87 protein-coding genes, 1 tRNA gene and 2 riboswitches (1 of these 90 running past the window's edge) are annotated in these 94,530 nt (G+C 69.9%); of the genes, 47 read left to right on the forward strand and 41 right to left on the reverse strand.

The window, feature by feature from the left end; genetic code table 11:
- Both ABNQ40_RS07720 and tenA read left to right on the forward strand, forming a co-directional pair.
- Positions 1-23: the 3' portion of an ABC transporter permease gene (locus ABNQ40_RS07720; protein WP_109049709.1), read on the forward strand. 817 nt of this gene lie to the left of the window's left edge; only the last 23 of its 840 coding nucleotides appear in the window; its start codon lies beyond the left edge, outside the window; its stop codon occupies positions 21-23.
- A gap of 49 nt (positions 24-72) precedes the next feature.
- On the forward strand, positions 73-771 hold the full coding sequence (gene tenA / locus ABNQ40_RS07725; protein ID WP_109049708.1) for a thiaminase II: 699 nt from the start codon (positions 73-75) through the stop codon (positions 769-771).
- A 21-nt stretch (positions 772-792) separates the two neighbouring features.
- On the opposite strand, the gene ABNQ40_RS07730 is transcribed toward tenA, so the two are convergent.
- The 3 genes from ABNQ40_RS07730 to ABNQ40_RS07740 all read right to left on the reverse strand — a co-directional run bounded on the left by ABNQ40_RS07730 (position 793) and on the right by ABNQ40_RS07740 (position 4,174).
- Entirely contained in the window at positions 793-1,371 is a 579-nt protein-coding gene (locus ABNQ40_RS07730) for a manganese efflux pump MntP family protein (protein ID WP_109049707.1), read from the reverse strand.
- A gap of 83 nt (positions 1,372-1,454) precedes the next feature.
- Positions 1,455-1,578, reverse strand: a riboswitch (yybP-ykoY riboswitch).
- Positions 1,579-1,604: 26 nt separating this feature from the next.
- A complete protein-coding gene (guaD, locus tag ABNQ40_RS07735) occupies positions 1,605-2,951 on the reverse strand; it encodes a guanine deaminase (protein ID WP_109049706.1) in 1,347 nt (448 codons plus the stop codon).
- Between the two features lie 35 nt (positions 2,952-2,986).
- Complete coding sequence (locus ABNQ40_RS07740) at positions 2,987-4,174, reverse strand: urate hydroxylase PuuD (RefSeq protein ID WP_109049705.1); 1,188 nt, start codon at positions 4,172-4,174, stop codon at positions 2,987-2,989.
- 196 nt (positions 4,175-4,370) lie between these two features.
- Between ABNQ40_RS07740 and ABNQ40_RS07745 the strand changes: the two genes are divergently transcribed.
- From ABNQ40_RS07745 to ABNQ40_RS07770, 6 genes are all read left to right on the forward strand, one after another.
- Positions 4,371-5,870: a CHASE3 domain-containing protein gene (locus ABNQ40_RS07745; RefSeq protein WP_109049704.1), complete on the forward strand. Its 1,500-nt coding sequence runs from the start codon at positions 4,371-4,373 to the stop codon at positions 5,868-5,870.
- Positions 5,860-6,309, forward strand: coding sequence for a response regulator (locus ABNQ40_RS07750; protein WP_199235316.1), 450 nt, complete (start codon positions 5,860-5,862; stop codon positions 6,307-6,309). Before ABNQ40_RS07745 ends, ABNQ40_RS07750 begins: the two co-directional genes overlap by 11 nt.
- Complete coding sequence (locus tag ABNQ40_RS07755) at positions 6,306-7,346, forward strand: sensor histidine kinase (protein ID WP_109049703.1); 1,041 nt, start codon at positions 6,306-6,308, stop codon at positions 7,344-7,346. Before ABNQ40_RS07750 ends, ABNQ40_RS07755 begins: the two co-directional genes overlap by 4 nt.
- A 181-nt stretch (positions 7,347-7,527) precedes the next feature.
- Entirely contained in the window at positions 7,528-8,316 is a 789-nt protein-coding gene (locus ABNQ40_RS07760) for a TetR/AcrR family transcriptional regulator (RefSeq protein WP_109049702.1), read from the forward strand.
- Positions 8,317-8,328: 12 nt separating this feature from the next.
- Positions 8,329-9,561, forward strand: a complete 1,233-nt coding sequence (locus ABNQ40_RS07765; RefSeq protein ID WP_391346086.1) for an efflux RND transporter periplasmic adaptor subunit — start codon at positions 8,329-8,331, stop codon at positions 9,559-9,561.
- A 10-nt stretch (positions 9,562-9,571) separates the two neighbouring features.
- The gene (locus ABNQ40_RS07770; RefSeq protein WP_109050253.1) at positions 9,572-12,646 is read left to right on the forward strand and encodes a multidrug efflux RND transporter permease subunit; all 3,075 of its coding nucleotides are present in this window, start codon (positions 9,572-9,574) and stop codon (positions 12,644-12,646) included.
- Between the two features lie 86 nt (positions 12,647-12,732).
- Here ABNQ40_RS07770 and ABNQ40_RS07775 read toward each other — a convergent pair whose 3' ends face one another.
- Positions 12,733-12,921, reverse strand: a complete 189-nt coding sequence (locus ABNQ40_RS07775; RefSeq protein ID WP_109050254.1) for a hypothetical protein — start codon at positions 12,919-12,921, stop codon at positions 12,733-12,735.
- A 372-nt stretch (positions 12,922-13,293) separates the two neighbouring features.
- On the opposite strand from ABNQ40_RS07775, the gene ABNQ40_RS07780 reads away from it, so the two are divergent.
- The 4 genes from ABNQ40_RS07780 to ABNQ40_RS07795 all read left to right on the forward strand — a co-directional run bounded on the left by ABNQ40_RS07780 (position 13,294) and on the right by ABNQ40_RS07795 (position 17,956).
- Positions 13,294-14,145 carry a phosphate/phosphite/phosphonate ABC transporter substrate-binding protein gene (locus tag ABNQ40_RS07780; protein WP_109050255.1) on the forward strand — a complete coding sequence of 284 codons (852 nt, stop codon included), beginning with the start codon at positions 13,294-13,296 and terminating at the stop codon, positions 14,143-14,145.
- Complete coding sequence (locus tag ABNQ40_RS07785) at positions 14,142-16,904, forward strand: ATP-binding protein (RefSeq protein WP_109050256.1); 2,763 nt, start codon at positions 14,142-14,144, stop codon at positions 16,902-16,904. The genes ABNQ40_RS07780 and ABNQ40_RS07785 overlap by 4 nt, the downstream gene beginning before the upstream one ends.
- A 124-nt stretch (positions 16,905-17,028) precedes the next feature.
- On the forward strand, positions 17,029-17,421 hold the full coding sequence (locus ABNQ40_RS07790) for a hypothetical protein (RefSeq protein ID WP_109490975.1): 393 nt from the start codon (positions 17,029-17,031) through the stop codon (positions 17,419-17,421).
- 160 nt (positions 17,422-17,581) lie between these two features.
- Positions 17,582-17,956 carry a response regulator gene (locus ABNQ40_RS07795; protein WP_098736125.1) on the forward strand — a complete coding sequence of 125 codons (375 nt, stop codon included), beginning with the start codon at positions 17,582-17,584 and terminating at the stop codon, positions 17,954-17,956.
- 45 nt (positions 17,957-18,001) lie between these two features.
- Here the strand turns inward: ABNQ40_RS07795 and ABNQ40_RS07800 are convergent, their stop codons facing one another.
- Positions 18,002-19,204 carry an NnrS family protein gene (locus ABNQ40_RS07800; RefSeq protein WP_109050257.1) on the reverse strand — a complete coding sequence of 401 codons (1,203 nt, stop codon included), beginning with the start codon at positions 19,202-19,204 and terminating at the stop codon, positions 18,002-18,004.
- A gap of 132 nt (positions 19,205-19,336) precedes the next feature.
- On the opposite strand from ABNQ40_RS07800, the gene ABNQ40_RS07805 reads away from it, so the two are divergent.
- Positions 19,337-20,581: a winged helix-turn-helix domain-containing protein gene (locus ABNQ40_RS07805; protein WP_109050258.1), complete on the forward strand. Its 1,245-nt coding sequence runs from the start codon at positions 19,337-19,339 to the stop codon at positions 20,579-20,581.
- A gap of 12 nt (positions 20,582-20,593) precedes the next feature.
- Here the strand turns inward: ABNQ40_RS07805 and ABNQ40_RS07810 are convergent, their stop codons facing one another.
- From ABNQ40_RS07810 to ABNQ40_RS07835, 6 genes are all read right to left on the reverse strand, one after another.
- Complete coding sequence (locus ABNQ40_RS07810) at positions 20,594-21,679, reverse strand: HAMP domain-containing sensor histidine kinase (protein WP_109050259.1); 1,086 nt, start codon at positions 21,677-21,679, stop codon at positions 20,594-20,596.
- A gap of 96 nt (positions 21,680-21,775) precedes the next feature.
- The gene (locus ABNQ40_RS07815) at positions 21,776-23,470 is read right to left on the reverse strand and encodes an ABC transporter ATP-binding protein (RefSeq protein ID WP_109050260.1); all 1,695 of its coding nucleotides are present in this window, start codon (positions 23,468-23,470) and stop codon (positions 21,776-21,778) included.
- A complete protein-coding gene (locus tag ABNQ40_RS07820) occupies positions 23,467-24,267 on the reverse strand; it encodes an ABC transporter permease subunit (protein WP_109050261.1) in 801 nt (266 codons plus the stop codon). Before ABNQ40_RS07820 ends, ABNQ40_RS07815 begins: the two co-directional genes overlap by 4 nt.
- A 16-nt stretch (positions 24,268-24,283) precedes the next feature.
- On the reverse strand, positions 24,284-25,048 hold the full coding sequence (locus ABNQ40_RS07825; protein WP_109050262.1) for an ABC transporter permease subunit: 765 nt from the start codon (positions 25,046-25,048) through the stop codon (positions 24,284-24,286).
- Positions 25,049-25,157: 109 nt separating this feature from the next.
- Positions 25,158-25,850: a metallophosphoesterase gene (locus ABNQ40_RS07830; protein ID WP_199235345.1), complete on the reverse strand. Its 693-nt coding sequence runs from the start codon at positions 25,848-25,850 to the stop codon at positions 25,158-25,160.
- A 12-nt stretch (positions 25,851-25,862) separates the two neighbouring features.
- Positions 25,863-26,315 (reverse strand): DMT family transporter, encoded by a 453-nt coding sequence (locus tag ABNQ40_RS07835; protein ID WP_109490977.1) that lies wholly within the window; start codon positions 26,313-26,315, stop codon positions 25,863-25,865.
- 204 nt (positions 26,316-26,519) lie between these two features.
- Between ABNQ40_RS07835 and ABNQ40_RS07840 the strand changes: the two genes are divergently transcribed.
- From ABNQ40_RS07840 to pcp, 4 genes are all read left to right on the forward strand, one after another.
- Entirely contained in the window at positions 26,520-27,263 is a 744-nt protein-coding gene (locus tag ABNQ40_RS07840; RefSeq protein WP_109050263.1) for an AraC family transcriptional regulator, read from the forward strand.
- A gap of 169 nt (positions 27,264-27,432) precedes the next feature.
- On the forward strand, positions 27,433-28,314 hold the full coding sequence (gene rpoH, locus ABNQ40_RS07845) for an RNA polymerase sigma factor RpoH (protein WP_098736116.1): 882 nt from the start codon (positions 27,433-27,435) through the stop codon (positions 28,312-28,314).
- Between the two features lie 105 nt (positions 28,315-28,419).
- Complete coding sequence (locus tag ABNQ40_RS07850) at positions 28,420-29,901, forward strand: tetratricopeptide repeat protein (protein ID WP_109050264.1); 1,482 nt, start codon at positions 28,420-28,422, stop codon at positions 29,899-29,901.
- A 41-nt stretch (positions 29,902-29,942) separates the two neighbouring features.
- A complete protein-coding gene (gene pcp, locus ABNQ40_RS07855; RefSeq protein WP_109490978.1) occupies positions 29,943-30,590 on the forward strand; it encodes a pyroglutamyl-peptidase I in 648 nt (215 codons plus the stop codon).
- Positions 30,591-30,598: 8 nt separating this feature from the next.
- Here pcp and ABNQ40_RS07860 read toward each other — a convergent pair whose 3' ends face one another.
- Positions 30,599-31,483, reverse strand: coding sequence for a LysR substrate-binding domain-containing protein (locus ABNQ40_RS07860; protein WP_109050265.1), 885 nt, complete (start codon positions 31,481-31,483; stop codon positions 30,599-30,601).
- A 164-nt stretch (positions 31,484-31,647) separates the two neighbouring features.
- Here ABNQ40_RS07860 and ABNQ40_RS07865 point away from each other — a divergent pair, with 164 nt between their 5' ends.
- Positions 31,648-32,076: a VOC family protein gene (locus ABNQ40_RS07865; RefSeq protein ID WP_109050266.1), complete on the forward strand. Its 429-nt coding sequence runs from the start codon at positions 31,648-31,650 to the stop codon at positions 32,074-32,076.
- A 31-nt stretch (positions 32,077-32,107) separates the two neighbouring features.
- Here ABNQ40_RS07865 and ABNQ40_RS07870 read toward each other — a convergent pair whose 3' ends face one another.
- Entirely contained in the window at positions 32,108-33,031 is a 924-nt protein-coding gene (locus tag ABNQ40_RS07870) for a LysR family transcriptional regulator (RefSeq protein ID WP_391346002.1), read from the reverse strand.
- A gap of 134 nt (positions 33,032-33,165) precedes the next feature.
- On the opposite strand from ABNQ40_RS07870, the gene ABNQ40_RS07875 reads away from it, so the two are divergent.
- Entirely contained in the window at positions 33,166-33,879 is a 714-nt protein-coding gene (locus ABNQ40_RS07875; RefSeq protein WP_391346005.1) for an SDR family NAD(P)-dependent oxidoreductase, read from the forward strand.
- 13 nt (positions 33,880-33,892) lie between these two features.
- On the opposite strand, the gene ABNQ40_RS07880 is transcribed toward ABNQ40_RS07875, so the two are convergent.
- Both ABNQ40_RS07880 and ABNQ40_RS07885 read right to left on the reverse strand, forming a co-directional pair.
- Positions 33,893-35,416 carry an ABC transporter ATP-binding protein gene (locus ABNQ40_RS07880; RefSeq protein WP_391346088.1) on the reverse strand — a complete coding sequence of 508 codons (1,524 nt, stop codon included), beginning with the start codon at positions 35,414-35,416 and terminating at the stop codon, positions 33,893-33,895.
- Positions 35,417-35,451: 35 nt separating this feature from the next.
- A complete protein-coding gene (locus ABNQ40_RS07885; RefSeq protein ID WP_109050268.1) occupies positions 35,452-36,447 on the reverse strand; it encodes a BMP family protein in 996 nt (331 codons plus the stop codon).
- Between the two features lie 247 nt (positions 36,448-36,694).
- Here ABNQ40_RS07885 and ABNQ40_RS07890 point away from each other — a divergent pair, with 247 nt between their 5' ends.
- Positions 36,695-37,333, forward strand: a complete 639-nt coding sequence (locus ABNQ40_RS07890; RefSeq protein ID WP_391346008.1) for a LysE family translocator — start codon at positions 36,695-36,697, stop codon at positions 37,331-37,333.
- Positions 37,334-37,354: 21 nt separating this feature from the next.
- Here the strand turns inward: ABNQ40_RS07890 and ABNQ40_RS07895 are convergent, their stop codons facing one another.
- On the reverse strand, positions 37,355-38,017 hold the full coding sequence (locus tag ABNQ40_RS07895) for a DedA family protein (protein ID WP_391346011.1): 663 nt from the start codon (positions 38,015-38,017) through the stop codon (positions 37,355-37,357).
- Positions 38,018-38,311: 294 nt separating this feature from the next.
- Between ABNQ40_RS07895 and ABNQ40_RS07900 the strand changes: the two genes are divergently transcribed.
- Positions 38,312-40,012 carry a methyl-accepting chemotaxis protein gene (locus ABNQ40_RS07900; RefSeq protein ID WP_391346014.1) on the forward strand — a complete coding sequence of 567 codons (1,701 nt, stop codon included), beginning with the start codon at positions 38,312-38,314 and terminating at the stop codon, positions 40,010-40,012.
- Between the two features lie 324 nt (positions 40,013-40,336).
- Here ABNQ40_RS07900 and ABNQ40_RS07905 read toward each other — a convergent pair whose 3' ends face one another.
- The 7 genes from ABNQ40_RS07905 to ABNQ40_RS07935 form a co-directional block, all read right to left on the reverse strand.
- On the reverse strand, positions 40,337-41,149 hold the full coding sequence (locus ABNQ40_RS07905) for an IclR family transcriptional regulator (RefSeq protein ID WP_109050272.1): 813 nt from the start codon (positions 41,147-41,149) through the stop codon (positions 40,337-40,339).
- A gap of 112 nt (positions 41,150-41,261) precedes the next feature.
- Entirely contained in the window at positions 41,262-42,674 is a 1,413-nt protein-coding gene (locus ABNQ40_RS07910) for a sigma-54 interaction domain-containing protein (RefSeq protein WP_391346017.1), read from the reverse strand.
- A 430-nt stretch (positions 42,675-43,104) separates the two neighbouring features.
- Positions 43,105-44,073 carry a branched-chain amino acid ABC transporter permease gene (locus ABNQ40_RS07915; RefSeq protein WP_391346020.1) on the reverse strand — a complete coding sequence of 323 codons (969 nt, stop codon included), beginning with the start codon at positions 44,071-44,073 and terminating at the stop codon, positions 43,105-43,107.
- Between the two features lie 3 nt (positions 44,074-44,076).
- Complete coding sequence (locus tag ABNQ40_RS07920; protein WP_376965767.1) at positions 44,077-44,964, reverse strand: branched-chain amino acid ABC transporter permease; 888 nt, start codon at positions 44,962-44,964, stop codon at positions 44,077-44,079.
- Positions 44,965-45,110: 146 nt separating this feature from the next.
- Positions 45,111-46,319: an ABC transporter substrate-binding protein gene (locus ABNQ40_RS07925; protein WP_109047764.1), complete on the reverse strand. Its 1,209-nt coding sequence runs from the start codon at positions 46,317-46,319 to the stop codon at positions 45,111-45,113.
- Between the two features lie 152 nt (positions 46,320-46,471).
- Entirely contained in the window at positions 46,472-47,194 is a 723-nt protein-coding gene (locus ABNQ40_RS07930) for an ABC transporter ATP-binding protein (RefSeq protein WP_391346025.1), read from the reverse strand.
- Positions 47,187-47,963: an ABC transporter ATP-binding protein gene (locus tag ABNQ40_RS07935; RefSeq protein ID WP_377811920.1), complete on the reverse strand. Its 777-nt coding sequence runs from the start codon at positions 47,961-47,963 to the stop codon at positions 47,187-47,189. Before ABNQ40_RS07935 ends, ABNQ40_RS07930 begins: the two co-directional genes overlap by 8 nt.
- Positions 47,964-48,294: 331 nt before the next feature.
- A riboswitch (cobalamin riboswitch) is annotated at positions 48,295-48,526 on the forward strand.
- 44 nt (positions 48,527-48,570) lie between these two features.
- Here ABNQ40_RS07935 and ABNQ40_RS07940 point away from each other — a divergent pair.
- The 8 genes from ABNQ40_RS07940 to cobJ all read left to right on the forward strand — a co-directional run bounded on the left by ABNQ40_RS07940 (position 48,571) and on the right by cobJ (position 57,613).
- Positions 48,571-48,759 (forward strand): CbtB domain-containing protein, encoded by a 189-nt coding sequence (locus ABNQ40_RS07940; protein WP_109491003.1) that lies wholly within the window; start codon positions 48,571-48,573, stop codon positions 48,757-48,759.
- A 10-nt stretch (positions 48,760-48,769) separates the two neighbouring features.
- Positions 48,770-49,549, forward strand: a complete 780-nt coding sequence (locus tag ABNQ40_RS07945; RefSeq protein WP_109050399.1) for a CbtA family protein — start codon at positions 48,770-48,772, stop codon at positions 49,547-49,549.
- A gap of 14 nt (positions 49,550-49,563) precedes the next feature.
- Entirely contained in the window at positions 49,564-50,625 is a 1,062-nt protein-coding gene (gene cobW, locus ABNQ40_RS07950) for a cobalamin biosynthesis protein CobW (RefSeq protein ID WP_109050398.1), read from the forward strand.
- A 99-nt stretch (positions 50,626-50,724) separates the two neighbouring features.
- Positions 50,725-54,129: a cobaltochelatase subunit CobN gene (gene cobN / locus ABNQ40_RS07955; RefSeq protein ID WP_109050397.1), complete on the forward strand. Its 3,405-nt coding sequence runs from the start codon at positions 50,725-50,727 to the stop codon at positions 54,127-54,129.
- Positions 54,126-55,466, forward strand: coding sequence for a precorrin-3B synthase (gene cobG, locus ABNQ40_RS07960; RefSeq protein ID WP_109050396.1), 1,341 nt, complete (start codon positions 54,126-54,128; stop codon positions 55,464-55,466). Before cobN ends, cobG begins: the two co-directional genes overlap by 4 nt.
- On the forward strand, positions 55,459-56,097 hold the full coding sequence (locus tag ABNQ40_RS07965) for a precorrin-8X methylmutase (protein WP_109050395.1): 639 nt from the start codon (positions 55,459-55,461) through the stop codon (positions 56,095-56,097). Before cobG ends, ABNQ40_RS07965 begins: the two co-directional genes overlap by 8 nt.
- Entirely contained in the window at positions 56,094-56,843 is a 750-nt protein-coding gene (locus tag ABNQ40_RS07970; protein ID WP_109050394.1) for a precorrin-2 C(20)-methyltransferase, read from the forward strand. Before ABNQ40_RS07965 ends, ABNQ40_RS07970 begins: the two co-directional genes overlap by 4 nt.
- On the forward strand, positions 56,840-57,613 hold the full coding sequence (gene cobJ, locus ABNQ40_RS07975; RefSeq protein ID WP_109050393.1) for a precorrin-3B C(17)-methyltransferase: 774 nt from the start codon (positions 56,840-56,842) through the stop codon (positions 57,611-57,613). The genes ABNQ40_RS07970 and cobJ overlap by 4 nt, the downstream gene beginning before the upstream one ends.
- Before the next feature lie 101 nt (positions 57,614-57,714).
- On the opposite strand, the gene ABNQ40_RS07980 is transcribed toward cobJ, so the two are convergent.
- Positions 57,715-58,485, reverse strand: a complete 771-nt coding sequence (locus ABNQ40_RS07980) for a cobalt-precorrin-6A reductase (RefSeq protein ID WP_391346033.1) — start codon at positions 58,483-58,485, stop codon at positions 57,715-57,717.
- Between the two features lie 7 nt (positions 58,486-58,492).
- Between ABNQ40_RS07980 and cbiE the strand changes: the two genes are divergently transcribed.
- Genes cbiE through cobM form a run of 3 tightly spaced genes read left to right on the forward strand, consistent with a single transcriptional unit; the run spans position 58,493 to position 60,947 of the window.
- Positions 58,493-59,731 carry a precorrin-6y C5,15-methyltransferase (decarboxylating) subunit CbiE gene (cbiE, locus tag ABNQ40_RS07985; protein ID WP_109050392.1) on the forward strand — a complete coding sequence of 413 codons (1,239 nt, stop codon included), beginning with the start codon at positions 58,493-58,495 and terminating at the stop codon, positions 59,729-59,731.
- Positions 59,719-60,177, forward strand: a complete 459-nt coding sequence (locus ABNQ40_RS07990; protein ID WP_109050391.1) for a cobalamin biosynthesis protein — start codon at positions 59,719-59,721, stop codon at positions 60,175-60,177. Before cbiE ends, ABNQ40_RS07990 begins: the two co-directional genes overlap by 13 nt.
- Positions 60,174-60,947: a precorrin-4 C(11)-methyltransferase gene (gene cobM, locus ABNQ40_RS07995; RefSeq protein ID WP_109050390.1), complete on the forward strand. Its 774-nt coding sequence runs from the start codon at positions 60,174-60,176 to the stop codon at positions 60,945-60,947. Before ABNQ40_RS07990 ends, cobM begins: the two co-directional genes overlap by 4 nt.
- Here cobM and ABNQ40_RS08000 read toward each other — a convergent pair.
- Positions 60,914-62,095, reverse strand: a complete 1,182-nt coding sequence (locus tag ABNQ40_RS08000) for a cobalt-precorrin-5B (C(1))-methyltransferase (RefSeq protein WP_109050389.1) — start codon at positions 62,093-62,095, stop codon at positions 60,914-60,916. The genes cobM and ABNQ40_RS08000 overlap by 34 nt on opposite strands.
- Here ABNQ40_RS08000 and cobA point away from each other — a divergent pair.
- From cobA to bluB, 3 genes are read left to right on the forward strand one after another with little or no spacing between them, the layout of a single operon-like run.
- Entirely contained in the window at positions 62,094-62,909 is an 816-nt protein-coding gene (gene cobA / locus ABNQ40_RS08005; RefSeq protein WP_109050388.1) for a uroporphyrinogen-III C-methyltransferase, read from the forward strand. The genes ABNQ40_RS08000 and cobA overlap by 2 nt on opposite strands.
- Entirely contained in the window at positions 62,902-64,215 is a 1,314-nt protein-coding gene (locus ABNQ40_RS08010; protein ID WP_247879848.1) for a cobyrinate a,c-diamide synthase, read from the forward strand. Before cobA ends, ABNQ40_RS08010 begins: the two co-directional genes overlap by 8 nt.
- A gap of 2 nt (positions 64,216-64,217) precedes the next feature.
- Complete coding sequence (gene bluB / locus ABNQ40_RS08015) at positions 64,218-64,874, forward strand: 5,6-dimethylbenzimidazole synthase (RefSeq protein ID WP_109050386.1); 657 nt, start codon at positions 64,218-64,220, stop codon at positions 64,872-64,874.
- Here bluB and ABNQ40_RS08020 read toward each other — a convergent pair.
- The 10 genes from ABNQ40_RS08020 to ABNQ40_RS08065 are packed head-to-tail and all read right to left on the reverse strand — an operon-like array spanning position 64,846 to position 75,165.
- Positions 64,846-65,085 carry a hypothetical protein gene (locus ABNQ40_RS08020; RefSeq protein ID WP_109050385.1) on the reverse strand — a complete coding sequence of 80 codons (240 nt, stop codon included), beginning with the start codon at positions 65,083-65,085 and terminating at the stop codon, positions 64,846-64,848. The genes bluB and ABNQ40_RS08020 overlap by 29 nt on opposite strands.
- Positions 65,085-67,349, reverse strand: a complete 2,265-nt coding sequence (locus tag ABNQ40_RS08025; RefSeq protein ID WP_109050384.1) for a chemotaxis protein CheA — start codon at positions 67,347-67,349, stop codon at positions 65,085-65,087. The genes ABNQ40_RS08020 and ABNQ40_RS08025 overlap by 1 nt, the downstream gene beginning before the upstream one ends.
- Entirely contained in the window at positions 67,346-67,756 is a 411-nt protein-coding gene (locus ABNQ40_RS08030) for a response regulator (RefSeq protein WP_391346040.1), read from the reverse strand. The genes ABNQ40_RS08025 and ABNQ40_RS08030 overlap by 4 nt, the downstream gene beginning before the upstream one ends.
- Positions 67,753-68,631 (reverse strand): CheR family methyltransferase, encoded by an 879-nt coding sequence (locus tag ABNQ40_RS08035; protein WP_391346041.1) that lies wholly within the window; start codon positions 68,629-68,631, stop codon positions 67,753-67,755. Before ABNQ40_RS08035 ends, ABNQ40_RS08030 begins: the two co-directional genes overlap by 4 nt.
- Before the next feature lie 5 nt (positions 68,632-68,636).
- A complete protein-coding gene (locus tag ABNQ40_RS08040) occupies positions 68,637-69,260 on the reverse strand; it encodes a HEAT repeat domain-containing protein (protein ID WP_391346044.1) in 624 nt (207 codons plus the stop codon).
- An 11-nt stretch (positions 69,261-69,271) separates the two neighbouring features.
- Positions 69,272-70,384, reverse strand: a complete 1,113-nt coding sequence (gene cheB / locus ABNQ40_RS08045) for a chemotaxis-specific protein-glutamate methyltransferase CheB (protein ID WP_391346091.1) — start codon at positions 70,382-70,384, stop codon at positions 69,272-69,274.
- A gap of 19 nt (positions 70,385-70,403) precedes the next feature.
- Positions 70,404-72,104 carry a chemotaxis protein CheW gene (locus ABNQ40_RS08050; protein ID WP_391346093.1) on the reverse strand — a complete coding sequence of 567 codons (1,701 nt, stop codon included), beginning with the start codon at positions 72,102-72,104 and terminating at the stop codon, positions 70,404-70,406.
- Between the two features lie 5 nt (positions 72,105-72,109).
- On the reverse strand, positions 72,110-74,086 hold the full coding sequence (locus tag ABNQ40_RS08055; RefSeq protein WP_391346046.1) for a methyl-accepting chemotaxis protein: 1,977 nt from the start codon (positions 74,084-74,086) through the stop codon (positions 72,110-72,112).
- A gap of 40 nt (positions 74,087-74,126) precedes the next feature.
- Positions 74,127-74,759: a chemotaxis protein CheC gene (locus tag ABNQ40_RS08060; RefSeq protein WP_109050377.1), complete on the reverse strand. Its 633-nt coding sequence runs from the start codon at positions 74,757-74,759 to the stop codon at positions 74,127-74,129.
- 10 nt (positions 74,760-74,769) lie between these two features.
- Positions 74,770-75,165 carry a response regulator gene (locus tag ABNQ40_RS08065; protein ID WP_109050376.1) on the reverse strand — a complete coding sequence of 132 codons (396 nt, stop codon included), beginning with the start codon at positions 75,163-75,165 and terminating at the stop codon, positions 74,770-74,772.
- Between the two features lie 183 nt (positions 75,166-75,348).
- Between ABNQ40_RS08065 and ABNQ40_RS08070 the strand changes: the two genes are divergently transcribed.
- Positions 75,349-79,050 (forward strand): tetratricopeptide repeat protein, encoded by a 3,702-nt coding sequence (locus tag ABNQ40_RS08070; RefSeq protein WP_391346051.1) that lies wholly within the window; start codon positions 75,349-75,351, stop codon positions 79,048-79,050.
- Here ABNQ40_RS08070 and ABNQ40_RS08075 read toward each other — a convergent pair.
- From ABNQ40_RS08075 to ABNQ40_RS08095, 5 genes are read right to left on the reverse strand one after another with little or no spacing between them, the layout of a single operon-like run.
- The gene (locus tag ABNQ40_RS08075; protein WP_109491001.1) at positions 79,047-79,838 is read right to left on the reverse strand and encodes a MetQ/NlpA family ABC transporter substrate-binding protein; all 792 of its coding nucleotides are present in this window, start codon (positions 79,836-79,838) and stop codon (positions 79,047-79,049) included. The genes ABNQ40_RS08070 and ABNQ40_RS08075 overlap by 4 nt on opposite strands.
- Positions 79,839-79,882: 44 nt before the next feature.
- Positions 79,883-80,551 carry a methionine ABC transporter permease gene (locus ABNQ40_RS08080; RefSeq protein WP_098736071.1) on the reverse strand — a complete coding sequence of 223 codons (669 nt, stop codon included), beginning with the start codon at positions 80,549-80,551 and terminating at the stop codon, positions 79,883-79,885.
- Positions 80,529-81,581: a methionine ABC transporter ATP-binding protein gene (locus ABNQ40_RS08085; RefSeq protein WP_109050374.1), complete on the reverse strand. Its 1,053-nt coding sequence runs from the start codon at positions 81,579-81,581 to the stop codon at positions 80,529-80,531. The genes ABNQ40_RS08080 and ABNQ40_RS08085 overlap by 23 nt, the downstream gene beginning before the upstream one ends.
- Positions 81,582-81,625: 44 nt before the next feature.
- The gene (locus ABNQ40_RS08090) at positions 81,626-82,405 is read right to left on the reverse strand and encodes a MetQ/NlpA family ABC transporter substrate-binding protein (RefSeq protein WP_109050373.1); all 780 of its coding nucleotides are present in this window, start codon (positions 82,403-82,405) and stop codon (positions 81,626-81,628) included.
- 59 nt (positions 82,406-82,464) lie between these two features.
- Positions 82,465-82,665, reverse strand: coding sequence for a hypothetical protein (locus ABNQ40_RS08095; RefSeq protein ID WP_045583820.1), 201 nt, complete (start codon positions 82,663-82,665; stop codon positions 82,465-82,467).
- 492 nt (positions 82,666-83,157) lie between these two features.
- On the opposite strand from ABNQ40_RS08095, the gene hisG reads away from it, so the two are divergent.
- From hisG to ABNQ40_RS08115, 4 genes are read left to right on the forward strand one after another with little or no spacing between them, the layout of a single operon-like run.
- Positions 83,158-83,928 (forward strand): ATP phosphoribosyltransferase, encoded by a 771-nt coding sequence (gene hisG / locus ABNQ40_RS08100; RefSeq protein WP_391346054.1) that lies wholly within the window; start codon positions 83,158-83,160, stop codon positions 83,926-83,928.
- Positions 83,912-85,216: a histidinol dehydrogenase gene (gene hisD / locus ABNQ40_RS08105; protein ID WP_109050372.1), complete on the forward strand. Its 1,305-nt coding sequence runs from the start codon at positions 83,912-83,914 to the stop codon at positions 85,214-85,216. Before hisG ends, hisD begins: the two co-directional genes overlap by 17 nt.
- A gap of 46 nt (positions 85,217-85,262) precedes the next feature.
- Positions 85,263-85,748, forward strand: coding sequence for a UPF0262 family protein (locus ABNQ40_RS08110; protein WP_098736075.1), 486 nt, complete (start codon positions 85,263-85,265; stop codon positions 85,746-85,748).
- 16 nt (positions 85,749-85,764) lie between these two features.
- Entirely contained in the window at positions 85,765-86,232 is a 468-nt protein-coding gene (locus ABNQ40_RS08115; RefSeq protein WP_109050371.1) for a low molecular weight phosphatase family protein, read from the forward strand.
- Positions 86,233-86,254: 22 nt separating this feature from the next.
- On the opposite strand, the gene ABNQ40_RS08120 is transcribed toward ABNQ40_RS08115, so the two are convergent.
- On the reverse strand, positions 86,255-87,475 hold the full coding sequence (locus tag ABNQ40_RS08120; RefSeq protein ID WP_247879845.1) for a PepSY domain-containing protein: 1,221 nt from the start codon (positions 87,473-87,475) through the stop codon (positions 86,255-86,257).
- A 283-nt stretch (positions 87,476-87,758) separates the two neighbouring features.
- Between ABNQ40_RS08120 and ABNQ40_RS08125 the strand changes: the two genes are divergently transcribed.
- The 7 genes from ABNQ40_RS08125 (at position 87,759) to ABNQ40_RS08155 (ending at position 94,154) form a co-directional block, all read left to right on the forward strand.
- Complete coding sequence (locus tag ABNQ40_RS08125) at positions 87,759-90,110, forward strand: hybrid sensor histidine kinase/response regulator (RefSeq protein ID WP_109050369.1); 2,352 nt, start codon at positions 87,759-87,761, stop codon at positions 90,108-90,110.
- A 112-nt stretch (positions 90,111-90,222) separates the two neighbouring features.
- The gene (locus tag ABNQ40_RS08130; RefSeq protein ID WP_109050368.1) at positions 90,223-91,398 is read left to right on the forward strand and encodes a lytic transglycosylase domain-containing protein; all 1,176 of its coding nucleotides are present in this window, start codon (positions 90,223-90,225) and stop codon (positions 91,396-91,398) included.
- Between the two features lie 157 nt (positions 91,399-91,555).
- On the forward strand, positions 91,556-91,774 hold the full coding sequence (infA, locus tag ABNQ40_RS08135; RefSeq protein WP_012977999.1) for a translation initiation factor IF-1: 219 nt from the start codon (positions 91,556-91,558) through the stop codon (positions 91,772-91,774).
- 25 nt (positions 91,775-91,799) lie between these two features.
- On the forward strand, positions 91,800-92,432 hold the full coding sequence (locus ABNQ40_RS08140) for a nucleoside triphosphate pyrophosphatase (protein WP_109050367.1): 633 nt from the start codon (positions 91,800-91,802) through the stop codon (positions 92,430-92,432).
- Positions 92,419-93,678 carry a ribonuclease E/G gene (locus ABNQ40_RS08145; RefSeq protein ID WP_109050366.1) on the forward strand — a complete coding sequence of 420 codons (1,260 nt, stop codon included), beginning with the start codon at positions 92,419-92,421 and terminating at the stop codon, positions 93,676-93,678. Before ABNQ40_RS08140 ends, ABNQ40_RS08145 begins: the two co-directional genes overlap by 14 nt.
- Before the next feature lie 30 nt (positions 93,679-93,708).
- On the forward strand, positions 93,709-93,960 hold the full coding sequence (locus ABNQ40_RS08150; RefSeq protein ID WP_109050365.1) for a DNA gyrase inhibitor YacG: 252 nt from the start codon (positions 93,709-93,711) through the stop codon (positions 93,958-93,960).
- Positions 93,961-94,078: 118 nt separating this feature from the next.
- Positions 94,079-94,154 (forward strand) — tRNA-Phe (locus ABNQ40_RS08155).
- The last annotated feature ends 376 nt before the right edge of the window (positions 94,155-94,530 follow it).

Genomic DNA, 94,530 nt, shown 5'->3' on the forward strand with positions numbered 1-94,530 from the left:
CCTTGCTGCAAACCGGCGAATAGCGGGTAGAGTGTCGGTCCAGATTCGTCAGCGACACCGGAGACCGCCGCCATGACCCCGCCCACCGCCGCCGGCCCTGCCACCCCCGACCTGTTCGACCGGCTCGTCGCCGGGGCGCGGCCGGACTGGTCGGCCTATGTCGACCATGCCTTCGTGCGCGGGATGGGCGACGGCACGCTGCCGCAGGAATGCTTCCGTCATTATCTGGTGCAGGATTATTTGTTCCTGATCCATTTCGCCCGCGCCTATGCGCTCGCCATCTACAAGGGCCGCGACCTGCGCGAGATGCGGGCCTCGCTGAACGGGCTGAAGGCGATCCTCGACATGGAGATGGACCTGCATGTCGGGCTGTGCGCCGGCTGGGGCCTGCCGGCCGCCGAGCTGGAACAGGCGGCGGAGTCCAAGGCGACGATGGCCTACACCCGCTATGTGCTGGAAACCGGCTTGCGCGGCGACCTGCTGGATCTGCATGTCGCGCTAAGCCCCTGCATCATCGGCTATGGCGAGATCGGCCGCCGGCTGGCTGCCCTGCCGGGCGCGCTCGACGACGCCAACCCCTATCGCGTCTGGATCGCCGAATATGCCGGCGAGGCCTATCAGGAGGTGGCGCGGGGGGCACGGGAGAATTTGGACCGGCTGGCCGCCGACGGCATGACCGAAGCGCGCTTCCCCCGGCTGCTGACCATCTTCCGGCAGGCCAGCCGGCTGGAGGCGGATTTCTGGGAAATGGGGATGACGCTGGCGGGGTGAGAGGGGAGCCTCGGCGCCTCCTCACCCCATCGTGTGCTCCAGCAGGATCTTCGTGCCCAGCCCGATCAGCACGACGCCGCCGGCCATTTCCGCCCAGCGCCCCAGATGGTTGCCGGCGGCCTTGCCGATCAGCACGCCGCCGAAGGCCACGGCGAAGGTCACCACGCCGATCAGCGCCGAGGTCGTCACCATGTCGACATCGACCAGCGCCAGCCCCGCACCCACAGCGGCGGCGTCGATGCTGGTGGCGACGGCGGTGGTCAGCAGGGCCAGCCATTCGGCGCGCACGCTGCGCACCGGGCCGCAATCCTCCTCGCCCTCATCTTCGCCGTCCATGATGGCGTTGCGCAGCATCGCGCCGCCGACCGCCAGCAGCAGGCCGAAGGCGATCCAGTGATCGACCGATTCCACCAGGCTGGCGAAGGCGATGCCGATGCCCCAGCCGACCAGCGGCATGGCGAACTGGCAGACGCCGAAGGCGGCACCCACCCGCACCGCTTCCGGCAAACCGGCACGGCGCGAACAGGCCCCGCGGCCGAGAGCGGCGGCGAAGCTATCCATCGAAAGGCTGAAAGCGAGCGCGAGGGACGTGGCGATCATGGCTATTCCCGGGCCAGACAACACAGTGGAATCGGGCGGACTCCGGCTGGCCGCGGAGATGTCCGATCCACTGGTCTCGCCGGGTCGACCCTCTGGTCGCCGTGCGCGCCATGGCGGTAACGGCCGGAGGCCGGAACCATCCAAGTCTGTTGACGCGAACCCCACCGGATCACTGCCGGCGGGTGGCTACTCCCCAATGACGGCGGAAGTCCTACAGGGACTAGGGGCTTGGGTCAAGCGCCGGTTTGCCGCAGGTGCGAATTGCGGCCGCGCAGGTAGGTGGCGGCCACCGAACGGTCGTCGCCCAGCGTCACCTGGATGAACAGCTCCTCCTCCAGATCGCCGTCCACCGCCTTCATGCGATGTCGCATAGCCGGCGTCGCGGCGGGGTCGAGCACAACGAGGTCGGCCCAGCGGCCGGGCTCCAGGCTGCCGATCTCGTCGGCCATGCCCAGCGCCTCGGCATTGCCGCGGGTCATCCAGTGCAAGGCGGCGAGCGCCGGCAGGTTCTGCCGCCGCAGTTGCAGCACCTTGTAGGCCTCCGCCGCCGTGCGCAGCATGGAATAGCTGGTGCCGCCGCCGACATCGGTGGCGATGGCGGTGCGCACCGGCCGCTCCGGCTTCGACAGGGCGTCAAGGTCGAACAGGCCGCTGCCGATGAACAGGTTGCTGGTCGGGCAGAAGACGGCGACCGACCCGCTTTCCGACAACCGGGCCATCTCCGCGTCCGACAGATGGATGCAGTGGCCAAACAGCGAGGTCGGCCCCAGCAGTCCGAAGCGGTCGTAGACGTCGGTGTAGTCGCGTGCGCCGGGGAACAGGCGGCCCACCTCGGCGATCTCGTCGGTGTTCTCCGAAAGGTGGGTCTGCATGTGGACGCCGGGATGCTCGCGCAGCAACGCGCCGGCGGCCTCCAGCTGCGCTTCCGTCGAGGTGATGGCGAAGCGCGGCGTCACGGCATAGCGCTGCCGCCCGGTCCCATGCCAGCGGCCGATCAGGTCCTTGCCGTCGCGGTAGCTGCAGTCGGCCGTGTCGGTCAGGGCGGCGGGCGCATGGCGGTCCATCATCACCTTGCCGGCGATCAGCCCGGCACCACGCGCCTCGGCCTCCGCGAACAGGGCATCGACCGACTGCGGGTGGACCGAACCGTAGACCACCGCCGTGGTCGTGCCGTTGCGCAGCAGCTCGTCCATGAAGAAGGATGCGTTGGCGGCGGCATGGGCCGGGTCGGCGAAGCGCTGCTCCTCGATGAAGGTGTATTTCTCCAGCCAGTCGAGCAGCTGGGCGCCGTAGGAGGCGATGACCTGGGTCTGCGGGAAATGGATGTGGGTGTCGATGAAGCCGGGCAGCACCAGCTTGCCGCTGTGGTCGTCGACCGTCACCCCGTCCGGAACCCGGCCGCGCAGGTCGGCCCAGTCGCCGGTCTCCAGAATCCGCCCATCCGCCCCGACCAACAGCAGCCCGTCCTCACGATAGGTCAGGCAATCGAGATCGCCCGGCCCGGCGGGCGGGCGATGGAAGCTGAGCAGGCGCCCGCGGATGGCGGCGGAAACGGGGGCAGCGATAGACTGGTCGGGCATGGGGGTCCGGTTCGATGGAGTGCTGTGAGGGAGGGTTACTTAATGTCCGCGGACCACGCCGCCAACACCGCCCGCTCCTGCGGGGTGATTCCGGTGATGTTGGCGGGGGGCATGGCGCTGCTGTAGCCGGCTTGCAGGCGGATCTGCTCGGCATGGCGGCGGATGCCGTCGCCCTCCAGCACGACGCCGCGCGGCGGGGTGGCGATGCCCTCCCACACCGGCTGGGCGGCATGGCACATGCTGCACCGGGTGGCGACGATCTCCTCCACCTGAGCGAAGCCGACCTTCACCGGCGCAGCCGCAGCCGTGTCGGCCGTCGCCGGCCCCATGGTGCTGAGCCAGATGCAGCCCAGCATGCCGGCGGCGGCCACCCCCCAGGTCCACCAGGGCGTCGGCTTGCCGGCATGGCGGCTGTTGAAGAAATGGCGGATCGCCGTGCCGACCACCAGAACCAGCGCCACCATCACCCAGTTGTAGCGGGTGGAGCTGACCAGCGGATAATGGTTGGACAGCATCAGGAAGACGACCGGCAGGGTCAGGTAGTTGTTGTGCAGCGAGCGCTGCTTGGCCTTTTTGCCCAGCGACGGGTCCGGCGTCTCGCCGCGCAGCATGGCGGCCACCGTCCTGCGCTGGTTGGGGATGATCAGCATGAAGACGTTGCAGGCCATCATCGTCGCCATCAGGGCGCCGACCTGCAACATGGCGCCGCGCCCGCTGAAGATCTTCGTCATGCCCCAGGCGGTCGCCACCAGCATGACGAAACCGGCGACAGCCAACGCCCCGTCGTTGCGGCCGAGCGGCGACTTGCACATCAGGTCATAGGCGACCCAGCCCGCCACCAGCGCGCCGACGCTGATCGCCACCGCCTGCCAATGGCTGAGCGCCAGTACGTCCTGGTCGATCAGGAACAGGTCGGCGCCGCGGTAATACAGCACGCACATCAGGAAGAAGCCGCTGAGCCAGGTCGCGTAGGATTCCCACTTGAACCATGTCAGATCCTCCGGCAACTGCGGCGGGGCGACCATGTATTTGGTCATGTGGTAGAAGCCGCCGCCGTGAATTTGCCAGGCGTCGCCCGCCGTACCGGCCGGCGCGCCTGTCCGGCGGCGCAGCGAGGCGTCGAGATGGATGAAGTAGAAGGACGATCCGATCCAGGCGATGGCGGTGATGACGTGCAGCCACCGCGCCAGGGCGTTGATCCATTCCCACAGGATGGGCTCCATCGCGCGCACGCTCCTTCCGGTCAGGTCGATGGCTTGACTGTAAGGCCAGTGTGCAGCTGCGGAAAACCATTCGTCCGTCTCAACAGCTTCAAAAAATGACGAAAGATGGAGGGGTGCCGACCGCGCTGCCGGTTGCCAACCCTCCTGCGAATTGGTAGAGGGGCTTACCCTTCCCCGCACCGCACGGCTCTCCGCGATGCCCACGTCCGGCAGCACCGTCACCCGCCGTGCCCTTCTGATGCTGCTCGCCGCCGCCTTCGCGCTGCTGGCGATCATCATGATGTCGGGATGGCTGGCGGACAGCACGCAGCGATATTCCCGTTCCGTCAGCCGGATAACGGCCCTGCGCGTCGCCGCCGGGACTATGCTCAGCCAGTTGCAGGATGCCGAGATCGGACAGCGCGGCTACCTGCTGACCGAGGACCGCCAATATCTCAAGCCCTACGAGGCGGCTATCGCGGCGGTGGACGCCACCATCGCCCGGCTGCGCGAGCTGGCCGACAGCGATGCCGGCGAGCTGCGCATCCTCGACCGTCTCGTCGGCCTGGCCGCCGCCAAGCGGGAGGAGCTGGCAGAGACCATCGCCCTGATGGAGGCCGGACGCCGGGACGACTCCCTGGCCATCGTGCGCACCGGCCGCGGCATGCGGCTGATGGACGATGCCCGGCGCTCGCTCGACGAGCTGATCACCCCCGCCGATGCCCAGCTCGACACCCAGCTCCGCGCCCTGACCGGGCAGGCCAGGACATCGGGATGGGTGGCGATCCTGGGCGGCCTGTTCATCCTGCTGGTCGTCGGTGGCGCCGTGTGGATCGCGGTCGGCTACACGCGCGCCCTCATGCAGGCGCAGCGCGCGATCCAGGCCCTCAACGATTCCCTGGAACAGCGCGTTTCGGAACGCACCATGGAGTTGCAGCGGGCCAACGACGAGATCCAGCGCTTCGCCTACATCGTCAGCCACGATCTGCGCGCGCCGCTGGTCAACGTGATGGGCTTCACCAGCGAGCTCGAGGCCGGACTGGCCAGCGTGACCGCAGACCTCGACCGCCGGCCGGCGGATGGCGACGACGCCACGGCGGCGGAGGCACGGCGGGCGGTCGCCGAGGACATGCCGGAGGCCATTGGCTTCATCCGCGGGTCGACGTCGAAGATGGATCGCCTCATCAACGCCATCCTCGCCCTGTCGCGCCAGGGCAGCCGGACGCTGAACCCCGAACCCCTCTCCATGCAGGCACTCCTGGAGAACGTGGTCGCCAGCTACCGCCACCGGGCAGGCGAACTGCGCTGCGCCATCGACATCGCCGGCCCCCTGCCGTCGCTCGTCTCCGACCGACTCGCCCTGGAGCAGGTGTTCGGGAACCTGCTGGACAATGCGATCAAATATCTCGATCCCGCCCGACCCGGCCGGATCGCCATCCGCGGACGGTCCGAGGAGGATTCGCTGATCTTCGAAGTCGTAGACAACGGCCGCGGAATAGCACCGCAGGATCACGAACGCATCTTCGAGCTGTTCCGCCGCTCCGGCGTGCAGGACCGTCCGGGAGAGGGGATCGGCCTCGCCTATGTCCGCACGCTCGTCCGGCGCCTGCAAGGCGACGTCACCGTCGATTCGGTTCCTGGACAGGGCAGTATCTTTCGCATAAGCCTTCCGAAAATTCTTGCTCTGTCCTCGGAGAAGCCCGCTCATGAAGCGTGACCCCCAAACGGTGTGCATCGTCATGATCGAGGACGACGAGGGACACGCCCGCCTGATCGAGAAGAACATCCGGCGGGCCGGCGTCACCAACGAGATCGTGCCCTTCACCGACGGCACCAGCGCGCTCGACTACCTGTTCGGCCCGGACGGAAGCGGACAGGCCAGCACGGGCCGGGCGCTTCTCATCCTGCTGGATTTGAACCTGCCGGACATGACCGGGGTCGATATCCTGTCCAGGCTGAAGGCCAACCCCCACACCAAGCGTTTTCCCGTCGTGGTGCTGACCACCACCGACGACCGGCAGGAAATCCAGCGCTGCTACGACATCGGGGCCAACGTCTACATCACCAAGCCGGTGAATTACGAAAGCTTCGCCACCGCGATCCGGCAGCTGGGGCTGTTCTTCTCCGTCATCCAGGTGCCCGAGGCGGAGGCATGACCGACCCGGCCATACGCATCCTCTACATCGACGACGACGTTGCCCTGGCGCGGCTGGTGCAACGGAGGCTCGAACGGCGCGGCTACGCGGTGGAGTGGGCGAAGGACGGCCGGGATGGGTTGGAAAGGCTGGAGCGGGGCGGCATTGCGGTGGTCGGGCTGGACCACGAGATGCCGGGAGCGACCGGGTTGGACATATTGCCCGTCCTGCTGTCGCGCGAGAATGCCCCGCCGGTCATCTACGTCACCGGTGCCGGCGACACGCGGGTGGCCGTCGCGGCGCTGAAGGCTGGTGCGGACGATTACGTTCCCAAGGAGACCGGCGAGGGATTCTTCGATCTGCTGGCGGCGGCCATCGAGCAGGCCCTCGAAAAGGCCCATCTGCGCCGGGAGCGGGAGCAGGCGGAGCGGGAGGTGCGCGCCGCCCGCGACCGGGCGGAGATGCTGCTGCGGGAGGTCAACCACCGGGTCGCCAACAGCTTGGCCCTGGTGGCGGCCTTCGTGCGGATGCAGCGGTCGGGCCTGTCCGATTCCATGGCCCGCACCGCCCTGGACGAGACCCAGCTGCGCATCACCGCGATCGCCGGCATCCATCGAAGCCTCTACACCTCCGACGACGTGCGGTCCGTCCGCTTCGACACGTATCTGGAAACGCTGCTCGCCGAAATGCACACCGCCATGGCGTCCCAGCGCCCGGACAGCTTCGTCGTCGTCGCCGACGAGGTGACGGTGCCGACCGACAAGGCCGTGTCCCTGGCGGTCATCGTGACCGAACTGGTCACGAATGCCTGCAAATACGCCTATCCCGACGGCCGGGCCGGCAGCATCCGTGTGCGGGCGATGGCTGCCGAAGGGCAGCTGTCGGTGAGCGTCGAGGACGATGGGGTCGGTTTCTCCGGCGACGATGCGCCCCAGGGAACCGGCCTCGGCACCCGCATCGTCCAGGCGATGGCGGCCAGCCTGGGGGCGCTGCTGCATCATGACCGGCAGCATGCCGGCACCCGGGTGACGCTGACGATGCCGTTGCAACCGCTGTAACCGCGCGTTCGGGCGACCCGCCCCGCCTGCCCTTGTCAGGGGCCGGGCAGGAGACTGCCGGCCATCCCGGCAAACCCCATGGACAGGATGCCGCACCCAAGCTATATCTCCGGCAGCAAGGTGAGTAAGCACTCACTTATCACAAGCGACCGACCCGGCACCCTTCGATGGCCCCCTTCTGATGGCCCCGCGCCTCGACAGCCACGCCCGCAAGCGGGCGATCCTCGACGCCGCCTTGCCGCTGTTCGCGCGCAAGGGCTTCGCCGCGACCACCACCAAGGAGATCGCCCAGGCCGCCGGCGTGTCGGAGGCGCTGATCTTCAAGCATTTCCCGTCCAAGGCCTTGCTCTACGAATCGATCTTCCTCTGCTGCATCGACGGCGATCCGGAATATGAACGGCTGGTGTCGCTGCCGCCCAGCACCGGCACGCTGGTGCAGATGATCCAGGGCATGGTGAACTACTTCGTGATCGAGCTGCCGGCCGATCCGGACGAGCGCGCCCGCCACCGCCTGTCGATCATCAGCCTGCTGGAGGACGGCGAGTTCATGCGGCAGGTCTTCGAAGGCATCCGCAGCCGCTTCCTGCCCTGCTTCGCCGCCTCCATCGAAGCCGCGACCGCCGCCGGCGATCTGCTGCCGGGTCCGGTCGATGCGGAGAACGGCTTCTGGCTTGCCGAGCATCTGTGCGAGATGATGGCGACCGTCTGCCTGTCCGGCGGGGCCATCGTCCCTTATCCTTGCGGCCGTCCCGACCTTGCGCGCCAGACCATCTGGTTCATCCTGCGCGGGCTCGGCCTGCGTGACACCGCGATTGCCGCTCACGAAGGCGGCGGACGCTTTCCCTTCGTGCCTTCCCAGCCGCCGCCGGAGCCGCCGGCAAATGATGCGGCCAAGCCCGCACATGGCGTAGCCAAGCCCATGAATGGCGCAGCCAAGAATGACGATCCCACACCCGAGAGACCGGAGTAGCCGAACGTGACCCTGGACCATTCGCCAAAGACCGAGACGTCATTCGGCCACCCGGCGTCCGAGCCGGGTCGCGGGGCGCCTCCCCCCACCTCGCCGCCGCGCAAGCCGGTGACGCGCGGACGGCTGACCGTGCGCATCATCATCACGCTGATCGTGCTCGGGCTGCTGGGCGCGGGGCTGTACGGCTTCAATACCTTCCGCGCCAAGGCCATCGCCGATTTCTTCGCCAACAACAAGCCGCCGCCCACCCCGGTGGCGCTGGCCGAGGCGTCGGTGCAGACCATCCCGAAATACCTGTCGGCCATCGGCACGCTCCAGGCCGCGCGTCAGGTGACGGTGGCCCCCGAGGTCGCCGGACGCGTCGACCGCATCCCCTTCGAATCGGGCGCCCGCGTCAAGGCCGGCGACCCGCTGGTGCAGCTGAACGACGCCACCGAGCAGGCCGACCTGCTGGCCCAGCGCGCCCAGGCGCGTCTGGCCGAGCTGAACCTGGAGCGTTACCGCGACCTGCGCCGCAGCCAGGCGACGCCCCAGAGCAACGTCGACCAGTATCAGGCGCAGCTCGACGAGACCAACGCCAACATGAAGCGCACCAGCGCGCTGATCGGCCAGAAGCTGATCAAGGCGCCGTTCGACGGCGAGCTCGGCATCCGGCAGGTCAATGTCGGCGACTACGTCAATCCAGGTGCCACCATCGTCACGCTGACCGACCTGTCGCAGCTCTACATCAACTTCTCCCTGCCGGAGCAGAGCTTCACCAAGCTGTCGGTCGGCCAGGGCGTGCTGATCAATGTCGACGCCCTGCCGGGCCGCGATTTCGAGGCGAAGATCACCACCATCGAGCCGCAGGTCAGCGCCGACACCCGCGCCGTCAAGGTGCAGGCGACGATGGACAACCGCGAACGCCAGCTGCGGCCGGGCATGTTCGCCAATGTCCGCGTCGTCCTGCCGCCGCAGCCCAACACGCTGACCGTTCCGGAAACCGCGGTCGACTATACGGTCTACGGCGATTCCGTCTTCGTCGCGACCCAGCAGAAGACCCAGGACGGCAAGGAGCAGCTGGTGGTGGAGCGCAAGCCGGTCAAGATCGGCGACCGCCTCGCCAACCGCGTGGAGATCCGCAGCGGCCTCAACCCCGGTGACCGCGTCGTCGTGTCGGGCCAGTTGAAGCTCGCCAACGGTGCGGCCGTGGTTCCGGCGGAGAAGAATCCGCTGACCCCGCCGCAGACCCTGCCGCAGAACTGAGGCCGACGCCATGGGCAGTTTCACCGACATCTTCATCCGCCGGCCGGTCCTGTCGCTCGTGGTCAGCCTGCTGATCCTGCTGGTCGGGGCACGCGCGCTGCTGGAGCTGCCGATCCGGCAGTATCCGCAGCTGCAGAATACGGTCATCACCGTGACCACCAGCTATCCCGGCGCCTCGCCGGAGCTGATGCAGGGCTTCATCGCCACGCCGATCGAACAGGCGGTCTCCTCGGCCGAGGGCCTCGACTATCTGACCTCCTCCTCCACCCAGGGGCAGAGCGTCGTCACCGCCTATGTCCGGCTGAACTTCGACCCCAACGTCGCGATGACCGACGTGATGGCGAAGGTGCAGCAGGTCAAATACCAGCTGCCGCGCGAGGCCAACGACCCGGTCATCCTGAAATCGACCGGCGAGACGACCTCGATCCTCTATATGGGCTTCTCCAGCCCGGAATTGTCGGGAGCGGCGATCTCCGACTACCTGACGCGCGTGGTGCAGCCGGTGCTCTCCACGGTGGAGGGCGTCGCCCGCGCCCAGATCCTGGGCGGCCAGACCTTCGCCATGCGGCTGTGGCTCGACCCGGTCAAGATGGCGGCGCGCAACATCTCGCCGGCCGACGTCTCGGCGGCGGTCACCGCCAACAACTACCAGTCGGCACCCGGCCAGACCAAGGGCGTCTTCGTCATCTCCAACGTCACCGCCAACACCGGCCTGACCGACGTCGAGCAGTTCCGCGACATGGTGGTGAAGGCGAAGGACGGGGCGCTGGTGCGCATGCGCGACATCGCCACGGTCGAACTCAGCTCCAAGAGCTTCGACGCCAGCGTGGCGATGAACGGGCAGCAGGCGATCTTCATCGGCGTCGACAGCACCCCCACCGGCAACCCGCTGAACATCGTCGCCGACATCCGCAAGATGGAGCCGGAGCTGCGGCGCAACCTGCCGCCCAACATGAACATGGAGATCGTCTACGACAGCACCCGCTTCATCCAGGCGTCCATCGACGAGGTGGTGAAGACGCTGCTGGAGGCGGTCGCCATCGTCATCGTCGTCATCTTCCTGTTCCTCGGCAGCTTGCGGTCGGTGCTGATCCCGGTGGTGACCATCCCGCTGTCCATCGTCGGCGCGGCCACCTTCATGCTGGCGCTGGGATTCTCGCTGAACCTGCTGACGCTGCTGGCGATGGTGCTCGCCATCGGCCTCGTGGTCGATGACGCCATCGTGGTGGTGGAGAACATCCACCGGCATATCGAGCACGGCAAGTCGAAGGTCGCCGCGTCGCTGATCGGCGCCCGCGAGATCATCGGGCCGGTCATCTCCATGACCATCACGCTGGCGGCGGTCTATGCCCCCATCGGCCTGCTGGGCGGCCTGACCGGCGCGCTGTTCCGCGAATTCGCCTTCACGCTGGCCGCGTCGGTGATCGTGTCCGGCGTCGTGGCGCTGACCCTGTCGCCGATGATGTGCTCGATCATCCTGAAGGAGGGCGAGCCGGGCCGCTTCGCCGCCTTCCTCGACCGTCAGTTCGAACGGCTGGCGGGCTGGTACGAGCGGCGGCTGCACGGCATGCTCGACTATCGCGCCGCGACCCTGCTGTTCGCGGTCGGCATCCTGCTGTCGGTCGGCTACCTGTTCGCCAACACCATGTCGGAACTGGCGCCGGAAGAGGATCAGGGCATCCTGTTCGGCATCTCCAAGGGGCCGCAATACGCCAACCTCGACTACATCGACAGCTTCGGCAAGCAGATCGACGAGACTTTCGCCGCCTTCCCGGAGACCGACACCCGCTTCATCCTGACCGGCCTGCCCACCCTCAACCAGGGCTTCGCCGGCATGATCCTGAAGCCGTGGGGCGAGCGCAAACGGTCGGCCAAGGAGTTGCAGCCGCTGGCCCAGGCCGAGCTGGGCAAGGTGACGGGCATCAACGTGTTCCTGGTGTCGCCGCCGGCCCTGCCCGGCTCCACCGGCGGCCTGCCGGTGCAGATGGTGATCTCCAGCCCCGGCGACTACCGCACCATCTTCGACGCCATCGAGCGGATCAAGGATGCTGCCACCAAGAGCGGCATGTTCATCGTCACCGACAGCGACCTGCAATATGACAGCCCGGTCGTCCGGCTTAAGATCGACCGCGCCAAGGCGGCCGATCTCGGACTGACCATGCAGTCGGTGTCGAGCACGCTGTCGGTGCTGGTCGGCGGCAACTACGTCAACCGCTTCAACCTGAACGGCCGCTCCTACGAGGTCATTCCCCAGGTGCCGCGGGCCGAGCGCCTGACGCCGGAATCGCTGACCAACTACTACGTCACCTCCGGATCGGGCGCCCAGATCCCGCTGTCCACCGTGGTGTCGGTGGAAACGGCGGTGGAGCCCAACGCGCTGAACAAGTACAATCAGCTGCCGTCGGCCACCTTCTCCGCCGTGCCGATGCCGGGCGTCTCCATGGGCCAGGTCGTCGACTTCCTGGAGGAGCAGGCGCGCACCCAGCTGCCGGCCGGCTTCAACCACGCCTACCTGTCGGAATCGCGCCAGTTCGTGACGGAGGGCAGCCAGTTGATGATCACCTTCGCCTTCGCGCTGATCGTGATCTATCTGGTGCTGGCCGCACAGTTCGAATCGCTGCGCGACCCGCTGGTGATCCTGGTGTCGGTGCCGATGTCGATCTGCGGCGCGCTGCTGCCGCTGTTCTTCGGCGTCGCCACCATGAACATCTACACCCAGGTCGGTCTGGTGACCTTGATCGGCCTGATCTCCAAGCATGGCATCCTGCTGGTGGAGTTCGCCCGCGAGATGCAGCTCAACGAGGGCGTCGACCGCCGCACCGCGATCGAGCATGCCGCCCGGGTCCGCCTGCGCCCGATCCTGATGACCACCGCGGCGATGGTGGTCGGCCTGCTGCCGCTGCTGACCGCGGCGGGTGCCGGTGCGGCCAGCCGCTTCTCCATCGGTCTGGTCATCGTGTCGGGCATGCTGATCGGCACGCTGTTCACCCTGTTCGTCCTGCCGGCGGTCTACACCCTGCTGGCCAAGGACCACTACGCCGCCTCCCGCTCCAGCCGGGCGGAGCAGCTGCGCAGCACGACCTGACGCGCCACCAGGCACCGCGTGACGAAACAGGCCCCTCCCAACCGGGAGGGGCCTGTTTTCGTTCGGGGGCTTTCTTTCGGGGCCTCTCACCCCGCCAGTTCCGCCGGCACCGGCAGGTCTTCACCCTCCTCGCGGCGGAGCATCCAGATCATCCAGCGTTCCGTGTGGATCAGCAGGCGCCGGGTCTCGACGCTGTCGCAGCCGCGGCTGTGGCTGCGCAGGAGGCGGATGGCGCGGCAGATGGCGGATTGCGGGTCCTGGGCTCGTTCCGGCACGGGCGGGGGTCCTCGGTGGCTATGCGGAGGGTAATGCGGGCTCTCCGACACATAGCGGACCGATCCGCAACCAAAGCGTGATCTTTCTTGGCCTCGCGCAGAATCCTGTCCGACCGCCGTTCCAAAGTTGCGTCCGGCCGCCGGAATGATGCGGACGATGACGATCAAAGTTTCAAGGGGCGCCGCCCGTCACGGGTGTTTGGCCGGTTCATGCCCGGCAAAGGCCACCCTGTGCGCTCTTGTCCCTACCTGCGGCATTTATCGAATGTTATATCTTTCGTCCTAGACCATCGCTCGGGCCGCCGCCGTCACGAATGCTGTCCGTCCAAGCGCCGGCATTTCACACCTGCAGTCCGTAGGGAGCCGAAAGCCATGACCAAGCGACTGTTCGCCCGCCTCGCCGCGCTCTGTTCCGCCGTGTTGTGCGGCCTGGCGGCCACCGCGCCGTCCCCGGCGCAGGCGGAGGAGCAGGCCTTCCGCATCGGCATCGCCCCGCACACCAGCGCCCGCGTCATCATCGAACAGTACCAGCCGGTCCGCCGCGCGGTGGAGGCGGCGCTGGGCCGGCCGGTGGAGATCGTGACGGCGCCCGACTTCACCGCCTTCGCCCGCCGGGCGGTCGAGCAGGAATACGACATCGCCGTGACCACCGGCCATCAGGCGGAGATGCTGCGCAAGGATGCCGGCTACCTGCCGCTGCTGACCTACAAATCGGACTTCCGCGCCGTGCTGGTGACGGCGGCCAAGGGGCCTTACCAGACGGTGCAGTCGCTGGCCGGCACCACCATGCTGGGGCTCAGCCCGTCGTCGCTGGTGACCCTGTGGGGCCAGCACTGGCTGGCCGAGCAGAAGCTGCCGAACATCCAGCTGCGCTATGTCAGCGCCGCCGACAGCGTGGCCCAGCTGATCCTGGCCGGCGACGCGTCGGCCGGCTTCATGTCGCTGGCCAACCGCGCCAAGCTGGCGCCGGAGGTGCAGGCGCAGCTGTCCACCATCGCCGAAAGCCGGTCGATGGTCGGCCGCGTCTACATGCTAAACGGCAAGCAGGCGGCGGTTCTGGAGCCGTTGCGCAAGGCGCTGTTCGCCTTCGGCGGGACGGCCGACGGCCGGACCTATTTCGACGCCAATCAGCTGGGCGGCTACCGCCCGGTCACCGACGAGGAGCTGGAGGCGATGGAGCCGCTGGCCGACGAGGTCCGGAGCGTTCTGAAGGCCGGGAAATGATCCTGTCCCGTCTGGCGCCCTGGAAGACGCTGCGCGGGCGCATGCTGGCCGCCGCCATGGCGGTCGAGGCGATCATGCTGACCCTGCTGGTCGCCAACAGCGTGCGCCTGCTCTACGGCAGCCTTGCCGAACAGGCCAAGCTGCATGCGGAACAGGTGGCGCCGGTGCTGAACGCCGCCCTGGTGGCACCGCTGGCCCAGCGCGACTATGCGACCCTGCAGGCGGTGCTGGACGAAAGCCGCTCCACCGGCGGCGTGCTCTATCTCGCCGTCGCCGACAGCAAGGGCAAGCTGGTGGCGACCAGCGGCTGGCGGCAGGACCGCGGCCTGCCGGCCCCCGACCCGGCGCTGACGCTGGACGCCAAGGACGGCGTCGCCCGCTATGATGTGACGGTGCCGGTGGCGCTGGCCGGGCAGAAGCTGGGCACGGTGCAGTTCGGCCTGGATCTGGCCCACATCGTCCAGGCCCGGCGCGACCTGCTGACCCAGGGCATCGCCATCGCCCTGTCGGAGATCCTGCTGTCGGCCGGGCTGCTGACCCTGCTCGGCCTGTGGCTGACCCGCCATCTGGCGGCGCTGGCGCGGGCCAGCGAACGGGTGGCGGCCGGCGATTACAGCCCGCCGGCGCTGGCGGAGGGCGACGACGACATCGGCCGGCTGGGGGCCGCCTTCAACACCATGTCCCACGCCATCAAGGAGCGCGTCGACCAGCTGACGGTGGCGCTGGACGAGCAGGAGGCGCTCGCCCGCGACGTGGAGCAGGAGCGCGCCCGCCTGTCGGCCCTGCTGTCGGCGATGGATTTCGGCGTGCTGTTCGTCGGCGGCGACGGGCGCATCGCCTATGCCAACCCGGCCTTCTCCGCCCTGTTCGCCATTGCCGGGGCGCCGGTCGGCCACCGGCTGGACGAGACGCTGGCCAATGCCGGCAACGCCCCGCGCGACACCGACCACACGCTGCTATCGGCGGTGGACGGCGACGAGCGGCGCGAGATGACGCTGACCGACGGGCGCATCGTCAGCTGGCACAACGTGCCGGTGCGCAACGCCGCCGGGACCGCCATCGGCAAGCTGTGGCTGTGCATCGACGTGACCGAGCCGCGGCGCGCCGCCGAACAGCTGATCCAGGCCAAGGAGACGGCGGAAGCCGCCAGCCGGTCGAAGACAGAGTTCCTGGCGACCGTGAGCCACGAACTGCGCACCCCGATGAACGGTGTGCTGGGCAACCTGACCCTGTTGACCGACGCCTCCCTGCCGGCGGAGGAGAAGCGGCTGGCCGACGTCGCCCGCCGGTCGGCCGAAACGCTGCTGCGGCTGCTGGACGACATTCTGGACCTGTCGAAGCTGGAGGCCCGCCGCATCGACCTGGAGGAGGCCGACTGCGCCCTGCCCCAGCTGATCGACGGCGTGCTGGAGGTGCTGCACCCCAACGCCACCGACAAGGGGCTGGACCTGTCGGCCCGGCTGATGCCGTCGGTGCCGGAGGTGATCGTCACCGACCCGGCCCGGCTGCGCCAGATCCTGTTCAATCTGGTCGGCAACGCGGTGAAATTCACCGAAGAGGGCCACATCGCCGTGCGGGTGCGCCGGCTGGAGCGCGATCCAGCCGAGTTCGCCCCCTACGGCCGCCCGGACTCCTTCCTGCTGGAGTTCGAGGTGGAGGACACCGGCATCGGCATCGCGCCCGACTCGGTGCCGACCCTGTTCGACCGCTTCACCCAGGCCGACAGCTCGATCACCCGGCGCTATGGCGGCACCGGGCTGGGGCTGGCGATCTGCCGCGACCTCTGCCTGCTGATGGGCGGCAGCATCGCCGTCGACACCGCTCCCGGCCGCGGCAGCGTCTTCCGCTTCACCATCGTCGCCGGTCCCGGCGATCCGTCGGCGCTGCGCCGCATCGACGCCGGCCACGGCACCAGCCTGGGCGAGGCCGCGCGCATCGCCGCCTTGCCGCCGTTGCGCGTGCTGGCGGTCGACGACATCGAGGTGAACCGCGACATCGTCCGCGGCATCCTGGAACGCGCCGGCCACAGCGTGGCCCTGGCCGCCAGCGGCGGCGAGGCGGTGCGCATGGTACGCGACCAGCCCTTCGACCTCGTGCTGATGGACATCCAGATGCCGGGCATGGATGGGCTGACCGCCACCCGCCGCGTACGCGAACTTCCGGGAGACAAGGGCAGCGTGCCGATCCTGGCGCTGACCGCCCATGCGTCGGGCAGTTCGCGGCCGGAATGCCTGTCGGCGGGGATGAACGGCTTCGTCACCAAGCCCTTGCGTCCCGCCCTGCTCTTCGCCGAAATGGCTTCAGTGCTGGGCAACGGCCAAGGCGGCCAAGGCGGCAACGGCCTGCCCCCCGTTTCCCAACAGGCCACTTCCAAGCCGGCCGTTCCCGAATCCCCGTCCCCGGAGGCTGACATGACCGATATCCCGGACGCCAACCTCTTGGACGAAGAGCAGGTGTCGCTGCTGCTGGAGGTGCTGACGGCCGACGACTGGACCGCCTCCATCGCCGGGTTCACCGAGAATGGCCGCAAGACCATCGACGGCCTGATCGCCCAGGCCCGTGCCGGGGAGCCGCACAACCGCACCGCCCACACGCTGAAGGGCACCTCGCTCAATCTCGGCGCCGCCGCCCTCGGCCGGCTGGCGAAGGAATTGGAACACGCTCCCGCCGCCGCGGTTCTCGAACAGGAAGGGCGGCTCTACGACCTGCTCGACCGCTCGCTCGCCGCCCTGGCCGCACGCACGCCAATCGCCATCTGAACGGATAAGCCGACGGTTGGGCAGCACCCATCGGGCAGTGCGGCTTCCACATTCGGACAGGTGGGCATGGCACAAAAGCTTCCCTGAAGCGTTGATCCATCAGGACAACGACCAGAGAGGCATCATGAGCGAGCTTGCGGACGATCTCGACCAATGGACCGGCACGCGGCCCGGGGTGAGGGCCGACCGGATCCGGCCGGCGGTTCGCCAGGCGATGACGGCGGCCGGCTTCGCGCCGATGGATTTGGGCGACGGCAGCCATGCCTGGTATCGCCGGGCCGACGACGGCACCCATGCATTGATTTCGCACAACAACGCGCTGGACGGCGACCCGGCGGTCAAGGACTGGATCGTCGGCCAGTATGGCGAGCGCGGCGGCTTCGTCGAGGTCGGCGGCCTGCCCCTGGCCCGCGCGCTGCAAGGAGCCGACGTCCTGCCGTCGCCGGTTCGGCCGGACGGGTCGCTGGTGGAGGCGCTGTACCCCTCCCTCCAACAGGCACTTGATGATCTGGGGTGATAGTCCAGCCCGAGCTTGCCAATGGCCCAATGGGCGATGACCAAGGTCGGGGTGGACAAGCGGACGGCTGAACGGAAAAGCTCACGCCGGTTGCCGGATGGGATTGCGACCCCCATCTGTCCGCCGACCACCGCTTTGACCAGCAGCGAGCCGCCTGTCCATGGAAGCCGACCGATCCAAGCCCCTGCGCATCCTGCTCGTCGAAGACGAACCGCTGGTGGCCATGGCCATAGAGGATTCGCTGGAAGTCCAGAATGTCGTCGTCGTCGGCCCCGCCGGCACGGTGGCGGAGGCGCTGGACCTGATCGCCAAGGGCGGCATCGACGCCGCCCTGCTCGACGTCACCCTGCGCGGTGAGCGCGTCGACAGCGTCGCCGACGCTCTGGGCGCCGAGGGCATCCCCTTCGTCTTCACCACCGGTCATGGCGCCGCCGGCCTGCCGCGGACCCATCAGAACCGGCCGGTCCTGACCAAGCCCTTCCGCGAGGTCGAGATGACCGACGCCATCGACCGCTATTTCCGCGGCGGGGCATGACGCCCCGCCCCACTGCACCCCAGCCACTCTCCCCCTGTGCCCTGCTCAGCCCGGCCGCCCATCGGCCCGCGGCGACAGCAGGACCGGGGCGTAGGCGACGAGATACAGGGTGAAGGCCGCGACCCAGGCATAACCCGACCATTGCAGCGCCGCCCACACCCAGTCCACCGGCAGCAGCGGCGAGGCGGTGCGGCCGACCGCGGCGACCGTCAGCAGCACATAGGCGGCGACCGTCGCCCGCGTCACCGTCAGCGGCCGCCCGGTGTGGCCGAGCGAGGCGCGGCTCATCACTGCCAGGATCAGCGTGGCGAAGGCGCCGACCGTCATCGCATGGGTTCCCGAAGCAGCGGGCAGACCGGCCAGGGCATGCAGCCCGCGCAAGGTCAGCGCCACCGGCACCCACAGATAGCCGACATGCAGGATCCACAGGATCGGCGAGCGCCAGGCTTTCCAGCCCTGCCAGCCGGCCAGCCGCACGGCATGGGCCACCGCGGCGGCGAGTGCGATCAGTCCGGTGATTGCCGACTCCGGGGCCACCATCGTCGCCGGGATCAGCGCCAGCGTCAGAACCAGCGTCGGCCGCTCCACCATCGGCCAGGACCGCACGCTCAAGCCCGCCTTGCCGAGCCCGTTGCGGGTGAAGGCCGGCAGGATGCGCCCGCCGATCACCGTCACCATCATCAGGATGATGCCGAGCCCCAGCGCGAAGCCGGCATCCGCCCCACCGTCCAGCATCTCCAGCCAGTCCAGATGGATCAGCAGATTGGCGGCGGTCAGCAGCCCGATCAGGATCAGGAAGGCGCTGTTCCGCCACTTGCCCGCCTTCACCAGCGGCCGGGCGAGCGCGATGCCGAGCCCCGGCAGGAAGGCGATGTCGATCACCGCCGCCACCGCTTCCGGCATGCCCGTCCACGGGAAGACGGCGACGCGGCCGGCGATCCACAGCGCCGCGAGCGCCATCAGCGGCGCGCCGGACACCGCCTTGGTCCCCGTCCAGCTTGGCACCGCGGTCAGCAGGAAGCCGGCGACGGCGGCCACCACCATGCCGAACAGCATCTCATGCGCATGCCAGGCGCTGGCGCCCGCCGCATGGTCCGGCCATTCCCCCGTCACCAGCACGCCCAGCCAGGCGGCCAGCAGCCCGACCGCGGCCACGCCGCTGAACAGGAAGAAGAAGCGGAAGCCATATTGGAACAGGATCGGGATGGCGGGGCCGTCGTCACGGCCGGCAAGACTGGGGGAGGACATGGACAGGAACTCCGCAGGACGGGTGCTGCAATGCAGGATGACCGTCAGCCTGCGCCCCGCGCCGCCACGCCGCCTTGACGAAAATCAAACGCATTCTCAAGCTGGCGTCCCATCCAACCTCTCTCCGTACCCATGCCCCGTCCAGACAGCCTGTCCCTGCGCGAGGCGCGCCGCGTCGCCATCGCCGCCCAGGGTTTCCCCAACAGCGCCACCACCACCACCGAGGCCGACGCCGACACGGTCGAAGCCCGCCATGCCCGGCGCCTGATCGGACGGCTGGGGCTGGTGCAGATCGATTCCGTCAATGTGCTGGTGCGCTCCCATTACCTGCCGCTCTTCTCGCGGCTCGGTCCATACGAGGCGGCTCTGCTCGACCGGCTGGCCTATGGCGGCAAGCGGCGGGCGCTGTTCGAATATTGGGGCCACGAGGCCTCCCTGATCCCGGTGGAGCAGCAGCCGCTGTTCCGTTGGCGCATGGCGCGGGCGGAACGCGGCGAAGGCACCTATGGCGAACTTGCGCGCTTCGCCGTCGAACGCCGGCCCTACATCGTGTCGGTTCTGGCGGAGGTGGCGTCGCGCGGGCCGATGGGGGCATCCGAACTCAGCGAGGCCGGGCGTGGCGCCGGCGGCTGGTGGGGGTGGAGCGACGGCAAGCGGGCGCTGGAATATCTGTTCTGGGCCGGCCTCGTCACCACCGCCGGCCGGCGCGGGTTCGAACGGCTCTACGATTTGCCGGAGCGGGTGCTGCCCGCCGCCGTGATCGACACTCCCACCCCGGAGGAGGCGGAAGCCCAGCGCGCCCTGCTGCGCATCGCCGCCCGCGCCCATGGCGTGGCGACCGAGCGCGACCTGCGCGACTATCACCGGCTGGATGTCGCCGACGCCCGCCTGCGCATCGCCGAGCTGGTGGAGGCCGGCGAGTTGCTGCCGGTGACGGTGGAGGGCTGGGACCGCATCGCCTACGTCACCCCCGACCTGCGCATCCCGCGCAAGGCCGCGTCCCGCGCCCTGCTCTCCCCCTTCGATTCGCTGATCTGGGAGCGGCAGCGCACCGAGCGTCTGTTCGGCGCCCGCATCCGGCTGGAGATCTACACCCCTGCCCACAAACGCGAGCATGGCTATTACGTCCTGCCCTTCCTGATGGACGAGCGCATCGCCGCCCGCGTCGATCTGAAATCCGACCGCAAGGCCGGCACCCTGCTGGTCCAGGCCGCCCATGCCGAACCGCATGCCCAGATCGATGCCGTCGCCCCGGCCCTGGCGGCGGAGCTGCGCCGACTGGCCGGCTGGCTCGGTCTGGAGCGGGTGACGGTGGTCGGTGCCGGCGATCTGGCGCCGGCCTTGGCGGGGGTGCTGGGCGAGGCTCAGGCATACTGAAGCCGGCTCCGCCTACCCCACCACCCGCTCCGGCGGAAAGCGCAGCCGCACCGTCGTGCCGCGCCCCGGTGCGCTGTCGACGGCGATGCTGCCGCCATGCAGCTCCACCAGGGCGGCGGTCAGCGGCAGGCCGAGGCCGGAGCCATGCTGGGCCACCGTCATCGGATCATGGGCGGGATCGTACAGCTGCGCGAAGGCGGTCAGCGCTTGCGGAATGCGGTCGGGCGGCATGCCGAGGCCGTCGTCGGCGACCGCCAGGACCAGACCGCCATCCGCGTCACGCTCCGCCGACACCGTCACATGGCCGTCGGCAGCGGTGAATTTCAGCGCGTTGCCGACGAGGTTGGTCAGCATCTGCCGGACCAGCGACGGGTCGGCCCACAGCGCTGGCAGATCGTCCGGCAGGCGGGCTAACAGGGTCACGCCCGACCGCTCCGCCCGGCCCGCCATCATCGACAGGGTGGCATCGACGATCAGAGTGGGCGGGCAATCCTCCTCATGCAGGTCCAGCCGCCCGGCCTCGACGCGGGCAAGGTCGAGCAGGTTGTTGATCAGTTCCAGCATATAGTCGCCGGCGGCGACGATCTGGGCCGCCGCCTCGCCATAGCGCGGGCTGTCGGGCGGTCCCAGCAGCCGGTCGCGCAGGATTTCGGCGAAGCCGATGATGGCGGTCAGCGGCGTGCGCAGCTCGTGGCTCAGATGGTGGACATACTCGGACTTGCGGCGGTTGGCCGCAGCCAGCTCCAGCGCCTGGGCCTTCAGATCGGCACTGTCGGCCGTCGCCTCCACCAGGATCAGACCGCAGTCCGGCACAGGTCCGATGCGGGCGGTCAGCGCGAGCGGCGGGCCGTCGGCTCCCCGGACGATCACGGCGCGCTCGGTCTTCGTCCCGCCGGTGGCCGCCACCGGTCCGGCCGGCTCGATCCGCAGACTGCCGCCCACGGCCTCCGGGCCGAACAGCGCGCGGGCCGTCCCGTTCAGCCAGACCACGCCGCCATCCTCCGCCCGCGCCAGCCACAGCGGCGTGGCGAGCCCGGCCAGCAGCTCCAGTGCCGGCAGACGGTTCAGATCGGGCATGGTAATGGACAGGGACGGCATCGGCTCCCCGGCGACAGGCGTTCACGATGTGGAAACCAACGTCCTGAAAGGATAACACAATGGCATGAAAACAGCCAGCCGTTGAGTCGACCCCGCTCACCCGTCCGCTGGCGTGTCCCAGTAATGGCAGGCCACATGGTGGCCGGGCGCCACCTCCTCCAGCGTCGGAACGGCCTGGGCACAGAACTCCCGTGCCAGCGGGCAGCGGCGGCGCAGCGGACAGCCGGCCGGCTGGGCGAAGGCCGACGGCGCATCGCCCTCCAGCGCCGGACGTTCGCCGTGCGCCGCCGCCAGCATCGCCCGGCTGTAAGGGTGCAGCGGCGCCGTCCGCAGCGTTCCGGCGTCGGCGCTCTCCACCACCCGGCCGGCCAGCATCACGACGCCGCGATGGGCATCGCGCAGCCCCTCGTCATAACGCTCGGTCGCCAGGACCAGCGACAGCCGGCGGCGGTCGCGAACCGCCATCAGCGTGTCGAGGAAGGTTTCGCGTTCCTCCGCCGACAGGCTGGATGCCGGCTCGTCGGCGACCAGCACGCGCGGCTCCGACAGGATGGCGCGGGCAAGGCCGGCATGGGCGGCCTCCGCGACGCTCAGCGCCGACGGCCAGCGGAGCGCCGCCTCCGGACGCAGGCCGGCCTCCTCCAGCGCCTCGTCGATGCGGTGGTCGCGGCGGTCGGCGGCGATGTCCGGACGCAGGCTCTCCAGCACGAGGCCGAACTGGGTGCCGAGCGTCATCGCCGGGTCGAAGGAGGCCGCCGGGTCGGGGAACAGCGGTTGCAGGTCGCGCCGGGCGCGACGCAATCCACCGCGGTCGGAATCGTCCCCCCGGGCATCGCCCGCGGCGTTCGCCATCAGGTCGCGGCCCATCCACACCACCGCCCCCGCCGTCGGCGGCGGCAGGCACAGCAGCGAACGGGCGAGCGTCGCCTTGGCGCTGCCGGTCTCGCCCAGCAGGGCCAGCGTCTCGCCGGTGCGCAAATCCAGGTCGATGCCATGCAGCACCGCCAACGACCGCGCCTTCCCCCCCGTGCCGGGGGCGAGCGGATAGGACATGCCAAGACCGCGGGCATGCAGGCGGGCGGCTCCAGGCTGCTCCAGCGGCGCCAGCGGTTCGGTCCGCGCCGGGTTGGGCGGCAGCAGACGGGCGCGGCGCAGCGCCAGCACCCGGTCGGCAGGACCGACCAGCCCATCCTCCGGCCGTCCGGCGAGGATCAGCGCTACCCCGTCGGCCCGCGCCCAGTCGGCCAGCCGGTGGAGAAGCCGCAGCCGCACCGTCGGGTCCAGCCCGGCGGCCGGCGCGTCGGCCAGCAGCACCGCCGGCCCCACCGCCACCGCCATGGCGAACAGGCAGGCCCAACGCAGCGACTCCGGCAGCTGTTCCGGCGGCAGGTCGAAGCGCCGGGCGGCAGCGGGAATGCCCATGCGGTCCAGACCGTCGGCCATGCGGCGCAGCGACGACCGCAGATCGAGCCCCAGATGGTGGCCGACCACCTCCGCCACCTGCAGGGCCAGCGGCCGGCGCGGTGCCAGCCGGCCGCCCTGGGCGATCAGCAGATGGCCGTCGACGCGGGCGCTCCCCGCCATGTCGACGCCGGCCGGCAATTGCCCGGCGAGCGCCCCCAGCAGGGCGGTCTTGCCGCTGCCGGCCCCGCCGGTGATGGCCAGAACCTGCCCGCGCTCCACCCGCAGAGTGGCGCGGTCGAGCAGGACACGGTCGCCCAACATGAGGGTCAGCGCCTCGGTCTCGACCGGCGCGGGCTTCGTGGCCCCAAGGACTGTTGCATCGGTCATGGTTTGCGGTGTCCGGCCGCCATGCCGTCGGCGATGGCGCAGGCGGCCCAGAGGGCGAGCGCCAGCAGCAGGGCCGGCGGGACGAAGGCCACCGGGTCGCCCAGCCGCGCCGCCAGCCCGACCGAGGCGCCCCAACTGCCCAGGGCCGGCGGCAGCCCGAGGCCGAGCAGGCTGGCGAAACTCTCCGCCGCCAGAACCCGCGGCAGGGCCAGCACCCCAGCGGCCAGCAGCGGGCGCGTCAGGTTGGGGATCAGGTGCCGGCGCACCACCTCGCCTTCCGGCAGGCCGGCGGCGCGGGCGGCGGTCAGGAACTCCGCCCGCATCAGGTTCGACAGCTCGGCATGGGCAAGCGCCGCGACCGCCGGTGCCGCGGTCAGCGCGGTGACCAGAGCCAGCAGCCAGACCGGCCCCATCAGCCCGCCGGCGAGCGGAACCAGCAGGGCGAGCGGCCAGCCGGCCATCCGCTGGGCGGCGGCGATGGTGCGCCGCTCCGCCCGGTTGCCCACCAGCGTGCCGAGCATCCCGGCCAGCAGCGCCCAGCCGATGCCCAGCAGCCCGCCCAGCACCGCGGCCAGCAGGGCGAAGGACAGGCTGCCCTGCCCGTCGAGCAGCGCCGCGGCGACCGGGTCGGCGTCCAGCCGGTGCACCGCGCTGCCGTCGGCCATCAGCGGCGCCGCTGCACAGGCGAGCGCCAGGGCGGCGAGGATGGCGGCACCCGACAGCCCGCGGGCGAAGCCGGCACGCGGGGTCTCCGGCGGAACCGGATGGGAAAGCGGCGGTTGGTCGTACTCGGCCATCGGGGTCCTTCTTCGGTCACGCCCCTTCGTAGGGCGTGGAGCTGTGGTTGGCCGGGTCGATCCAGTCGCGCACCCCGAGGCCCAGCGCGTTCAACAGGGCGGTCAGCCCGCCCAGCGCAACCAGGACCGGCACCGCCCCGGCGGCCGATCCGGCGCGGGCGGCATCGACCATCAGCGCGCCCGCCCCCGGCAGGTCCAGCAGGCTTTCCAGCGCCACCGCGCCGACCATCGCTGCCAGCACCGCGGCGCGCAAGCCCCCCATCACCGGGGCGACCGCCTGCGGCAGGGCGTGGTGGCGCAGCACGGTGCGCTCGTCCAGCCCCAGCCCGCGGGCCATCCGCACCGCCCCACCCTCCGGCCCCGGACCCAGGGCGCGGCCCATCGCCGGGCGCGCCAGCCGGGCGGCCTGACAGGCGGCGGGAATCGACAGGGCGGTCCAGCCCAGCGGCGCCGCCGACGCCCCCGCCCGCACCGCGAGCGCGGCGACGGCGGCCAGCAGGAAGCCGGGCAGCAGCGGCCCGGCTCCGGCCAGCAGCCGGCCGACCAGCCCGCCGGCCGACCGCGGCGCGACCGCGGCCCAGGAGCCGGCGAGCGTGCCAAGCGCGGTTCCGACCGCCAGCGACGGCAGCGTCAGCAGAAGCGTCACCATCAGCCCGCGCAGCAGCGCCATGGCGGCATCCGGCTGCGGCGCCACCAGCGCCGACAGCCCCACCCCCGCCACCATCGGCAGGACGGCGGTCGGCACGGCATCGATCAGGCGGCGGATCACGGGACGCGGCATCTGGGCAGGGGGACCGGTGGGGAAAGACCATATGTGGGGCGACATGCGACCGTAAGCGCCCCTCCCCCGCCGGGCAACAGAATTAGCGTCGGGCGGTGACTGCGTCCAATTAGACCGAACCGGTTTCGAGGATGGCGACCAGTTCGCTTTCGACAGGGTGCGGCAAGCCCAGGCTCTTGAGCTTCGCAATCGTCGCCCCGACCGGATAACGAAAGGATTTGAGTTCGAAACGACCGTCCTGGCAGACGGCGTAGCTTGCCAGCGTCGTGCCGTTGCGGGGCTGGCCGAGGCTCCCCGGATTCAGCACCACCCTGCCACCGATCCTGCGCAGCATCGGCACATGGGTATGCCCGACGAGGAGGACATCGGTCCGCAATCCGTCGAGTTCCCTCTCCCACCCGGCTGCATCGCCGGGATGCCGGCCATAGAGCGGGTCCGAAGGCATCGCGTGCGTCAGATGAAACCGGAGGCCGTCGCGCTCGGCCTGCGCCTGCTGCGGAAGCCCGCGCAGATAGGCCTTCTGCGCGGCGCCGAGGGCAGAAGACGTGTAGCGTCTGGTCGCTTCGGCCATCGGACGATAGCGCGCGCTCCAACGTCGGTCGTCGTCGTACGCCACCGCATGGTCGTGGTTTCCTTGGATCGCCAGGGACGCCTTTTCCATGATGTCGGTGACGACGTCGTTCGGTTGCGGCCCGTAATTGACGAGATCGCCCAGCACCCAGAGTTCGTCATACTCCTCGGGCAGGGCGCGCAAGGCGTCGTGGTTGCCGTGGATGTCGGATACGATGACCAGCTTCACCATGGCCTCCCGGTGTCAGACGCGGATCAGGACGACGCCCAGCAGCAGGGACGCCGCACCGGCCAGCCGGGTGAGGCTCACCGGATGGTGGGGAAGCCCGAACAGGCCGAAATGGTCGAAGGCAAGCGAGCCGAGCATCTGCCCGACGACGATCAAAGCGAGCACGGTCGCGGCGCCGAGGCGGGGAACCATCAGGATGGCGGTCCCGATGAACAGCGCGCCGAAAAGGCCCCCCGTCCAGGACAGCCACGACGTCGGTCCGGCCAGTTGGTCGGTGAGCCGGGGACCGGAGGAGGTCAGCGCCACCGCCAGCATCGCCAGCATGCCGACGAGGTAGCTGACGAAGCCCGCCCACCAGGGCGATCCGAGCTCGGCCCGCAGGTTTGCGTTCAGAACCTGCTGCAAAGCGACGCTCACGCCGGCACCGACGACGAGAAGATAGAAAAAGGCGGACAAGGCGGCGGTCATGCCATACTCCCCCGAAAACATGCCGGCCGGCATGGAGGGCTTTCCATGCGACGCGTCCCGGAGGATGGATAGCAGCGCCGTACCTCCGCAGTCTGGAACGCATGTGACCAAACCACGGCCTTGCCTCTGCAACCGGGGCTTGATTACGGTTGGGCAAACGTCGATTTTCCGAAAGGGCTGAGCCCGAAAGCGGGGTGGTTCGTCATGGCGGTGTCTTTTCAGTTCCCCAACGGCATGTACATCGGCGGCATGGGCATCGGCGGCGCCTGGAACTATTGGCGCCCGCTCAGCCGCGACATCGTCGAACTCGGCGTCGTGTGCGGACAGGACGTCTCGCTGCCGGTGCATTTCCATGAAGAGGACCAGCTGACCTTCGTCCTGTCGGGCCGTCGGCGCTTCCTGATGAAGGACAGGCCGTTCGAGGTCGCGCCGGGCCAGGGGGTGAGAATTCCGGCCGGAACGCCGCACAGCTCCCTTTCCGAACCGGCCGATGTCTTCTGCATCAACATCTATACGCCACCCGGGCTCTGCAACGCTGCGGCCCTGTTTGCCGGGATGGCGCGGCTGTGGCGGCGGCAAGGGGGCATCGACTGGCCCGATCTGGCGGCGATGATCGAGAACCACTGGTGCGAGGACGGCATGCCGCCGCAACGGGTGGAGGCGATGACCCCCTCCTGGGAAACGGTCGGCGAGGGCGCCCGCCTTGCCGGGATGAGCCGCGAAGGCTTCTCGCGCAGGTTCCGCAAGCAGCATGGCGTCCCGCCGCAGCTCTTCCGGCTGTCCGAACGATTGAACGAGGCGCGGCGCCTGCTGCGGGCCGGAGAACCGGTCGCCGCCGTGGCGGCCGAAGCCGGCTTTTCCGATCAAAGCCATCTCGGCCGCTGTTTCCGGCGCGCCTTCGGCGTCACGCCGGGCCACTACCGCCGAAACCTGCCGCCCGTTCCCTGAACCAGCCCCCTGAGGTCGCCTCCCAAGGCCGGCCGGGGACAATCCCGACCGCCGCGCTTGACTTACAGCACCAGTTTTGTACTATATGCCTGCCTGCTCCGCCGGAGAGGCCTGGGCCCGCCGACTGGGGGTCCTGAACCCGTCATATCGCTTTGCACGAGGATGTGACATGAGCACCGCCATTGCCCTCCGTTCGCCCGATTCCGGCGAATCCCTGTCCCGCTACATCAACGACACGCACCGTTACCCGGTCCTGACGGCCGAGGACGAATACATGCTGGCCAAGGCCTGGACCGAGCATGGCGATGTCGATGCGGCGCACAGGCTGGTCACCAGCCACCTCCGTCTCGTCGTCAAGATCGCCGGCGGTTACCGCGGCTACGGCCTGCCGCTGTCCGACCTGATCGCCGAGGGCAATCTCGGCCTGATGACCGCCGTCAAGAAATTCGAACCGGAGCGCGGTTTCCGCCTGTCCACCTACGCGATGTGGTGGATCAAGGCCTCGATCCAGGATTACATCCTGCGGTCCTGGAGCCTCGTGAAGATCGGCACCACCGCCGCGCAGAAGAAGCTGTTCTTCAGCCTGGGCCGCCTGAAGCGGAAGCTGGGCGAGTATGGCAGCGGCGATCTGCACCCCGACAGCGTCACCAGCATCGCCACCGACCTGTCGGTGCCCGAGGATGACGTGGTCGCCATGAACCGCCGGATGTCGGGGCCGGTGGCCTCGCTGAACGCGCCGATGAGCGCCGACGGCGATTCGGGCGAATGGCAGGATCTGCTGGCCGACGAGCGGCCGTCGGTGGAGGAGTCGCTGGTCGAACGCGGCGAAGCCCGTCAGCGCAGCGCCCTGCTGCACGAGGCGATGGCCGTGCTGAACGACCGCGAGCGCGACATCCTGACCAGCCGCCGCCTGTCCGACAGCCCGCTGACCCTGGAGGATCTGTCGGTCCGCTACGGCGTCAGCCGCGAGCGCATCCGCCAGATCGAGGAAAAGGCCTTCGAGAAGGTCGCCCGCCAGACCCGCGTCCTGGCGGCGGCCGTCGCGGCCTGACTCGAAGACAGCTGCGTCCGGAATCCGCGCCAGCTTCGGCGGACGGCACCGTGTAACCCCTCCATCAGCGCCGGCGGTTTCCGCCGGCCCTCGTGGAGGCGGCTCATGTCGAAAACCATCCCCCGCGCCCATCCCGAAGTCTCCCGGCCGTCCGCGCCGACGAGTGCCGACGAAACCGGCTTCGAAACCGGTTTTGCCACGGCCCTGCGCCTGCATCGGGCCGGATGCTGGGCTCAGGCGCTGGCGGTCCATGACCGGCTGCTGGGCGACCCGCGGCTGCCTCCAGCGCAGGCGGCGCAAGCCTATGCCAACCGCGGCGCGGCCCTGCGCCGCCTCGGCCGGGCGGACGAGGCGGTGTCCTCCTGCATCGAGGCGCTGGTCCGCTGCCCCGACATGGCCGAGGCCTACGCCAACATCGGCGCGATTTTGCAGGAAGCTGACCATCCTCTGGCCGCCGTCGACGCCTGCCGCCGGGCCATCGCGCTGGCCCCCGGCCTCTACACCCCCTATCTGGCGATGGCCCATGCCGGGCAGGATTGCGGCGATCCTGCCGGCGCGCTGGCCCTGCTGCGCCGCGCGGCGGCCCTTGCCCCGGCAATGCCCAGCGTGCGCTACAATCTGGCCGAGGCGCTGCTCCAGCATGGGTTGTTCGAAGAGGGCTGGCAGGCGTACGAAGCACGCTGGCAGGCACGGGAACTGGCGCTGACCAAGCCCGCCTGCACCAAGCCCGAATGGACCGGCCCCGAATGGACGGGCCAGGACATCGCCGGCAGGACCCTGCTGGTGGTGGAGGAACAGGGATTCGGCGACACCCTGCAATTCGCCCGCCTGATCCCGCTGGTGAAGGCGCGCGGCGCGCGGCGGATCGTCCTGCACTGCCGGGCGCCGCTGGTCCGGCTGCTCGCCGGCCTGGAGGGCGTCGACGCGGTGACCGCCGCCCTTCCCGATCCCGGCGCCTACGATCTCTGGGTGCCGCTGCTGTCGCTGATGCAGCGGCTGGCGGTGGCGCCCGACCGCATTCCGGCGGCGGTGCCCTATCTCACGCCCCCGCCGGATGCCGTCCGGCACTGGAGCGGGGTGTTGCCGGAGACGGAGGATTTGCGGGTCGGGCTGGTCTGGGCCGGCGACCCGCGGCTGGGCCATGCCGCCGCCAGCCGGACCGACGCCCGCCGCAGCCTCGCCCTTGCCCAGCTCGCGCCGCTGCTGACGGTGCCGGGCGTGTCCTGGGTCAGCCTGCAAAAGGGACCGGCGGCGGCTCAGCTGGACAGGCCGGCGGTCTTCGACCCGATGTCCGGTGTCACCGACTTCGCCGACACCGCGGCCATCGTCCGGCAGCTCGACCTCGTGATCGGGGTGGACACCGCCGTCGTCCATCTTGCCGGCGCGCTGGGCGTGCCGGTGTGGGTGCTGTCACGCTTCAGCGGCTGCTGGCGCTGGCTGCTCGACCGCGACGACAGTCCCTGGTATCCGACGCTCCGCCTGTTCCGCCAGCAGCGACCCGGCGATTGGGCGCCGGTGGTGGCGCGGATGCGCGAAGAGCTGTTGCGCGCGGTGCGGCTCCCCCGCCATCATCGCGGCCCGGCTTGAGTACAGTGAAATTCCTCAAGGACTCTGCGATGCCGACCGTCCTGCCCACCGTCCTTCTGACCGGCTTCGAGCCGTTCGGCGGCGAGCCCGTCAACCCGTCCTGGGAGGCGGTGCGGCAGTTGGACGGCTGGGAGTGCCGCGGCCACCGTGTGGCCGCCCGGCTGATGCCCTGCGTGTTCGGCACGGCGCTCGATGTGCTGGAGCGCGCGGTGGCGGAAACCGATCCGGTGGCGCTGCTCGCCGTCGGGCAGGCCCAGAGCCGGGCGGAGCTGTCGCTGGAGCGGGTGGCCGTCAACCTCGACGACGCCCGCATCCCCGACAATGCCGGCAACCGGCCGGTCGATGCGCCGGTGGTGGCGGATGGTCCCGCCGCCTATTTCGCCAGCCTGCCGGTCAAGGCGATGGCAGCCGCCCTGCGCGACGCCGGCATCCCCGCCGGCCTGTCGCACAGCGCCGGCAGCTTCGTCTGCAACCACCTGTTCTACGGCGCCTGCCATCTGCGGGCGGTGCGGCGGCCGGGCTTGCGCGTCGGCTTCCTGCACATCCCGCTCGCGCCGGAGCAGGCGGTGCGCCACCCCGGCATGCCGTCGATGGCGGTCGATCAGGTGGTCGCCGGCCTGCGCATCGCCGTGGACACCCTGCTGGCGACCGGCGAGGACCGGCATGAGCCGGCCGGCACGCTGGAGTAATTGCCGACCTACGCCACCTCGGTCAGCAGCCAGTCCTTGAAGCGGCGCACCCGGCGTGCCCGCTCGGCCCCCGGCGCGTGGGCGATCAGGTAACGGCCGCGCGGCCGCAGCGTCTCGGTGAAGGGTTGGACCAGCCGCCCCGACGCCACATCGTCTCCGACCAGGAAGACCGGCAGCAGGGCCACCCCCATGCCCGCCGATGCCGCTTCGATGATCATGAAGAAATGCTCGAAGGCCAGCGACAGCGCCGCCTCGGGCAGCGGCAGGCCGAAGGCGGCGAGGTAGACGCGCCAGGAATCGGGCCGGGTGGTGTGCTGCAACAGCCGGTGCTGCGCCAGATCGGCGGGATGGCTCAACGGCGGCCCCTGCTCCAGCAGCGACGGCGCGCAGAAGACGCCCATCGTCTCCGGCATCAGGGTCGCGATCTCGGCTCCCGGCCATTCCTCCACGCCGTAGCGGATGGCGACGTCGATGCGCTCCTTGGCGAAATCGACACGGTGCTCGCCGACGCTGACCTCGACCTGGATGTCGGGGTTCTCGGCCTGGAAGCCCTTCAGCCGCGGGATCAGCCAGCGCTGCGTCAGGGTCGGCAGCGCGCTGACCCGCAACACCCCGCCCTCCTGCGCGCGGGCCGCCCGCGCCGCCGCGGCGATGCGGTCGAGCGCCGCCGACGCCTCGCCGTAGAAGGCTGCCCCGGTCGGCGTCAGTTCGATGCCACGGCCGACACGGCGGATCAGCTCGACGCCCAGATCGGCCTGGAGGGTCTGCATCATGCGGCTGACCGCACCCTGGGTCACCGCCAGCTCGTCGGCCGCCCTGGTGAAGCTGAGATGGCGGGCCACCGCGACGAAGCTGCGGACGGCGTTGAGCGACGGCAGGACGCGGTCAGGCATGGACAATCCGAATCATGAGTTGAACTCATAAATCTCTGCCCGAGAACTCGTTTGTCAAGTGTGCCGGGATACGCTCTGCTTGGGGCACAAACAGCCCCCTGGCAGCCCCCCGGCAGCCACACTGGCAGCTCACCGCCACCCGGTCGCGAAAGGCCAACCCTCCGATGACGACGCTGACGCCCTTCCACATCGCCTTCCCGGTCGACGATCTGGCCGCCGCCCGCCATTTCTACGGCACCGTCCTGGGCTGCCCGGAGGGACGCAGCAGCGACGAGTGGATCGACTTCGACCTGTTCGGCCATCAGATCGTCGCTCACCTGAAGCCGCGCGACCCCAGCGCAGCCCCGGCCCACCACAACCCGGTGGACGGCCACGACGTGCCGGTCCCGCATTTCGGCGTCGTGCTGCAACCCGCCGACTGGGACGCCTTCGCCGAGAAGCTGAAGGCCGCCGGCATCAAGTTCGTGATCGAGCCCTACACCCGATTCAAGGGTCAGGTCGGCGAGCAGTCCACCATGTTCTTCCTCGACCCCGCCGGCAATGCGCTGGAGTTCAAGGCCTTCGCCGACATGTCGAAGCTGTTCGCGAAGTAACCGATTCGAGAATACGGGCGGCGGGCCGTCCTCACGGATAGGCCCGCCGGCACACCGCCGCGATGGTCTCGCGAAGCCAGCGGTGGGCCGGGTCCGCTTGCAGGCGCGGATGCCAGATGGCGGAGATGGCGAAGTCCGCTGTCCGGACCGGCAGTTCGAAGCTTTCCAAGCCCTGGCCGACAGCATGGCCGGTCGTCAGCCCGTTGCCCAGGCAGGAGCGCGGGACCGCCGCGATCAGGTCCGACCCGGCGGCGACCCGCATCGCATCGGGGTAGCGCGGAACGACCAGGGACACGTTGCGGCTGAGTCCCAGTTCCGCCAGCGCGTCGTCGACCGGTCCGTGGAACTCGCCACGGCGCGACGCGGCGACATGGCCGCAGGCGGCATAGCGGTCCGGCGTCACCGCGCCGTCTGCCAGCAGCGGATGCCCGCTGCGGGCGACGCCGACCAGCCCGTCGCGGAACAGCAGCTGCGTCAGCAATTCCGGCGCCGAGGTGCCGAGCACACCGATCTCCAGGTCGATCCGCCCGTCCCGCAGCGGCTCCGCCTCCTTGTCGGGCTTCGGCACGAACCGCAGGCGGACATGCGGTGCGGTGTCCGCCACCGCGGCCATCACCGGCGCCGCCATCAGCTCCACGAACCCCTCGCCGGCCCGGATGGTGAAGGTGCGATGGAGCGACGCGAGGTCCAGCCGGCCGGCGGCGGGCTGGAGCACCGCCTGCACATCGCGGCAGAGCGCATGGACATGGCCGGAAATCTCCTCGGCATAGGGCGTCGGGACAAGGCTGCGGCCGGCCTGGACCAGCAGCGGATCGCCCGTCACCCGGCGCAGCCGTGCAAGCGTCCGGCTCATGGCGGACGGGCTCAGCCCCAGACGGCGGGCGGCACCCGTCACGCTGCGTTCGGTGAGCAGCGCGTCCAGCGGCAGGAGAAGGTTCAAGTCGATGGCCTGCATCGGCGCAGGATAACCGGGCGGACAGCCGACGCATAGCGCCGGGCGCAATCGATCTTTGTATCCTGTGCGTCTGGTGCAAGGCCGGGGCTCCGGACATATGGAGCATGGATATCGACAGCAGGAGCCACAATCCCATGCAGCATCTCCCCACCGACTCCCATCGCAGCATTCTTCTGGTCGGCGCGTCGCGCGGCCTCGGCCATGCCATGGCGGCGGAATTCCTGAAGAAGGGCTGGAACGTCCTCGGCACGGTGCGCGGTCCCAATCGCACGGAACTGCACGATCTGGCCGACTCCCATCCCGGCCGGGTCGAGATCGAAAGCCTGGACATCTGTGCGCCCGACCAGTTGGCCGCTCTGCGCGACAGGCTGGCGGACCGGACGTTCGGCATGCTGTTCGTCAATGCGGGAACCGCCAACCGCGACCCGTCCCAGACCATCGGCGAGGTTTCGACCGACGAGTTCATCCACGTCATGACCACCAACGCCCTCGGCCCGATGCGCGTCATCGAAAGCCTGGAGGGCAACGTCACCGCCACCGGGCTGATCGGTGCGATGTCCTCCGGACAGGGAAGCATCGCCAACAACCTGTCCGGCCAGCGCGAGCTTTATCGCGGCAGCAAGGCGGCGCTGAACATGTTCATGCGCAGCTTCGCGGCACGTCAGGCCGGCACCGGCCGCCCGCTGGCGGTGATGGCGCCGGGCTGGATCCGGACGGCACTCGGCGGTGACGATGCACCGCTTTCCATCGAGGACAGCATTCCGAAACTGGTCGACGTGCTTCTCGCCAAGCGGGACAGGCCCGGCCTGGAGTATCTCGACTATCGGGGCCAAACCGTTCCCTGGTGAGGAGCGATGCGCCTCACCCGCAACCCGCCATCATCAGCCCCAGCGTCTTCTCGTCCGCCTGATCCGGCATCACCTCGCCGACGATGTGGCCGTCGAACATCACGACGATGCGGTCGGACAGCGCGCGGATCTCATCCAGCTCGACCGACACCAGCAGGATCGCCTTGCCCTGGTCGCGCAACGCCACCAGCCGGCGGTGGATGAACTCGATGGCGCCGATGTCGACGCCGCGGGTGGGCTGGCCGACCAGCAGCAGGTCGGGGTTCCGCTCGATCTCGCGGGCCAGCACGATCTTCTGCTGGTTGCCGCCGGAGAAGTTGGCCGCCGCCAGCGACCCGTCGCGCGGGCGGGTGTCGTACTCTTCCATCCGGCGGGCGCAGCTCTCCGCCACCGCGTCGCGGTCCAGCAGCACCCGGCCGTTCCAGGCAGGATCGTCCTGGAATCCCAGGATCGAGCATTCCTCCGCCGAGAAGCTGGTGACGAGCCCGACCTTCTGCCGGTCCTCCGGCACATGCCCGACGCCCAGGCCGCGCAGCGCGCGGGCGTTGAAGCGGTCGGGCCGGCCGGCCAGCTCCTCCCCGCGCAGGCGGACGGAGCCGCCGGCGATGGGCCGCATGCCGGCCAGCGCCTCCAAGAGTTCGGACTGGCCGTTGCCGGACACGCCGGCGATGCCGACGATCTCGCCGGCCCGCACCGACAGGCCGACGCCCTTCACCCGCTCCACGCCGGAGGGATCGCGCACCCGCAAGCCCTCGACCCGCAAGACCTCCGCCCCCGGATGGGCCTGCGTCTTGTCGACCCGCAGCAGAACCTTGCGGCCGACCATCAGTTCGGCCAGCTGCTCCCGGCTGGTGTCGCGGGTGGCGACGTTGGCGACCACCTGCCCGCGCCGCATCACCGTGACGTTGTCGGTCAGCTCCATGATCTCGCGGAGCTTGTGGGTGATGATGACGACTGTCTTGCCCTGCTGGCGCAGCGCCCGCAGGATGCGGAACAGATGGTCGGCCTCCTGCGGGGTCAGGACGCCGGTCGGCTCGTCCAAAATCAGGATGTCGGCGCCGCGGTAGAGCGCCTTCAGGATCTCGACCCGCTGCTGGGCGCCGACCGGCAGGTCGCCGACCGGGCTGTCGAGATCGACCTCCAGCCCATAGTCGCGGGCCAGCCGGGTCAGCTCGGTCCTGGCACGGGCAAGTCCGCCTGCCAGCGTCACACCGCCTTCCGCCCCCAGCAGCACATTCTCCAGCACGCTGAAGGGGTCCACCAGCATGAAGTGCTGATGGACCATGCCGATGCCGGCGGCCAGAGCGTCGCGCGGGGTGCGGATGGCGGCAGGACTGCCGTTCACCCGGATTTCCCCGCTGTCGGCGCGCAGATAGCCGTAGACGATGCTCATGATCGTCGACTTGCCGGCGCCGTTCTCGCCGATCACCCCATGGATGGTGCCGGCCGGGACCGACAGCGACACGTCGCGGTTGGCATGGTTGGTGCCGAACCACTTGTTGATCGCCACCGTCTCCAGGGCGACTTCCGACCGGATGGCCGGCGCGTTTGCCTGCGTCATGAAGGGTCCGCTTACGGCTGGTACGGCTTGACCGCCAGCGAGCCCGCGATGATCTGCTTCTTCGCCTCTTCCAGCTTCGCTTCCATCTCCGGCGCGATCAGCTTGCGGTTGTTGTCGTCCAACGCATAGCCGACGCCGTCCTCCTTCAACCCGACGACCCGGTGGCCGGCCTTCCAGCTGCCGTCCTTCGCCGACTTCATGCAGTCATAGACGACGACGTCCACCCGCTTGACCATCGAGGTCAGGACCTTGCCGGGATGGACGTGGTTCTGGTTGCTGTCGACGCCGATGGACAGTTTGCCGGCATCGGCCGCCGCCTGCAGCACGCCGAGACCGGTGGCGCCCGCCGCGGCGAAGACCACGTCGGCCCCGCGGCCGAACTGGCTCTTGGCCAGCTCGGCGCCGCGGCCGGGATCGTTCCAGGCGGCCGGCGTGGTGCCGGTCATGTTGACGAACACCTCGTCGGCGGCGGCGACATGCTTCACGCCCTGCTCGTAGCCGGTCAGGAAGTTGCGGATCAGCGGGATGTCCATGCCGCCGATGAAGCCGACCTTGCCGGTCTTCGACGCCAGCGCCGCCGCCATGCCGACCAGGAAGGACCCCTCCTCCTCCTTGAAGGTCACGGACTGGACGTTGGGGGCGTCCAGCTTGTCGTCGATCAGGCAGAACTTGGTCTTGGGCGATTCCTTCGCCACCTTGTCCACCGCCGCGGTCTGCGAGAAGCCGACGGCGACGATGACCGAGGCGCCGCGGCGGACCAGGGTGCGCATCGCCTGCTCGCGCTGGCCCTCGTTGGTGATCTCGAACTCGCGGTAGGCGGTGCCGGTTTCCTTCTTGAACCGCTCGGCGCCGTTATAGGCGGCCTCGTTGAAGGACTTGTCGAACTTGCCGCCCTGGTCGAACACCACGGCCGGCGAGAAATCGTCGGCCAGCGCCGGGGCGCCGCCGCCGACTCCAGCTCCGGCCGCGGTCACCGCCAGCATGGCTGCAAGAATACGCGTCTTCATGTCCCACCCACTCCCGACTGCGGAAACTTGACCCAAAGGATAACCGCGCCATGATTTCACACAACAGGGAAAGCGGACGAAACAACGGAGCGAATCGGGTCGCCCCCGGTTGATACCCTGATTGACGGGGGGGACGGGGGCGTTTATCACCCACGCCGACAGTCATTGCGACGAACTGGCGACGGACGCGGCCGTTTAAGCTTGGCCATAAAAAGTTGGGGGGCGACGCTCGGTGGACGAAGTGTGGGTGCTCTTGCAGGGAATCGTTCTCGGATTCGCCATCGCCGCACCCGTCGGACCGATCGGTCTGCTGTGCATCCGCCGCACCCTTCAGCACGGCCCCCTGATGGGCTTCTTCACCGGATTCGGCGCCGCGGTGGCCGACACCTTCTATGGCGCCATCGCCGCCTTCGGCGTGTCGGCGGCGCTCAGCTTCCTGCGCGGCCACGAGATCGCCTTTCAGCTGATCGGCGGCATCTTCCTGCTGGTGGTGGCGGTCCGCACCTTCCGCCAGCATCCCGACGCCGAGGAGCGCGAGGCGGCGTCCGCCCCCGACACCAAATCCTGGCTGGCCGGCTTCATGACCGGCCTGTCGCTGACCCTGACCAACCCGGCGACCATCATGGCCTTCATCGCCATCTTCGCCGGCTTCGGACTGGGCGGCACGCTGGACCGGCTGGAAGCCTCCACCCTGGTGCTGGGCGTCTTCATCGGGTCGTCGCTGTGGTGGATAACGCTGTCGATGGGGGTGGCCGCCGTTCGCCACCGCATCTCCGACCGCGGGCTGACCATGCTGAACCACTGTACCGGCGTGGCGCTGGGCCTGTTCGGCCTGTGGGCGCTGGGCATGGCCGCCACCGGCATCGTCGGGATGGCGACGGCCTGACCCCCGGTCGGCAACCGCCTCTCAGCAGCCGGCCGACGGCGTGATGCTCGGCGCCTCCGCGGCCGTGCCGCCCTTGCGCAGCAGATGCAGGTGCTTTGACAGCCGCCACAGATAGAGGCCCACCAGCACCACCAGCAGCCCGACGGTGAAATAGCCGACCAGCCGGTGGGCGAAGGGCCAGGTGGACAGCATGTAGCCGGTCCAGGCCAGCAGCAGCGTCCACAGCACCGACCCGATGCCGGACGCCAGCGAATAGTTCAGGATCGACATCCGGCAGGCGCCGGCCGGGATCGAGATCAGCGTCCGCACCCCCGGCACCGGCTGCGAGAACAGCACGGTCAGCCCGCCGCGCTTGGCGAACCAGTCGGTGCTCTGCCGCACCTTCTTCGGGTTGATGGTCAGCCAGGGGCCGTATTTCTTCAAAAAGGCCTCCAGCCGGTCGCGGCCCATCAGCCGGCTCGGCAGGAACCACACCAGCTGTCCGGCCAGCGAGCCGAGCCCGCCGGCGATGGCCACCCCGACCAGCGTGAATTCCCCGGTCGCCGCCCCGATCCCCGCAAGCGGGATCACCGACTCGGCGGGGATCGGCGGGAAGACCCGCGCCAACGCCACCAGAAAGAAAATCCCGACATAGTGGAGGTTATGCATCACCTGCACCAGCCAGTCCGTCAAGCCGCCTGCCAAGCCACGTCTCCCCTGCCGGAATCCAGCCGCATCCTGAAAACGGCCCGCCGTCATGAAGAGTTCCCGACCGCGAAAAGCGCAAACGGCGGAGGCTCGGGCTCGCCCAATAGCAGAACATCGCCCCAGTCGCAGATGCTTTAAAATCGTTCCAAGAATACGACTTTCGTCATAGGTTGTATTTCGTGACATCGGGTAAAGCAATTTTAAGATTATGCAATGTACATAATCAATTTCTAATAAAAAATAACCTGTAAACTTGTAAATAAAACTCGCAACTTGAGGGGGTATTAAGGGATGTCTTTGGGCAATCTCAAGATCTCGATGAAGATCATGCTGATCGTCGGCATGCTTTCCATAGTGAGCATGACCATTGCCGGCTTCGGTGCAATTGGATTGCAATCCCTTGGGTCCGCGATCACGGACCTTGACGAAGCGACGACGGAGGTACGCCTCAGCTCCCGTCTCAATCGTCTGCTTGCCGAAATCAACCGCGACGAATACAGCCTCGGAATCGATCCGGGCGAGGTCGGCACCGTATCCGCTGCCATCGAGGAGCGACGCAAGTCGATTGCCGACGCCATCGCGCGGCTCAAGGGCACGGTCGAAGGGGAGCAGGTGGTCATCCTGCAGAAGATCGAACGGCAGCTTCCCGCCTATTACGAGAAGCTGGCGGCGTCCATCGACGCGGCGCGCAAGGTCCAGGGCTCATTCACGTTGAACGACGGGCAGCGGACGATCAAGGTCGCCGTGGAGGCGAGCCGCGCCGATGTCAGGACCCTGCGCGGCGACATCACGGCCTTCCTCGATTTCACAGAGAAGGACTCGACCGAGCTGGCGCGGACGGCCGAGAAGATGGCGGCCCTGAAGCTGACCTGGATGTTCGTCCTCGCCGGCGCCGGAACCCTGGCGGGGCTGCTGCTCGGACTGCTGATCTCGCAGAAGGGCATCGTCGGGCCGATCAAATCCATCGTCTCGTCGCTGCGCGGGCTTGCCGACGGAAACCTGACGGTCGAGATCGTCGGAACGGGCCGCCGCGACGAGGTGGGGGCGATCGCCGAAACCGCCAGCGTCTTCAAAGCCAACCTGATCCGCAGCCGTGAGCTGGAAGAGGCGGCGAAGCAGGCAGAGGCCAGGGCGGCGGCGGAGCGCAGGCAGACCATGCTCGGCCTGGCGGACGAGTTCGAGACGAGCATCGGCACCGTCGTCGAGGCGGTCTCCAGCGCCGCGGCGCAACTCCAGTCCACCGCGCGGACCATGTCGGCGGTCGCGGAGGAGACGGCCCGCCAGTCGACGGCGGTCGCCGCCGCGACCGAACAGGCCTCGGCCAACGTGCAGACGGTGGCGGCGGCCTCGGAGGAGCTGAGCGGCTCCATCGGCGAGATCAGCCGGCAGGTGGCAGAGTCCGCCACCATCTCCGGCCAGGCGGTGAGCGAGGCCGAGCGCACCAACGGCACGGTCGAAGGGCTGGCCGTGGCAGCCCAGCGGATCGGCGACGTGGTCAGCCTGATCCAGAACATCGCCAGCCAGACCAACCTGCTGGCGCTGAACGCCACCATCGAGGCGGCGCGGGCCGGCGAGGCGGGGAAAGGCTTCGCCGTGGTGGCGAGCGAGGTGAAGCAGCTCGCCAACCAGACCGCCAAGGCGACCGAGGACATCTCGACCCAGATCGCGGAAATCCAGACCCAGACCGGCGGCGCCGTCACCGCCATCCGCAACATCGGCCGGACCATCACCCAGGTGAACGAGATCTCCAACAGCATCGCGGCGGCGGTCGAGGAGCAGACTGCCGCTACCGGCGAAATCGGCCGCAACGTCCAGCAGGCGGCCCAGGGAACGCAGGAGGTCTCGTCCAGCATCGCCGGCGTCAGCAAGGCCGCCGACGAGGCCGGCACCTCGTCGAACGAGGTGCTGTCCGCTGCCTCGCTGCTGTCGCAGGAGGCAGGGCGCCTGCGCAGTGAGGTGGACGGCTTCCTGTCGCGGGTCAGGGCGGCCTGACAGGTCGACAAAAGGCTTTAACGGGAGGCTGGAACCGCGGGACCAGACCCCGGAAGGGCGGAGACGGCAGGGCGTTGGATTGAACGTGCCCGCACATCCCCGAAATCCCCGCCCTTCCAGGGGGCCGGCCACCCCTGGCACCGAATGGAGGGCCGGCCGGAACAGGACAAACCCGGATCGGGAAGCCTGTCTGGAACGATTCAAAGAATGGCTGCAAACACCTGATCCGTCCAATCGATTTTTCAGGATACCCCGATAGGAAAAACCGATTGGCGCGCGACGAGGTGGCGGTTTCCCAGTCCCTCGCCCGTTGAACAGGTTCCCTCACCCGTTGAACAGGGTCGCGTCGATCCGCCGGACCATCGCCACCAGCCGCGGCGCGAATTCCTCCTCCAGCTTTTTCAGATCGACCATGAAGGCCGGCCCGCCGCAGTTGAAGGCCAGCACCTGCGAGCCGTCGCGCGGCACGAAGGGAACGCCGACGGCATGGACCTCCGACTTCCAGGCACCGATGGAGCGGCAATAGCCGCGCGTCCGGTAATCCTCGATGGCCTGGAGGATGCCGTCGCGGATCTCCGGCCAGCGCTCCCCCTCATGCTCCTCCAGCTTCGCCATCAGCGGCGCCCGTTCCGCTTCCGGCAAGGCGGCCAGATAGGCGCGGCCCATGCCGGTGGTCGACAGCTTGATGTGGGAGCCGACATCAAGCGACAGGGTGATCGGGCCGGTGGCCTTGCAGCATTCCAGATAGATCATGCTCAGCCGGTCACGCCCGCCCAGCGCCACCGCCAGCCCGGTCTGGTCGGCCAGTTCCTGCATCAGCGGGCGGGCGACCTGCCGGATGCCCATGCCCGACAGGCTGGCATAGCCGAGCGCCAGCACCGAGGTGCCGAGCCGGTACTTGCCGGTGTTCTGGTCGTAGGAGAGGTATCCCAGCTTGGCCAAGGTGTAGGTCAGCCGCGACACCGTCGGCTTGGGCAGGCCGGTGCGCTGCGCCAGTTCCAGATTGCCCAGCATCGATTCGTTGCGGCGGAAGGCGCGCAGCAGTTCCAGCCCGCGGGCAAGAGCGGTGACGAAGCGCGGATCCTTCTCGTCCTCCGCCAGATCGTCGGCGACCAGAGCCTCTTCCCGCCTGCGCATGCCCGCCCCCTCCCGCAAACCAGTGCGGGACGATCCTGCCAGCGACAGGACAGCGCGTCAATGAAACAGCGTTTCGCAGTGCGAAATTTACCGCGACCAGCCTGTGTCGGCGCTACTGGGTCGCTCCCAGCCCCAGCGTCACCATGCGTTCGTACAGCGACGCGCGCGAAATGCCCAGCAGCTTCGCCGCCCGCGCCTTGACGCCGTTCGCCTCCTCCAGCGCCGCGGCGATGGCGTGGCGTTCGGCGGCGTGCAGCACCTCCTGCAACGGCCGCGCCCCCGCCGCCAGCGGCAGGGCCGACGCGCCGGCCGGATGCTGGCCGGGCAGCACGCTGCGGATGTGGGGTGCGGTCAGGATCGGCGCGTCGGTCAGCGCCACCACCCGCTCCAGCGTGTTGTAAAGCTCGCGCACATTGCCGGGCCAGTCATAGTCGCGCAGCACCTGCACCGCCGATTCCAGCAGTTCACGCGGCGGCGTGCCCTGCTGGATCGCCAGCTGTTCCAGGATGCGGTCGGCGATGCTTTCGATGTCTTCCGGCCGGTCGCGCAGCGGCGGCAGGGTGATCGGCACCACGTTCAGCCGGTAATAGAGGTCGGCGCGGAACTGCTTCTCGCGCACCAGGGCATGCAGGTCGCGGCTGGTGGCGGCGATGATGCGGACATCGACCCGCACCACCTTGTTGGAGCCGAGCGGCTCGATCTCCCGCTCCTGCAACACGCGCAGAAGCTTGGCCTGCACCGGCAGCGGCATGTCGCCGATCTCGTCGAGGAACAGGGTGCCGCCGTTGGCGAGCTGGAACTTGCCGTCGCGGTGGCGGCGGTCGGCGCCGGTGAAGGCGCCGGGGGCGACACCGAAGAACTCCGCCTCCAGCAGGGTTTCCGGAATGGCGGCGACGTTGACGCCGACGAAGGGCTTGGACGCCCGCGGGCTGGCGGAATGGATGGCCTGGGCCAGCAGCTCCTTGCCGGTACCGGTTTCGCCCAGCAGCAGGACGGTCGAATCCATCTGGGCGGCGCGGCGGCCCAGCCGCTTGATCTCGCGGATCGATTCGCTGGCGCCCAGGAACTGCGAGAAGGAGTATTTGGCGCGGCGCTCATGCGCCAGCTCCTGCTGGGTGCGGGCCAGCTCCTCCTGCATCTTCTCGTATTTGCGGACCAGCGGGCGGAGATATTCGGCGCGGTCGAACAGTACGAAGCCGATGGCGCCGATGATCGAGCCGTCGGTGCCGAACAGCGGCATCCGCGTCACCACGAAGGACCGGTCGTCGAACTCCATGATGTCCAGCGGCTGCGGCTGGCCGCTGTCGATCACCCGGCGCAGCTGGCTGTTGGGGATGACGTCCTCCACCTGCCGGCCGCGCGGATCGCCGGGAACGCCCAGCAGAGCCTTGTACTTCTCGTCCATCCAGGCGATGCGGCCGGTGTGGTCGACGGCGACAGCGCCGACGCACATGGACTCCAGATGTTCGAACAGGGAGTGGACCGCCCGCTGGCGCAGCGCTTCGAAATCCACGGTGTCGCCCACGTCACCCTCCCAAACGGGACCGATCTTCGTCGTCCCGGTGTCGAGGCCCCTTGCGATGCCCGCTTTGGGGTCTGCTGCGTTGCAGCGCAATTTGCCAACAATATCAGAGGTCAACATAGTAGCCCATCCGTCGGATTAAAGGGAAGGCGCACAGGATCGGGCGGGTGCGCGCGGTCATCCGCACCCGTTCATCAGACCAGACCTTTACGGAACGGCTCGCAGGCGCGCTTTTTAAAAAGGCAACCCGGACCTGTTCTCTACATCCTCCGCCATACCCCTTCGTGATTTCCGGATTTTCAACCCACGCGGGTGAGGGGCGGGTGAGGGGATGAGGAAAAAGAGGGGGACCTTTCGGTCCCCCCTGGGGGAGTTCTGTCGGGAGTTCTGCCGGAAGTCGTGTCGGAAGTACCGCGGAAACGGCCGGCGGGGGTCAGTGCCCCCGCTTCGGCAGGCGGGCCAACAGCTCGCCGACGATGCCGCGGCGGAAGACCAGCACGCAGACGACGAAGATGCAGCCGATCACCACCGGCACCGGCAGGCTGGTGGAGGCGAGATAGCTTTCCAGCGTCACCACCAGCCCGGCACCCACCACCGGCCCGAACAAAGTGCCCATGCCGCCCAAGAGCGTCATCAGCACCACCTCGCCCGACATCTGCCACGTCACGTCGGTCAGGCTGGCGAGCTGGAACACCAAAGCCTTGGTGCCGCCGGCAAGACCGGCAAGCGAGGCCGACAGCACGAAGGCGACCAGCTTGTAGCGGTCGGTGCGGTAGCCGAGTGAGACGGCGCGCGGCTCGTTCTCGCGGATCGCCTTCAGCACCTGCCCGAAGGGCGAATGCACAGTGCGCCAGATCAGGGCGAAGCCGGCGACGAAGATCGCCAGCACCGTGTAGTACATGGTCAGCGGCTGGCTGAGGTCGAACAGCCCGAACAGGGTGCCGCGCGGCACGCCCTGGATGCCGTCCTCGCCGTGGGTGAAGGGCAGCTGCAACGCCAGGAAGAACACCATCTGGCTCAGCGCCAGCGTGATCATGGCGAAATAGATGCCCTGGCGGCGGATGGCGATCAGGCCGAAGACCAGCCCCATCAGCCCGGCGACCGCGGTGGCGGCGATCAGCCCGAACTCCGGCGCCCAGCCCCAGACCTTCACCGTGTGGGCGGCGATGTAGGCCGCCCCGCCGAAGAAGGCGGCATGGCCGAAGCTCAAGAGGCCGGCGAAGCCGATCAGCAGGTTGAAGGCGCAGGCGAACAGCGCGAAGCACAGCACCTTCATCAGGAAGACGGGGTAGAGCACGAAGGGTGCGGCGACCGCGGCCAGCAGCAGGGCGGCGGCGATCAGGGCCGTGCCGGTGGCCGGTCCGCGCAAGGCAACGGGGGTGGAATTGCTGGCGACGCTCATGGATCAGCGCTCCCGTCCGAAGAGGCCCGCGGGCTTGATGAGAAGAACGATCGCCATCACGACGAACACGACGATGTTGGAGGCCTCCGGGTAGAAGACCTTGGTCAGCCCCTCCAGCAGCCCCAGCCCCAGCCCGGTGACGATGGCGCCCAGGATCGAGCCCATGCCGCCGATCACCACCACCGCGAAGACGATGATGATCAGGTTGGTGCCCATCAGCGGCGACACCTGATAGATCGGGGCCGCCAGCACGCCGGCCAGCCCGGCCAGCGCCACACCGAAGCCGTAGGTCAGCGACACCATCACCGGCACGTTGATGCCGAAGGCCTGCACCAGCGTCGGGTTCTCCGTCGCCGCCCGCAGATAGGCGCCAAGCTTCGTCCGCTCAATGGCGAACCAGGTGCCGAAACAGACGGTGAGGGAGGCGACGACGACCCAGGCGCGGTAGTTGGGCAGGAACATGAAGCCCAGATTCTGCCCGCCCTTCAGCGCGTCCGGGATCGGATAGGGCTGGCCCGACACACCGTACTGGTGGCGGAACGCCCCCTCCAGGATCAGCGCCAGACCGAAGGTCAGCAGCAGGCCATAGAGGTGGTCGAGCTTGTAGAGCCGCGACAGCATCGACTTTTCCAGCGCGATGCCGAGCAGCCCGACCACCAGCGGCGCCACGATAAGCGCCCCCCAGTATCCGATCCCGGCATAGGTCAGCAGCAGCCACGCCACGAAGGCCCCGACCATGTAGAGCGCGCCATGGGCGAAGTTGATGACGTTCAACATGCCGAAGATCACCGCCAGCCCGAGGCTGAGCAGCGCATAGAAGGAACCATTGATCAGTCCGAGCAGAAGCTGCCCGAACAACACTTGGGGCGGAACACCCAGCAGGCTGAACATCTCCGCGTCTCTCCCGGTTCGTGGTTGTTGTTTTTTGGGTTGTTGTTTTTTGTTTTGGATTGGGTGGCCGTCGATTGCCATCCTCCGGCCCCACCCCATGGGCGGGCGGGACCGGACGACCGCTTAACGCCCTACTTCACCGCCCCTCACTTCACCAGCGGGCAGCCGCTCTGCTTGGGATCCATGAAGGCGGTGTCGGCTGGGATGGTCTTGACGATCTTGTAATAGTCCCAGGCCCCCTTCGATTCGGCCGGGGTCTTCACCTGGGCCAGATACATGTCGTGGAACATGCGGCCGTTGGCGGCGATCCTGCCTTTCTTGGCGAACATGTCCTCGACCGGCAGCTCGCGCATCTTGGCGGATACCTTGTCGGCGTCGTCGGTCTTCGCCGCTTCGACCGCCTTCAGGTAGTGCTTGACCGCCGAATAGACGCCGGCCTGCACCATGGTCGGCTTCTTGCCGGCCTTGGCCTCGAACCTCGATGACCACTCGCGGGTCTGGTCGTCCAGATCCCAATAGAAGCCTTCGGTGAACATCAGCCCCTGCGCCGATTGCAGGCCCAGCGCATGCACGTCGGAGATGAACATCAGCAGGCCGGCCAGGCTCTGGCCCGACTGGGTGATGCCGAACTCCGCGGCCTGCTTGACCGCGTTGACGGTGTCGCCGCCGGCATTCGCCAGACCGATGACGTCGGCGCCCGAGCCTTGCGCCTGCAACAGGAAGGACGAGAAGTCCGACGTGCCGAGCGGATGGCGCACCGAGCCGGAGATGGTGCCGCCGAGCGACTTCACCATCTTGGTGGTCTCCTCCTCCAGCGACTGGCCGAAAGCATAGTCGGCGGTCACGAAGAACCACTTCTTCTTGCCCTGCTCATAGAGCGCGCGGCCGGTGCCGGCGGCCATGGCGTAGTTGTCGTAGGTCCACTGGAAGCCGTAGGGACTGCACTGCGCACCGCTCAGCGCGGTGGCGCCCGGACCGGACATCAGGAAGATGCGCTTCTTGTCCTTGGTGATGCCCTGCACCGCCAGGGCGGCGGCGGAGTTCGGCACGTCGGCGATGACGTCGACGCCGCCGGTGTCGACCCACTCGCGCGCCTTCGAGGCGGCGATGTCGGCCTTGTTCTGGTGGTCGGCGACAATGATCTCGACGGGCGCGCCGGCGACCTTGTTGCCGAACTCCTCCGCCGCCATCCGCGCGGCGATGGCGGAGCCTTCGCCGGCCAGATCGGCGTAGATGCCGGAACGGTCGTTCAGCACGCCGATGCGGATGACGTTGTCCGACACCTGGGCGGAAGCCGGAACGACAGTCCCGGCGAGCGTCAGCAGGGCGGTGCCGGCGAGAAGAAGCGTGCGCATCGGAAGGTCTCTCCCTCTTGGTTTTTGTTGTCGGCCGGGTCCCGTCGTGGGTCCCTCTGCCGTGATCGGGCACGGATCCGGCGCTTCGCCGCCCCGGCCCTGGAAGAGGGGTGGAGCGGCGTCGGTGCCGGCGATGTCGGGGGCTGGAGCGCCTACACGCCGAGATAGGTGTGCAGCTTGTCCATGTTGGCGTGGAGCTGGTCGTTGGGGATCATGTCCACCACATGGCCTTCCTCCATCACGTAATGGCGGTCGGCGATGGTGGCGGCGAAGCGGAAATTCTGCTCCACCAGCACGATGGTGAAGCCGCGTGCCTTGAGCGCTCGCACCGCCACGCCGATCTGCTCGATGATGACCGGGGCCAGCCCCTCGGTCGGCTCGTCCAGCAGGATCAGGGTGGCGCCGGTGCGCAGGATGCGGGCGATGGCCAGCATCTGCTGCTCGCCGCCCGACAGGCGCGTGCCCTGCGTCGAGCCGCGGCCCTTCAGGTTGGGGAACAGGTCGTGGATCTGCGGGACCGTCATCCCGCCCTCCTTGACCACCGGCGGCAGCGTCAGGTTCTCGTCCACGCTGAGCGAGGAGAAGATGCCGCGTTCCTCCGGCACATAGCCGATGCCGAGCCGCGGGATTTTGTGCTGTGCCATGCCGATCAGCTCGGTGCCCTGGAAGCGGATCGAGCCGGTGCGCTTGCCCATGATGCCCATGATGGCGCGCATGGTCGAGGTCTTGCCGGCGCCGTTGCGGCCCAGCAGCGTCACTACCTCGCCCTGCCTCACCTCCAGGCTGACGCCGTGCAGCACATGGCTCTCGCCATAGAAGCCGTGCAGGTCGGCGATCTCCAGCATCGCAGTCTTGGTCATCGCGCCGTCAGGCATGTCCGGTCCCCCCCGTGCCCATATAAGCTTCCATCACCTGCGGGTTTTTGGAGACGACCTCGTACGGCCCCTCCGCCAGGATCTCGCCGCGGCGGAGCACGGTGATGGTGTCCGACAGGTGGGCGACGACCGACAGATTGTGCTCCACCATCAGCACGGTGCGGTCGGCGGCGACGCGCTTGATCAGCGCCGCCGTGCCCTCGATGTCCTCATGGCCCATGCCGGCCAGCGGCTCGTCGAGCAGCATCACCTCCGGGTCGAGCGCCAGCGTGGTGGCGATCTCCAGCGCGCGCTTGCGGCCATAGGGCAGCTCGGCGGCGGTGTGGCCGGCCCAGGGGGTGAGGTTGACCGCCTCGATCAGCTCCAAAGCCCGGTCGTGCAGGTCGTGGAGCGACGATTCGGACTTCCAGAAATGGAAGCTGGTGCCGAGCGGCCGTTGCAGCGCGACGCGGACATTCTCCAGCACGCTCAGATGCGGGAAGACGGCCGAGATCTGGAAGGAGCGGACCAGCCCCATCAGCGCGATGTCGGCCGGCTTGGTGCGGGTGATGTCGCGGCCCTTGTAGAGGATCTGGCCGCGGGTGGGTGTCAGGAACTTGGTCAGCAGGTTGAACACCGTGCTCTTGCCGGCGCCGTTCGGGCCGATCAGCGCGTGGATGGTGCCGCGGCGAACCTGAAGGTTCACCTCCTTCACCGCCACGAACCCCTTGAACTCCTTCGTCAGGTTGCGCGCTTCCAGAATGATGTCGTCGTTCGGTGCGGCGTTCATCGGTCGCGAATTCTCCTCCCGTTCGTCCTTATGTCCCGGGCATATGCCCGGCGGCCGCCGTGCGGCGGGACGTTTCACCGATTGTTGTACGCACGAAGCATGCCACATGCGGGTTCGCTTCGGCCGGGCCGCCGGCCCCATTGTTTCTCCGCGGGTTTCTCCCAGGCGTTCGCTGCCCCGCCCGTCCTGCCCTCCCCCTCCTTAGCGTCGGAAAGTGTCGGATCCCTGGACACTCTGTCTGCAAAACATGACAGCATCCAAAGTGTCGGCACGCAAGATCGTCCGTGTGGCAGACGCCTTATTGCGGGCTTGCCAAACGGGCGCGGCACTGCGATGGTGACCGTCCGACGGTGCCCTGCCCGTCCTGACGGGCGGCGGGGATAATAGGGAATGCGGTGCGGAGCTTTTCGGGATCCCCGGAAGCGCCAATGCCGCGGCTGCCCCCGCAACTGTAAGCGGCGAGCATCCCGTCCATCATGCCACTGGCCCTCCGCGGCCGGGAAGGCGGACGGCGATGCGACGACCCGCGAGCCAGGAAACCTGCCGGCGGACTTGACCGACCTTTTCCAACCCCGCCGGGTGTGGCGGGAGAACAAGGATGCCTTCGATGACCGCCCGCTTGATTAACACTGCCGCCGGTTCCGCGACCCGCAGCGCCGCCCAGACCGCGGTCGCCGCCTTCGCCGCGATCCTGCTGGGCAGCTTCCTGCTGTACGGCGTCGGCTTCGCCCAGCCGCAGCAGATCCACGACGCGGCGCACGACGCCCGTCACTCCTTCGCGTTCCCCTGCCACTAAGCAGCGGGTCATGGATCTGATCCGGCGGCTGTTCACAGCCGCTCTGGTCGCGGGCGTGCTCTCCGGCACGGCCGCTTCCGTCGTTCAGCAGGCGACGACCGTCCCGCTGATCCTCGAAGCCGAGAAATACGAGGTGGTGACTCCGCCTCCCGCAACCGCCGCGCCTACGACTACCGCTCCGGCCGCCAGCCACGCGGAAGGCCACCAGCATGGCCCCGTGCGCGAGGTCGGCGAAGGCGTGCCGGTCACGCTGGACGAGGCGATGCAGCGCATCGGCCTGACCATCGCCGCCAACCTGATCGCCGGCGTCGCCTATGCCTTGCTGCTGGCGGCCGCGATCCTGCTGGCCGGCCGGCCGGTCGATGCCCGCCGTGGGCTGGTCTGGGGCATGGGCGGCTTCGTCGCCGTCTCGCTGGCCCCGTCCTTCGGCTTGGCGCCGGAACTGCCGGGCATGGCCGGGGCGGAGCTGGAGCTGCGTCAGCTCTGGTGGCTGTCCGCCGCGGCCGGTGCCGGCGTCGGCATCGCCGCCCTCGCCTTCGCCCGCAACCGTCTGGTCATCGCCGTCGCCATTCTGGCTGCAGCGCTGCCCCATCTGATCGGCGCCCCCCATCCGGAAAGCGCCGAGGGTGCCGTTCCTGCGGAACTGGCCGCCCGCTTCGTCACCGCCTCGCTCGGGTCCGCCGCCCTGTTCTGGGCGATCCTGGGCTCCGTCTGCGGCTGGCTGATGAGCGGCGTGGTCGAACCGGCCGAATCGCGTCCGGCCCTGCGGGTCCAGCCCGGCGCGCGTTAAGGAGGCTCCATCCCATGTCCGCTCTTGCAAAAACGGCCGCCGGCAAGGTTCCGGCGACCATCATCACCGGCTTCCTCGGCGCCGGCAAGACCACGCTGATCCGCGGCCTGCTTGAAAAGGCCGACGGCCGCCGGCTGGCGCTGATCATCAACGAGTTCGGCGATGTCGGCATCGACGGCGACATCCTGCGCGCCTGCGGCAGCCCGACCTGCACCGAAGACGACGTGATCGAACTGGCGAACGGCTGCCTGTGCTGCACCGTCGCCGACGACTTCGTCCCGGCCATCGAGAAGCTGCTGGCCCGCCCGGAGCCGCCCGAGCATATCGTGATCGAGACCAGTGGCCTCGCCCTGCCCAAGCCACTGGTCCAGGCTTTCAATTGGCCGGCGATCAAGACCCGGGTCACGGTCGACGGCGTCATCGCCGTGGTGGACGCCGCCGCCGCCGCGGAGGGCCGCTTCGCCCCCGATCCCGCAGCGCTGGAGGCACAGCGCGACGCCGCCGGCACCGTCGATCACGAGACACCGATCGAGGAAGTGTTCGAGGACCAGCTGCTCTGCGCCGACCTGATCGTCGTCAACAAGACCGATCTGCTGGCCGACGGCGACCTCGCCCGTGTCGAGGAACTGATCCGCGGCGCCCTCGCCCACACGGTCGGCCGCGACGCCAAGCTGGTCCGCGCCTCCCAGGGTGCGGTCGATCCGCTGGTTCTGCTCGGTGTCGGTGCGGCGGTGGAAGACGATCTCGCCAACCGTCCCAGCCACCATGACGACGAAGAGGGCCACGACCACGACGACTTCACCAGCTTCGTGGTGGAACTGCCGGCGCAGCCCGACCCGGCCGCCCTGGCGATGACGCTGGAGAAGGTCGCCGGCCTGCATGGCGTTCTGCGCCTGAAGGGCTTCATCGACGTGCCCGGCAAGCCGATGCGCCTGCTGGTCCAGGGTGTCGGCACCCGCATCCAGACCCACTATGACCGGCTGTGGAAGCCGGGCGAGGAGCGCCGCAGCCGGCTGGTGGTGATCGGCGAGACCGGGCTGGACCGCGATGCGGTGACGCGGGCGGTTGTCGGGTAAGAGTTTCGGGTAAGAGTTAGGGTATTGCGGCGTCCGCCCCCTCCTTGACCTTCACCGTTTTCGAGGGGGGAGGGGGCAAACGCCCCTGGACATCGAACCATGCACCTGCTTGCCGCCCGCCAGGACGAACTGGACGCCGGCCCCCAGGCGGAAGATCTGGGGCAGACGCCGGCCGACCTCGTCATGCTGTCCTTTTCCGACAGCGACCTGACCGCGCTCGCCGCCGCATGGCGGGCGGGCAATGGGCGTTTGCCAGGACAGCTGCCCAGCCTGCGCCTCGCCAACCTCAACCGGCTCGGCCATCCGCTGTCGGTCGATCTCTACGCCGACACCGTCGTCGCCAAGGCCAAGCTGGTCGTCCTGCGCCTGCTCGGCGGCAGCGGTTACTGGCGCTATGGACTCGACCGGCTGTCCGCCCTCTGCCGCGACCGCGGCATCCCGCTCGCCGTCCTTTCCGGAGAGGCGCAGCCCGACCCGAACCTGACCGCCTACGGCACCGTTCCGCCGGATGCCGCCGACCGGCTGTGGCGCTATTTCACCGAGGGCGGTCCGGCCAACATCGGCCATCTGCTGGCCTGCGCCGCGACGCTGGCCGGCACGCCGCTGTCCTATGAGGACCCGGCTCCCGTCCCGCGCTTCGGCGCTTACGACGGCTGGACCGGCCCCGCCGCTGCCGACTCGCCGGTCGCGGCGGTGGTGTTCTACCGCTCCCACCTGCTGGCCGGCGACCTCGCCCCGGTCCATGCCCTGTGCGACGCACTGGCCGCGCGTGGCCTCGCCCCCCGGCCGCTGTTCGTCGCCAGCCTGAAGGAGCCGGACTGCGCCGCCTGGATGCGCGCCAGCCTGATCGCGCAGAACGCCACCGTCGTCGTCAACACCACCGCCTTCTCGGCGGCGCGCGAGGACGGTTCGCCGTTGGAGGCCAATGGCAGCCCGGTTCTGCAAGCCATCCTCGCCACCACGCCGGAAGCCGGCTGGCAGGCATCCTCGCGCGGGCTGGCGCCGTCCGACCTCGCGATGAATGTCGTGCTGCCGGAGATGGACGGCCGCATCATCGCCCGCGCCATCGCCTTCAAGACGGCGGGGGAGCCCGACCCCGACCTGCAATTCTCCGCCCCGGCCCTGCGCCCGATCCCCGACCGCGTCGCCTTCACCGCCGACCTCGCGGCGAGCTGGGTCCGCCTGTCCCGCACCCCGCGGGCGGAGCGGCGGGTCGCGCTGGTGCTGTCCGACTATCCCGGCCCCGGCGGCGGCATCGGCCATGCCGTCGGACTCGACAGCCCGGCCAGCACCGTGGCGATGCTCCAGCGCCTGTCCGCCGAGGGCTACAGCCTGTCCGCCGTTCCGGACAGTGGCGCCGATCTGATGGCAGCCCTCACCGGCGCCCCCACCCCGATACTGCCGCTCGCCGACTATCTGCGCTTGGCCCCGCCGAGCTTGCGCGCCCGCATCGCCGAGACCTGGGGCGAGCCCGCTGCCGACCCGGCCTGCCGCGACGGTGCCTTCGCCTTCCGCACCCTGCCCTGCGGCAATGCCCTTGTGGCGGTGCAGCCCAGCCGCGGCCACGGGCCTCTGACCACCGCCCAGCACCATGATCCCGACACCCCGCCCAGCCACGGCTATCTTGCCTTCCACCTGTGGCTTCGCCATGCCGTCGGCATCCATGCGCTGGTGCAGATCGGCGCCCACGGCACGCTGGAATGGCTGCCCGGCAAGGCGGTCGCGTTGTCGGCGGAATGCTGGCCGGAAATCGTCGGCGGCGCCCTGCCGACTCTCTATCCCTTCATCGTCAACAACCCCGGCGAGGGGGTGCAGGCCCGCCGCCGGCTGGGGGCCGTGCTGATCGGCCATCTGACCCCGCCGCCGGTGGAGGCCGGTCTCCACGGCGATCTCGCTTCGCTGGAAACCGCCATCGACGAATATTCGCAGGCGACCGGGCTCGACCCGCGCCGGCTGGGCATGCTGCGCGAGACGATCCTCGACCTCGCCTGGAAATCCGGCGTCGCCGCCGACTGCAATTTGCGGCCCGACGACGATCCCGACGCCATCCTGTCGCGGCTGGACGCCCATCTCTGCGACATCAAGGAGATGCAGATCCGCGACGGCCTGCATGTCTTCGGCCACAGCCCGGACGGCGAGCGCCGCGACCGGCTGACCGCCGCTGTGGCCCGCTCCGCCGATCCGGCGACGGTTGCCACGGCAGTCGATGCCTGCGGCGAGGCGGAGATGCGGGCGCTGCTCGACGGGCTGGACGGCCGCTTTGTCCGCCCCGGTCCCGGCGGGTCGCCGGCGCGCGGCCGGGCCGACACGCTGCCGACCGGCCGCAACCTCTATGCGCTCGACCCGCGCGGCGTGCCGACGCCGACCGCCTGGACTCTCGGCTGGCAGGCGGCGGATGCGCTGATCACCCGCTATCTCCAAGACCATGGCGACTGGCCGCGCCGGCTGGTGGTGGACTGCTGGGGCACCCCCGCCATGCGCACCGGCGGCGACGAGCTGGCCCAGGCGCTGGCCCTGCTCGGCGTTCGCCCGATCTGGGAGAACGGCTCCGGCCGCGTCACCGGCTACGAGATCATGCCAGCCGGCGTGCTGGGCCGTCCGCGGGTGGATGTGACGCTGCGCATCTCCGGCCTGTTCCGCGACGTCTTCCCGCAGCAGATCGCCCTATTTGACCAAGCGGTGCGCGCCGTTGCCGGGCTGGACGAGCCCGACGACACCAACCCGCTGGCCGCCACCGCGCGGGCCGAGGAACAGCGCCTCGCCGCTTCGGGCACCGAGGCGGCGGACGCCCGCCGCTGGGCCACCGCCCGCATCTTCGGCGCCGCCCCCGGCATCTACGGCACGGCGCTGTCCGGCATGATCGTGCGCGGCGACTGGACCGCGCGGGCCGATTTCGGCGCCGCCTATCTGGAGGGCGGCTGCCACGCCTATGGCGCCGGGCTGGAGGGGGTTCCGCTGCCGGCCCTGTTCCGCCGCCGGGTTGGCGGTGCCGACGCCCTGGTCCACCATCAGGACCAGCGCGAACACGACGTGCTGTCCACCGACGGTTTCATGCAGTTCGAGGGCGGCTTCGCCGCGGCTGCCGCGCTGGAGGACTCCGAACCGGCGCTTTACCATCTCGACAGCGCCGATCCCGACAAGCTCGCCATCCGCACCCTGGCGGAGGAGATCGCCCGCACCCTGCGCGGCCGGGCGGCCAACCCGCGCTGGATCCAGGGCATGATGCGCCACGGCTATCGCGGGGCGGCGGAACTGGCGGCAAGCGTCGACACCCTGTTCGCCTTCGCCGCCACCACCGACGCCGTACGTCCCGCCCATTTCGACCAGCTGTTCGACGCGTACGTCGAGGATGCAGAGGTGTGGGACTTCCTGTCGCAGGACAACCCTGCCGCCGCCCGGCACATTCTGGCGCGCATGAGCGAGGCGCTCGACCGCGGCCTGTGGCATCCCCGCCGCAACTCCACCGCGGAGGATCTGCGGCGCCTGCGGGAGATCGCCGCATGACGAGCCCTGTCGCCACCCAGCCGCGGCGCCGCGGCGCCTGCCCCGGCGTGCTGGCGCCGATGCAGGTCGGCGACGGCCTCCTGCTGCGTGTCCGCGTTCCGGCCGGCGTGCTGCCTGCCGATCACGCACGCCGTATCGCGGAGCTGGGAAGTCGTTACGGCAACGGCCTGATCGACCTCAGCCAGCGCGGCAACCTGCAACTGCGCGGCATCGCTGCCGACGGGCTCGAGCCGGTGACCGAAGCTCTGCGCGGCATGGAGTACGTCTCCGTCGATGCGGCGAGCGAGGCGGTGCGCAACGTGCTGTGCTCCCCCACCGCGGGGCTGGACCGCACCGCGCCGATGGACGTACAGGGGGTGGCGCGTACGCTGGATGCGCGGCTGGCGGTGGATACGGCTCTGCATCGCCTGCCGCCAAAGTTCGGCTGGCTGGTCTGCGGCGGCGGAATCGGTCATCTGGCGGACAGCAGCACGGACGTACGCTTCGACGCGGTGGATGGCGAACGGTTCCGGGTGTCCTTGGGCGGGACGCTGGCGACGGCGGCAGCTCTGGGGCTTTGCCGGGCGGAGGACGTTGCGGATGTGGCGTCGGCGCTGGGGCGGGCCTTTTTGGAGTTGCGCACCGAGTTGCCGGAGCCGCCACGCCGCATGGCGGGGTTGGTCGCGGCGATTGAAATTGAAGAGATAGGAGCGCGCCTCTCCCGCCTGATTTCTCCTCTCCCCCCCGGGGAGAGGATCAAGGTGAGGGGGACGCACCTCATGGATGTCTTCGGCGATGCCGAACCCCCTCATCCTAACCTTCTCCCCAGGGGGGAGAAGGAATCCCGCGTTGGGGAGGCGCCATCCTTCCTCACCACCGCCTTCCCCTTCGGCCGCCTCACCACGGCCACCCTCGCCGCCCTCGCCTCCGCCTGCGCCGAGATCCGCATCACCCCTTGGCGCGCCCTCATCCTCGTCGCTCCCTCCAAGGACGCCGAGGCCGTCGCCCACACCCACGGCGCCATCCTGTCCCACAGCGACCGTCGGCTGAAGCTGACCGCCTGCAGCGGCGCCGGCGGCTGCGATGTCGGCACCACCGACACCCATGCGACGGCGCTCGCCATCGCCGAGCGCGCAGGCCCCTTGCTGGACCCGGTGCGAATGGTGCATGTGTCGGGCTGCGCCAAGGGCTGCGCCCATCCCGCCATCGCCGATGTCACCCTGACCGCCCGCGACGGGGTGTATGACGTCGCCCTGAACGCAAAACCCGGTGACGCTTCCCCGTACACCGGCCTGTCCCCCGCCGACGCCGTGGCCCGCGTCGCGGATCTGTTGACCGAGGAGTCCACCGGTGCCTGAGCCGCTCTACGACTATATCCGCGACGGAGCGGCCATCTACCGCCAGTCCTTCGCCACCATCCGGGCGGAGGCCGACCTGACCGCCATTCCCGACGAGCTGAAGCCGGTGGCGGTGCGCGTCATCCACGCCTGCGGCATGGTCGATGCCGCCCAGGATCTGCTGTTCTCCTCAGATGTCGGCAGCGCCGCCCGCACGGCCCTGCGCGCCGGCGCGCCCATCCTTTGCGACAGCGAAATGGTCGCCCATGGCGTGACCCGCGCCCGCCTGCCGGCCGGCAACGCCGTGGTCTGCACGCTCCGCGACGCCGCCGTGCCCGATCTGGCCAAGTCCATCGGCAACACCCGCTCAGCAGCGGCGCTCGACCTGTGGGCCGACCGGCTCGGCGGCTCGGTGGTCGCCATCGGCAACGCGCCGACCGCCCTGTTCTACCTGCTGGAGATGCTGGCGGCCGGCGCGCCGAAGCCGGCGGCGATCCTCGGCTTCCCCGTCGGCTTCGTCGGGGCGATGGAGAGCAAGGAGGCACTGGCGGAAAACCCCTTCGGCGTGCCTTATCTGGCGATCCGCGGCCGGCGCGGCGGCAGCGCCATGGCCGCCGCCGCCGTCAACGCGCTGGCGAGCGACGTCGAATGAGCGGCGATATTTCCAATCCTCCCAACCTGGGCACCCTGTTCGGCGTCGGCGTCGGCCCCGGCGATCCGGAGCTGATGACCTTGAAGGCGGTGCGCACCATCGGCACCTGCCCGGTCGTCGCCTATTTCTGCAAGCGCGGCACCCGTGGGCAAGCCCGCCGCATCGCCGATCAGGCGATCAGGCCCGACCAGATCGAGCTGCCGATGGTCTATCCGGTAACGGTGGAACTGCCGCCGACCCACCCGGACTATGGCCGCCAGATCGAAGCCTTCTTCGACGAGTCCGCAGACCGCATCGCGGAGCATCTCGCCGCCGGCCGTTCGGTCGCCGCCCTCAACGAGGGGGACCCCTTCTTCTACGGCTCCTTCATGCACCTGTTCCTGCGTCTGTCCAGCCGCTTCAAAGCGGAGGTCATTCCCGGCGTCACCAGCATGGTGTGCAGCGCCTCGCTGCTGCCGCGCCCGCTGATGCTGCGCGACGACGTGCTGTCGGTGATCCCCGGCACGCTGGACGAGGCGGCGCTGGTCCGCGCGTTGACCGCCGCCGATGCCTGCGTGGTGATGAAGCTGGGCCAGAACCTGCCCAAGGTCCGCCGCGCCATCGCCGCCGCCGGGCTGGCCGAACGGGCCTGGTATGTCGAGCGCGCCAGCATGGACGAGCAACGCTTCATGCCCTTCCTGGAGGCGCCGGACGTCGCCCCCTACTTCTCGCAGATCGTCATTCCGGGCGAGGGCAAGCGCGGATGAGCGGCCCCGAGAGCAATGGCTGGTTGAAAGTGGTGGGATTGGGTCCCGGCCCCGAGGACTGGCTGACGCCGGAAGCCCGGCGCGATCTGGCCGAGGCGACCGATCTCGTCGGCTATTTCCCCTATGTCGAGCGCGTGCCGCCAAGCGATCAGGTGCGCCACGCCTCCGACAACCGGGTGGAGTTGGACCGCGCACGTTTTGCCTTGGATCTGGCGGCGCAGGGCCGGCGGGTGGCGGTGGTGTCGGGCGGCGATCCCGGCATCTTCGCCATGGCCGCCGCCATCTTCGAGGCGCTGGACGATCCGGACGCGCCCGAAGCGTGGCATGCGGTGCCGCTGTCGGTCGATCCCGGCGTTTCCGCCATGCAGGCCGCCGCCGCGCGGGCCGGCGCGCCGCTCGGCCATGATTTCTGCGCCATCTCGTTGTCCGACAATCTGAAGCCGTGGGAGGTGGTGCTGCGGCGCCTGCGTCTGGCGGCGGAGGCGGATTTCGTCATCGCGCTCTACAACCCGATTTCGAAGGCCCGGCCCTGGCAGCTGGGCGCCGCCTTCGACGCCCTGCGCGACATCCGCGCGCCCGAGACGCCCATCGTGCTGGGCCGCGCCGTCGGCCGTCCCGACGAGGAACTGACGGTGACGACGCTGGGCGAGGTGCGGGCAGAGCAGGCCGACATGCGCACACTGGTCATCATCGGCGGCTCGCACACGCGGTTCGTGGCGCGGCCGGACGGTGGGCGCTGGGTCTACACCCCCCGGCATTACCGGGGGTGAGGATGGGTGTGACGACCAACCCGCAACGAGTAACCCTCTTCCCCCCGGGGAGAGGGCTGGGTGAGGGGGATGCGCGGCGAGGATCCTCGGAAAGTCACGCCTTACATGCCTTCCAGCCACCCCACCGCGTCCTCCACGTCGTGCAGTTCCGCCACGCCGTTGCCGGTCGGCCGTTCCACCATCACCACCGGCAGGCCGAGCCGGCGTGCAGCCTCCAGCTTCGCGTCGGTGGCGCGTCCGCCGCTGTTCTTGCTGACGACCACCTCCACCCCCTGCCCGCGCATCAGCGCCAGTTCGCCCTCGACGGTGAACGGCCCGCGGTCGAGGATCAGGCTCATACGCGGCAGGGTCGGCATCGGCTCCGGCGGATCGACGGCACGGATCAGGTAGCGCTTGTCCGGCATCGCCTCGAAGGCCGCGACCTCCTGCCGGCCGATGGTCAGGAACACGGTGTCGCCCAGGCCGCGCAAGGCCAGCGCCGCAGCCGCCATGTCCGGCACGCCGATCCAGCGGTCGCCCGCCCCCGCCGCCCAGGCCGGCCGGGTCAGGAGACGCAGCGGCACGCCGACCCGCGCACAGGCCGCGGCGGCATTGGCGGAGATCTGGTCCGCGAAGGGATGGGTCGCATCGATCACCGCCCCGATGCCCTCGGCGCGCAGGTATTCGGCCAGCCCCTCCACCCCGCCGAAGCCGCCGATGCGAGTCGGCAGCGGCGGCAGCACCGGGTTTTTCGTGCGGCCGGCCAGCGACACACGGGCGTCGATGCGCGAATGGCCGGCGAGCCGCTTGGCCAGCGCCGTCGCCTCCGTCGTGCCGCCCAAAATCAGCGCCTTGACCAACTCCCCCTCCCCACCCGTCAGGATCGGTGCCATGGATAGCATGGGAACGGCCCGCTGGCTCAGCATCGTCGGCATCGGCGAGGATGGCTGGGACGGTTTGTCGCCTGCTGCCCGTGCGGCGGTGGAAAGCGCGGCCATCCTCCATGGCGGCAGCCGCCATCTCGATCTCGTGCCGGTCGTTGCGGGGCAGGAACGGCTGCCCTGGCCGTCGCCGATGACCGATGCCTTCCCCGGCCTGCTCGCCCGCCGCGGCCAGCGGGTCTGCGTGCTGGCGAGCGGCGATCCGTCCTGGTACGGGGTGGGCGCCACCCTGTCGCGACTCGTTCCGGCTACGGAAATAACGGTGATCCCGGCGGCTTCCGCCTTCAGCCTCGCCGCATCCCGGTTGGGCTGGCCGTTGCAGGACTGCAGCTGCCTGACCGTTCACGGCCGCCCTCTGGAGCAGGTCGTTCCGCATCTGCAACCGAATGCCAAGCTTCTGCTTCTTTCCTGGGACGGAACGACCCCGGCCAGGCTAGCCGCCCTGCTGCACGCCCGCGGCTTCGGCGCCTCGCGCCTGACGGTGCTGGAGGCGATGGGCGGCCCGCGCGAGGCCCGGCTGGAGGCCACCGCCGATGGCTGGACGACCGAGCGCACCGCCGACCTCAACACCATCGCGCTGGAGTGCGTCGCCGCCCCCGGCGCCCGCATCCTGCCGCTGGCGCCCGGCCTGCCCGACGACTGGTTCGAGCATGACGGCCAGATCACCAAGCGCGAGGTGCGCGCCGTCACCCTGTCCTTCCTGGCGCCGCGCCGCGGGGAGCTGCTGTGGGACGTCGGCGCCGGGTCGGGCTCGATCGGCATCGAATGGATGCTGCGCGATCCGGCCAACCGCGCCATCGCCGTCGACCATCACCCGGAGCGGATCGCCCGCATCCTGACCAACGCCGCCGCCTTCGGCGTACCCGGCCTGACGCTGGCGCGCGGCAAGGCGCCGGCCGCGCTGGAGGGTCTGGAGCGGCCGGACGCCGTCTTCATCGGCGGCGGGTTGACGGCGGATGGCCTGTTGGCCGCCTGTTGGGACGCCCTGACCCCAGGTGGCCGGATCGCCGCCAATGCGGTGACGCTGGAAAGCGAGGCCGTGCTGTTCGACGCGCACAAGCGGCTGGGCGGCGAGCTGACCCAGATTTCGGTGGCCCGCGCCGCGGCGGTCGGCGGCTTCCGCGGCTGGCGCGCGTCGATGCCGGTCACGCTGTGGCGAGCCGAAAAGCCTTATGGGGAGGGCGCATGGACCGCCTGACGCCCGATGCCCTGCTGTTCGGCCCGGTCTTTGTCGGGCTGGGCTGCCGCCGCGGCTGCGGTTGGGAGGAGATCGCCAATCTGGTCGCCGCCGCTTTCGACGAGGCGGCCCTGCCCGACGCCGCGCGCCAGCTGGCGGCGCTGGCCGCCCCGGCGATGAAGGCCGACGAGGCGGGGTTGGCCGAAGCGGCCCGCGCGCTCGGCCTGCCGCTGCGCTTCATCGATGAGGAGGCGATGCTGGCGGCGCAGGACCGCGTCCACACCCGCTCCTCCACCGTGCTGGCCGCGGTCGGGCTGGCCTCCGTCGCGGAAGCGGCCGCACTGGCCGCCGCCGGGCCGGGATCGCGCCTGCTGCTGCCGCGCCGCTCCACCCCCCGCGCCACCGTGGCGCTCGCCTTGCCTGCCGTCGCTCTCACGTCTGATGCATTCTTGGGGACCCGTTCATGACCGTCCATTTCATCGGTGCCGGACCGGGCGCTCCCGACCTGCTGACCCTGCGCGGCCGCGACCTGATCGCGCGCTGCCCGGTCTGCCTCTATGCCGGCTCGCTGGTGCCGAAGGAGATCATCGCCCATGCGCCGGCCGGCGCGCGGATCGTCGACACCGCGCCGCTGACGCTGGAGGAGATCGTCGCCGAGTTCCAGTCAGCTCATGCCGCCGGCCAGGACGTGGCGCGGCTGCATTCCGGCGACCTGTCGGTCTACAGCGCCTTGGGTGAGCAGACCCGCGCGCTGCGGGAGCTGGGCATCCCCTACACCATCACCCCCGGCGTGCCGGCCTTCGCCGCCGCATCGGCCGCGCTGGGGCGGGAACTGACCCTGCCGGAGGTCAGCCAGACGCTGATCCTGACCCGCACCGAGGGCCGCGCCTCGGCGATGCCGGCCAACGAGACGCTGGAGGTGCTGGGCGCCTCACGCGCGACGCTGGCGGTCCACCTGTCGATCCACGTCATCGACCGGGTGGTGGAGCGGCTGACCCCGCTCTACGGCGCCGACTGCCCGGCGGCGGTGGTCTACCGCGCCACTTGGCCGGACGAGCGGGTGCTGCGCGGCACGCTGGCCGACATCGCCGCGCAGGTCGCGGCCTCACCGATGGAACGGACCGCGCTGATCCTGGTCGGCCCGGCGCTGGGCCATGAGGAATTCCGGTGCAGCGCGCTCTATGACGGCAGCCATGTGCGGCGTTACCGGGGGCTGGGCCAGGAGTCGGGGGAGTGAGCCTCACCGACGATGCGCCCCTGGCGGTCGGTGACCAGCACCTCGACCGCGACCGGCGCGTCCTCCAGCACCTCCTGCGCGGCACGGCGCGCCAGCTCGGCCACATGGTCGGCCAGGGCCAAGCCGGCGGCGTCCGCCATGCCCAGCACCTGCACCGCGGTGTTGGCGCCGCGCGCCTGCGCAACCAGTTCCGGCCCGGCGCCGAGATCGGTAAGCCGGTCTGCAAGCCAGTCGAAATCGACAGCATGGCGCTTGCTGTGCAAATCCATCAGCCCGCGCGCCAGCTTGCCGAACTTGGCGAAGCCGCCGCACAGCGTCAGGCGGGGCACCGGGTGCCGGCGCAGGTACTTCAGCGTGCCGCCGACGAAATCGCCCATGTCGAGCAGAGCCTGTTCCGACAGGCCATAGCGCGCCACCACCGCCTTTTCCGACAGATCGCCGGTGCAGGCCGCGACATGGGCCAGCCCGGCCGCCCGCGCCACGTCGACTCCGCGCTGGATCGAGGCGATCCAGGCAGCGCAGGAATAGGGCACGACGATCCCCGTGGTTCCCAGGATCGACAGCCCGCCGAGGATGCCGAGCCGCCCGTTCATGGTGCGCTTGGCGAGCAGTTCGCCATTCTCCACCCCGACCTCGACCACCAGATCGGCCGGCTGGCCGGCGGCGGCGGCGGCCTCGCCCACCGCCTGCGCGATCATGCGGCGTGGCACCGGGTTGATCGCCGGCTCGCCGACGGCCAAGGGCAGGCCGGGCAGGGTCACGGTGCCGACGCCGGGACCGGCGCGGAAAGTCACGCCGCTGCCGGGCGCACCGCGCCACACCCGCGCCCGCACCAGCGCGCCATGGGTCACGTCGGGATCGTCGCCGGCATCCTTGATTATGCCGGCCGCGGCCCAGGGTCCGCCCAGGAGTTCGCCCGGCGAGCCGTCAGCCCCCTCGCCCCGTTCGGTCACCGCCAGGGCGAAGGCCGGGGTCTGGCCGCCAGGCAGGGTCACCGTCACCGGGTCGGGGAACTCCCCGCCGAACAGGGCATCCGCCGCCGCCCGCGCCGCGGCGGTCGCACAGGTTCCCGTCGTCCAGCCGCGGCGCAAGGGTGTAGCATCCTCCGCACCGCCTTCCGTCTTCTCCGAGCCCGAGTCCGCGTTCATGTCGTTTGAGTCGTCCATTCCCGAAAGCGTCCTGGTTCCCTTCGCCCCCGGCAGCGTCTGGCTGGCCGGGTCCGGCCCCGGCGACCCCGGCCTGCTGACCCTGCTGGCGCTGCAAGGTCTAAGGCAAGCCGACGTCATCGTCCATGACGCGCTCGTTAACGAACGGATCATGGCGCTCGCCAGCCCGTCGGCAAGGCTGGAGTTCGCCGGAAAGCGCGGCGGCCGCCCCTCCGCCCATCAGGACGACATCACCAACCGCCTGATCGAGCTGGCGAAGGAGGGGCACCGCGTCCTCCGCCTGAAGGGCGGCGACCCCTTCGTCTTCGGCCGCGGCGGCGAGGAGGCGCAGGCACTGGCGGCGCAGCGCATCCCCTTCCGCATCGTGCCCGGCATCACGTCCGGCATCGCCGGCCCGGCCTATGCCGGCATCCCGGCGACCCACCGCGACACCAACCAGGCGGTGATCCTGGCGACCGGCCATTCGCTGGGCGGCGGGCCGGACTGGCGGGCGCTGGCAGCCACCAAGGCGCCGCTGATCCTCTATATGGGCTGGAAGGCGCTACCGACCATCGCGGCGGAGCTGATGGCCGGCGGCCTGTCCGCCGACACCCCCGTCGGCGTGGTGACGGAGGCGACGACCGCCAACCAGAAGAGCCTCGTCACCAGCCTCGGCACCTGCGTCGCCGATCTGGCGGCGAGCGGGCTGGAGCCGCCGGCCATCATCGTGGTCGGCGAGGTGGTGCGGCTGCGCCCGGCGCTGGAATGGCTGCCGGCCCAGACGGCGCTTCAGCATGCCAGAGGGACAAATGACTAAGGGGATCATCATCGCGGCGCCGGCCTCCGGCACCGGCAAGACGACGCTGACGCTCGGCCTGCTGGCGGCGCTCCGCGCCCGCGGCGTGGCGGTGGGGGCGGTGAAGTCGGGGCCGGACTACATCGACCCGGCCTTCCACCGCGCCGCCACCGGCCGGCCCAGCGTCAATCTCGACAGCTGGGCGATGGGGCCGGATTTGCTGGATGGGCTGGCCGCCCGCGCCGCCGAGGGCGCCGATCTGCTGGTCTGCGAGGCGCTGATGGGCCTGTTCGACGGCGTCGCCGGCGTCGGGGCCACCGGCACCGGGTCGACGGCGGAAATCGCGGCGCGCACCGGCTGGCCGGTCCTGCTGGTGGTGAACGCCAAGGGTCAGTCGCAGTCGGCCGCCGCCTTGGTGAAGGGCTTCGCCACCTACCGCGACGACGTGACCATCGGCGGCGTCGTGCTGAACAATGTCGGCAGCCCGCGCCACACGTCCCTGGCCGGCACCGCCATCGAGGCGCTGGGCATCCCTCTGCTGGGTGCCCTGCCGCGCGCGCCGGACCTCAGCCTGCCCGAACGCCATCTCGGCCTCGTCCAGGCCGACGAGACGGAGGGGCTGTCCGACCGGCTGGCCGCCCTCGGCCGCTTCATCGCCGAGCATGTCGATCTCGACCGCACCCTCGCCCTGGCCAAGCCGTCCAAGGCCGGGCGCGGCAGCGACGCTCCGGCCTTGCCGCCGCCGGGCCAGCGCATCGCCATTGCGCGGGATGCCGCCTTCACCTTCGTCTATCCCCACCTGACCGCCGGCTGGCAGGCGGCGGGCGCGGAGCTGCGCTTCTTCTCCCCCCTGGCCGACGAGGCGCCGCCGCCGGACGCGGACGCCGTCTATCTGCCCGGCGGCTATCCGGAGTTGCATGCCGGCCGTCTCGCCGCCAACCGCCTCTTCCGCGACGGCCTGCGCGCGGCGGCGGAGCGGGTGCCGGTCTATGGCGAGTGCGGCGGCTACATGGTGATGGGCGAGACGCTGGAGGATGCCGACGGCGTCACCCACCCGATGACCGGGCTGCTGGGGGTGCGCACCTCCTTCGCCAAGCGGCGGCTGCATCTGGGTTATCGCCGGGCGTCGCTGCTGGCCGACGGACCGCTGGGACCGGCAGGATCGCCGCTGATGGGGCATGAGTTCCATTACGCCTCCACCCTGTCCCGCGGCGACGACGCCCCGCTGCTGCAGGCGACCGCGGCGGACGGCAGCGACCTGGGCGCGCTCGGCAGCCGGCGCGGGCGGGCGCTGGGCTCCTTCGTCCATCTGATCGCGCGGGGGTGACGATGGAGGAGGATTTCACAGCGGCGGAGCGTGACGCGCTCTACAAGGCGATCTTTTCCCGCCGCGACGTGCGCGGGCAGTTCCGCCCCGACCCGGTTCCGGACGAGGTGTTGACCCGCATCCTGCTGGCCGCCCACCATGCGCCCTCGGTCGGCTTCATGCAGCCCTGGAATTTCATCGTCGTCACCGATCCGCAGGTGAAGTCCCGCATCCACGCCGATTTCGCCCGCGCCAACGAGGAGGCGGAGGCGATGTTCGACGGCGAGCGACGCAGCCTCTACAGCCGCCTGAAGCTGGAGGGCATCCGCGAGGCGCCGGTGAACCTGTGCATCACCTGCGACCGCGAGCGCTCCGGCCCGGTGGTGCTGGGCCGCACCCACATGCCGGCGATGGACCTCTACAGCTGCGTCTGCGCCGTCCAGAATCTGTGGCTGGCCGCCAGGGCGGAAGGGCTCGGGGTCGGCTGGGTCAGCATCCTGCACGAGGAGGCGCTGAGGGAAGCGCTCGGCATCCCGGAGCGGATCGTGCCGATCGCCTATCTCTGCCTCGGCCACGTCACCCATTTCGAAGCGACGCCGGAGTTGGAAACCAAGGGCTGGCGCAAGCGCCTGCCCTTGGAAGAACTGGTGTTCAGGGACCGGTGGCAGGGAGGGAGATGACGCGCGCCAGAAACGCGTCCTCCGGCCCCGCCGTCATCGTCGGCCGCGCCGCCAGCAACAGTTGCAGCAGTGCGGTGTGCAGATCGGTGCAGGCCGACAGATCGACGCGCGGCGCCGCCGTCGCCTCCAGCCATTCGGCGAGCGGCAGGGCGTCCTCGACGGTGCAGGCGGCCTCGAAGCGGGCGAGGTCGGCGTCATAACGGATCGGCATCACAACAGCTCCCGCAGATCGAGCACCAGGATCAGCCGGCCGTCGCCCAGCACCGCCGTGCCGGCATAGCCACGCAGCCCCCGCAGAACCCCGGTCATCGGCCGCAGCACCACGTCGGCGCGCTCGCCGACATCGTCCACCGCCACGGCGACCGGCCCGTCGCTCAGTTCGGCAAGCACGACGCAGTCGGCCCCGCCCCCGCGCCCGTGCCCGCCCCCGTCGTCGGGGGGCTGGCCCAGCAGGCGGCGCAGGCGGACCAGCGGCACCACCCGGTCGCGCAGCACGATGCTTTCCGCCCGCTTCACCCCGCGGATCTCTGCCCGCGGGATCCGCTGGACGCCACCGACCACCACCACCGGGATGCCATAGAAGGATCCCGCCGCCTCCACCACCACGACCCGGGTGATGCTGAGCGTCAGCGGCAGCGACAGCCGCACCCGCGTGCCGCTGCCGGGGGTCGAGGCGATCTCCACCCGGCCGCCGGCCCGTTCCACCGCCGCGCGCACCGCATCCATGCCGACCCCGCGGCCCGACAGGTCGGACACGCTGCCGGCGGTGCTGAAGCCCGGAGCGAAGACCAGCCGCACAGCCTCGTCGTCGCCGAGCGCCGCGGCGGCATCCGGGGCGAGCAGCCCCTTGGCGACGGCGGCTTTGCGCATCGCCGCCGGGTCGATGCCGGCGCCGTCGTCCGACACCTCCACCACCACCCCACCCTTGTCCTGGAAGGCATGGACCCGCAAGGTGCCGCCCGGCGGCTTGCCCGAGGCGGCACGGCGCTCCGGCGCCTCGATGCCATGGTCGATCGCGTTGCGCACCAGATGCAACAATGGCTCGCCCAGCACGTCGAGGATGTCCTTGTCGGCCTCCGTCTCCGCCCCGTCCAGCACCAGCTCGACCGTCTTGTCCAGCCGGCGGGCGGTGTCGCGCACCAGCCGGGGCAGCGGATCGAACACGCGGGCGAGCGGCAGCAGCCGCAGGCGCAGCGCCGCATGGCGCAGGTCGCCGACCAGACTGTCCAGCCGGGCGGAGAACGCCTTCATGTCGCGCGCCAGTTCGCCGTCCCCGACGCGGCGGACCAGCGGCCCCAACTGCCCCTTCACCACCGACAGCTCGCCGACCAGCGCCATCAGCGCGTCCATCCGCTCAGGCTCGACCCGCAGGGCGCGGCGCGGGGAGGCAGACCGCGCCTCGGCCACGGCGGGCTTTTCCGGAGGACCGTTTTCCGGAGGCCCCTTTTCCAGAAGGTCGGCGGCCAGGAAGCGGCGCAACGTCCCGGCATCGGCACAGGCGGCCGCCACGACGGCCCGGTCGGCCGGTCGGCCCAGCGCGGTCAGGATCGCGGCGACCGCACGCGCCACCGCGGCGCCGCGCGCCTCGCGTTCGGCAGCACTGCCGGGCAGGTCGAGAATGCGCGCCTGCTCCTCCAGCATCGCCGCCGCCAGCGAGCCCGGCGGCGCCATGGCGATCGGCTTGGCGGGAGGCTGTGCCATGGCGGTCGCCGCAGCGGACGCCGCAGCAGGCATCAGCGTGACGCTGCCGATCCGCACCTGATCGGGAACGCTGCGGAAGGCCGGCGTCACCGCCTCCACCCCGGCGCCGCTCAACGCGCGGAAACGCAGCATGCAGCGGTAGGGGTCCATCTGCGCCAAGGCCGGCAGCGGTTCCGCCGGTTCGATCCGGAGCCACCGCAGGTCGGGGACCCGCCGGAACAGGGCCAGCGGATCGTCGCCGGTAAAGAAGCATTCCGGATCGGGCCTGTAGTCGATGGCGGTCAGCACGGCGCCGGCCATCCCCACCCCATCCCGGTCCTCGCGGGCCAGCGCCGCCACCCAGGGGAAGGCGTCCGTCTCCCCGGCGGCCTCTCCGCCACCGGCCGCCCCCTCCGCAGACACCCCGGACAGCCCGCGGACCAGGGTGTCCGCCGCCTGTGCCGCGTCGGCGGGCAGGGCGCCGGTGTCCTCCAGCGCCGCCACCCAGCGGGCGCACTGGTCGAGCGCACGGAACAGCCGGTCGGCCAACTCCGGCGTCATGCTGCGCCGGCCGTCGCGCAGCAGCGACAGCGTGTCCTCCCCGGCATGGACCAGCCGGGTGAAGGGCGCCATGTCGAACAGGCCACTCGCCCCCTTCAGCGTGTGGAAGGCGCGGAACAGCTCGTCCACCGACGCGCGGTCGGCGGGATCGCGCTCCAGCGCCAGAAGCGCGCCGCCGGCCGTCTCCAGCAGCTCCTGCGCCTCGACGACGAACTGGTCGAACAGCTCGCTCATGGCGCGCCCTCCGTGGTGAGAGGCTGCCCGGTCAGCAGCCGCGCCGCCTCCACCAGCACCTCCGGCCGCGGCGGTTTGACGATGTACCAGTTGGCGCCGGCCAGCAGGGCCTGCTCGCGGTCGCTGTCTTTCGCTTCGGTGCTGATCATGATGGCGGGCACGTCGCGCAGCGCCGGATCGCGGCGCAGGACGCGCAGCATGGTGTAGCCGTCCATCTTGCGCATGTTGACGTCGACGATCACCAGATCGGGCGGGACGGCCATGGCGCGCTCCAGCCCCTCGATGCCGTTCACCGCCTCGTCCACCACGAAGCCGGCACCCTCCAGCACCCGGCGGCTGAAGGCGCGGACGGTCACGGCGTCGTCCACCACAAGGACGCGCGGCCCGCCGGTATCCTTTGCGCTCATGCGGCACCCCCGTCGACCGGCTTCTGGTAGAGGATGGCGTCGGGGAAGCGGCGCGGCACGAACAGCGAGGACATGCGGCTCATGCTTTCCGAATGGCCAAGACAGACGAAGCCGCCCGGCGCCAGGGCATCGTGGAACATGCTCGCCGTCTCCCGTCGGCCAAGATCGTCGAAATAGATCAGCAGGTTGCGGCAAAAGATCACGTCGATCCCGCGAAAATCCCGCACCTGCTGCGGGTCGGTGAGGTTGACCAGAGAGAAATCGACCGAGTCCCGCAAATCCTCGACGATCCGCCAGCGCGGTCCCCAATCCTCGGCCGCCCCGCGCAGGGGCTGGAAATATTTGGCGCGCAGATGCGCCGGCAACCCCTGCAGGGCGCGCTCGTCATAGATGCCCGCGCGCGCGCGTTCCAGCACCGCGCTGTCGATGTCCGAGGCCAGCAGCTCGATCTCGTAATCGTCCACCCGGCTCCAGTTCTCCAGCAGCATGATGGCGATGGAATAGGGCTCCTCCCCGGTGGCGCAGCCGGCCGACCAGATGCGCAGCCGCGAGCCCTTCGGCCGCCCCCGCACCAGCTCGTCGAGGACGGAATTCACCAGACAGTCGAACTGGTACTTCTCGCGGAAGAAATAGGTCTCGTTCACCGTCATCAGGTTGACGAGCCGCTGAAGCTCCTCCCCCGACGCCTGGAAGCGCAGCAGGTTCATGTAGGCGCGCAGATCCGTCGCCCCGACCGCCTGCATGCGGGCGGCAACGCGGCGGTCGACGAAATAGCGCTTGGCCTCGGTGAAGGACAGGCCGGTGCGCTCCCGCAGGAAGCCGCACAGGGCCGCATAATCCTCCGGCGACAGGCCTTGCGGGTCGGTTTCGCTCACTCCGTTCACCGTCCGCGGAAGCTGGAACGCGCGGCATCGACGGCGAAGGCGACGAAGGCGTCGTCGGGGAAGCGGCGGGCCAGCGTCTCCAGGCTGGACAGCGCTTCCGGACTGCCGGCCTCGGCCAGCGCCTCCACCGCGGCGAGGCCGACATTCACGTCGCGATCGCGCTCCATCACCCGCGCCAGCCACTCGGCACGGTCCGGATGGACAAGGCTTCCCAGCCCCTGCACCGCGAAGATGCGCAGGTCGGCATCGGCATGGTCGAGCAGCGGCAGCAGCGCCGGGGCGGCGATCTCCGCCGGCATCTGCTGCAGGCTTTCCAGCGCCGCATTGCGCAAGGCCGCATCCTCGCGGTCGAGGAACGGGATGATGGCCGCCGCCGCCGCGGGGCTGGCGATGCGGGCCAGCGCCGTCAGGATGGCCTCGCGCACGCCGGCGTCGCCCTCCGCCTGAAGCCGGTGGGCGAGCGCCGCTTCGGCACCCGGCGGCGGGCTGTGGCCCAGCCCATGGGCGGCATCGCGACGGACCGCGGCGTCGGCATCCTCCAGCGCGGCCAGCGGATCGCGCGCAACCCCGGAGTCCGCCAGGGGAGCCTGCGGAGCGGCTTTTTTCTTCACAAGTCCCATGGCGTCACTCCCTAGTCCGTCCTGCCCGGCGCGGGTCCGGCCCGCCGCACGGCGGGTGACAGCCAGCGGGTCAGCTGGCCGGCGATCCGGTCCGACGGCAGGACGACGCCGGCACCGCCGCGCCGGATCAGCTCCTGCGGCATGCCGAAGACCACGGCGCTGTCCTCCGATTCCGCGATGGTGCGGCCGCCGCGGGCGTGCAGCTCGGCCATGGACGCCGCCCCGTCATTGCCCATGCCGGTCAGCAGCACCCCGACCAGCCGGTCCGGCGGCAGCAGCCGCATGGCGCTGGTCACCAGCCGGTCGGCGTTGGGGTGCCAGGGCTTGTCGGGCGAGGCCGGCACGCAGACCGCCTGCAACCGCCCGCCGCGCCGCGCCAACTCCACGTCGGCGCCGCCGCGGGCGATGCAGATCATGCCCGGCTCCAGCACCGTCGCCCGCTCCACCTCCACCACGCTCAGCGCGCACATCTCGTCCAGCCGCCGCGCCAGCGTCGCGGTGAAGGCGACCGGCATATGCTGCGCCACCACCACCGGCCAGGGGAAGCCGGCCGGCAGCAGCGGCAGGATGTCCTCCAGCGTGCTGGGCCCGCCCGTGGACACGCCGACCAGCACCACGCCCTCGACCTCCCCATCCACCGCCACGGAGGGCGGCGCCGGCGGTGCGGGCGCCACGAAATCCTCGCCCACGATGCGGGCGCGGGCCAGCCGCAGCCGTTCGCGCAGGCCGTGCACCCGGCGCGGGCGGGAGGATGCGGCGGCGCGCACCGTCTCCACCAACTCCTCGCCGATGCGGCCGATGGAGCCGGCGGCAGGCTTCTGCACCGCCTCCACCGCTCCCAGCCGCAGCGCCTCCAGCGTCTCCCCCGCCCCCGCCCCGGTGAGGGCGGAGACCATGACGACCGGCTTGGGATGCTCCACCATGATGCGGGCAAGGCAGGTCAGCCCGTCCATGCCGGGCATGGTGATGTCCAGCGTCACCACATCCGGATCGACCTCCGGCAGGCGCGCCAGCGCCTCCTCCCCCGTCGCCGCGGTCTCCACCCGGAAACCGGCCTCGACCAGCAGATCCGCGATACGCCGGCGCATCAGCGCGGAATCGTCCACCACCAGAACCGTCAGCACGCCGTCCCCCATCCGTCCGTCACCGCGGGGTAACGGGCAGCTCCGCCAGTCGGTCCATGTCGAGCAGGCTGTCCGCATCCATCAGCAGGATCAGGCGGGCGGCGCCGGCCGCATCCCCGGCCACATCCAGCGACGCCACCCGGCGGATCAGCCGGCGCTGCGCCGCCGACACCACCGGGGCCGGACCGATGCGCTCCACCGGGACGGTCAGCAGGCCGGACAGCCCGTCGACCAGCAGCCCGACCAGCAGCCCGTCGCGCCCGACCACCACCACGCGCCCGCGCTCCAGCCCGGCAGGCCCGGTCGCGGAAAGCCCGCTTCTAGAGTCGGCAGCCGGCAGCTTGAGCAGCCGGCGCTGGTCGATCAGCGGCAACACCTCGCCGCGCAGGGTCAGCACGCCGGCGACGAAGTCGGGCGCATTGGGCAGCGGCGTGATGCCGTCGGGCCGGCGCAGCACCTCGCGCACGGCGGAGACCGGCAGGCCATATTCCGCCCCGGCAAGGCGGAAGACGACGAAGCGTTCCCCCGCGCCGCCGGTCCCATCGGGACCGTCCGCAGGCCGTACCGGTTCCATCCCGTCCCCCTGTCCGCCCACTTCCGCAGCGCCGGCCTCTGCGCCGCCCTCTGCGCCGATTGCCGCGCCATGGCGGAACAGCCGCTCCGCCGACAGCACCGACACCAGCCGCCGGCCGCCGCCGGCCGCACCATCCGCCCCGCCATCGGCTCTGGCGATGCCGTCCAGATCCTCGAATTCCGGCTCGCGGGCGAGCAGCGGCGGCACCGGGTCGATCAGCGCCGGGTCGATCCGCAGGATCTCGCGCACCTCGTCCACCAGCACGCCGACCGGCGCCTGCCCACCTCCGGAGCGCACCACGACGACGCGGCGCCCGGCCGCCAATCCGCTGGATTCATGCCCGCCGGCCTCCTCCAGCCCGAACAGGGCGCGCAATCCCACCAGCGGCAGCAGCCGGTCGCGCACCGCCATCACGCCCAGCAGATGTGCCTTCGACCGCGCCATGCGGGTGACCTCGCGCGGGGCCGGCAGAACCTCGCGCACCCGGTCCACCGGCAGGGCGAATTCCTGTCCCGCGACTTCGAAGACCAGCAGGGCCTGGCGGTCGATCCCTGCTTTGGAACCGCCCACGGCACCGGTTCCGCCGGCCGGCACGGGACCGAAGCCGGCAGTTGCCGAGGCCGAGCCCCGGTCCGTCCGCTCCATCTCCGCCGGATCGCCGAACTGGCGGTCGATCAGCGCATCCAGCTTCAGGATGGTGGCCGGGCCGTCGCGCAGCAGGCCGTCCAGCATGGCGGGGTCGAGCCCGCCCTCCTCCTGCGTCACCGGATCGATGCGGTCGGGGTTGCTGCGCAGGATGCCGGCCATCGCATCCACCCGCAGACCCACCGTCTGGCCGCCCGTCTGGCCGCCCATTTGGCTGCGATGCCCGACCAGCACCACCCGCGTCTCTCGCGTCGGCACCGCGCCGCCCGGCCTGCCCAGCGCCCCGGCGAGGTCCAGCACCGGCACCGCGTCGCCATGCCAGTGCGCCAGCCCGTCCAGGCTGGACGGCCCCAGCGGGATGCGCACCAGCTCCGGCAGCCGGATCACCGCGCGGACCGCCGGCAGCGGCAGGGCGAGGCGCAGGTCGGCGACCGTCACCGTGACGAAGTCGAGAACGCCGTCCGTCTCTCCGCCCGCCTCCCGGGGCGCCTTCCCGGCCACGGCGGTCAAGCCGCGCCCAGCAGGCTGTCGGCCATCGCCGCGATCTCCTCGATCGCCGACGCCAGTTCCTCGGCCCCCTTCGCCTGCTCGCGCGCGGCCTTGGCCGCTTCGGTGCCGGCGAGGTTCGCGGCGGCGGCGGCGGTGGCCACCTGCTCCACCCCCACGCGGGTCTCGCGGAGCGCGCCGGTCGTCTCGGTGGCGGCTTCCAGGATTTCACGGCTGCCGGCGGTGACCACCCGCAGCTCCTGCGCGCTGGCGGTCAGGGTGACGCCGAAGGCGCGGTGGCGCGCGATCTCCGTCACCGCGGTGGCCGACACCTCGTCCACGTCGCGGCGAACCCGCAGCATCTGGTCCTGGATGTCGCGGACGATGTCCTTCACCCGCTCCGCACTGTCGGCGCTGTCGCCGGCCAGCTTGCGGATGTCGCCGCTGACCACGGTGAAACCGCGGCCGAACTCGCCTGCCCGCGCCGCCTCGATGGAGCCGCTGACCGCCAGCATGCCGGTCTGGATGGCGACGGTGGCGATGGCGTCCACCACCTTGTCGATGCGCCGGCCGATCCGGTCCAGCGCGTCCAGCCGGTCCCCTGCCCGGCGGGAGGACTCCACCGCCTCCAGCATGCCGTCGGCAAGCCGGCCGATGGTGTCCCGCGTCTCGCCCAGCAGCGCTTCCATCGAACCGCAGCGTTCCACCGAGTCTCCGGCCCGCCCGGCGGCCAGCGTCGCCGCGGCGTCGATCTCCGAGATCGCCGAAGCCAGCTGGTGGGTGGCGGCGCTCTGGGAGCGCGCCCCGCCGGAGATCTGGCCGATGGCGGTCATGATCTGCGCCGCACCCCGATTGATCTCCTCGATGGCGGCCGAAAGCTCCTCCGCGGCAGACGCCAGTTCGTCGGCGGTGGCGGCGAGGTCGGCGGTGCCCTCCAGATCCTCGGCAATTTCCGACAGTTGGCCGGCCGCGCGCTGGCTCTGGTTGAGGGCGAGCGCCTGCTCGCCCGCGGTCCTCAGCGCCTCCTCGGCGGCGGCGGACTGTTCCTCGGCGCTGGCGGCGATGGTCTCCGCCCCGCGCAGGGCCTCGCGCGCCGCCTGATCGGCCTCGACCGCAGCGCGGATCGTCTCCTGCGCACCCTGGACCAGGGTCGACATGTCCGACCGCACGCCTTCCAGCTGCTCGACGATCCTGCGGCCGCGCTCCACTTCCGCCTTGGCCGCATCCGACGAGGCGACGATGCCGGCGGCGATGGCGGCCACCGCATCCTGGATTTCCCTGACCATCGACTGGATGTCGTTGGCGCTGCGCTCCGACCGTTCGGCCAGCGCCTGCACCTCGTCGGCGACGACGGCGAAGCCCTTGCCGGCTTCCCCGGCGCGGGCCGCCTCGATGGCGGCGTTCAGCGCCAGCAGGTTGGTCTGGTCGGCGATGGCGGCGACGCTCTGCACGATGGTGCCGATCTCGCGGGCCTGGGCCTCCAGGTCGCGGACCAGACGCACCGAGGCTTCCTGCCGTTCGGCAGCGCGGACGATGCCCTCGATGGAGGACAGGATCTGGCCGCTGACGTCCTTCAGCGTCGCCTGCAACGCCTCGACCCGCAGCACCGCCTGTTCCGCCGTGCTGCGCGAGCGGGTCAGCAGTTCCGACGCACGGCCGATCATGCGCTGCGACTGCTGGGTGGCGCCGGCCGACTGCTCGGCTCCGGCGGCGATCTGCTCCATCGCCCGGCGCAGTTCCTCCGCCGCCGACGCCGCCTGGCTGATGCCGCTGGCCAGTTCGGTCGAGGCGGCGGCGATGCCGGTGGCAGCCTGCCGACGGCGCGAATCGGCGCGCGCCCGGCGGCGCTGCGGCACGCTCGCAGTGGCGGCGGCCGGCGCAGACTCGGCAGCGGAGACGGGAGCGGAGCGGTCCGGACCCTCGTCGGCGGCATTGGCGCCGGGCTTGGTCCGGTCGTTACGCGCCGTGTCGATCTTGGTCTTCTTGATGAGTGCCATCGTCCTTACCCGTTTTTCCGGCCGGTTGTTCTTGTTGCCGTCACGCCACCAGCCGCCCGATATAGCGGCCGAGCGTCGCCTGGAGCGCGCCTGCCGAGCCGGCGTCGAGCAGCAGGACCATCCGCCCGCCGACCACGACACCTTCGCCGCCCGGCAGGCTGGTGCGCAGATCGATGTGGAACAGCACCGCGGCCCCCTCCGCCGTCGGAACCGTTCCCGAACAGCCCCGCAGCACCTCAGCCGCATCGCCGCGGAACACCGCCGGCAGGCCGGTCTCCACCGGTTCGCCCAGCAGGTTGGCGACCAGCGCCAGCGCGCTGTTGAGGACGACGTTGCCCAGCTCCGCCAGCACCTCGTCCTCCAGCTCCGGCACCTCCTCGACGGGGACGTCGGGCGGCAGGGCGGCGCGCACCAGCGCCATGCTGCCGGCCTGGGGGAAGACCAGCAGGGCGCAGCCCGCGAACAGGCCGCCCAGCGTTTCGGAGATGCCGACCAGCGGCGGCGTCAGCGCCCGGTCCAGCAGCTCGGCCACCGTGTCGGGCGGCACCATGTCCACCGTCGGGACCGACAGGGTCACCAGCCCGCCCAGCATGCGGCCGAGCGCCGTCGATGCCCGGCCGATGCCGATGTTGCCCAGTTCGGCCAGGGCGTCGCGCTCCAGATCGCTCAGCATGGGGATGCGGTCACTCCTGCTGCGGCTGTGTGGGGCGGCGCAGCGGCAGGGCGGTGGAGTTCAGGAAGCGGACGACCTGCTCCTCCTCCAGCGGCTTGGGCATGAAGGCGGCGCCGACGCCGCGGATGCCGGACACCACCGCGTCCTGGGCGTTGGCGGTGATGATGGCGATGTGGATGCCCGGATGGCTCTGGCGCAGCTTGGCCGCGGTCTCCACGCCGTTGTCGCCGGGCATGTTGTAATCGATGATCGCAACATCGACCGGCGTGTCCTGCAACGTCGTGAAGAGTTCGCCGCCGTTCGCGGCCTCGACCACTGTCCAGTCCGGCTTGTTGCGCAAGACCATGGCCCGCACATGCATGCGCGAAAGCTTGCTGTCATCGACAATGATTGCAGTCTTACTCAAGATATACGCCTTTTGGATGGAGATCGGCCAAGAAAGCCTAGCCTGGACCGAATTGAGCGCAAGTATACAGAATGAAATGTGCCGCGCCAGTCCCCTTGAATGTTCTTGGGATTTTGCTTACGCGCCATCCCGCCGACTCATGCTATCGAAGCGACACGTTCTTTCCGATCCGGCCACCGCCCCATGCCGCCTTCCAGCGCCGCCTCCAAACTCCCGGCCAGATTGGCCGCCCTCCTGCGCGAGGCGCTGGCCCACCACCGCACCGGCGATCTGGACGGGGCGGAGCGCGCCTATCGCGCCATGCTGGCCGCCGACGGGCGGAACGCCGATGCGCTGCACCTGATCGGCGTGCTGCACCACCAGCGCGGCCTGGATGCCGAAGCCGTCCGCCTGATCGGGCAGGCCGTCGCGCGGCGCCCCGGCGTCGCCGAACAGCACGCCAATCTCGGCCTTGCGCTGCACGCGCTTGGCCGGCTGGCGGAGGCGGAGGCGGAATACCGCCGGGCGCTCGCGCTCCGCGACGCCTATTCCGAAGCGCACAACAGCCTGGGCAGCGTGCTCCAGGAGCAGGACCGGCTGGCGGAGGCCGGCGTGCATTACCGCCGCGCGCTGGACCTGAATGCCGGCTATGCCGAGGCCTGGGCCAATCTCGGCACGCTGCTGCGGGCGCAGGACGACTATGCGGAGGCCGAAACGGCGTTGCGCCATGCCCTGCGGCTAGACCCCGGCCATGCCACCGCCCTGACCAACCTCGGCGTCGTGCTGAAGGAGACCGGCCGCATCAATGAGGCCGAGGCGGCGCATCTGGAGGCCCTGCGCCTCGCCCCCGGCGATGCCGAGACGATGGTCAACCTCGCCCTGCTGCGCGAGGCGCAGGGACGCGGCGAGGAGGCGGAGGCGCTCTACGCCCAGGCCCTGATCCATGCTCCCGGCTTCGCGCTCGCCCGCTGGAACCTCGCCCTGCGGCTGCTCGGCCGCGGCCGGCTGGCCGACGGTTGGGAGGAGTACGAGGCGCGCTTCGCCTCCCGCCGCGTCTCGGCCGGGCGCAGCCTCCCCCTGCCTGCCTGGGATGGCGCGACCGGCCGGCGCCTGCTGGTCTGGCGCGAGCAGGGGCTGGGCGACGAGCTGATGTTCGGCACCGCCCTGCCCGACCTTGCGCAGCGGCTTGGCCCGGACAGGCTGGTCGTCGAGGTCGATGCCCGCCTGACCGGCCTGGTCGGCCGCGCCCTGCCCGGCGTTGCCGTGCGGGCGCAGACGGCGGATCCAGCCGCCGCCCCGGAAGACGCGGACACGCATCTGCCGCTGGGATCGCTCCCCCGGCTGCTGCGCCCCGGCCTCGCCGATTTCCCCGCCCGGCCTTTTTGGCTGGCGCCCGATCCGCTGCGACTGGCGGAGTGGCGTGACCGGCTGGCGGCACTGGGGCCGGGCCTGCGCGTCGGCATCTGCTGGGGCAGCCAGAACATGCTGGGGGAGCGCAAGGCCTCCTACACCACGCTCGCCGACTGGGCGCCGCTGCTGACCCTGCCCGGTCTGATCCCGGTCACCCTGCAATATGACGGGCGCGAGGCGGAGATCGCCGCCGTCGAAGGGCAACTCGGCCTGACGGTCCACCGCTGGCCCGGCACCGACCTGAAGAACGATCTGGAAGGCGTGGCGGCGCTGATCGCCGGTCTCGATCTCGTGGTGACGGTGGCGAGTTCGGTCGGCGAAATGGCGGGCGCGCTCGGCGTGCCGGTCTGGCGCTTCGGTCCGGCCGGCGACTGGACGGCGCTCGGTACCGGGGTGCGCCCCTGGTTCCCGTCGATGCGGCTGTGGAGCGCCCGCCCCGGCGAAGGGCTGCCGGACGTGCTGGCGCGCATGGCGGCGGACCTGCGCCGCCTGGTTCCTGCTGCTCTGCCCCCTGCCCTGCCAATAGAGGAGTGGCTGGCCGAAGCGCGCGATCTGCACGGGTCGGGCCGCTGGCCGGAGGCGGAGAAGGCCTATCAGCGCATCCTTGACCAGGGCGGCGAGGTGCCGGCGGCGCTGGAGGGCTACGCCCTGCTCGGCCAGCAGGCCGGCCGCCCCGACATCGCCGACACCCTGCTGACCCGCGCCATCGCGGCGGAGCCGAGCGCCGACCGCCACAAGCGCCGCGCCCTGGCCCGGCAGGAGATGGGCGCGCTCGCCGACGCCGAGGCCGACTGGCAGGCCGCCGCCGCGCTCGCGCCCGAGGATGTCGAGGCGCTCGGCAATCTCGGTGCCCTGCGGCTGTCCCGCGGAGCGGCGGCCGACGCGGCGGAGGCGACCGACGCGGCACGGCGCCTCGCCCCCTTCCATGCCGGGCTGTGGATCAATGCCGGGCTGGCGCGGCAGGCGATGGGCGGGGAAGGCCAGCCCTTCCTCATGCGGGCGCTCGCCCTCGACCCCGCGGTCGCGGAGGCCTGGACCGCCCTGTCGGCCGAGGCCCTGCGCAACCCCGACCATGCCGCCGAGGCGGAGCGCACCGCCAGCCGGGCCTTGCGCCTGCGACCCGGCGATCCGGCGGCAGTCAGCAATCTGGGGCTGGCCGCCCTGGCGCTCGACCGGCCGGCGGAGGCGGTCGCCCATCTGCGTCTGGCGCTCCAGGGCCGCCCTGGCGATCTCGCCACGCTGGGCAACCTCGCCCTGGCGCTGGAGCGGGCGGGCGATGGCGCCGCCGCCGGGCTGGCCTGGTGGCGGGTGATCCTGTTCGCGCCCGGAACCGGCGCCGGCTGGGCCGGGCTGGCCGATCTGCGGCAGCGGCAGGGCCGGCTCGACGCCGCGCTGAAGGGCTGGGGCCGCGCCCTGGCGCTGGAGCCCGGACGGGCGGAGTGGCGCTACAACCAGGGCAACGCCCTGCATGCCGCCGGCCGCCCGGTCGAGGCCGATGCGGCCTACCGGCAGGCGGTGGAGGACGACCCGGCCCTGACGCTCGCCGCCTTCAACCGCGGCTATGCGGCGCTGGCGCAAGGCGACCTTGTCACCGGCTGGACCGGTCTGGAGGCGCGCTTCGCCGCCGGACAGGCACTGCCCGACCGGCGCTTCCGCATGCCCGCCTGGGATGGCGGCAACCTGACGGGAAAGACGCTGCTGGTCTGGCGCGAGCAGGGGGTGGGCGACGAGCTGATGCACAGCGCCTGCTACCCCGACCTGATCGCGCGCACTCTCTCAGCCGCAGGCCGGGTCATCGTGGAATGCGAGCCGCGGTTGGCGGCGCTGTTCGCGCGCTCCTTCCCGCAGGCGACGGTGCGCGCCGCGACCGGGGATCCGGCGGATGCCGACTGTCACATCCCGGCCGGGTCACTGCCATTGCGGCTGGGCTGGGGGCTGGAGAGCTTTGCGACGCAGGGTGGCTGGCTGCGCGCCGACGAGGCGGCGGTGAAGCGGTGGCGGGAGTGGGTGGGGAGTACCGGCTCCGCCCTGACCGTCGGCCTGTGCTGGCGCAGCGGCCTGCGCGGTGCGGCGCGCGACGCCAACTACGCCCCGCTGACCGACTGGGCGCCGATCCTGACCCTGCCCGGCCTGCGGCTGATCACCCTGCAATATGACGAGTGCGAGGCCGAACTCGCCGACGCCGAACGGCGTTTCGGCATCGCCATCCACCGCCCACCGCTCGACCTGAGGAACGACCTCGACGGTGCCGCGGCCCTGACGGCGGCGCTGGATCTGGTGATCTCCGCCGGAACCTCGGTGGCGGAGATGGCCGGCGCGCTGGGCGTGCCGGTCTGGCGGATCGGGCCGGCGGGGGATTGGACGGCGCTCGGCACCGGCTGCCGGCCCTGGTATCCGTCGATGCGGCTGGTCTGCCCGGAACCGGGCGGCACGCTCGGCGACGCGCTCAGCGCCGCCGGGCGTGCCCTCGCCAGCCTCGGAACGCAGACCCTTTAGAACGCGGGAACGACGGCGTTCTTGAACTTGGTGAGGATGAACTCCTTCACCTCGGGGCTGTTGTAGGACTTCACCAGCTTGGCGACCCAGGGCTTGTCCTTGTCGGCCTTGCGGACGGCGATGACGTTGGCATAGGGGCTGTCGGCCGCCTCGCGGGCGATGGCGTCCTTGACCGGGTCGATGCCGGCTTCCAGCGCGAAGTTGGTGTTGATGGCGGCGGCGGTCACATCGTCCAGCGAACGCGGCAGCTGGGCGGCGTCCAGCTCGACGATCTCCAGCTTCTTCGGGTTCTCGACGATGTCGATGGGCGAGGCCTTCAGGGTGCCGCCGTCCTTCAGCTTGATCAGGCCCTTGGCCTGGAGCAGCAGCAGGACGCGGCCGCCGTTGGTCGGGTCGTTCGGAATGGCGAACTTGGATCCTGCCGGCAGTTCTTCCAGGCTCTTCACCTTCTTGGAATAGATGCCGATGGGATAGACCACCGTCTTGCCGACGCTGACCAGATCGAAGCCGCGGTCCTTCACCTGGTTGTCCAGATAGGGCTGGTGCTGGAAGCTGTTGGCGTCGAGATCGCCGCCGGCCAGCGCCTGGTTCGGGATGACGTAGTCGGTGAATTCCAGGATCTGGATGTCCAGCCCGTCCTTGGCGGCGATGGGCTTCACCGCTTCCAGGATCTGGGCATGCGGACCGGCGGTGACGCCGACCTTGATCGTTTCGGCCGACGCGCCGAAAGCAACGGCCATGGTGGCGGCACCGGCCAGCAGCGAAGCCAGCGAACGGAAGCGCAGCATCTCGAACACTCCTCAGGTTTTTTGGGTCAGGTCAGGTTTTCGGGTCAGGACTTCAGATTGCGCTTGTTGACGCGGCGGGCGATCAGGTCACCCGTCGACTGGACGATCTGCACCAGCACGATCAGCACGATCACCACCGCCAGCATCACCTCCGGCAGGAAGCGCTGATAGCCGTAGCGGATGCCGAGGTCGCCCAGGCCGCCGCCGCCGACGGCGCCGACCATGGCGGAATAGCCGACGAGGCTGACCGCCGACAGGGTCAGGCCGGCGACGATGCCCGGCAGGGCTTCCGGCAGCAGCACCTTGCGGATGATCTGGAACGGCGTGGCGCCCATCGCCTGCGCCGCCTCGACCAGACCGCGGTCGACCTCGCGCACCGCATTCTCCACCACGCGGGCGATGAAGGGGGCGGCGGCGACGGTCAGCGGCACGATGGCGGCGTTGGTGCCGATGGAGGTGCCGGCGATCAGTCGGGTGAAGGGGATGATCGCCACCACCAGGATGATGAAGGGGGTGGAGCGGGTCATGTTGACCACCGCCCCCATCACCTTGTTGAAGGCGAAGTTCTGCAACAGCTCGCCCCGGCCGGTGACGGCCAGCATCACGCCGATGGGCAGGCCGATCAGCGTCCCGATGGCGCCCGACACCGCCACCATCTGCAGCGTGTCGATCAGCCCCTTGATCAGCAGGTCAATGATTTGCGGGGAGAGCATGGCCCAACACCTCGACACCCAGATTGTTCTCTTTGACCAGCGCGATGGCGGCATCCACCTTGGCCTGATCGCCCAGCGCCTCCACCACCAGCGTGCCGAAGGGCGCGCCCTGGATCTCGTCGATCTGGCCGTGCCAGATGTTCAGGTCCAGGTTCAGCTGGCGGCTGATGGCGCTGATGACCGGGGTGGTCGCCTTCGCGCCGGTGAAGGTGATGCGCAGCACCGGGTTGCTCCCCAGGCCGGGCTGGGGCGACAGCCGGTCGCGCAGGCTGTCGGGGATGCCGCGGTTGATGACGGGATCGACGAAGCTGCGGGTGGTCGGGTGCTTCGGGTGGGCGAAGATGTCGAAGACCGGCCCCTGCTCGATCACCCGGCCGCCTTCCATCACCGCCACCTTGTGGCAGATCTCCTTGATGACGGCGATCTCGTGGGTGATCAGCACGATGGTCAGGCCGAGCCGCCGGTTGATGTCGCCCAGCAGATGCAGGATCTGCGTCGTCGTCTCCGGGTCGAGCGCGGAGGTCGCCTCGTCCGACAGCAGCACCTTCGGCTTGCTGGCGAGCGCGCGGGCGATGCCGACGCGCTGCTTCTGCCCGCCCGACAGCTCCGCCGGGTAGCGGTCGCGCTTGTCGGCCAGCCCGACGAGGTCGAGCAGCGGCTCCACCGTCTTGCGGATCTCCGCTCTGGCCATGCCGGCCAGTTCCAGCGGCAGCGCCACATTGTCGAAGACGGTGCGCGAGGACAGCAGGTTGAAGTGCTGGAAGATCATGCCGATGGAATGGCGGGCCTGCCGCAGTTCCGCCGCCGACAGGGCGGTCATCTCCACCCCGTCCACTTTGACGCTGCCCGAGCTCGGGCTTTCCAGCAGGTTGACCGTGCGCAGCAGCGTCGATTTGCCGGCACCGGACCGGCCGATGATCCCGAAGACCTCGCCGCGTGCGATGGAAAGGTCGATGTCGGCCAGCGCATGGACCGGAGCCCCGCCGCCGCGCGCCGCGTAAGTCTTGTGAATGTTTGTTAGCGTTATCATCTTTTAATCGGCAAAAGGGGACGTCCAGCGTCCCCCAGCCTCCCTCACCACGTCGGAATGATGGAACCGTTGAAGCGCGTTTCGATAAACTGCCGCACTTCGGGCGAACGATACAGCGCAATGAAGCGCTTGATCGTCGGGTCTTCTATGCGATCCTTGCGGACCGCCCACACCAGGTTCCACTTGGACTGGTCATCCTCCAGCACCAGGGCCTTCTTCGGCTCCAGCCCGGCCAGCACGGCATAGTTGAGGGTGATGACCGACGCATCCACGTCGTCGAGCGAGCGCGGCAGCTGGGCGGCGTCCAGTTCCACCAGCTTGATGCCCTTCGGGTTCACCACGTCGGCGATGGTGGTGTTGAGGCCGGCCCCCTCCTTCAGCCCGATCACGCCGGCCTTGGCCAGCAGGAACAGGGCGCGGGCGCCGTTGGTGGGGTCGTTGGGAATCGACACCGAAGCGCCCGGCTTCAGGTCGGCCAGCGCCTTCACCTTGCTGCTGTAGACGCCCATCGGCACCACGACGCTCTTGGCGACGGAGACGATGTCGTAGCCGCGCTGCTTGACCTGATTGTCGAGGAAGGGCTGGTGCTGGAAATTGTTGGCGTCGATGTCGCCGGCCTGGAGTGCCGCATTGGGCATGTTCCAGTCGGTGAACTCGATCACCTGCGCCTCGATGCCCTCCTTGGCGGCCAGCTTGGCGGTGAATTCCAGGATCTCACCATAGGGACCGGCCGACACGCCCAGCTTCAGCGGAGCGGCGAAAGCGGAGGTCGCGGCGGTCAACAGGCCGGCGGCGACGGCCACCGACATCAGGATGCGCTTCATCGGGACTTTCCTCAGGATTTTCAGCAGCGGGTTTCTTGGCGGCGGGCTTTTATCGGGGATCAGCGGCGGCGGGTGTCCGGCAGCCGGCTGTAATGCTGGTGGGCGGCGCGCTGGGCCTGTCCGACATTGCGGAAGACGCGGCGGTCGAGATCGCGGAAAGCCCAATCGGACACGAAGAAGGTAAAGCCGCCACGTTCGGCGACGACGATGCCGGCGGACCGGCCCTGGACTTCGATGGCGTAGGCGTTGGCGTGGGACATGGCGGAATGCTCCCCCCAGATGGGTTTGGGCGCGCGGCCGGCCCTCGTCATGGCGGGGCGGCGGCGCAAGTGCGTTCAGGACCTGATCGTCAGGATCGGCGGATGTACGGGATGGGCGCTGTGTTTCTGGGCCGCGAGGTCAGCGGCAACACAGGCCCGAGCGCATCATGCAGGCCGGGAAAGCGGTCCGAAGCGCGGATGGGGGAGCGGAAACTCGCGATGTCATTCCGGTCTCTCCTTCTTGAAGAGGTCCACGACCGGTATCGTGGCGCTTTAGCGTTTGGTGACGCGGCGCAAGCTGCATTGGTCAAATTGCCGCGGGATGCCCGGCGGGGCGTCCATGGATTTTTATCTACCCTTTCGATGGAGTTTGGTCAAACCCATTTTTGCGTTTTGTGTGAAATTTCTTATTGAGCATATTTTTCCCGTTAAATCTTGCAGGCGCGACAGTGACAGGTGACGGGCGCCTGGAATGTGCTATCTATCGCGTCGATGGTTCATCCGGGGCCGACACACCGCCCCGGCGAGCGAAGCGAGGAGAGTGTTTTGTCCGCCGATCCCAGTCTCCAAGGGGTGACGGCCGCCACGGTGGCCGCACCGGTTGACGACCAGCTGGTGCTGGCCCTGCCCAAGGGCCGCATCCTGAAGGAGCTGCGCCCGCTGCTGTCCCATGCCGGCATCCATCCGGAGCCGGCCTTCGACGACGACAAGAGCCGGCTTCTGCGCTTCGCCACCAACGTGCCGAACCTCAGCATCATCCGCGTGCGCTCCTTCGACGTGGCGACCTTCGTCGCCTTCGGCGCCGCCCATCTCGGCGTGGCGGGCAACGACGTGCTGATGGAGTTCGACTATCCGGAGATCTACGCGCCGCTCGACCTCGGCATCGGCGCCTGCCGGCTGTCGGTCGCCGAACCGGCGGAGATGCTGGAGAGCGACGATCCGTCGCGCTGGAGCCATGTGCGCGTCGCCACCAAATACCCGGAGGTGACCAAGCGTCACTTCGCCGCGCGCGGCGTCCAGGCCGAATGCGTCAAGCTGAACGGCGCCATGGAGCTGGCGCCGACGCTGGGCTTGTGCCGCCGCATCGTCGATCTGGTCTCCACCGGCTCGACGCTGCAGGCCAACGGGCTGGTGGAGGTGGAGCATATCGCCGACGTCACCTCGCGCCTGATCGTCAACCGCGCCGCCTTCAAGACGCGGACGACCGAGATTTCTCAGTGGATCGACAAGTTCCGGGAGGCGGTGAATGCCCGTCAGGCTTGATATTCGCGACGCGGACTTCGCCGCCGGGTTCGAGGCGCTGCTGCATGCCAAGCGCGAGGCCAGCGAGGATGTCCAGACGCTGGTCGCCGGCGTCATCGATCAGGTCCGCAGCCGCGGCGACGCGGCGCTCATCGACTACACCGCCCGCTGGGACCGTCAGACCCTGACCGTCGACACCCTGCGCATCGGCCGGGACGAGATCGACGCGGCGACCGCCAAATGCTCGGCGGAGACGCTGGAGGCGCTCGACCTCGCCGCCGCGCGGATCGAGGAGTTCCACCGCCGCCAGATCCCGGAGGTCACCGACTACCGCGATGCCGTCGGCGTTCGGCTGGGCGCCCGCTGGACGGCGGTCGGCGCCGTCGGCCTCTATGTGCCGGGCGGCACCGCCTCCTACCCGTCCTCGGTGCTGATGAACGCCCTGCCGGCCAAAGTGGCGGGCGTCGAGCGCGTCGTCATGGTGGTGCCGACGCCGGACGGGGCGATCAACCCGCTGGTGCTGGCCGCCGCCAAGCGCTGCGGCATCGACGAGATCTACCGCATCGGCGGTGCGCAGGCGGTCGCGGCGCTGGCCCACGGCACGGCGACGATCCGGCCGGTCGACAAGATCGTCGGCCCCGGCAACGCCTTCGTCGCCGCCGCCAAGCGGCAGGTCTACGGCCTCGTCGGCATCGACAGCATCGCCGGCCCGTCGGAGATCCTGGTGGTCGCCGACGGCCACAACGATCCGGCCTGGATCGCCATGGATCTGCTGTCGCAGGCCGAGCACGACACCTCGGCCCAGTCGATCCTGATCACCGACGATGCCGCCTTCGCCGATGCGGTGGCATCGGCGGTGGACAGGCATCTGGAGACGCTGCCGCGCACGGCAATCGCCGGCGAGAGCTGGCGCGAGCATGGCGCCATCGTGCTGGTCGGCGACCTGATGGCCGACGCCCCCGCCCTGGTCGACCGGCTGGCGCCGGAGCATCTGGAGCTGGCGGTGGAGGATCCCGATGCGCTGGCGGCGAAGATCCGCAATGCCGGCGCCATCTTCCTCGGCCGCTACACGCCGGAGGCCATCGGCGATTACGTCGCAGGTCCCAACCATGTGCTTCCGACGGCGCGTAGCGCCCGCTTCTCCTCCGGCCTCAACGTGCTGGACTTCATGAAGCGGACGACCTTCGTCGCCTGCGACGCCGACAGCCTGCGGGCCATCGGCCCGGCGGCGGTGACGCTGGCGATGGCCGAGGGGCTGGAGGCGCATGCGCGCTCCGTCGCCCAGCGGCTGCCGGGTTACAAAGACTAAGAAGCGGCTTCTGGGAAGCGGCCACTGGCAAACGGGGAGGCGGGGCGTGACGACGGCAAAGGGCAAGCGGCGCATCACCCATGTGACGCTCGACGAGCGGAGTGTCGTCCGCCACAAGCCGGAGGTCGAGCATGAGCGCGCCGTCGCCATCTTCGACCTGCTGGAGGACAACGAGTTCTGCCCCTGCGACTTCACAGAGGACGGGCCGTACCACCTGCATCTGTCGATCGAGGACAACCGGCTGGTCTTCGACATCCGCCGCGAGGACAACAGCGAACTCGACCGGCTGATGCTGCCGATCACCGGCTTCCGGTCGATCGTCCGCGACTATTTCCTGATCTGCGAGAGCTATTACGCCGCCATCAAGCGGTCGACGCCGTCGCAGATCGAAGCCATCGACATGGGCCGCCGCGGCCTGCACAACGAGGGGTCCGAGATGCTGCGCGAACGGCTGGCCGGCAAGGTGGAAATGGACCTGCAGACCGCGCGCCGGCTGTTCACGCTGATCTGCGTCCTGCACATTCGCGGCTGACGGACCGGGCAAGGCCATGGCGGCGACCTCGGTCCTCATCCCTCTGCCGGTCACGAGCGTATTGTTCGCCTGTACCTACAACATGATCCGTTCGCCGATGGCGGCGGCGATGATGCGCCATTACCACGGCACCCGCGTCTATGTGGATTCCGTCGGCGTCCGCGAGGGCGACGAGGTCGACCCCTTCGCCGTCGCGGTGATGGAGGAGATCGGCATCGACCTGTCCAAGCACCGCTGCCGCACCTTCGAGGATTTGGAAGACACCAACTTCGACCTGATCGTCTCGCTGTCGCCGGAAGCGCAGCACCGCGCCATCGAAATGACGCGCACCATGGCCTGCGACGTGGAGTTCTGGAACACCTTCGACCCCACCTTGGTCGACGGCACCCGCGACGCCATGCTGGAAGCCTACCGCCAGGTCCGCGACGGCCTGATGGCCAAGATGAAACAGCGCTTCCCGCTGTCCCGCGGGCCGACCGTCTGACCGTTCGGCGGTTTGCCGGCGGTCAGACGGCCCGCGCCGGCCGCGTCCGCTTCTTCTGCCGCCAGCGCACCGTCCCGGTCGCCAGCAGCACTGCCGGCAGCAGACCTGCCACCGCCACCAGGATGCGGCAGCACAGGCCGAAGCACTCGCCGTTGTGCAGCGGATGCTGCCAGCCGAAGAAGGCGTCGCCGAAGGTCCAGCGGGTGGGGTCGCGGACATCCATGACCGTGCCGTCGCCGCCATTCACCCACACGCTGGTCTTGGGAAAGCGCCAGCCGGGCTCGCCGGTCTGGAACAGGCGGATGTGGTAGGCGCCGCCGCCCTGCCCCGGCACCTCGACCCAGCGCGGTTCGGCCTGCGGGAAACGGGCGAGCGCCGCGGCGAGCGCGGCATCGGCTCCCACTGCCGTCCCATCCTGGGCGGATACGAGAACGGGGGGTGCGGTCATCGGCGACAGCCGTTCCACCACCGGCTTCACCCAGTCCGGCCGCTCCATGACGATCCCCGTCACGATCAGCGGCAGCAGGACGACAAGGCCATAGACGCCCGCCAGCACATGGATGTCGAACACCTGCCGGACGAAGCCGGAGCGCAGGCGCGGTTGCAGGGCCCGCCCCCATTTTCCTGCCGCCGGCCACCACAGATAGACCCCGCTGGCAAGGATCAGCAGGCTGCCTATCCCGCCCAGCGCCAGCACCAGCTGTCCGCCCTCGCCGGCCAGCAGCAGGTAATGCAGGTCGTAGACCCAGGTCATCGCCGTCCGGCCCCAGAAGCGGGAGGACAGCACCTCGCCGCTGTAGGGGTTCACCGCCACCATCAGCGGGGCGAAGGACTTGCCCGCGGTTTCCTCCGGCTTCATGTAGCGGGCCATGATCGGATGGTCCGGCCCGTCGGGAAGCTCCAGCCGCCAGCCGCCGCCGCGGGCCGGATGGGCCTCGCGCAGGGCCTGCACCACCCGGTCGAGCGGGACCGGAGCATTCCGCCCGGCCTCCTGCCCGGCCGGCAGCACCAGTTCCGGCGTCAGCATGCGGTCGATGTCGACATAGAAGACCAGCAGGCTGCCGGTCAGTGCGGTCACCGCCAGCAGCGCCCCCACCGCCAGTCCCAGCGTCAGGTGCAGCATCAGCAGAAAGCGGCGCACCCGCTGCCGGGAAACGCCGGGAAAGATGCCGATCCCCCAGCCGGCCGGTGCGACGCTGCCCGTCCGTGCCGGCATGACCCTATGCTCGCTTTCCGTGTGCATGGCGGAAGTTCCCTTGACCCCAGGTCGGCGCAATGCCGCAAACATCCCCGAAGCACACCCCACCGGCCTTGACGGCCGTCAAATGCTCGCACAGGCTCTGGTCTGTCGAACCGCCCACCACACGGGACGGTCGGTAATAAATTTGGTATTCTGCAACTTTCTGCGCGGCTCCGTGTTCACTTTGCATCTCCGCCAGTGCTATTGAGCTGTGTCATCGCAACGCGCCGCGCGACGCCTTAGGCTCGGGGGCGTAGACGAACATTCCCGCGGAGAGCCGTCATCCATGCCCGCAGGTCCGATGCACCGCCTGCTCCGCGCCTTCAGCCCGCGCAGCCTGCGCGCCCGCCTGATGGGCGTGGTGCTGGCCTCGCTGGCGCTGCCGCTGGTGGGGGCGCTCTATCTCGCCGACCAGCAGCTCGACGACCACATCGACGCGGCGCGCGAACTGGCGCAGCATCTGGCCGACGACGGGGTGGAGCGCCAGCACGACCTGATCGGCGAGGCGCGCAACCTGCTTGGCGTGCTGTCGCTGGTGCCGGCCATCCGCAACGCGACGATGGATCACACCGACGCCTGCGTCGCCACCCTGGCGCCGATGCCGCGCCAGCACCGCTGGACCACCGGCGTCTGGCTGACCGACGCCGACGGCAACATCATCTGCGACACCACCGGCCCCGGTGCCGGCATCACCCTGCGGGAACGCGAATATTTCCAGCGCGTGCTGGACACCAGAAGCTGGGTGGTCAGCGATTTCATCATCGGCAAGCGCTCGCTGAAGCCGCTGATCATCGTCGCCAGCCCGATCATCGAGGATGGGCGGATCATCCGCGTCATGGGCGTGGCGGTGGACCTCACCTGGCTGACCGACCTGGTGAAGGTGCTGAAGCAGCCCGACGCCCGCGTCATGGTGCTGGACCGCCACGGCGTGATCGTGGCCCGCCAGCCCGACCCGGAAGGCTGGCTGAACCGCAACATCGGCAACATGCCGCATATCCGCCAGATGCTGAACGAGAAGGACGGCACGCTGGATGCGGAAAGCGCCGACGGCCGCGGCCGGCTGTGGGCCTTCCGCCATTCGGACGAGACCGACACCGTCTTCGCCGTCGGCATGCCGACCGGGCCGATCATGGCGGAGGCCCGGCGCGATCTGTGGCAGAGCCTGGGCCTGCTCGCCATCGCGGCGCTGGTCAGCGTCACCGCCCTGTGGGTGCTGCTGCGTGCCTCGGTCCTGCGCTGGGTGTGGGAACTCGGTACCGCGGCCACCCGCATCGGCGACGGCGGCGGCGGCACCGTGATCGAGGCGGACCGCGCGCCCCATGAATTCCGTGTCGTCTCCCATGCCTTCAACAACATGTCGCGCCGCCTGAAGCAGCGCGAGCAGGAGCTGCGCTCCGCCATGGAGGAGGCGCGGGCCGGCAGCCGCGCCAAGGAGGAATTCCTCGCCACCATGAGCCACGAGATCCGCACGCCGATGAACGGCGTGATCGGGTTCGCGGAAATGCTGCTGGAAACCCCGCTGACCGCCGAACAGCGGCGCTACGCCTCGCAGGTGCGCGATGCCGGGCGGTCGCTGCTGACCGTCATCAACGACGTGCTCGACCTGTCGAAGCTGGAGGCGGGGCGGCTCGATCTGGTCAGCGTGCCCTTCCGGCTGGACGATCTGGCCGACCGCTGCGTCGCCATCGTCCGGCTGGCCGCGGAGCAGAAGGGGCTGGAGTTGCAGACCAGCATCTCGGCCACCGCCCGCGGCTTCGTCATGGGCGACCCCGACCGGCTGCGCCAGCTCCTGCTGAACCTGCTGAGCAACGCGGTGAAGTTCACCGACCGCGGTTCGGTCCGCCTGACGGTGAAGGCGATCGAGGACAGCAGCAAGGGGGGAGGCCGCATCTGCACCTTCACCGTCACCGACAGCGGGATCGGCATCGCCCCCGAACGGCAGCGCGACCTGTTCCAGCGCTTCACCCAGCTGGAGCGCGGGCGGGGCGGCACCGGGCTGGGGCTGGCCATCTGCCGCCGGCTGGTGGAGCTGATGGGCGGCGAGATCGGCATGGAAAGCCAGCTCGGCACCGGCAGCACCTTCTGGTTCTCGCTGCCTCTGCTGCCCGCCGGCAGCGCCGCGATCCAGCCCGACAACGCCATCCTGTCCCCTGTCGAGTCCGGCGGCGCCAGCGCCCGCATCCTGCTGGCGGAGGATCTGGCGATGAACCGCGATCTGGCGGTGACCATGCTGACCAGGGTCGGCCATCAGGTCGATGCGGTGGACGACGGCGCCGCCGCGGTGGCCGCGGTGCAGGAACAGCCCTACGACCTCGTGCTGATGGATGTGCAGATGCCGGTGATGGACGGGCTGGAAGCCACCCGCCGCATCCGCGCCCTGCCCGGCCCGGAGAGCCGCATCCCGATTCTTGCTTTGACCGCCGGCGTGATGCAGATCGAGGTCGAGCGCTGCCTGCAGGCCGGCATGAACGCCCATCTGGCCAAGCCGCTGGAAAAATCCAAGCTGCTGGCAGCCATCGGCCGCTGGGCGCGCGTCGCGCATCTTGACGATCCGCTGCCCGACGATCCGCTCCCCGGCGAGGGTGAGGATGAGGCCGGGGACGATGCCCCGTGCCCACAGTTGATCGCACATCGCTGACGAGTCGGTGCTATAGTGCCTGCACCCGTCCGGCCATGCCCACGCTCGTGGAGCATGGCCGTACGGGGCTTTCTCCCGGCAGGCTCGGCCGGTCCGTAGCGAAGTGTGTGCCATGAAGGTTGCGCAGCCCCCTCTCGCCCCAGTTCCGGAGCGCAAGCCCGACGCTTCCCCCGCGCTCACCGACGGCACCGTCGGCGAGCCGTCCTTCCGCGACACGCTGGTCCGGACCAGCCGGACCGGCGCCGGAACCGTGCCGGTCGGCCGGCCGGCGAACGGCCAGAAGACGCCGCCCTTACCGGCCGCCAAACCGCCGGCCCCGATCCTGCTGAGCGACGGGACCCAGGTTCCCCTGCCCGCGGCCAAGCCGGTCACCCCCATCCGCCTCGCCGATGGCAGCACGGTGCCGGTTCCCGCCGCCAAGCCCGAAGCGCCGGTCCTGCTGGCCTCCGACTCCGCGTCCGCGGAGACCGCAGCGCCGCGCGCGCCCCTGCCGGGACTGAAGCCGGCGGCACCGGCCCAGACCCCATTGGCCCAAACCCCGACACCCAGTTCCGCCAAGGTGGCGGAGGCGGTGAAGGCCGTGGCTGCCGAGGATCCGACCGCCACGCGGGTGTTGGTCGCCTCGCAGCAGGTCGCCGGCCTGTCGGGCCACAGCTTCACCGCCATCCTCGCCCAGGCGACCCAGGAAAGCGGGCTGGACAGTGCGGCGAAGAACAGCCGCAGCTCCGCCGCCGGCCCGTTCCAGTTCCTCGAATCGACCTGGCTAGACCTGTTCCGCCGCCACGGCGCCGCCTATGGCCAGGGCGAGCTGGCCTCGCACATCCAGGTCCGCAACGGGGTGTCCAGCGTCAAGGACCCGGCGATCCGCCGCCAGATCCTGGAGTTGCGTCACGACGTCGACCTGTCGGCAGGTATGGCCGCCCGCTATCTGGCCGAAGGGCGCGAGGCGCTGGAGAAGCGGCTCGGCCGTCCGGCCAGCGAATCGGAAAGCCGCATGGCCTATGTTCTGGGCTCCGGCGGGGCGGCGAAGCTGATCCGCGCCGCCGAATCGACGCCGGGGGCGGTCGCCGCCGACCTGTTGCCCAGCGCGGCCAAGGCCAATCACAACCTGTTCCACGACAGATCCAGCGGCCGCGCGCTCAATGCGGCGGAAACCGTCGGCCGTCTGACGCGCCGCATGGAGATCGACCAGCGCGAGATGTTCGCGGCGATCGGCAAGGCGATGGACCAGCCGCGCCGCCTGGAAGAAGGCGGTGCATCGCCACTCAACCCCTACCAGTCGGTCTGACGGGACGCGGGTCAGGGGGCATCTCCGGCACGCAACGCGGGGCTGCCCCGCGCGAATGGCTGCGGCCGAACGCATCGGCGGTGGGAATCCCCCTTGACCCGGCGGCCTTGGAAGGTCAGTTATTGCCGCGAAACTATTAGGACGGACATAAGGGCCTATGGCAAAGGAAGATCTGATCGAGTTTTCCGGGACCGTCGTCGAATTGCTTCCGAACGCGATGTTCCGGGTGAAGCTCGACAACGATCACGAGGTTCTGGCGCACACCTCCGGCAAGATGCGTAAGAACCGGATTCGCGTCCTGGCGGGCGACCGCGTCAATGTGGAAATGACGCCGTACGATCTGACCAAGGGCCGCATCACCTTCCGGTTCAAGTAGCATCCTTGCTGCATCGCGGTTCCCCGTGACGATCCCGTCCAAGGCGCCCCGGCTGGTGCTGGCTTCGGCCTCGCCCCGCCGGCTCGACCTGCTGCGCCAGATCGGCATCGTGCCCGACGCGGTCGATCCCGCCGATCTCGATGAAACGCCGCTGCGCGACGAACTCCCGCCCCAGCACGCCCTGCGTCTGGCGGCGGAGAAAGCGTCGTGCGTCGCCGCGCGCCATCCCGATTCATGGATTCTCGCCGCCGACACCGTGGTCGCCTGCGGCCGCCGCATCCTGCCCAAGGCCGAACGGGAGGAGGAGGCACGACGCTGCCTGTCCCTGCTGTCCGGCCGGCGGCACCGGGTGATCGGCGGCATCGTGCTGCTGGTGCCCGACGGGGACGGTCACCGCCGGATCGACCGGCTGGTCCGTACCGACGTCACCTTCAAGGTGCTCGACCGGTCGGAGACCGACGCCTACATCGCGTCCGGCGAATGGAAGGGCAAGGCCGGCGGCTATGCCATCCAGGGCCGGGCGGGGGCGTTGGTGCGCTGGATCGGCGGCTCCTACAGCAACGTCGTCGGGCTGTCGCTGCACGAGGTCGCCGGCATGCTGCACGGCGCCGGTTTCCCGCACCCTCCGATCCCCCATCCGAACGATGAGCAGGCTTGAGCTGCTGGTCGACCGCGACGGCCCGCTGACGCGGGCAGCGGTGCTGACCGACGGCCGCCTGACCGACCTGCACATCGACCATGCCGGCCGGCCGTCGCTGCTCGGCGCCATCATCCTCGGCCGGGTGGAGCGCATCGCCACCGGCCTGAACGGCGCCTTCGTCGACCTCGGGAACGGCCCGGGACATGGCCTGTCCGGCCTGCTGCCGGCCGCCGACGTGCGCCGCCCCATCCTCGACGACGACCAGCCGCACTCCCGCGCCCAATCCAGCTCCCATCGGCCGGGCGCCAAGCAGGCCCCCATCGGCGCGCTGCTGCGCACCGGCCAGCCGGTGCTGGTGCAGGTGAAGGCCGATGCCGCCGGAGCCAAGGGTCCGTCGCTGACGATGGACATCACCCTGCCTGGCCGGTTCCTGGTGCATGCCCCGCTCGGCCGCGACATCGCGGTGTCGAAGCGCCTCGGCTCCGGTCCGGAGCGCGCAGCACTGGCCCGCCGCATCGAACAGCTTGCCACCGGCGCCGGCTGGATCGTGCGCGCCGGCGCCGCCCAGGTATCCGACGCGCTGCTGGCCGCCGAATCGGAAGCGCTGCACCTGCAATGGCGCGCCATCCGCGACGACGCCCGCGCCGGCTCCGCCCCACGTCTTCTGCATCCCGGCCCCGACGCCCCCACCCGCGCCCTGATCGAGCAGGGAGCCGCCGCCCCGGCCGCCATCCTGGTCGACGACCCGCCGCCCGCCGGCGGAATCAGGATCGGCGATGGGCCGCTGCTGTCGACCTTGCGCGACTGGTGCGGCCACCACGCCCCCGACCTGCTGCCGCGCCTCGGCGGCCACACGGACGCCCAACGTCTGTTCGACCTGCGCGACCTCGACTCTGCGATTGCCGGGCTTCTCGACGTCCGGGTGCCGCTGCCGCTCGGCGGTTCGCTGGTGATCGAGGGGACGGAGGCACTGACGGTGGTCGACGTGAATGCCGGGGAGCGCGGCAACCCCTTGGACGTCAACCTCGACGCCGCGGCGGAGATCGCCCGCCAGCTTCGCCTGCGCAATGTCGGCGGCATCGTGGTGGTGGATTTCGTCAACATGCGCAGCCGCGGCGATGCCGAGCGTGTGCTGGCCGCCTTGTCGCAGGCGGTGGAAAGCGACCCGGTGCAGACCCAAGTGTATGGCATGTCCAAACTGGGCCTGGTCGAACTGACCCGGGCCCGCCGCGGCACGCCGCTGGCGGCCCTGCTGCGCCCCTGACTGCTTACAGTTCGTTACGGAGGCCTTCCCTTGTCCAACCCTCTCTCCCCCGGCGCACCGCAGCGCTCCCAGCCCCATGCACGGCCCCAGGCCCAGGCGGGCACCAAGGCGGGCAGCAACTGTCCGATCTGCGGCCGCCCGACCGAGCCGGCCACCCGCCCCTTCTGTTCCAAGCGCTGCGCCGACATCGATCTGTCGCGCTGGCTGGGCGGAGTCTACCGCATCGAAGGCCCGGAAACCGCCGATGTTCCGGGCGGATCCGACCCTGACGAGGGGCTGTGAGAGGGGTCGAAAATTTTTTGAATTTTCCTCTGGACAGCCCGTCCGAACCTCTCTAAAAAGCGCCCCACACGACGCGCCGCACCGACCGAAACGGTCACCCACCAAGCGGCGCTGAGATGCCCAGGTAGCTCAGTTGGTAGAGCAGGGGACTGAAAATCCCCGTGTCGGCGGTTCGACTCCGTCCCTGGGCACCACCCTCCCTTCTTTAAAATCAGCGGGTTGGTTGGTGCAGGCGAGCCTGGAAAGGCTTTTCGCCGGTTTTGGCGTACCGACATCTTGGAACGCATAGCCTGGGCTGGACACGGCCCTGCGAGCTTGCGGCAGACATGGTGAAAGGCTACGCCTCTTCGGATCACCCCTGTTTCTCTATCGGGAAAGCCGAAGCTGGACCGGTCAGGGCTTGGAATGTGGTCGCGGCCGAAAGTGGGGACGGACCGGTCGGCCTGACAACAAACTTGCCCGGTAGGGATGTGGCTTGCGCTGGCTGTTTGCAACAGCGCAGATCCTATCCTATTGTTGAGATATCGCTTTGTTCCTATAAGCGCGATTGACCTGTTCCTGGAAATTCTC

Origin of the sequence: Azospirillum sp. A23 (genome assembly GCF_042938965.1) — a bacterium.
GTDB classification, from domain to species: Bacteria; Pseudomonadota; Alphaproteobacteria; order Azospirillales; family Azospirillaceae; genus Azospirillum; species Azospirillum melinis.

What these genes read in the sequence shown, in the direction of transcription:
- tenA (WP_109049708.1), top strand. Translation starts at nt 73, where the DNA reads ATGACCCCGCCCACCGCCGCCGGCCCTGCCACCCCCGACCTGTTCGAC.
- ABNQ40_RS07730 (WP_109049707.1), bottom strand. Translation starts at nt 1,371, where the DNA reads ATGATCGCCACGTCCCTCGCGCTCGCTTTCAGCCTTTCGATGGATAGC.
- guaD (WP_109049706.1), bottom strand. Translation starts at nt 2,951, where the DNA reads ATGCCCGACCAGTCTATCGCTGCCCCCGTTTCCGCCGCCATCCGCGGG.
- ABNQ40_RS07740 (WP_109049705.1), bottom strand. Translation starts at nt 4,174, where the DNA reads ATGGAGCCCATCCTGTGGGAATGGATCAACGCCCTGGCGCGGTGGCTG.
- ABNQ40_RS07745 (WP_109049704.1), top strand. Translation starts at nt 4,371, where the DNA reads ATGCCCACGTCCGGCAGCACCGTCACCCGCCGTGCCCTTCTGATGCTG.
- ABNQ40_RS07750 (WP_199235316.1), top strand. Translation starts at nt 5,860, where the DNA reads ATGAAGCGTGACCCCCAAACGGTGTGCATCGTCATGATCGAGGACGAC.
- ABNQ40_RS07755 (WP_109049703.1), top strand. Translation starts at nt 6,306, where the DNA reads ATGACCGACCCGGCCATACGCATCCTCTACATCGACGACGACGTTGCC.
- ABNQ40_RS07760 (WP_109049702.1), top strand. Translation starts at nt 7,528, where the DNA reads ATGGCCCCGCGCCTCGACAGCCACGCCCGCAAGCGGGCGATCCTCGAC.
- ABNQ40_RS07770 (WP_109050253.1), top strand. Translation starts at nt 9,572, where the DNA reads ATGGGCAGTTTCACCGACATCTTCATCCGCCGGCCGGTCCTGTCGCTC.
- ABNQ40_RS07780 (WP_109050255.1), top strand. Translation starts at nt 13,294, where the DNA reads ATGACCAAGCGACTGTTCGCCCGCCTCGCCGCGCTCTGTTCCGCCGTG.
- ABNQ40_RS07785 (WP_109050256.1), top strand. Translation starts at nt 14,142, where the DNA reads ATGATCCTGTCCCGTCTGGCGCCCTGGAAGACGCTGCGCGGGCGCATG.
- ABNQ40_RS07790 (WP_109490975.1), top strand. Translation starts at nt 17,029, where the DNA reads ATGAGCGAGCTTGCGGACGATCTCGACCAATGGACCGGCACGCGGCCC.
- ABNQ40_RS07795 (WP_098736125.1), top strand. Translation starts at nt 17,582, where the DNA reads ATGGAAGCCGACCGATCCAAGCCCCTGCGCATCCTGCTCGTCGAAGAC.
- ABNQ40_RS07800 (WP_109050257.1), bottom strand. Translation starts at nt 19,204, where the DNA reads ATGTCCTCCCCCAGTCTTGCCGGCCGTGACGACGGCCCCGCCATCCCG.
- ABNQ40_RS07805 (WP_109050258.1), top strand. Translation starts at nt 19,337, where the DNA reads ATGCCCCGTCCAGACAGCCTGTCCCTGCGCGAGGCGCGCCGCGTCGCC.
- ABNQ40_RS07810 (WP_109050259.1), bottom strand. Translation starts at nt 21,679, where the DNA reads ATGCCGTCCCTGTCCATTACCATGCCCGATCTGAACCGTCTGCCGGCA.
- ABNQ40_RS07815 (WP_109050260.1), bottom strand. Translation starts at nt 23,470, where the DNA reads ATGACCGATGCAACAGTCCTTGGGGCCACGAAGCCCGCGCCGGTCGAG.
- ABNQ40_RS07820 (WP_109050261.1), bottom strand. Translation starts at nt 24,267, where the DNA reads ATGGCCGAGTACGACCAACCGCCGCTTTCCCATCCGGTTCCGCCGGAG.
- ABNQ40_RS07825 (WP_109050262.1), bottom strand. Translation starts at nt 25,048, where the DNA reads ATGCCGCGTCCCGTGATCCGCCGCCTGATCGATGCCGTGCCGACCGCC.
- ABNQ40_RS07830 (WP_199235345.1), bottom strand. Translation starts at nt 25,850, where the DNA reads ATGGTGAAGCTGGTCATCGTATCCGACATCCACGGCAACCACGACGCC.
- ABNQ40_RS07835 (WP_109490977.1), bottom strand. Translation starts at nt 26,315, where the DNA reads ATGACCGCCGCCTTGTCCGCCTTTTTCTATCTTCTCGTCGTCGGTGCC.
- ABNQ40_RS07840 (WP_109050263.1), top strand. Translation starts at nt 26,520, where the DNA reads ATGGCGGTGTCTTTTCAGTTCCCCAACGGCATGTACATCGGCGGCATG.
- rpoH (WP_098736116.1), top strand. Translation starts at nt 27,433, where the DNA reads ATGAGCACCGCCATTGCCCTCCGTTCGCCCGATTCCGGCGAATCCCTG.
- ABNQ40_RS07850 (WP_109050264.1), top strand. Translation starts at nt 28,420, where the DNA reads ATGTCGAAAACCATCCCCCGCGCCCATCCCGAAGTCTCCCGGCCGTCC.
- ABNQ40_RS07860 (WP_109050265.1), bottom strand. Translation starts at nt 31,483, where the DNA reads ATGCCTGACCGCGTCCTGCCGTCGCTCAACGCCGTCCGCAGCTTCGTC.
- ABNQ40_RS07865 (WP_109050266.1), top strand. Translation starts at nt 31,648, where the DNA reads ATGACGACGCTGACGCCCTTCCACATCGCCTTCCCGGTCGACGATCTG.
- ABNQ40_RS07870 (WP_391346002.1), bottom strand. Translation starts at nt 33,031, where the DNA reads ATGCAGGCCATCGACTTGAACCTTCTCCTGCCGCTGGACGCGCTGCTC.
- ABNQ40_RS07875 (WP_391346005.1), top strand. Translation starts at nt 33,166, where the DNA reads ATGCAGCATCTCCCCACCGACTCCCATCGCAGCATTCTTCTGGTCGGC.
- ABNQ40_RS07885 (WP_109050268.1), bottom strand. Translation starts at nt 36,447, where the DNA reads ATGAAGACGCGTATTCTTGCAGCCATGCTGGCGGTGACCGCGGCCGGA.
- ABNQ40_RS07900 (WP_391346014.1), top strand. Translation starts at nt 38,312, where the DNA reads ATGTCTTTGGGCAATCTCAAGATCTCGATGAAGATCATGCTGATCGTC.
- ABNQ40_RS07905 (WP_109050272.1), bottom strand. Translation starts at nt 41,149, where the DNA reads ATGCGCAGGCGGGAAGAGGCTCTGGTCGCCGACGATCTGGCGGAGGAC.
- ABNQ40_RS07915 (WP_391346020.1), bottom strand. Translation starts at nt 44,073, where the DNA reads ATGAGCGTCGCCAGCAATTCCACCCCCGTTGCCTTGCGCGGACCGGCC.
- ABNQ40_RS07920 (WP_376965767.1), bottom strand. Translation starts at nt 44,964, where the DNA reads ATGTTCAGCCTGCTGGGTGTTCCGCCCCAAGTGTTGTTCGGGCAGCTT.
- ABNQ40_RS07925 (WP_109047764.1), bottom strand. Translation starts at nt 46,319, where the DNA reads ATGCGCACGCTTCTTCTCGCCGGCACCGCCCTGCTGACGCTCGCCGGG.
- ABNQ40_RS07930 (WP_391346025.1), bottom strand. Translation starts at nt 47,194, where the DNA reads ATGCCTGACGGCGCGATGACCAAGACTGCGATGCTGGAGATCGCCGAC.
- ABNQ40_RS07935 (WP_377811920.1), bottom strand. Translation starts at nt 47,963, where the DNA reads ATGAACGCCGCACCGAACGACGACATCATTCTGGAAGCGCGCAACCTG.
- ABNQ40_RS07940 (WP_109491003.1), top strand. Translation starts at nt 48,571, where the DNA reads ATGACCGCCCGCTTGATTAACACTGCCGCCGGTTCCGCGACCCGCAGC.
- ABNQ40_RS07945 (WP_109050399.1), top strand. Translation starts at nt 48,770, where the DNA reads ATGGATCTGATCCGGCGGCTGTTCACAGCCGCTCTGGTCGCGGGCGTG.
- cobW (WP_109050398.1), top strand. Translation starts at nt 49,564, where the DNA reads ATGTCCGCTCTTGCAAAAACGGCCGCCGGCAAGGTTCCGGCGACCATC.
- cobN (WP_109050397.1), top strand. Translation starts at nt 50,725, where the DNA reads ATGCACCTGCTTGCCGCCCGCCAGGACGAACTGGACGCCGGCCCCCAG.
- cobG (WP_109050396.1), top strand. Translation starts at nt 54,126, where the DNA reads ATGACGAGCCCTGTCGCCACCCAGCCGCGGCGCCGCGGCGCCTGCCCC.
- ABNQ40_RS07970 (WP_109050394.1), top strand. Translation starts at nt 56,094, where the DNA reads ATGAGCGGCGATATTTCCAATCCTCCCAACCTGGGCACCCTGTTCGGC.
- cobJ (WP_109050393.1), top strand. Translation starts at nt 56,840, where the DNA reads ATGAGCGGCCCCGAGAGCAATGGCTGGTTGAAAGTGGTGGGATTGGGT.
- ABNQ40_RS07980 (WP_391346033.1), bottom strand. Translation starts at nt 58,485, where the DNA reads ATGGCACCGATCCTGACGGGTGGGGAGGGGGAGTTGGTCAAGGCGCTG.
- cbiE (WP_109050392.1), top strand. Translation starts at nt 58,493, where the DNA reads ATGGGAACGGCCCGCTGGCTCAGCATCGTCGGCATCGGCGAGGATGGC.
- ABNQ40_RS07990 (WP_109050391.1), top strand. Translation starts at nt 59,719, where the DNA reads ATGGACCGCCTGACGCCCGATGCCCTGCTGTTCGGCCCGGTCTTTGTC.
- cobM (WP_109050390.1), top strand. Translation starts at nt 60,174, where the DNA reads ATGACCGTCCATTTCATCGGTGCCGGACCGGGCGCTCCCGACCTGCTG.
- cobA (WP_109050388.1), top strand. Translation starts at nt 62,094, where the DNA reads ATGTCGTTTGAGTCGTCCATTCCCGAAAGCGTCCTGGTTCCCTTCGCC.
- ABNQ40_RS08000 (WP_109050389.1), bottom strand. Translation starts at nt 62,095, where the DNA reads ATGAACGCGGACTCGGGCTCGGAGAAGACGGAAGGCGGTGCGGAGGAT.
- ABNQ40_RS08010 (WP_247879848.1), top strand. Translation starts at nt 62,902, where the DNA reads ATGACTAAGGGGATCATCATCGCGGCGCCGGCCTCCGGCACCGGCAAG.
- bluB (WP_109050386.1), top strand. Translation starts at nt 64,218, where the DNA reads ATGGAGGAGGATTTCACAGCGGCGGAGCGTGACGCGCTCTACAAGGCG.
- ABNQ40_RS08020 (WP_109050385.1), bottom strand. Translation starts at nt 65,085, where the DNA reads ATGCCGATCCGTTATGACGCCGACCTCGCCCGCTTCGAGGCCGCCTGC.
- ABNQ40_RS08025 (WP_109050384.1), bottom strand. Translation starts at nt 67,349, where the DNA reads ATGAGCGAGCTGTTCGACCAGTTCGTCGTCGAGGCGCAGGAGCTGCTG.
- ABNQ40_RS08030 (WP_391346040.1), bottom strand. Translation starts at nt 67,756, where the DNA reads ATGAGCGCAAAGGATACCGGCGGGCCGCGCGTCCTTGTGGTGGACGAC.
- ABNQ40_RS08040 (WP_391346044.1), bottom strand. Translation starts at nt 69,260, where the DNA reads ATGGGACTTGTGAAGAAAAAAGCCGCTCCGCAGGCTCCCCTGGCGGAC.
- ABNQ40_RS08055 (WP_391346046.1), bottom strand. Translation starts at nt 74,086, where the DNA reads ATGGCACTCATCAAGAAGACCAAGATCGACACGGCGCGTAACGACCGG.
- ABNQ40_RS08060 (WP_109050377.1), bottom strand. Translation starts at nt 74,759, where the DNA reads ATGCTGAGCGATCTGGAGCGCGACGCCCTGGCCGAACTGGGCAACATC.
- ABNQ40_RS08070 (WP_391346051.1), top strand. Translation starts at nt 75,349, where the DNA reads ATGCCGCCTTCCAGCGCCGCCTCCAAACTCCCGGCCAGATTGGCCGCC.
- ABNQ40_RS08075 (WP_109491001.1), bottom strand. Translation starts at nt 79,838, where the DNA reads ATGCTGCGCTTCCGTTCGCTGGCTTCGCTGCTGGCCGGTGCCGCCACC.
- ABNQ40_RS08080 (WP_098736071.1), bottom strand. Translation starts at nt 80,551, where the DNA reads ATGCTCTCCCCGCAAATCATTGACCTGCTGATCAAGGGGCTGATCGAC.
- ABNQ40_RS08085 (WP_109050374.1), bottom strand. Translation starts at nt 81,581, where the DNA reads ATGATAACGCTAACAAACATTCACAAGACTTACGCGGCGCGCGGCGGC.
- ABNQ40_RS08090 (WP_109050373.1), bottom strand. Translation starts at nt 82,405, where the DNA reads ATGAAGCGCATCCTGATGTCGGTGGCCGTCGCCGCCGGCCTGTTGACC.
- ABNQ40_RS08095 (WP_045583820.1), bottom strand. Translation starts at nt 82,665, where the DNA reads ATGTCCCACGCCAACGCCTACGCCATCGAAGTCCAGGGCCGGTCCGCC.
- hisG (WP_391346054.1), top strand. Translation starts at nt 83,158, where the DNA reads ATGGTTCATCCGGGGCCGACACACCGCCCCGGCGAGCGAAGCGAGGAG.
- hisD (WP_109050372.1), top strand. Translation starts at nt 83,912, where the DNA reads ATGCCCGTCAGGCTTGATATTCGCGACGCGGACTTCGCCGCCGGGTTC.
- ABNQ40_RS08115 (WP_109050371.1), top strand. Translation starts at nt 85,765, where the DNA reads ATGGCGGCGACCTCGGTCCTCATCCCTCTGCCGGTCACGAGCGTATTG.
- ABNQ40_RS08120 (WP_247879845.1), bottom strand. Translation starts at nt 87,475, where the DNA reads ATGCACACGGAAAGCGAGCATAGGGTCATGCCGGCACGGACGGGCAGC.
- ABNQ40_RS08125 (WP_109050369.1), top strand. Translation starts at nt 87,759, where the DNA reads ATGCCCGCAGGTCCGATGCACCGCCTGCTCCGCGCCTTCAGCCCGCGC.
- ABNQ40_RS08130 (WP_109050368.1), top strand. Translation starts at nt 90,223, where the DNA reads ATGAAGGTTGCGCAGCCCCCTCTCGCCCCAGTTCCGGAGCGCAAGCCC.
- infA (WP_012977999.1), top strand. Translation starts at nt 91,556, where the DNA reads ATGGCAAAGGAAGATCTGATCGAGTTTTCCGGGACCGTCGTCGAATTG.
- ABNQ40_RS08145 (WP_109050366.1), top strand. Translation starts at nt 92,419, where the DNA reads ATGAGCAGGCTTGAGCTGCTGGTCGACCGCGACGGCCCGCTGACGCGG.